At 40.6% G+C, this 115,343-nt stretch carries 111 protein-coding genes and 1 tRNA gene (1 of these 112 running past the window's edge); 80 read left to right on the forward strand and 32 right to left on the reverse strand.

Features of this window, described 5'->3' with window-relative positions:
• The first annotated feature begins 31 nt into the window (after positions 1 to 31).
• Together CS931_RS00005 and CS931_RS00010 are read left to right on the forward strand one after the other, a co-directional pair.
• A complete protein-coding gene (locus CS931_RS00005) occupies positions 32 to 517 on the forward strand; it encodes a DUF6431 domain-containing protein (protein ID WP_099203716.1) in 486 nt (161 codons plus the stop codon).
• Positions 518 to 540: 23 nt separating this feature from the next.
• Complete coding sequence (locus CS931_RS00010) at positions 541 to 1,536, forward strand: tyrosine-type recombinase/integrase (protein ID WP_099203717.1); 996 nt, start codon at positions 541 to 543, stop codon at positions 1,534 to 1,536.
• A gap of 660 nt (positions 1,537 to 2,196) precedes the next feature.
• Here CS931_RS00010 and CS931_RS00015 read toward each other — a convergent pair.
• Together CS931_RS00015 and CS931_RS00020 are read right to left on the reverse strand one after the other, a co-directional pair.
• A tRNA-Trp gene (locus tag CS931_RS00015) sits at positions 2,197 to 2,272 on the reverse strand.
• A gap of 119 nt (positions 2,273 to 2,391) precedes the next feature.
• Complete coding sequence (locus tag CS931_RS00020) at positions 2,392 to 2,598, reverse strand: hypothetical protein (RefSeq protein WP_099203718.1); 207 nt, start codon at positions 2,596 to 2,598, stop codon at positions 2,392 to 2,394.
• 143 nt (positions 2,599 to 2,741) lie between these two features.
• Here CS931_RS00020 and CS931_RS00025 point away from each other — a divergent pair, with 143 nt between their 5' ends.
• The 4 genes from CS931_RS00025 (at position 2,742) to CS931_RS00040 (ending at position 5,648) form a co-directional block, all read left to right on the forward strand.
• Positions 2,742 to 3,113 (forward strand): GntR family transcriptional regulator, encoded by a 372-nt coding sequence (locus tag CS931_RS00025; RefSeq protein ID WP_099203719.1) that lies wholly within the window; start codon positions 2,742 to 2,744, stop codon positions 3,111 to 3,113.
• A complete protein-coding gene (locus CS931_RS00030) occupies positions 3,106 to 3,957 on the forward strand; it encodes an ATP-binding cassette domain-containing protein (RefSeq protein ID WP_099203720.1) in 852 nt (283 codons plus the stop codon). Before CS931_RS00025 ends, CS931_RS00030 begins: the two co-directional genes overlap by 8 nt.
• A gap of 12 nt (positions 3,958 to 3,969) precedes the next feature.
• Positions 3,970 to 4,746 carry a hypothetical protein gene (locus CS931_RS00035; protein ID WP_099203721.1) on the forward strand — a complete coding sequence of 259 codons (777 nt, stop codon included), beginning with the start codon at positions 3,970 to 3,972 and terminating at the stop codon, positions 4,744 to 4,746.
• A 131-nt stretch (positions 4,747 to 4,877) separates the two neighbouring features.
• Complete coding sequence (locus CS931_RS00040) at positions 4,878 to 5,648, forward strand: hypothetical protein (RefSeq protein WP_099203722.1); 771 nt, start codon at positions 4,878 to 4,880, stop codon at positions 5,646 to 5,648.
• Positions 5,649 to 5,828: 180 nt separating this feature from the next.
• On the opposite strand, the gene CS931_RS00045 is transcribed toward CS931_RS00040, so the two are convergent.
• Positions 5,829 to 6,962, reverse strand: a complete 1,134-nt coding sequence (locus CS931_RS00045; RefSeq protein WP_099203723.1) for a SpoIID/LytB domain-containing protein — start codon at positions 6,960 to 6,962, stop codon at positions 5,829 to 5,831.
• Between the two features lie 214 nt (positions 6,963 to 7,176).
• Here CS931_RS00045 and CS931_RS00050 point away from each other — a divergent pair, with 214 nt between their 5' ends.
• The 44 genes from CS931_RS00050 (at position 7,177) to CS931_RS00265 (ending at position 53,517) form a co-directional block, all read left to right on the forward strand.
• Positions 7,177 to 8,541 carry a citrate synthase gene (locus CS931_RS00050; RefSeq protein WP_306341519.1) on the forward strand — a complete coding sequence of 455 codons (1,365 nt, stop codon included), beginning with the start codon at positions 7,177 to 7,179 and terminating at the stop codon, positions 8,539 to 8,541.
• Positions 8,542 to 8,975: 434 nt separating this feature from the next.
• The gene (locus CS931_RS00055) at positions 8,976 to 9,494 is read left to right on the forward strand and encodes a flavodoxin domain-containing protein (RefSeq protein WP_099203724.1); all 519 of its coding nucleotides are present in this window, start codon (positions 8,976 to 8,978) and stop codon (positions 9,492 to 9,494) included.
• 79 nt (positions 9,495 to 9,573) lie between these two features.
• Positions 9,574 to 10,512, forward strand: a complete 939-nt coding sequence (locus CS931_RS00060; protein WP_099203725.1) for a hypothetical protein — start codon at positions 9,574 to 9,576, stop codon at positions 10,510 to 10,512.
• Between the two features lie 109 nt (positions 10,513 to 10,621).
• Positions 10,622 to 11,635 carry a type I glyceraldehyde-3-phosphate dehydrogenase gene (gene gap / locus CS931_RS00065; protein ID WP_099203726.1) on the forward strand — a complete coding sequence of 338 codons (1,014 nt, stop codon included), beginning with the start codon at positions 10,622 to 10,624 and terminating at the stop codon, positions 11,633 to 11,635.
• Between the two features lie 160 nt (positions 11,636 to 11,795).
• A complete protein-coding gene (ylxM, locus tag CS931_RS00070; protein ID WP_099203727.1) occupies positions 11,796 to 12,164 on the forward strand; it encodes a YlxM family DNA-binding protein in 369 nt (122 codons plus the stop codon).
• A gap of 21 nt (positions 12,165 to 12,185) precedes the next feature.
• Positions 12,186 to 13,520, forward strand: coding sequence for a signal recognition particle protein (gene ffh, locus CS931_RS00075; RefSeq protein ID WP_099203728.1), 1,335 nt, complete (start codon positions 12,186 to 12,188; stop codon positions 13,518 to 13,520).
• Positions 13,521 to 13,607: 87 nt separating this feature from the next.
• Complete coding sequence (gene rpsP, locus CS931_RS00080) at positions 13,608 to 13,853, forward strand: 30S ribosomal protein S16 (protein ID WP_099203729.1); 246 nt, start codon at positions 13,608 to 13,610, stop codon at positions 13,851 to 13,853.
• Positions 13,854 to 13,896: 43 nt separating this feature from the next.
• Entirely contained in the window at positions 13,897 to 14,127 is a 231-nt protein-coding gene (locus CS931_RS00085) for a KH domain-containing protein (protein ID WP_099203730.1), read from the forward strand.
• Between the two features lie 70 nt (positions 14,128 to 14,197).
• On the forward strand, positions 14,198 to 14,725 hold the full coding sequence (rimM, locus tag CS931_RS00090; RefSeq protein ID WP_242964860.1) for a ribosome maturation factor RimM: 528 nt from the start codon (positions 14,198 to 14,200) through the stop codon (positions 14,723 to 14,725).
• On the forward strand, positions 14,715 to 15,461 hold the full coding sequence (gene trmD, locus CS931_RS00095) for a tRNA (guanosine(37)-N1)-methyltransferase TrmD (protein ID WP_099203731.1): 747 nt from the start codon (positions 14,715 to 14,717) through the stop codon (positions 15,459 to 15,461). Before rimM ends, trmD begins: the two co-directional genes overlap by 11 nt.
• Before the next feature lie 282 nt (positions 15,462 to 15,743).
• On the forward strand, positions 15,744 to 16,007 hold the full coding sequence (locus CS931_RS00100; protein ID WP_099203732.1) for an HPr family phosphocarrier protein: 264 nt from the start codon (positions 15,744 to 15,746) through the stop codon (positions 16,005 to 16,007).
• Between the two features lie 89 nt (positions 16,008 to 16,096).
• Positions 16,097 to 17,944, forward strand: a complete 1,848-nt coding sequence (gene uvrC, locus CS931_RS00105) for an excinuclease ABC subunit UvrC (protein WP_099203733.1) — start codon at positions 16,097 to 16,099, stop codon at positions 17,942 to 17,944.
• Between the two features lie 167 nt (positions 17,945 to 18,111).
• Positions 18,112 to 18,648, forward strand: coding sequence for a 16S rRNA (guanine(966)-N(2))-methyltransferase RsmD (gene rsmD, locus CS931_RS00110; RefSeq protein ID WP_099203734.1), 537 nt, complete (start codon positions 18,112 to 18,114; stop codon positions 18,646 to 18,648).
• Between the two features lie 18 nt (positions 18,649 to 18,666).
• Positions 18,667 to 19,170 carry a pantetheine-phosphate adenylyltransferase gene (coaD, locus tag CS931_RS00115; protein WP_099203735.1) on the forward strand — a complete coding sequence of 168 codons (504 nt, stop codon included), beginning with the start codon at positions 18,667 to 18,669 and terminating at the stop codon, positions 19,168 to 19,170.
• Positions 19,163 to 19,642, forward strand: a complete 480-nt coding sequence (locus CS931_RS00120; protein WP_099203736.1) for an ATPase — start codon at positions 19,163 to 19,165, stop codon at positions 19,640 to 19,642. Before coaD ends, CS931_RS00120 begins: the two co-directional genes overlap by 8 nt.
• A gap of 291 nt (positions 19,643 to 19,933) precedes the next feature.
• Positions 19,934 to 20,353, forward strand: a complete 420-nt coding sequence (gene mraZ / locus CS931_RS00125; protein WP_099203737.1) for a division/cell wall cluster transcriptional repressor MraZ — start codon at positions 19,934 to 19,936, stop codon at positions 20,351 to 20,353.
• 1 nt (position 20,354) lies between these two features.
• Complete coding sequence (gene rsmH, locus CS931_RS00130) at positions 20,355 to 21,278, forward strand: 16S rRNA (cytosine(1402)-N(4))-methyltransferase RsmH (protein WP_099203738.1); 924 nt, start codon at positions 20,355 to 20,357, stop codon at positions 21,276 to 21,278.
• Between the two features lie 16 nt (positions 21,279 to 21,294).
• Positions 21,295 to 21,819 (forward strand): FtsB/FtsL family cell division protein, encoded by a 525-nt coding sequence (locus CS931_RS00135; protein WP_099203739.1) that lies wholly within the window; start codon positions 21,295 to 21,297, stop codon positions 21,817 to 21,819.
• A gap of 169 nt (positions 21,820 to 21,988) precedes the next feature.
• Positions 21,989 to 24,304: a penicillin-binding transpeptidase domain-containing protein gene (locus tag CS931_RS00140; RefSeq protein WP_099204556.1), complete on the forward strand. Its 2,316-nt coding sequence runs from the start codon at positions 21,989 to 21,991 to the stop codon at positions 24,302 to 24,304.
• A 138-nt stretch (positions 24,305 to 24,442) separates the two neighbouring features.
• The gene (gene mraY / locus CS931_RS00145) at positions 24,443 to 25,444 is read left to right on the forward strand and encodes a phospho-N-acetylmuramoyl-pentapeptide-transferase (RefSeq protein ID WP_099203740.1); all 1,002 of its coding nucleotides are present in this window, start codon (positions 24,443 to 24,445) and stop codon (positions 25,442 to 25,444) included.
• An 88-nt stretch (positions 25,445 to 25,532) separates the two neighbouring features.
• A complete protein-coding gene (ftsW, locus tag CS931_RS00150; protein ID WP_242964861.1) occupies positions 25,533 to 26,765 on the forward strand; it encodes a putative lipid II flippase FtsW in 1,233 nt (410 codons plus the stop codon).
• A 104-nt stretch (positions 26,766 to 26,869) separates the two neighbouring features.
• Positions 26,870 to 28,000, forward strand: a complete 1,131-nt coding sequence (gene murG, locus CS931_RS00155) for an undecaprenyldiphospho-muramoylpentapeptide beta-N-acetylglucosaminyltransferase (protein WP_099203741.1) — start codon at positions 26,870 to 26,872, stop codon at positions 27,998 to 28,000.
• Positions 28,001 to 28,080: 80 nt separating this feature from the next.
• Complete coding sequence (gene murA / locus CS931_RS00160) at positions 28,081 to 29,334, forward strand: UDP-N-acetylglucosamine 1-carboxyvinyltransferase (RefSeq protein WP_099203742.1); 1,254 nt, start codon at positions 28,081 to 28,083, stop codon at positions 29,332 to 29,334.
• Between the two features lie 105 nt (positions 29,335 to 29,439).
• Positions 29,440 to 30,795, forward strand: coding sequence for a cell division protein FtsQ/DivIB (locus CS931_RS00165; RefSeq protein WP_099203743.1), 1,356 nt, complete (start codon positions 29,440 to 29,442; stop codon positions 30,793 to 30,795).
• A 271-nt stretch (positions 30,796 to 31,066) separates the two neighbouring features.
• Complete coding sequence (gene ftsZ / locus CS931_RS00170; RefSeq protein WP_099203744.1) at positions 31,067 to 32,212, forward strand: cell division protein FtsZ; 1,146 nt, start codon at positions 31,067 to 31,069, stop codon at positions 32,210 to 32,212.
• Between the two features lie 198 nt (positions 32,213 to 32,410).
• A complete protein-coding gene (locus CS931_RS00175; protein WP_099203745.1) occupies positions 32,411 to 32,809 on the forward strand; it encodes a VOC family protein in 399 nt (132 codons plus the stop codon).
• Positions 32,810 to 32,856: 47 nt separating this feature from the next.
• Positions 32,857 to 33,384 carry a FumA C-terminus/TtdB family hydratase beta subunit gene (locus CS931_RS00180; protein WP_099203746.1) on the forward strand — a complete coding sequence of 176 codons (528 nt, stop codon included), beginning with the start codon at positions 32,857 to 32,859 and terminating at the stop codon, positions 33,382 to 33,384.
• Between the two features lie 202 nt (positions 33,385 to 33,586).
• The gene (locus CS931_RS00185; RefSeq protein WP_099203747.1) at positions 33,587 to 34,762 is read left to right on the forward strand and encodes a cation diffusion facilitator family transporter; all 1,176 of its coding nucleotides are present in this window, start codon (positions 33,587 to 33,589) and stop codon (positions 34,760 to 34,762) included.
• Positions 34,763 to 35,045: 283 nt separating this feature from the next.
• Positions 35,046 to 35,750 (forward strand): UMP kinase, encoded by a 705-nt coding sequence (gene pyrH / locus CS931_RS00190; RefSeq protein WP_099203748.1) that lies wholly within the window; start codon positions 35,046 to 35,048, stop codon positions 35,748 to 35,750.
• Positions 35,751 to 35,833: 83 nt separating this feature from the next.
• Positions 35,834 to 36,388 carry a ribosome recycling factor gene (gene frr, locus CS931_RS00195; RefSeq protein ID WP_099203749.1) on the forward strand — a complete coding sequence of 185 codons (555 nt, stop codon included), beginning with the start codon at positions 35,834 to 35,836 and terminating at the stop codon, positions 36,386 to 36,388.
• 39 nt (positions 36,389 to 36,427) lie between these two features.
• A complete protein-coding gene (gene uppS, locus CS931_RS00200) occupies positions 36,428 to 37,162 on the forward strand; it encodes an undecaprenyl pyrophosphate synthase (RefSeq protein WP_370738180.1) in 735 nt (244 codons plus the stop codon).
• Between the two features lie 54 nt (positions 37,163 to 37,216).
• Positions 37,217 to 38,041: a phosphatidate cytidylyltransferase gene (locus tag CS931_RS00205; RefSeq protein WP_099203750.1), complete on the forward strand. Its 825-nt coding sequence runs from the start codon at positions 37,217 to 37,219 to the stop codon at positions 38,039 to 38,041.
• A 132-nt stretch (positions 38,042 to 38,173) separates the two neighbouring features.
• On the forward strand, positions 38,174 to 39,343 hold the full coding sequence (locus CS931_RS00210; protein ID WP_200814920.1) for a 1-deoxy-D-xylulose-5-phosphate reductoisomerase: 1,170 nt from the start codon (positions 38,174 to 38,176) through the stop codon (positions 39,341 to 39,343).
• Positions 39,344 to 39,476: 133 nt separating this feature from the next.
• Positions 39,477 to 40,556, forward strand: a complete 1,080-nt coding sequence (locus CS931_RS00215; RefSeq protein ID WP_099203752.1) for a M50 family metallopeptidase — start codon at positions 39,477 to 39,479, stop codon at positions 40,554 to 40,556.
• Between the two features lie 2 nt (positions 40,557 to 40,558).
• Entirely contained in the window at positions 40,559 to 41,608 is a 1,050-nt protein-coding gene (gene ispG / locus CS931_RS00220) for a flavodoxin-dependent (E)-4-hydroxy-3-methylbut-2-enyl-diphosphate synthase (protein ID WP_099203753.1), read from the forward strand.
• 161 nt (positions 41,609 to 41,769) lie between these two features.
• The gene (locus CS931_RS00225; RefSeq protein ID WP_099204559.1) at positions 41,770 to 46,107 is read left to right on the forward strand and encodes a PolC-type DNA polymerase III; all 4,338 of its coding nucleotides are present in this window, start codon (positions 41,770 to 41,772) and stop codon (positions 46,105 to 46,107) included.
• A gap of 155 nt (positions 46,108 to 46,262) precedes the next feature.
• Positions 46,263 to 47,471, forward strand: coding sequence for an ATP phosphoribosyltransferase regulatory subunit (gene hisZ / locus CS931_RS00230; RefSeq protein ID WP_099203754.1), 1,209 nt, complete (start codon positions 46,263 to 46,265; stop codon positions 47,469 to 47,471).
• Positions 47,468 to 48,106 carry an ATP phosphoribosyltransferase gene (gene hisG, locus CS931_RS00235; RefSeq protein WP_099203755.1) on the forward strand — a complete coding sequence of 213 codons (639 nt, stop codon included), beginning with the start codon at positions 47,468 to 47,470 and terminating at the stop codon, positions 48,104 to 48,106. Before hisZ ends, hisG begins: the two co-directional genes overlap by 4 nt.
• 30 nt (positions 48,107 to 48,136) lie before the next feature.
• Positions 48,137 to 49,429, forward strand: a complete 1,293-nt coding sequence (gene hisD, locus CS931_RS00240) for a histidinol dehydrogenase (protein ID WP_099203756.1) — start codon at positions 48,137 to 48,139, stop codon at positions 49,427 to 49,429.
• A 44-nt stretch (positions 49,430 to 49,473) separates the two neighbouring features.
• Complete coding sequence (locus CS931_RS00245; RefSeq protein ID WP_099203757.1) at positions 49,474 to 50,520, forward strand: pyridoxal phosphate-dependent aminotransferase; 1,047 nt, start codon at positions 49,474 to 49,476, stop codon at positions 50,518 to 50,520.
• A 21-nt stretch (positions 50,521 to 50,541) separates the two neighbouring features.
• Positions 50,542 to 51,123, forward strand: coding sequence for an imidazoleglycerol-phosphate dehydratase HisB (gene hisB / locus CS931_RS00250; RefSeq protein ID WP_099203758.1), 582 nt, complete (start codon positions 50,542 to 50,544; stop codon positions 51,121 to 51,123).
• A gap of 136 nt (positions 51,124 to 51,259) precedes the next feature.
• Entirely contained in the window at positions 51,260 to 52,333 is a 1,074-nt protein-coding gene (hisA, locus tag CS931_RS00255) for a 1-(5-phosphoribosyl)-5-[(5-phosphoribosylamino)methylideneamino]imidazole-4-carboxamide isomerase (RefSeq protein ID WP_159459697.1), read from the forward strand.
• A 105-nt stretch (positions 52,334 to 52,438) separates the two neighbouring features.
• The gene (hisE, locus tag CS931_RS00260; protein WP_099203759.1) at positions 52,439 to 52,765 is read left to right on the forward strand and encodes a phosphoribosyl-ATP diphosphatase; all 327 of its coding nucleotides are present in this window, start codon (positions 52,439 to 52,441) and stop codon (positions 52,763 to 52,765) included.
• Complete coding sequence (locus CS931_RS00265; protein WP_099203760.1) at positions 52,762 to 53,517, forward strand: class I SAM-dependent methyltransferase; 756 nt, start codon at positions 52,762 to 52,764, stop codon at positions 53,515 to 53,517. The genes hisE and CS931_RS00265 overlap by 4 nt, the downstream gene beginning before the upstream one ends.
• Positions 53,518 to 53,599: 82 nt before the next feature.
• Here CS931_RS00265 and CS931_RS00270 read toward each other — a convergent pair whose 3' ends face one another.
• Entirely contained in the window at positions 53,600 to 53,977 is a 378-nt protein-coding gene (locus tag CS931_RS00270) for a desulfoferrodoxin (protein ID WP_099203761.1), read from the reverse strand.
• Positions 53,978 to 54,277: 300 nt separating this feature from the next.
• Between CS931_RS00270 and CS931_RS00275 the strand changes: the two genes are divergently transcribed.
• Genes CS931_RS00275 through CS931_RS00305 form a run of 7 tightly spaced genes read left to right on the forward strand, consistent with a single transcriptional unit; the run spans position 54,278 to position 59,705 of the window.
• Complete coding sequence (locus CS931_RS00275; RefSeq protein ID WP_099203762.1) at positions 54,278 to 55,066, forward strand: ADP-ribosylglycohydrolase family protein; 789 nt, start codon at positions 54,278 to 54,280, stop codon at positions 55,064 to 55,066.
• A gap of 16 nt (positions 55,067 to 55,082) precedes the next feature.
• Positions 55,083 to 55,601 (forward strand): hypothetical protein, encoded by a 519-nt coding sequence (locus CS931_RS00280; protein ID WP_242964863.1) that lies wholly within the window; start codon positions 55,083 to 55,085, stop codon positions 55,599 to 55,601.
• 51 nt (positions 55,602 to 55,652) lie between these two features.
• The gene (gene glpK, locus CS931_RS00285; protein WP_099203763.1) at positions 55,653 to 57,149 is read left to right on the forward strand and encodes a glycerol kinase GlpK; all 1,497 of its coding nucleotides are present in this window, start codon (positions 55,653 to 55,655) and stop codon (positions 57,147 to 57,149) included.
• 9 nt (positions 57,150 to 57,158) lie between these two features.
• Positions 57,159 to 57,776, forward strand: a complete 618-nt coding sequence (gene hisH, locus CS931_RS00290; RefSeq protein ID WP_099203764.1) for an imidazole glycerol phosphate synthase subunit HisH — start codon at positions 57,159 to 57,161, stop codon at positions 57,774 to 57,776.
• Between the two features lie 2 nt (positions 57,777 to 57,778).
• The gene (gene hisF / locus CS931_RS00295) at positions 57,779 to 58,537 is read left to right on the forward strand and encodes an imidazole glycerol phosphate synthase subunit HisF (RefSeq protein WP_099203765.1); all 759 of its coding nucleotides are present in this window, start codon (positions 57,779 to 57,781) and stop codon (positions 58,535 to 58,537) included.
• A 20-nt stretch (positions 58,538 to 58,557) separates the two neighbouring features.
• Positions 58,558 to 59,199 (forward strand): epoxyqueuosine reductase QueH, encoded by a 642-nt coding sequence (locus CS931_RS00300; protein WP_099203766.1) that lies wholly within the window; start codon positions 58,558 to 58,560, stop codon positions 59,197 to 59,199.
• Positions 59,181 to 59,705, forward strand: coding sequence for a SprT-like domain-containing protein (locus CS931_RS00305; RefSeq protein ID WP_099203767.1), 525 nt, complete (start codon positions 59,181 to 59,183; stop codon positions 59,703 to 59,705). Before CS931_RS00300 ends, CS931_RS00305 begins: the two co-directional genes overlap by 19 nt.
• Positions 59,706 to 59,837: 132 nt before the next feature.
• Here the strand turns inward: CS931_RS00305 and CS931_RS00310 are convergent, their stop codons facing one another.
• The 8 genes from CS931_RS00310 to CS931_RS00345 all read right to left on the reverse strand — a co-directional run bounded on the left by CS931_RS00310 (position 59,838) and on the right by CS931_RS00345 (position 68,905).
• The gene (locus CS931_RS00310; protein ID WP_099203768.1) at positions 59,838 to 60,659 is read right to left on the reverse strand and encodes a Nif3-like dinuclear metal center hexameric protein; all 822 of its coding nucleotides are present in this window, start codon (positions 60,657 to 60,659) and stop codon (positions 59,838 to 59,840) included.
• Between the two features lie 105 nt (positions 60,660 to 60,764).
• A complete protein-coding gene (locus CS931_RS00315) occupies positions 60,765 to 61,553 on the reverse strand; it encodes an alpha/beta hydrolase (RefSeq protein WP_099203769.1) in 789 nt (262 codons plus the stop codon).
• Between the two features lie 6 nt (positions 61,554 to 61,559).
• On the reverse strand, positions 61,560 to 63,020 hold the full coding sequence (gene gtfA / locus CS931_RS00320; RefSeq protein WP_099203770.1) for a sucrose phosphorylase: 1,461 nt from the start codon (positions 63,018 to 63,020) through the stop codon (positions 61,560 to 61,562).
• A 41-nt stretch (positions 63,021 to 63,061) separates the two neighbouring features.
• Positions 63,062 to 63,970, reverse strand: coding sequence for an MBL fold metallo-hydrolase (locus tag CS931_RS00325; protein WP_099203771.1), 909 nt, complete (start codon positions 63,968 to 63,970; stop codon positions 63,062 to 63,064).
• Positions 63,971 to 63,982: 12 nt separating this feature from the next.
• Positions 63,983 to 64,873, reverse strand: a complete 891-nt coding sequence (locus CS931_RS00330) for a carbohydrate ABC transporter permease (RefSeq protein WP_200814921.1) — start codon at positions 64,871 to 64,873, stop codon at positions 63,983 to 63,985.
• Positions 64,874 to 64,903: 30 nt separating this feature from the next.
• A complete protein-coding gene (locus CS931_RS00335) occupies positions 64,904 to 65,848 on the reverse strand; it encodes an ABC transporter permease (protein WP_099203772.1) in 945 nt (314 codons plus the stop codon).
• Between the two features lie 120 nt (positions 65,849 to 65,968).
• Positions 65,969 to 67,513 carry an ABC transporter substrate-binding protein gene (locus tag CS931_RS00340; protein ID WP_099203773.1) on the reverse strand — a complete coding sequence of 515 codons (1,545 nt, stop codon included), beginning with the start codon at positions 67,511 to 67,513 and terminating at the stop codon, positions 65,969 to 65,971.
• Between the two features lie 396 nt (positions 67,514 to 67,909).
• Positions 67,910 to 68,905 (reverse strand): LacI family DNA-binding transcriptional regulator, encoded by a 996-nt coding sequence (locus CS931_RS00345; protein WP_099203774.1) that lies wholly within the window; start codon positions 68,903 to 68,905, stop codon positions 67,910 to 67,912.
• 314 nt (positions 68,906 to 69,219) lie between these two features.
• Between CS931_RS00345 and CS931_RS00350 the strand changes: the two genes are divergently transcribed.
• Positions 69,220 to 70,068, forward strand: a complete 849-nt coding sequence (locus CS931_RS00350) for a sugar phosphate isomerase/epimerase family protein (RefSeq protein WP_099203775.1) — start codon at positions 69,220 to 69,222, stop codon at positions 70,066 to 70,068.
• Positions 70,069 to 70,121: 53 nt separating this feature from the next.
• Here CS931_RS00350 and CS931_RS00355 read toward each other — a convergent pair whose 3' ends face one another.
• The 7 genes from CS931_RS00355 to CS931_RS00385 form a co-directional block, all read right to left on the reverse strand.
• On the reverse strand, positions 70,122 to 71,297 hold the full coding sequence (locus tag CS931_RS00355) for an alpha/beta hydrolase-fold protein (RefSeq protein ID WP_099203776.1): 1,176 nt from the start codon (positions 71,295 to 71,297) through the stop codon (positions 70,122 to 70,124).
• 43 nt (positions 71,298 to 71,340) lie between these two features.
• On the reverse strand, positions 71,341 to 72,999 hold the full coding sequence (locus CS931_RS00360) for a glycoside hydrolase family 32 protein (RefSeq protein WP_099203777.1): 1,659 nt from the start codon (positions 72,997 to 72,999) through the stop codon (positions 71,341 to 71,343).
• A gap of 431 nt (positions 73,000 to 73,430) precedes the next feature.
• Complete coding sequence (gene rpsR / locus CS931_RS00365; protein WP_099203778.1) at positions 73,431 to 73,691, reverse strand: 30S ribosomal protein S18; 261 nt, start codon at positions 73,689 to 73,691, stop codon at positions 73,431 to 73,433.
• Positions 73,692 to 73,730: 39 nt separating this feature from the next.
• Positions 73,731 to 74,180, reverse strand: coding sequence for a single-stranded DNA-binding protein (locus tag CS931_RS00370; protein ID WP_099203779.1), 450 nt, complete (start codon positions 74,178 to 74,180; stop codon positions 73,731 to 73,733).
• A 25-nt stretch (positions 74,181 to 74,205) separates the two neighbouring features.
• A complete protein-coding gene (gene rpsF / locus CS931_RS00375) occupies positions 74,206 to 74,616 on the reverse strand; it encodes a 30S ribosomal protein S6 (RefSeq protein ID WP_099203780.1) in 411 nt (136 codons plus the stop codon).
• A 152-nt stretch (positions 74,617 to 74,768) separates the two neighbouring features.
• On the reverse strand, positions 74,769 to 75,644 hold the full coding sequence (locus tag CS931_RS00380) for a UTP--glucose-1-phosphate uridylyltransferase (RefSeq protein WP_099203781.1): 876 nt from the start codon (positions 75,642 to 75,644) through the stop codon (positions 74,769 to 74,771).
• Between the two features lie 46 nt (positions 75,645 to 75,690).
• Positions 75,691 to 76,743: an RING finger protein gene (locus tag CS931_RS00385; protein ID WP_099203782.1), complete on the reverse strand. Its 1,053-nt coding sequence runs from the start codon at positions 76,741 to 76,743 to the stop codon at positions 75,691 to 75,693.
• 514 nt (positions 76,744 to 77,257) lie between these two features.
• On the opposite strand from CS931_RS00385, the gene prfB reads away from it, so the two are divergent.
• Positions 77,258 to 78,388, forward strand: coding sequence for a peptide chain release factor 2 (gene prfB / locus CS931_RS00390; protein ID WP_099203783.1), 1,131 nt, complete (start codon positions 77,258 to 77,260; stop codon positions 78,386 to 78,388).
• Between the two features lie 125 nt (positions 78,389 to 78,513).
• Here the strand turns inward: prfB and CS931_RS00395 are convergent, their stop codons facing one another.
• The 4 genes from CS931_RS00395 to CS931_RS00410 all read right to left on the reverse strand — a co-directional run bounded on the left by CS931_RS00395 (position 78,514) and on the right by CS931_RS00410 (position 83,471).
• A complete protein-coding gene (locus tag CS931_RS00395; RefSeq protein WP_306341520.1) occupies positions 78,514 to 79,371 on the reverse strand; it encodes a carbohydrate ABC transporter permease in 858 nt (285 codons plus the stop codon).
• 33 nt (positions 79,372 to 79,404) lie between these two features.
• A complete protein-coding gene (locus CS931_RS00400) occupies positions 79,405 to 80,322 on the reverse strand; it encodes a carbohydrate ABC transporter permease (protein ID WP_099203784.1) in 918 nt (305 codons plus the stop codon).
• Positions 80,323 to 80,450: 128 nt separating this feature from the next.
• A complete protein-coding gene (locus CS931_RS00405) occupies positions 80,451 to 81,782 on the reverse strand; it encodes an ABC transporter substrate-binding protein (RefSeq protein WP_099203785.1) in 1,332 nt (443 codons plus the stop codon).
• A 393-nt stretch (positions 81,783 to 82,175) separates the two neighbouring features.
• Positions 82,176 to 83,471, reverse strand: coding sequence for an ABC transporter substrate-binding protein (locus CS931_RS00410; protein ID WP_099203786.1), 1,296 nt, complete (start codon positions 83,469 to 83,471; stop codon positions 82,176 to 82,178).
• Between the two features lie 234 nt (positions 83,472 to 83,705).
• Between CS931_RS00410 and CS931_RS00415 the strand changes: the two genes are divergently transcribed.
• The 3 genes from CS931_RS00415 to CS931_RS00425 all read left to right on the forward strand — a co-directional run bounded on the left by CS931_RS00415 (position 83,706) and on the right by CS931_RS00425 (position 87,465).
• A complete protein-coding gene (locus CS931_RS00415) occupies positions 83,706 to 85,298 on the forward strand; it encodes an ATP-binding protein (RefSeq protein WP_099203787.1) in 1,593 nt (530 codons plus the stop codon).
• Position 85,299: 1 nt separating this feature from the next.
• Positions 85,300 to 86,010 (forward strand): response regulator transcription factor, encoded by a 711-nt coding sequence (locus CS931_RS00420; RefSeq protein ID WP_242964864.1) that lies wholly within the window; start codon positions 85,300 to 85,302, stop codon positions 86,008 to 86,010.
• Positions 86,011 to 86,136: 126 nt separating this feature from the next.
• Positions 86,137 to 87,465 (forward strand): glycoside hydrolase family 5 protein, encoded by a 1,329-nt coding sequence (locus CS931_RS00425; RefSeq protein ID WP_099203789.1) that lies wholly within the window; start codon positions 86,137 to 86,139, stop codon positions 87,463 to 87,465.
• A gap of 180 nt (positions 87,466 to 87,645) precedes the next feature.
• Here CS931_RS00425 and CS931_RS00430 read toward each other — a convergent pair whose 3' ends face one another.
• Together CS931_RS00430 and CS931_RS00435 are read right to left on the reverse strand one after the other, a co-directional pair.
• Positions 87,646 to 89,100, reverse strand: coding sequence for an NADP-dependent glyceraldehyde-3-phosphate dehydrogenase (locus tag CS931_RS00430; protein WP_099203790.1), 1,455 nt, complete (start codon positions 89,098 to 89,100; stop codon positions 87,646 to 87,648).
• A 283-nt stretch (positions 89,101 to 89,383) separates the two neighbouring features.
• On the reverse strand, positions 89,384 to 90,361 hold the full coding sequence (locus CS931_RS00435) for a lactonase family protein (protein ID WP_099203791.1): 978 nt from the start codon (positions 90,359 to 90,361) through the stop codon (positions 89,384 to 89,386).
• Positions 90,362 to 90,646: 285 nt separating this feature from the next.
• Between CS931_RS00435 and CS931_RS00440 the strand changes: the two genes are divergently transcribed.
• The 3 genes from CS931_RS00440 (at position 90,647) to CS931_RS00450 (ending at position 93,262) form a co-directional block, all read left to right on the forward strand.
• Positions 90,647 to 91,606 (forward strand): ROK family protein, encoded by a 960-nt coding sequence (locus tag CS931_RS00440; RefSeq protein ID WP_099203792.1) that lies wholly within the window; start codon positions 90,647 to 90,649, stop codon positions 91,604 to 91,606.
• Between the two features lie 65 nt (positions 91,607 to 91,671).
• A complete protein-coding gene (locus CS931_RS00445; protein WP_099203793.1) occupies positions 91,672 to 92,709 on the forward strand; it encodes an aldose epimerase family protein in 1,038 nt (345 codons plus the stop codon).
• Between the two features lie 148 nt (positions 92,710 to 92,857).
• Complete coding sequence (locus tag CS931_RS00450) at positions 92,858 to 93,262, forward strand: bis(5'-nucleosyl)-tetraphosphatase (RefSeq protein ID WP_099203794.1); 405 nt, start codon at positions 92,858 to 92,860, stop codon at positions 93,260 to 93,262.
• A gap of 208 nt (positions 93,263 to 93,470) precedes the next feature.
• Here the strand turns inward: CS931_RS00450 and CS931_RS00455 are convergent, their stop codons facing one another.
• The 6 genes from CS931_RS00455 to garR all read right to left on the reverse strand — a co-directional run bounded on the left by CS931_RS00455 (position 93,471) and on the right by garR (position 100,398).
• Complete coding sequence (locus tag CS931_RS00455; protein ID WP_099203795.1) at positions 93,471 to 94,139, reverse strand: MIP/aquaporin family protein; 669 nt, start codon at positions 94,137 to 94,139, stop codon at positions 93,471 to 93,473.
• A 397-nt stretch (positions 94,140 to 94,536) separates the two neighbouring features.
• On the reverse strand, positions 94,537 to 95,667 hold the full coding sequence (locus tag CS931_RS00460; protein WP_099203796.1) for a glycerate kinase family protein: 1,131 nt from the start codon (positions 95,665 to 95,667) through the stop codon (positions 94,537 to 94,539).
• A 15-nt stretch (positions 95,668 to 95,682) separates the two neighbouring features.
• Positions 95,683 to 97,035: an enolase C-terminal domain-like protein gene (locus tag CS931_RS00465; RefSeq protein ID WP_099203797.1), complete on the reverse strand. Its 1,353-nt coding sequence runs from the start codon at positions 97,033 to 97,035 to the stop codon at positions 95,683 to 95,685.
• 148 nt (positions 97,036 to 97,183) lie between these two features.
• Complete coding sequence (locus CS931_RS00470; RefSeq protein WP_099203798.1) at positions 97,184 to 98,515, reverse strand: enolase C-terminal domain-like protein; 1,332 nt, start codon at positions 98,513 to 98,515, stop codon at positions 97,184 to 97,186.
• Positions 98,516 to 98,533: 18 nt separating this feature from the next.
• Positions 98,534 to 99,451: a dihydrodipicolinate synthase family protein gene (locus CS931_RS00475; protein ID WP_099203799.1), complete on the reverse strand. Its 918-nt coding sequence runs from the start codon at positions 99,449 to 99,451 to the stop codon at positions 98,534 to 98,536.
• 23 nt (positions 99,452 to 99,474) lie between these two features.
• Entirely contained in the window at positions 99,475 to 100,398 is a 924-nt protein-coding gene (gene garR, locus CS931_RS00480; RefSeq protein ID WP_099203800.1) for a 2-hydroxy-3-oxopropionate reductase, read from the reverse strand.
• Between the two features lie 530 nt (positions 100,399 to 100,928).
• Between garR and CS931_RS00485 the strand changes: the two genes are divergently transcribed.
• The 4 genes from CS931_RS00485 (at position 100,929) to CS931_RS00500 (ending at position 105,821) form a co-directional block, all read left to right on the forward strand.
• Entirely contained in the window at positions 100,929 to 102,212 is a 1,284-nt protein-coding gene (locus tag CS931_RS00485) for an SLC13 family permease (protein ID WP_099203801.1), read from the forward strand.
• A 62-nt stretch (positions 102,213 to 102,274) separates the two neighbouring features.
• Positions 102,275 to 103,123: an MBL fold metallo-hydrolase gene (locus CS931_RS00490; protein WP_099203802.1), complete on the forward strand. Its 849-nt coding sequence runs from the start codon at positions 102,275 to 102,277 to the stop codon at positions 103,121 to 103,123.
• A gap of 144 nt (positions 103,124 to 103,267) precedes the next feature.
• Entirely contained in the window at positions 103,268 to 104,794 is a 1,527-nt protein-coding gene (gene garD, locus CS931_RS00495; protein WP_099203803.1) for a galactarate dehydratase, read from the forward strand.
• A gap of 43 nt (positions 104,795 to 104,837) precedes the next feature.
• Positions 104,838 to 105,821 carry a mannonate dehydratase gene (locus tag CS931_RS00500; protein ID WP_159459698.1) on the forward strand — a complete coding sequence of 328 codons (984 nt, stop codon included), beginning with the start codon at positions 104,838 to 104,840 and terminating at the stop codon, positions 105,819 to 105,821.
• Positions 105,822 to 105,893: 72 nt separating this feature from the next.
• Here CS931_RS00500 and CS931_RS00505 read toward each other — a convergent pair whose 3' ends face one another.
• Positions 105,894 to 107,798: a sigma 54-interacting transcriptional regulator gene (locus CS931_RS00505; protein ID WP_099203805.1), complete on the reverse strand. Its 1,905-nt coding sequence runs from the start codon at positions 107,796 to 107,798 to the stop codon at positions 105,894 to 105,896.
• A gap of 426 nt (positions 107,799 to 108,224) precedes the next feature.
• Here CS931_RS00505 and CS931_RS00510 point away from each other — a divergent pair, with 426 nt between their 5' ends.
• The 11 genes from CS931_RS00510 to xseA form a co-directional block, all read left to right on the forward strand.
• Entirely contained in the window at positions 108,225 to 109,208 is a 984-nt protein-coding gene (locus tag CS931_RS00510; protein WP_099203806.1) for an AAA ATPase domain-containing protein, read from the forward strand.
• The gene (locus CS931_RS00515; protein WP_099203807.1) at positions 109,153 to 109,614 is read left to right on the forward strand and encodes a stage III sporulation protein AB; all 462 of its coding nucleotides are present in this window, start codon (positions 109,153 to 109,155) and stop codon (positions 109,612 to 109,614) included. Before CS931_RS00510 ends, CS931_RS00515 begins: the two co-directional genes overlap by 56 nt.
• Before the next feature lie 96 nt (positions 109,615 to 109,710).
• Positions 109,711 to 109,905 (forward strand): stage III sporulation protein AC, encoded by a 195-nt coding sequence (spoIIIAC, locus tag CS931_RS00520; RefSeq protein ID WP_099203808.1) that lies wholly within the window; start codon positions 109,711 to 109,713, stop codon positions 109,903 to 109,905.
• A gap of 5 nt (positions 109,906 to 109,910) precedes the next feature.
• Positions 109,911 to 110,300: a SpoIIIAC/SpoIIIAD family protein gene (locus tag CS931_RS00525; RefSeq protein WP_099203809.1), complete on the forward strand. Its 390-nt coding sequence runs from the start codon at positions 109,911 to 109,913 to the stop codon at positions 110,298 to 110,300.
• A gap of 63 nt (positions 110,301 to 110,363) precedes the next feature.
• Positions 110,364 to 111,491 (forward strand): stage III sporulation protein AE, encoded by a 1,128-nt coding sequence (locus tag CS931_RS00530; protein WP_159459699.1) that lies wholly within the window; start codon positions 110,364 to 110,366, stop codon positions 111,489 to 111,491.
• A complete protein-coding gene (locus CS931_RS00535) occupies positions 111,488 to 111,955 on the forward strand; it encodes a hypothetical protein (protein ID WP_099203811.1) in 468 nt (155 codons plus the stop codon). Before CS931_RS00530 ends, CS931_RS00535 begins: the two co-directional genes overlap by 4 nt.
• The gene (locus tag CS931_RS00540; RefSeq protein ID WP_099203812.1) at positions 111,945 to 112,523 is read left to right on the forward strand and encodes a SpoIIIAG-related protein; all 579 of its coding nucleotides are present in this window, start codon (positions 111,945 to 111,947) and stop codon (positions 112,521 to 112,523) included. Before CS931_RS00535 ends, CS931_RS00540 begins: the two co-directional genes overlap by 11 nt.
• 18 nt (positions 112,524 to 112,541) lie before the next feature.
• The gene (locus tag CS931_RS00545; RefSeq protein WP_099203813.1) at positions 112,542 to 113,102 is read left to right on the forward strand and encodes a SpoIIIAH-like family protein; all 561 of its coding nucleotides are present in this window, start codon (positions 112,542 to 112,544) and stop codon (positions 113,100 to 113,102) included.
• Positions 113,103 to 113,255: 153 nt separating this feature from the next.
• Entirely contained in the window at positions 113,256 to 113,801 is a 546-nt protein-coding gene (gene nusB, locus CS931_RS00550) for a transcription antitermination factor NusB (RefSeq protein WP_159459700.1), read from the forward strand.
• Positions 113,785 to 114,723, forward strand: a complete 939-nt coding sequence (locus tag CS931_RS00555; RefSeq protein ID WP_099203815.1) for a Kae1-like domain-containing protein — start codon at positions 113,785 to 113,787, stop codon at positions 114,721 to 114,723. The genes nusB and CS931_RS00555 overlap by 17 nt, the downstream gene beginning before the upstream one ends.
• Positions 114,720 to 115,343, forward strand: partial view of an exodeoxyribonuclease VII large subunit gene (gene xseA, locus CS931_RS00560; RefSeq protein ID WP_099203816.1) — the 5' portion only. Its footprint extends 591 nt past the window's final position; 624 of the gene's 1,215 nt are visible here — the first part of the coding sequence; it begins with the start codon at positions 114,720 to 114,722; its stop codon lies off the right edge, out of view. The genes CS931_RS00555 and xseA overlap by 4 nt, the downstream gene beginning before the upstream one ends.

The following is a 115,343-nucleotide window of genomic DNA, read 5'->3' on the forward strand; positions in this document are numbered from 1 at the left end:
CGTGTAAATTTTTCACAAGAGGAGAACTGCTATGGTAGTTATAAAAAGCTATGACAGAATTGAGTGTGCTGACGGTTTTATTCGAGTGAAAACGAATGAAAAATGCTGTTGCTCGGTCTGTGGTGGAATTTTATACGTCAGAGATAGCAAGCCTAGAAAAGTTATTAATCAAGCGGGAATAACGAAAATTTATCGCCTGAGAAGATTAAAATGCCAGAACTGCGGCTATTTACACACTGAAATCCCTGGCAGCATAGTCCCATACAAACATTATGCTGCAGAGGTTATTGAAGCAGAAATATGGCAAGAACGGGAGGACTGTCCAGCCGATAATAACACTTCATGGCGGTGGAAAAGTTTTTTTGCAAGTATATTAATTTTGGCGCAAAAACACAACTTTTTCTCTTCTCAGTCTCACTGGATTTCGAAAGCTTACCAAATCGTTGAAAAATTTAAGTTATTAACACACCCAGTTTGTGTTCCGTTCGAAAGTATCCGGTGTTATAATTCCAAATAGTGATAATAAAGGAGAAATTAGCTATGAGCGAACTATGCAAAAACAATAATGAATATACAATTGGAGAGTGGATGGATGTTTGGTTTAAGGTATATGCAAAAGTGCAGTTGAGAGCCAGTACAATCAAAATCCATAAAAATGCACGGAAAAGAATTCAAAATAAATATCCCACATTTGAAAATAAGAATCTAGATGAACTAACCTCACTAGAGTTTCAAATCATATTAAATTCTTTTGAAGAGCAGTATGCAAAATCAAGTATAAATCAGATTAAACATATATATTACAGTATTTATCGATTTGCAATAAGGAATAATATATGTCAGTATAATCCGATTGCAGAGATAACTATACCTAAGAATGCTGCGGTGAAAAAAGTGGAAGCTTTAACGTGGGAAGAACAGAAGCAGGTTTTATCGATATTAGATTGGCTAAGTCCAATGGATGAATATATTATTAGATTTTTCTTGTATACCGGATTGCGCCGAATGGAATTGTTAAATTTACGTTGGCAGGATTGGAATGAAGAAAAAAACCAGATTAAGGTAAGAGAAAGCAAAACAGATACGGGTGTTCGTATTATTCCACTTGTTCCGGAAGCTAAATTGATTCTGCAATATTTAAAAAATCAAAAACTAAGAATAGGGAATAGGTGTCCCTGTATATTTTCTATTTATAATAAAAAAGTGACTGAATCACATTTAAGACACACCTGTGACAAAATAGCCAGTTTAGCAGAAATCAGACATTTAACGCCTCATATGCTTAGGCATACCTTTGCGACTAGACTTTTGGAACGTGGTGTACATATCAAAGTAGTATCAAAATTACTGGGGCATAAAGATATTGCGTTTACCATGAAACGATATATAACGCTAGATGAGCGATATGTAGAAACACAAATCATGCTTTTATCAGATGAATATCTAGCGCAACATGAGTTAATATCAGAAAATAGCAATGTTAATTATTTATTCGATAACAAGGGGACACAGTCCTTCAATCAATTTCTAGCCTAAAATGCCTAAAAAAAGAAGAACTCATAAATTTGAGTTCTTCTTTTACGGTATATTGACTTTATAGCAAAACAGTGGTAAAATTAGTCAAAATACAAAAAACTCCCACAGCCAAAGCTAGCTGCAAACTAACTTTGGCATGTGCCCCTACAACAGATGTGAAGCCATCTATCATAAAGACTTGTGAGAGCGTTCTTGGTGTGGATTATACCACATCTTGACATACATTTCAAGGACTTTCGGATTGGCAACATCTAGGAGTCCTTATTTTTTTGTTTTGAATGCTTTTTCTGAACAGATTTAGCGTTTAAATATACCCGATGTTTCTTTAACAAACTGGAAACATTGTGTAGAACAGGCCTCATTACACTTTTAAACTTAGCGGTATAAAAAAATGAAAGCTTGTACTACTGGTGTAACTTGACAACCAAATGAAACCAACCAAATGCTACATATACGTGGACAAGCACAGAAGCTGAATCACACGTTGTTTTGAGGTATGCATCACACGCAACCCTTAACGAGGTGTGCCACGGCATTTGGAGATCAGGTACACACAATTTTATGCTATATAAATGGGGCTGAGATGAATCTTAGTCCCTTATATACTTAAAGTTGTGGTGAGACAATGTAAAAATGTTGTCTCACCAGAGCTTTAAAAAATGGCAGGGGCAGAAGGATTCGAACCCTCGGCACGTGGTTTTGGAGACCACTGCTCTACCAACTGAGCTATACCCCTAAATTTTACTGCTTGACTATTTTAACATCCAAAACGATGGCTGTCAAGAGAAGAAAATAAAATTATAGTATTTTTCCGATTTTTATGTAAAGGCAATGTGGGTTGCAATCAAGAATCTCTTAAAGCTTAAAATTTTTATTAATCAAATCATCCTGTAAAATGATACGTTTGATACTATCGCTAATTTGAGTAAAGAAAGCACATAGGATTAAAAGATCTCTTTCACTGCATTTTTCAGAGAGAACAATAGCAATAGAAGTGGCCAGTGCGGTTAACTCACTTCCATTCAGACTACAGTTTTCATTTTTATTCGCTTTTCCGCTCATACTCATCACCCTTATATAGCATATGCCTGAATGCCATTTTAGTTATTCCTAAAAAATGCTTGACATTTTAGTTGGTTGCGCATATACTTAGTTACACAAGTAGTTAACTATATAACAAGTAATAAGAAAGTGAGGGTTGATTGATGAAATTAGATACCGAAAGCACAAAACCTATTTTTCAGCAGATTAGTGATGAAATAGAAGATGCTGTTTTCACGGGCGCATTTAAAGAAGAAACGCAAGTTCCGTCTACAACAGAGATTTCAGCAATGTTTAAAATCAATCCGGCTACTGTCTTGAAAGGGATGAATCAACTGGTGGATACAGGTATTCTTTACAAGAAACGAGGACTTGGTATGTTTGTGGCAAAAGGAGCAGCCGAAAAAGTTCGTCAAAACAGGCAAAATAATTTCTTAGAAACCTATGTAAAACCTATGATTGAAGAGGCAGAAAAGCTGAATTTATCAAAAGATGAAATTGTTGGTTTAGTAGAGAGAGGGTATAAGTATGAATAAAATTGAGATTCGCCAAGTCAGTAAAAATTTTGGAGATACAACAGCACTTGATAAAGTGTCAGTGGATATTTTACCCGAAAAAATTTATGGACTTTTGGGAAGAAACGGTGCGGGAAAATCCACTTTATTAAATGTCATCAGTAATCGTATTTTTGCAGACAACGGTGCGGTTTTGGTCGACGGTGTGAAATCAGCTGAAAATGACAAGGCACTGAGTAAAGTCTATCTGATGAGTGAGAAAAACTATTACCCTGAAGATATGAAAGTGAAAGAGATTTTCAAATGGACAAAAGAATTTTATGGCAATTTTGATACTGAAAAAGCGTATCAGCTGTCAGAATTATTCGGTCTCAATGTAAAGCAGAGAAGTTCTAAGCTGTCCACAGGATATGCTTCTATTTTTAAAATTATCTTAGCACTTTGTTTAGATATTCCTTACATCTTCCTTGATGAGCCTGTTTTAGGGCTAGACGCAAACCACAGAGAGATGTTTTATAAGCTATTGCTTGAGTCTTATGCTGAAAAGCCCAGAACTTTTGTGATATCGACACACTTAATTGAAGAAATTTCTAGTTTGATTGAAGATGTAATCATCATTAAAAACGGAAAAGTAATCAAAGATTGTTCTAGTGAAGAGCTGCTCTCTTCTGGGTACACTGTCAGTGGTGCTGCAGAGGTGGTGGATGCTTTCACGAAAGGCAAAGAGGTTATTGGTGCCGATATGTTGGGCGGACTAAAAAGTGCCTATGTTATCGGTACGGCAGATAAGAGCCAAGTTTTGGATGGATTGGAAATTACAAAACTGGATATGCAAAAATTATTTATTCAATTGACCAATTCATGAGGGGGTTAAATAATGAAAATTAAACCAAGCCTCAAGTTTTACTTAAGAAATATGTTTCTTGCTGTGGGTGTTTATTACGCGATTACCACCGTTATGTTGATGGTTGTAACGATTATTTTGAATCTATTCAAAGTCGGCAACGAAGAAATGAATTTTTCGAGCAGTACAGAATTTGGTTCGCCTACATTTTGTATTATATGGGGAATACTTATTTTTACAGCTTATATGAAATTTATGCTTCAAAATGGTGTTTCTAGAAAAACAATGTTTATGAGCGGTGTTCTCTCCACAGTTATTCTTGCATTTGCCATGAGTATCATCGACTTTGTTATCCAAATTGTGATTGGTAAAATGGGGGGTTTACTAAATGTTTCCCTTACGGGGCGTCCTGCTTTTTCCATCCTTTATAGAAATGGAATATTTATTTCAGAATTCACATTTGGCGATGTTGTGCTGAATCTGATTTGGTCATCTTTGTTTGCTGTTTTCTTAGGGTTTTTGGGCATGATTTCAGGACTTGTCTTTTATCGACTATCTAAGATAGGACGTATTATAGCCGGTGTTGGGCTTGGCGGCGGTTTAGTTATTTTACTTCCTATTGCAGAAGAAACCATTACGAATGGAGCCATTAGTAGAGCCGCTAAACAATTTGTTTTATTTGTTCTTGGCCTGCAACACTCGTCGGGGCCCAATCCATACATTTGGTTTGCGAGTTCTCTAGTGCTATGTGCTGTTATAGGTGGACTTTCGTATCTGTTACTTCGCCGAGCGGCTCCGCAGAAAGCGTAACCAAGGCGCAAGACACGATACTAGCGGCGATAGACCAAATTAGGCGATGGGCAAGTTACAATTTTGAGCAAAAAATTTTGGGATGGAATGAGCAATTAAGGTTTTGTCAAGAATCTTCGAGGAGGGTCGAAATGAAAATAAAATCAACTTATAAATTTTATCTAAGGACAATGATGATTTCAGCAGCCATGTATTATGGGATTACGGTTGCCATTATGTTGTCTGGAGAGGCGTTCATCAAGATAGCTGCCAGTGGAAATGATGACGTCACATTTTCTAATAGTACAACAATAGGTTCACCTATATTTGCTTTTGTGTGGGGAATCTTGATTTTCACAACCTACATTAAATTTATGCTGCAAAATGGAGTTTCTCGTAAGACCATGTTTTGCACGGGAGTACTCTCTATTTTTTCTCTTTCTACTATAATGGGCATTCTGGATATGATATTGGCTCTTCTGTTCAATAAGATTCGATCAGGTAGCCAGAGCAGCGAAGTCTCGCTTTTTTCAATGATATACAAAAACGAAATGCCGGTTTCTCAGTTTACGTTTGGCGATATCGTGTCGAATGTACTCTGGACATTTGCACTAACGATTTTTTTGGGATTTTTAGGCACACTGATTGGTCTTGTTTTTTATCGTTTATCAAAGCTTGGAAAAATTATTGTAGGCGTTGGTCTTGGCGGTGGTATATTGATTTTGCTGCCTGTTATTGAAGCAACAATGACAAAAGGCGCTATCGTTAAAGCAATCGGCAGGTTCTTCTTGTTCGTATTTGGCTTGCAAGATACATCTGGTCCTAATCCCTACATCTGGGTGATTAGCTCTTTGGTTATCTGCGTTGTACTAATTACATTATCATTTTTGTTAGTTCGCAGAGCAGCACCACAAAAAGCATAACAGAGTAACTGCATAGAATAAAATGTTTTAAAATGGCAACTGCTATTAAAAAAGGAATTCTCTCATAGTAACGTGAGAGGATTCCTTTTTGTTTATAATACGAAGATAGCGCAAATGAAATCGGTAGAATGGCAAGAATAAAATCACATATAGGCATGACTACAATTTTATATTGACAACTTAGGGAGTATAAGTGATATTTGTGAGCGTAGTACCGGGGTAGTAATGAGCTAGAATTTCTTGATAGTTTGAGCCTTGCTCAGCCATATAGATTGCTCCCACTTGACTCATACCAACACCATGGCCGTGACCTCTTACGGTAAAAGCGAAGTTTGTGCCATTAAAATTTACGTCAAAACTAGTGCTTGCTAAAGCAAGAGCAGTGCGCAGTTTAGTGCCTTCTATAGTAATACCGCAAACGTTGATTTGGTTAGTGTAGCCGGCGCTGCTAAGCTCTTGACTGGTAAACCAATCACTTTCTGCAGTTGAAAAATCAAAAGACAAATCGGGAAATGCAGCTTGTAGTTTTTCTCTTATTTCGTCAGCTGTAAATGAATTGTAGCTAAGGTAGCCGTCGCTGAGCAAATCTCCCGGGCTAGCGACTGAAGTCAGATAAGAGCGTTCTGAACCCCACACGTTGGCAGAAGCTTCGGTGCTGCCATTAGAAATGGCAAAATAAGAGGCAAGAATGGGCTCGTTATTTTCCGTTAGCATTTCTCCGTAGACAGAATTTACAATCAAATTTGCCTTTTCCATATAAGTATCATATTGCTCACCCCAGCGCTCCTGCATTTTTTCGGGAGTTGTGTAAATTAGCCAAGCGTCGCTGTTGCACGTGAGGTCATAGTCGTTTTCTTTGTTGACATTTCGTTGGGCGGAATAATAAGTATAGGCTGCAACAGCTTGTGCTTTTAGTGATTCATCAGGGGCAGAAAGCGGCATTTCACAAGCGACAGCGGCGGGTAAAAAATCTTTGGCAGCAACAGTGAGAATCGTATCAGTAGCAGAATCTTTAATTCTAAAGATATCATTTTCTGCACTTGTTGGAGCAGTAGTGCTGCCTTTTTGAGGGAAGATGGTTACGCCGTCTAAGAATCCGGGGACAGAAGAGGATGGATCAGGAGTAGCACTAGGTGCGGCTTTTGTATTCGTTTCAGACTTAGTAGAATCTATAGCAGCAGGGGAGACTGAAGCCTTAGAAGAATCGCCCCGCAAATGGAAAATACCAAGAGGTAAAAATAAAAAGAGCAGATATAAGAGAAGAACGTAAAGTGCCAAATGCTTGTGAGAATACTTTTTTTGTTTGGTTTCCATGATGATTATCAGTCCTTTCAATAGGTTGTACTATTTCAGAAAAAAGAGTCAGGAAAAATGGCAGAGGGTTATTTTGAAATTCAACTCATTTTTATAACAAATGAAAGATTTGTGAGACGAAGTTGCAAAAATGGATTGACTTCACTGAAGAAATGCGCTAAAATAGCAAAATACTATATGGGTAATGAATATGCGTGGGGTAGGTGAATTATTAGTGATAAAGGGAAATAAAATATATCAGCAATCTATTGAAGAACTTTGTGAAGAATATAGAGCTAATAATGTAATTACGAAAGAGCAATTTGAAAAATTCGGTGTTAAAAGAGGTCTGCGTAATGACGATGGTACAGGCGTTGTGGCAGGGCTTACCAGAGTTTGTAACGTACACGGCTATTTGATTGAAGACGGCCAGCGCATACCGGATGAAGGTCGGTTGGTCTATCGAGGAATCAGCGTAGCAGACATTATTGAAGGCTGCGAAAAAGAAGATAGATTTGGCTTTGAAGAAGTCGTTTGGCTATTGATTTTCGGCAAGCTGCCGACACAGTCACAATATGACCGAATTTGCAAGATGTTGTTTGAGAACCGTGATTTACCCGAATATTTTTTGGAAGACGCCTTAATGAAAACACCCTCTAAAGATATTATGAACAAACTGGCTAGTGCTGTGTTAGCTTTATATACATATGATGATAATCCTGATGATTTATCTTTAGAAAATAATATGCGTCAAAGTCTTTCGCTGATTTCAAAACTTCCTGCGATTATGACACACTCCTATCAGGTTAAACGACGTCATTTTGACAGAGAAAGTATCTTTTTTCACCCTTTTGATCCGAATCACAGCACAGCCGAATCTATTCTCAATGCACTGCGTCCTGATATGAAATTTACCAGACAAGAAGCAAAGCTGCTTGATACCTGTATGATTCTTCATGCAGAACACGGCGGCGGCAATAACTCTACCTTCACAGCAAGGGTGGTTACTTCTTCCGGTTCAGATATCTATTCTTCTATCGCAGCTGCCATTGGTTCTTTGAGAGGACCAAAACACGGCGGTGCAAGCTATAAAGTATTGGCCATGATGAAAGATATTATGGAAAATGTAAAAGATTGGACAGATGAAGAAGAAGTAGGGGCCTATCTTGAGAAGATTTTGTGCAAAGAAGTGGGCGATAAGAGCGGCTTAATTTATGGTATTGGCCATGCGATTTATACACTGTCTGACCCCCGCGCAACTATTTTAAAAACCAAAGCCGGCGATTTGGCAAAAGAAACAGGTTTTGACAAAGAGTTAGCTCTTTATGAGTTGGTTGAAGCTTTATCCCCGCAAGCTTTCAAAAAAGTGACGGGCTATGATAAAGTAGTCTCTGCCAATGTGGATTTTTATTCCGGCTTGGTGTATCAAATGTTGGGAATCCCACAGGATTTGTTGACACCTATGTTTGCTGTATCAAGAATTTCAGGTTGGTGTGCACATCGCATTGAAGAACTCACTACTGGCAACCGAATTATTCGCCCGGCCTATCAGGCTCTGCCGCAAAAACACGGCTATCTTTCTATGGCAGAACGTGAGTAATCTCATTTCTGACAGCAAAATAAAAGAAATAGAATGATGATAAAAACGCGCGGGAGTAGGAAAGTTCTCCTTTGCGTTTTTTCTATTTTGACAATTTCGTAAATCGAAAATAGAGTATAATCATGTTATTGATAAATCAATCTGAAGAGTATTAAACAACTGTTAAGAGATACTAGTGATTGAATAGCAGGTGCAGCAGAAGCTCAGGACCCATGCCTTATTGTTTCAAAATAGCTTTTTGAGAGCATAATTATAATGAGAAATAAAGTGGCTGAGCGGTCTAAAAATGGTAATTTGGTTGAAGAATGATTTTCACAGCAAGGTGAAATCATTCAGTTAGATGTCTTTATCAGATTGGTAAATATTTCTTAATAAATTTGTAAGAATTTAGGTGTATAAAAAGATATAAATTCAGAAAAACGAGGAGGGTAAATATGAAAAAGATTGCTGTTATATATAAATCCAAATATGGTGCTACAGGGCGCTATGCAAGATGGTTAGCGGAAGAACTGGGTGCGGAGCTCTTTGAAAAATCACAGGTGCCTGCATCTGCCTTAGGTGAATTTGATTTGATTTTATACGGTGGCGGTGTTTATGCTGGCGAGCTTAGAGGCGTGAAATTTCTGTATAAATCAAGATGCAGAAATATCGTTTTGTTTACGGTTGGGCTTGAAGATCCTGAAAAAATCAGTTATGCACATATGGAAGAAAAAATACACAACACTAAAGGACTTGAAAGATCTAAAATCTTTCATCTGCGTGGTGCAATGGATTTTAATCGTCTGCAATGGCTAGATAAGAAAATCATAGGTTGGGTTATGAAGGGGCAAAAAAATCCCACTGAAATGGCTGAAGTTGAGACGATGATTGCCCCTGAAAATAAAATTGATTTTGTAAAAAAAGAAAAGCTGGCACCCATTATTGAGTATGTAAAAAATGAAAACAACTGGTAAGTGTTGTGAGATAAAATGAGTTGCTGCGAAAAATCTTGTAAAAGGACAGGAGATTGATAAAATTGGTGAGGGACAAAGAATGAGTGTGAAAAATTCGCTTAAAATAGCGAGTATTGGGATTATGGGCGGCATGGTGTTTCGAATCCTAAGCGTATTATATCAGTTTGATCGTACGACCGGGTTTTACAAAGATAATGGCGTGTTTGCTTGGATTGATGTTGCTTTTGTGTTAGCGACAGCAGCTCTTTCTGGATTGACCACCTTGCATGACAAAAAAACTTTTTTTACGCCATATTCAAACACAAAAAATCGTTTACTGGGAACTATTTCTTTGTTTTCAGGGGTAGGGCTGCTGGTTATGGCGGCCATGCAAATGAAGGTGTATTTTGAGACAAAAAATGCACAAGATTTTGATTGGAACGAGCCGATGACCAGCTGGGTTCATTTAGGGCTGATTGGCAGTTCAGTGATTTTTGGATTGCTGCAAATTATCTTAGTGCCAGCCTTTTTTGCAGGCAGAAATAGTTTTGGAGGCTTTCCGGCGTTATATTTGATTAGCGTGTTGTGGGGTATTTTCAATCTTTTCTTTATGTTTTTGTATTATTCTCACTCGGTTTTGCACCAAGAGAATGTATATACAATTCTTTCAGCAGCGTTGTTATTATTAGCACTCTATTACTTAAGCCGCTATTTTGGAGGCGTAAACACGGAACATTCGGCAAGGCTGTTTTATGTTTTTGGGTTTCCGGCAGTACTTGTTTCAACAGCAGGTATTGCCTCAAATTTGCTAGTTTATTTTCTTCTGGGAATCTCACTCTCGGAGGTGCCAATTATCATTCAAATGGCACAGCTAAGTGTTGCTTTGTTGGTTTTTGTGAGCTTAGTGACCATTCGAAAATATGACTTGCACGAACCGGCTGGTTCGCATAGAAAGAAACACAGATACTATACTTCTTCAAAAATTACAATAGCTTCTACAAGTGAACAGCAAGAAGCAAAAAGGATGAGAGTAAAATGAGATAGATAAAATAGTTTGTCTATTTCGTATCAAACTCTTGTATTCTTTCGAAAAATAGATTAAAATAGACTTGTTAACGTCAATATCCAAAAATCAGGAGGTTTCAATTATGTCCATTAAAGTTGCAATTAACGGATTCGGCAGAATCGGTCGTTTAGCATTCAGACAAATGTTCGGTGCTGAGGGTTATGAGATCGTAGCGATCAACGACTTGACAAGCCCTAAAATGCTTGCTCACCTATTAAAGTATGATTCTGCACAAGGCAGATATGCTCTTTGTGATACAGTTTCTGCTGGTGATGATTCCATCACAGTAGATGGCAAAACCATCAAAATTTATGCTGAAAAAGATGCTAAAGATTTGCCTTGGGGCGAAATCGGTGTTGATGTTGTGCTTGAGTGCACAGGTTTCTACACTTCTAAAGCAAAATCACAGGCTCATATCGATGCAGGCGCTAAGAAAGTTGTTATTTCTGCTCCGGCCGGCAATGATTTGCCAACCGTTGTTTACAGCGTAAATGAAAACATTCTTACAAAAGAGGATACCATCATTTCTGCTGCTTCTTGCACAACCAACTGCTTAGCTCCTATGGCTAATGCATTGAACAATTATGCTAAAATCCAGAGCGGCATCATGTCTACCATTCATGCTTACACTGGCGACCAGATGGTTCTTGATGGTCCTCACAGAGGCGGAGACCTAAGAAGAGCTAGAGCTGCTGCTGTGAACATCGTTCCTAACAGCACAGGCGCTGCTAAAGCAATCGGTCTTGTTATTCCTGAACTGAATGGCAAATTGATTGGTTCTGCACAACGTGTTCCGGTTCCAACAGGTTCAACCACCATTTTGACAGCTGTTGTCAAAGGCACAGATGTTACTGTTGATGGCATCAATGCTGCTATGAAAGCTGCTGCTTCTACTTCTTATGGCTACAATGTAGATGAAATTGTTTCTTCTGACGTTGTTGGCATCACCTATGGTTCTCTGTTTGATTCTACACAGACCATGGTTTCTAAGATTACAGATGATCTCTATGAAGTACAGGTTGTTGCCTGGTATGACAATGAGAACAGCTATACTAGCCAAATGGTTAGAACAATCAAATACTTTGCTGAAATCTAATTAAGTTTTCATAAAAGTGAATGAGGATAGGGTGTTTTCTTTCAGAAAATGCCCTATTTTTATATTTTAGGAAGATTAATAGTTGACAAGCAAATAGGATTATAGTATAATTTGAACTGTAAAGACAATAGCTTTACAGCGTGAAAAAGGAAGTGACATTTTGGCAAAAGATTTAAGAATTACTTTTTTGCTGGATTTTTATGGAGACATGCTAACTGAAAAACAGCGAGAAGTTGTTGAAGCCTATTATAATGAAGACTTGTCGCTTGCCGAAATTGCCGAAGATAAAGACATCACACGGCAGGGCGTAAGAGACGCCATCAAACGAGCAGAAGCTCAGCTCTTAGAAATGGAAGAACGTTTAGGACTTGCTAAGCGCTTCAAATCTGTTCAAGATGCTTTGACCATTATCTGCGACTGTGCACTTCGTATTCAAGAAATTAATCAAGACGGATTGAATAACTCAGAGATTAATCAAAACGTCATTCAAATTATAGCTTGTGCAAGAGATCTTGCTATGGAAGAATAAGAGTTTGAAAGGAAGAAAGCCGTGGCATTTGAAGGTTTAGCAGAAAAACTCAGCAATTCGTTTAAGAAACTGAAAAATAAAGGAAAGCTTAGCGAAAAAGATGTAAAAGATGCCATGCGTGAAGTTCGTTTGGCTCTTCTCGAGGCAGATGTAAACTACAAAGTTGCCAAAGACTTTACTTCATCGGTAACAGAACGCGCCATTGGCGAAAAAGTGATGGAAAGTCTTACTCCGGCACAGATGGTTATTAAGATTGTCAATGAAGAATTGGCAGGATTAATGGGTGGCAGTGAAGAAAGACTCAAGTCCCCGTCAAGCCCACCTGCTATTATTATGATGTGCGGTTTGCAGGGTGCCGGTAAAACGACACATGCTGCCAAACTTGCCAAAATGCTGAAGACACAGGGGAATCGCCCTTTGCTCGTTGCTGGTGATATTTATAGACCTGCTGCTATCAAACAGCTTCAGGTTGTCGGTGAACAAGCAGGTGTTTCTGTGTTTGAAAAAGGTACACAAGACCCGGTACAGACCGTAAAAGAGGCGGTTAAACACGCCAAAGATTACGGCAATAACTATGTTATCATAGATACGGCCGGACGTTTGCAGATTGACGAAGATTTGATGGCTGAGCTTCATCGCATTAAAGATGCAGTAAATCCTACAGATATTTTGCTAGTTGTCGACTCTATGACGGGTCAAGAGGCGGTTAACGTAGCCAAGGCTTTTGATGATTTGCTCAATATCTCCGGTGTTATTTTAACCAAGCTCGATGGTGATACTCGAGGCGGTGCAGCGCTTTCTGTTAAGGCAGTGACAGGTAAGCCGATTAAATTTGCCGGTACAGGTGAAAAACTAGACGATTTGGAAGTTTTCCATCCCGACAGAATGGCAAACCGTATTTTAGGCATGGGTGATGTGCTCTCTTTAATTGAAGAAGCCGAACTCAAACTAGATGAAAAAGCGGCCGCTAAAACTGCTGAACGATTGATGCAGAATAAATTCGACCTGAACGATATGTTGGAGCAATTTCAGCAGATTAAAAAAATGGGTCCAATTAAAGGCATTTTATCAAAACTGCCTGGCATGAGTGATAAGCAACTGGATGATGTGGATATTGATGACAGAGTCATGGACCGCACAGCGGCGATTATTCTTTCGATGACACCGGCAGAGCGTGAAAAGCCAGAACTGCTCAATGCTTCACGCAAAAAAAGAGTAGCAGCAGGCTGTGGTATGAAAGTAGAAGATATCAATCGCTTGCTAACGCAATTTAAGCAGACACAAAAGCTGATGAAGCAATTTGGCGGAAAAGGTAAAAAGAAACGGATGCCTCGCCTAAATAATATGCCGTTTTAAAACAAGCTGTTATTGACCAAGGCAATCGACCAAGGTTTGTAATATAGAATTTAAACTTATTTATTTTTATTTTGGAGGAAACAAATTATGGCAGTAAAAATTAGACTTCGCAGAATGGGCGCTAAAAAAGCTCCTTTTTATCGTATCGTAGTGGCGGATTCCAGATCTCCTCGTGATGGCCGTTTCATCGAAGAAATCGGTTACTATAACCCAATGGAAGAACCCAGTGTAGTGAAAGTTGATCCTGAAAAAGCTAAAAAATGGCTCGCTAATGGCGCTCAGCCCACTGACACCGTAAAAACACTGTTCAAAAAACATGGTGTAATCGAGTAAGAATGGCTTGCCGCCTATTATGCGGCAGAAAGGACGATGCGTTATGCAGGATTTGTTAATTGCGATTGCAAGGGGTTTGGTTGAGCAACCAGAAGAAGTTACCGTAACCGTTGAAGATGGCGAAGAGGGCATGATTGTATATCATCTACATGTTGCAGAACAGGATATGGGCCGTGTAATCGGAAAGCAGGGCAGAATTGCCAAGGCGATTCGCGTTGTGATGAGAGCGGCTGCGACTCGCAACAATCAAAAAGTCATGGTTGAAATAGATTGATTTTAGAAAAGGGCAATTTGCCCTTTTTCTGATTTTTAGAGAGAATGAAATAAATGTGTTTGAGGGGATTATGAAACAATTTTTAGAAACAGGACGAATTGTCGGGACACATGGAGTTCGTGGCGAGCTTAAAATTGAACCGTGGGCAGATTCTCCTGCTTTTATCACAAAAGTGGGCAAGCTATATTGGGACGAGGGCAGACAGCCTATCGAAGTTAAAAATTTGCGACTGCATAAAAGCTTTGTCCTACTCACCATTCATGGTGTAGACACAGTAGAGAAGGCAGATTTGTTGCGTGGCAAAATCGTTTATCTGAATCGTAATGACGTTAAATTACCAGCCGGACAAGTTTTTATTGATGACTTAATTGGACTTACGGCTCAAGATGGTAAAACAGGAAAAATCTATGGTAAGTTGACTAAGGTTTATCCCACGGGAGCCAATGATGTCTATGAAATTGAAAACGAAGCGGGGCAAAAATATCTTTTTCCCGCTGTTAAGCATATGATAAAAGAGATTAACCTTGCTAATGGTATAATTGAACTGCTACCGATTCCGGGTATATTTGATGATGAGGTAGTCACGGATGAGAATTGACATTGTCACATTGTTTCCTGAAATGTTTGCATCCACATTAGGCGAGAGTATTGTCTATCGTGCCAGAAAGCGTGGATATCTTCAAATTTGCTGTCATCAGCTTCGTGATTTTGCTCCATTACCACACCGAAAAGTAGACGACACTGTTTTTGGTGGTGGAAAAGGAATGCTCTTGGCGGCAGAGCCAATAGCAAGCGCTTTAGATGCTATAACAGAACATGTTGGGCATAAGCCGCATACGATTTATATGTCGCCAAGGGGAAAAGTGCTGACACAAGATAAAGCAAAACAGCTTGCTCAAATGGATAATCTTGCGATTCTTTGCGGACACTATGAAGGCATTGATCAAAGGCTTTTAGATGAATACGTGGATGAAGAAATTTCGATTGGTGATTTTGTGCTAACAGGGGGAGAAATTCCTGCTATGGTGCTGACAGATGTGGTAAGCAGAATGATTGGTGGCGTACTGGCAGATGAATCGTGCTTTACAGAAGAAAGCCATTTCAACGGGTTGCTGGAATATCCGCAGTATACACGACCAGACAATTGGCGAGGGAAAATGGTGCCGCCCGTGCTAACAAGCGGCCATCACCTGAATATGCAAAGATGGCAGCGAAAAGAATCTTTGCGTATAACGAAACAGAATAGACCGGATATGCTGGCAAAATTATTGCTGACAAAAGAGGACGAAAAACTTCTGCAAGAATTAGAGTATGAAAACAGAGAAGTTAAATAAATGGCGAAAAAAGCAAATTGATTGTAGATTTTCTAGTTTTTATACGTTCAAATTGGCATAGTGCCAAAAAAGTTTTCAACAATGGGTGTCAAGTTGACTAAAGAAAGCCAATTTGTGATTCCGCTGTCTGTTCATCAATCCAAAAATCAATAAATGAGGTTGACGGGGACATTTCCTGTGATATAATAAAATACGAAATGTGGTTTGTGTTAAAACCTCGTTAAAATTTGAGATGCGGATTATTTTAAATAAGGATTTGTTTAGTTTAGGAGTGTGAATGCAATGTGTGCTGAAGAAGTTTTGGTGCAAAATCAGGTGGGTCTTCATGCTAGACCAGCTACGTTTTTTATTCAGAAAGCAAATGAATTTAAGTCTTCAATTTGGGTAGAAAAAGAAGAGAGAAGAGTCAACGCGAAGAGCTTGCTCGGTGTTTTGTCACTGGGAATTGTCGGTGGTGTGAGTATCCGTATTATTGCAGATGGTTCGGATGAACAACAGGCTGTAAAAAGTTTAGTTGAACTTGTAAATTCCGGATTTGTGGAGTAATAAATTTTTAGCTGGCATCGCTTTTGCGGTGCCTTTTTTTGTTATTTAGAGCCATATATTCAAATCGATGTTGCAGAGAGGACATTTCTATGGTCGATTTAATCGAGAAGAAAAAAGAATTGCGCGCCAAGGCAATGAAATTACCCCTTTTGCCGGGTGTATATTTAATGCACAATAAAAAAGATGAAATTATCTATGTCGGCAAAGCAAAAGTGTTGAAAAACAGGGTGAGCCAATATTTTGGTTCCGATAAAAATCATGAAGAAAAAGTTCGCCGCATGATTGAAAATGTGGATTATTTTGAATATATTGTCACAGATAGTGAATTTGAAGCTTTGGTGCTTGAAAATAGCTTAATTAAACAAAATCAGCCTAAATACAACATTCTTTTAAAAGATGACAAAGGATATAGTTATATTAGGGTTAGCGGCGGCGATTGGCCGAGAATTTCAGAAGTTAAACAGGTTGCGAATGATGGCGCGCAATATATAGGCCCTTATATGAGCTCGTGGTCGATTAAAGAAACCATTGATTCTGCCAGAAAAATATTTCGTCTACCAAACTGCAATCGTCGTTTCCCCGAAGATTTTGGGAAAGGGCGTCCTTGTCTGTACTATTATATTAAGCAGTGCAGTGCACCTTGTCGAGGCAAAATGCACAGAGATGAATATCAAGAGGCTTTTCAGGAAGCAATGGATTTCATTAAAGGAGGTAGTAGTGGCTCTATTAAGGCACTGACTGAAAAAATGGAACAGGCTGCTGAAAATCTTGATTTTGAATTGGCGGCTCGCCTGCGGGATAGAATTCGTGCCATTGACAAGGTTAAAGAGCGTCAGAAAGTAGTGGCCAGTAAAGAAAAAGAGCAGGATGTTATTGCTATGGCACAAGGGCCAAGGCATACCGCTTTTGAGGTATTTCGTTTTACCAATCATCGTTTGAGCGACCGTGAGAGCTTTGTAACAGAGGGCTGCGAAGATAATGCTGAAAGTCGTTCAGAATTTATTCGTCAATATTACGCTATGAGAGATGAAATACCGTCCTTGCTTCTGATGGATGGAGAAGTAGCCGATGAAGAGCTTGTGATTCGCTGGCTGGCAGAGAAAAGAGGAAAAGCTGTCAAAATTCATGTTCCGCAGCGAGGTGAACAGTTGCAGCTGGTCGAAATGTGTCGGAATAACGCTGCCGAGAGCTTGGCGAGACAATTGGGAAACAGCGGACGTGAAGCCTCTGCTCTTGATGAACTGAAAAGATTGTTAGGGCTAGCAAGTGTGCCTGAATATATAGAATCCTACGATATTTCAAACTTAGCGGGGGGAGAGAATGTTGCCGGTATGGTCGTGTTTGAAAATGGAAGACCGCTGAAATCTGCCTATCGCAAATTTAAAATAAAAACAGTTGAGGGGCAGGATGACTATGGCTCTATGCGTGAAGTGATTCGTCGTCGCTTTGAAGAATATCGCATTCATAAGGATGAAAATGAAGGATTTGGCCGGTTGCCTGACTTGATTCTACTGGACGGTGGTAAAGGCCATGTAGCGGCTATTCGCCCTTTGCTGGAGCAGATGGGGATTGATGTCCCTGTTTTCGGCATGGTGAAAGATGACAAGCATCGTACCAGAGCGATTGCCGTAACAGGCGGCGAAATTGCGATTCACTCAACGAGAACCGCTTTTACGCTGGTATCAAAAATACAAGATGAAGTGCACCGCTTTGCGATTGGCTATCATCGTCAGCAGCGGAAAAAGAGTACCATTTCATCGACTCTTTTATCCATTGAAGGAGTTGGTGAAGCACGTGCTAAGGCTTTAATGAAACATTTTCGAACCGTGTCGGCGGTGCAACAGGCCGAACTGATTGAACTTGAGCTAGCACCTGGCATGAATAAGCCGTCTGCAAGAAAAGTATATGAATATTTTCATGGTAAAACTGAAGAATAGATATAAACGAAACGGCGAGAGGTCGATACATAAGTTGACAAAAAAATACTTTTTCAGCACGATTTCTTGCCAAAAAGGTTACAAAAGGTTGACATATTCAGAGAATAATGGGATAATGAAGCGTAATCTATGCAGAGTGTAGATTAGCAGTAAAGGTTGGAGCGTATATGAGGATTATTACAGGAACAGCCAGAGGAAAAAAGCTTTCAGCATTAGAGGGCAGAGATGTTCGCCCGACGACAGATCGAGTGAAAGAAGCCTTGTTTGATATCTTGCAGTTTCGGATAGAAGACAGGCGCTTTTTAGATATGTTTGCCGGTTCAGGGCAAATTGGATTAGAAGCACTTAGCAGAGGCGCTAAATCAGCCGTGATGATTGATGCTTCTAAAGAATCAATCAGAGTAATCGAACAAAATACAAATCAAACTCAGCTTGAACACCAGGCTAAAATTTTGTGTGCTGATGCGCTTGCTTATGTATCATCGACAGCCGAAGTATTTGACATTGCTTTTTTGGATCCGCCATATCATGCTGATTTGCTGATTCCCGCTTTGGAAAAAGTAGTGCGGTGCATAGCAGAATCAGGTGTGATTATTTGCGAACATTTGAAAGAAACGCAGCTGCCAGATCAGGTGGGAGACTTTATCAAAGAAAAAACATATCGCTACGGCAAAATCCATTTGACGAGATATGAACGTCCTTAGCGATGGGAGAGTATGACAGTGAGAATTGCAATTTGTCCGGGAAGTTTTGACCCGGTGACACTAGGGCATATGGATATTATTGCCCGAGCCTGCAAAATTTTTGACAAAGTGATTGTGGCGGTTTCGGTAAATCCCGAAAAGCATACCAGCTTTTCTACAGAAGAGAGAAAACAGATGCTTACCATTGCGACCAAATCAATGGGTCTTGAAAATGTTGAAATTGATGTTGTGAACGGACTTCTTGCTGATTATGCCCGTTCAAAGGGAGCCAATGCTATTGTCAAAGGCTTGCGGGCGATGACAGACTTTGAATATGAATTTCAGATGGCACTGACAAACAAGCAGCTCAATCCTGAGCTTGAAACCATGTTTTTGGCAACAAGCGCGCAAAATATGTTTTTGAGCTCAAGTATGGTCAAGCAGGTAGCTGGTTTTGGTGGAGATATTAAAGATTTTGTGCCGGAGTGCATCGCGCAAACGATAAAGGAAAGGTTAAGTATCGGAGGTAACAAGAATGGCTAATAATCAAGCAACAATCGAAGATTTGATAGATGAAATGTATGATGTGTTGGATAAAGGTTGGCGACTTCCTGTCTCGAATGGCAAGGTATTTGTAGATGGAGAAGAAGTACGCGATATTTTAAACGAAATAAAAGAAGAGATTCCAGAAGTTATTAAAGAGGCTCGCCGCGTTGTTGCTGACCGTGCGCACATCATCGCTGAGGCAAACCGTGAAGCAGAAACCATTATTCGTGTTGCCCAAGAGAAGCAAAAAACCATGATTGAACAAAGCGAAATCACTCGCCAAGCTCAGGCAAAAGCAAATGATTTAATTGCACAGGCACAGGCAAAATTTAAAGAAATGCGTAAAGCTAGCAATGATTACGTAGATGATTTAATGCGCCGTACAGATGAGTCGCTTTCAGAAAATTTAGCTGAACTAAGAAAAACAAGACAGAATATTAAATCTTCTCAGCGGAACTCACAAATGTAATAGCTGATTTATAGACAAAATAAACAAAGATAACTGTAAATGAAATTCCCTTTACGATATATTGTAGAGGGAATTTTTGTTTGCACTATATATGGTCGAACATAGGGTTTTTCAGCCGATTTGACGTATTTTGTCAATAAGTGACAAATGTTCTGCATTGATTTTCATCACTTTTTAAGCTATAATTGTGATACCAAGTGGTGAAAAGTGCAACAAAGTTGCAAAAAGTGGGTAAAAAGTGGAGTGAAAAGCTTTTACAGCCTCTTGAGTAAGATGAAAAGGAACTTCAATATGTTGACAGGTGAGTATCAACATAATATGGATTTAAAGGGTCGTGTAACGATTCCTTCTAAATTTCGTGAAGACCTTGGGGACAAGTTCTATGTCTGCAAGGGCTTAGACGGTTGCCTTTTTGTCCTTTCAGGTGCGCAGTGGGAGCGCTTTGTTGAAAAGGTATCTGCCTTGCCAATGGCACAAGCTAAAGGAATTCAGCGATATTTCTTTTCAGGTGCGGCAGAAGTTGAGCCGGACAAGCAGGGTAGAATTTTACTTCCTCAAAATTTGAGAACACATGCAGGCTTAGAAAAAGATGTTACAGTTATTGGCGCAGCTGTTCGTGCAGAAATTTGGGATACGAACAGATGGAATGGCTATAACGACGAACAAACAGAAGAATCAATTGAAGATGCGATGAATCTGTTGGAGTTTTAATATGGAATTTCATCATAAACCGGTGCTCTTTGAAGAGACGATAAAGAGTTTAAACATTCAACCAAGCGGTATCTATATAGACGGAACTATGGGCGGGGCGGGGCACTCAGAGGCAATTGTCAGTCAGCTGACTACAGGTACGTTGCTTTCTATTGACCAAGACCCGGATGCACTCGCAGTAGGCCGAGAGAGGCTGAAAAGCTATTCTGCTTCACAGATAGCAGAAGGTAATTTCAGCAATATGAAAGAAATTGCGGCTATTCACGGTATTTATGCTGTTGACGGTGTACTACTAGATATAGGGGTTTCTTCCTATCAGTTGGATGCGCCCGAGAGAGGTTTTTCTTTTCATCATGATGCGCCTTTGGATATGCGTATGAATAAACAAGGTACTTCTGCTGCTGATTTGGTTAATACCTTAGAACACAAAGAACTGGCTGAAATCCTATTCCGTTATGGGGAAGAAAAGAATGCAAACCGTATTGTTGCCGGAATTATAAAAGCCAGACAAGCAAAACCGATTGAAACTACGTTGGAGTTAGCTGAAATTATCAAAGAGTCTGTGCCGGCAAAAGTCAGACGTGAATCGCATCCGGCGAGAAAGACTTTTCAAGCACTTCGCATTGCAGTTAACGGTGAACTTGATGTGCTACAAGAAGGGTTAGAAGCAGCGTTTGATTTGCTCAAACCGCAAGGCAGATTAGCAGTCATTACTTTTCATTCTTTAGAAGATAGAATTGTTAAGAAACAGATGAATGCATGGTGTGAAGGGTGTATTTGCCCCAAGGACTTTCCTGTTTGTGTATGTGGCAGAACACCGAAAGGCAAGTTACTGTTCAAAAAAGGGTTGTCACCCACAGTAGAAGAATTAGAACTCAATCCACGTGCAAGAAGTGCACGCTTACGTGTGATAGAAAAGATATAAAAAGGAAGTGAGAATTGTGGCAGAAGAAAAACAAGTATACGACTTTTCAAAGTTTGGGGCTTCGGTGGGCTCTGCTGCAAGGCAGATTCATCCTCAGGTTGAAGAAAGAGAACCAGAAAAAAAACAGCCTGAAGTGGTCAAGCTTCCGAAAAAAGGTCTGGAAAAAAATCGTAGACCCAAACTAAGTCCGGTAAAGATGTTTTTTTATTCCATCTCTTTTGCGGTTGTTATCACTGTTTTGAGCCTAACTATTTATAGCCAAGTGCAGTTGACAGAGTTAACAGAGCAAATTTCCCAGGAAAGTTATGAGCTTGAAAAAGCACAGGCACTGGAAGTGGAATTAGGTATTAAAATGGCAGAAAAACTTAATTCTGCAAAGGTTGAACAATATGCTCGTGAAGAATTGGGCATGACTAAAATGAACGATAGCCAAGTAGTGTATGTCAACATGGTACATGAAGACAAGGGCGAGGTTTTGCAAGATACCGAAGATTCGTTTTTTCTCAAAATTTGGGAAGAGATTAAAAGCTGGTTTGCGTGAGTAAAACAGTGATTGTTACACAGAAGACTGAATGCAAGAGATAAACAAGCATAAAAAAGTAAAATAAAGAATATGATTGGTTAAAACAGAAAGGAGAGTTGAGAGGAATCTTAACTCTCGTTTTATGCTTTCAAGGTAATGATTGATAGACGTAAGGATGGTGTTATTTTTGGCAAACGGAAATACAGAAAGAATATGGAAAAAAGCCATGCTGGTTGCAGGCTTTCTTATAATTGTTGGGTTTGGCGGTGTTATTTTCAGTTTGATTCGTTGGCAGGTTGTCAGGGGTGAAGAGCTAAAAGGTGCAGCGCTTGGCAACATCTTGCAGTCTACCGAGCTAACAGCTATGCGGGGTACCATTTATGATGCGAGCGGAGATAAAATCTTGGCGCAAAGCTCAAGCGTATGGACCGTGGTTTTAGAACCAAACTATATTTTTGATGATTCTGATGCAAAAGAAAATCCAAGAACGGCCGAGCAAAAGAAAAAGATAATTGCAGCTGGTTTGGCGCCTATTCTTGATATGGAAGAAGAGGCTATCTACGAGAAAGCAAGTCAAAAAGTGAATTTTTCTTACTTAAAAAGGAGAATTGAGACTGATGTTAGAAATCAGGTGCTCCAGTTCTTAAAGGATAATGACATTGACCAAGGCGTATATCTAATTGATGACTACAAGCGGTATTATAAATATGGCACCGTAGCTTCTATTATTTTGGGACATACTGGAGCTGAAGGTGAAGGGCAAAACGGAATTGAATATCAATATAACGATGAGCTAAGTGGTACGGCGGGTCGATTAATCAGTGCAAAAAATGCATGGGGTACTGATATGCCGTTTCAATATGAACAGTTGGTAGATGCTGAAGACGGCAACAATTTAGTGCTAACAATTGATGAAACCGTACAAAGTATTTTAGAAAAGCATTTGCAAGAGGGAATTGACCGCTATGTTGTTGCCAATGGTGCCATAGCAATTTTGATGGATGTTAACACGGGCGCTATTGTGGGCCTAGCCAGTAAAAGTGATTATGATCCAAACTCTCCTTCAACTATTCAAAATGAAGCATTGAGAAATCAAATTGATGCCATGCCGGAAACGACCGAGGAAGAAGAGACAGCAAAATCAGAAGCCCGTTCAGCGGCTATTTATGCACAGTGGCGTAATAAAGCGGTTAGTGATACTTATTATCCCGGTTCAGTATTTAAAATTATAACAGGCTCTATGGCACTGAATGAAGGCGTTGTGACAGAAAATTCGTTGTATACCTGCACAGGGCACTACGATATTGCTGGTGTAGATGACCCTATTAAATGTTGGAAAACAGCTGGACATGGCACACAGACGTTTAGACAAGGCTTGATGAATTCTTGTAATCCGTTCTTTATTAATATTGGACAGCAGGTTGGCCCACAGGCTTTCTATAAATATTTTGAAGCTTTTGGTTTTGCAGAAAAGACAGGAATTGATTTGCCGGGAGAAACAGGAAGTCTTATTTTCTCGGAAGCGAATCTGACACCCATTAACTTGGCTGTGGCTTCTATGGGTCAGAACTTTGGTATCAACCCCATTCAGATGATTACGGCAACAGCTGCTGTCGCAAATGGCGGGTATTTGGTGCAGCCTCATGTGGTAGATAGAATTGTTGATAATGACGGCAATATTATTAGTAAGACTGATACCAGTTATAAAAGACAAGTCATTTCTAAAGAGACGTCAGCGCTTATGGCAGATATCATGAAAGATAATGCTTCTGGAACCGGAACCAGTACCGCGGGTAACGGTTATGTAGCTGGATATCGGATTAGCGGAAAAACAGGTACTTCTGAAAAAATGGATGAATTTAGAAAACATCCAGAGAGAGGAAAACAATATATTGCTTCCTATTGCGGATTTGCTCCGGCAGATAATCCTCAATATGCGTTGCTGGTATTTTTTGATGAACCCCAGTATGATCAAAATGGTAGTTTATATGGTGGTAATGCAGTAGCAGGGCCGATTTTTGCCTCGATTATGGAAGAAGTTTTGCCGTATTTGAACGTCAAGGCGCAGTATACGGAAGAAGAATTTGATTCTCTAAATCAAACTGCACCGTCAGTTGTTGGCAAAACATTGGCAGAAGCTTATGATGTGGTTGGCAGCATGAATCTCAATTATCGTGTAGTCGGCGATTCAGAAGACGAATCATTGGTTGTCAGCAATCAAATTCCACAAGCAGGAGAAGCAATGCCCAACGGAGGAACAATCTACCTTTACACACAGAATTTTGATGATGGAGACCAGCAAACGACGGTTCCTGATTTCTTCGGCTCAAGTTTGTCTGATGCAGAGTATTATGCTAGTATCAATAACGTGCAGATTATTACAAGCGGAAGCGGAAAAGTTATCACACAGAGTATAGAATCTGGAGAAAGTGTACCAGAAGGAAGTATCATTGAGCTGAAATTAGCAGACGATATTGTGACAGAAACCTATGTGTATGAATAATTCAGCCATACACTAAAAAAAGCGCACTTCTTTTGATCATAAGAAGAAAGAATGTTTGTTGTTTACAGAGATACAAAATCAGGTTAAAATACTAGGAAGACGTTGAAAACGACTGTTCAGAAGAAAGGAACTTCTAAGATGAACAACATGATTTATTTAATTGCTGCTGTGATTGCTTTTGCTGTCACTGCCATTCTTGGGAAATGGATGATACCATTCCTGCATAAATTGAAATTTGGGCAAACCATTCGTGAAATTGGCCCCAAATGGCATCAGAAAAAGCAAGGTACACCGACAATGGGTGGCATCATGTTCATCATTGGAATTGTAGCGGCAGTGGCAGTGACGTTCCCTGCGCTGACCGCAGTAGGTTTAGAAGAAACCCCTCTGCTGAAAACAAAGACAATAGCAGGTCTTGCTATGGCTGCTGCCTTTGGATTGGTCGGCTTTTTAGATGACTATATTTCAGTTGTTAAGAAAAGAAACCTAGGATTAACTGAAAAGCAGAAATTGGTTTTGCAATTTGCCATTGCCGCCGCTTATCTTGCTTCTGTTGCCATGGCTGGCGCAAGCACCAGCACAGTAATTCCTTTTATTGGCAGAATTGATTTAGGTGTAGCTTACTATATTCTTTCAGCACTTGTGATTGTGGGTATGGTCAATGCAGTGAATTTTACAGATGGCATTGATGGACTGAATAGTTCGGTGTGTTTCTTTGCTTTTTTAGGCCTTGGCGTTTGTGCCAGTATGATTTCTTATCAAGGAATTAGCATATTGGCGTTTGCTTCAGCAGCAGCTTGTGTAGGCTTCTTAATTTGGAATTTTCACCCAGCCAAAGTGTTTATGGGTGATACTGGTTCGTTGTTCTTAGGCGGCATTATGTGTGCTCTTGCTTTTGGTATCGATATGCCTATTCTGCTTTTGCCGGTGGGAATAATCAGTATTATCGAAATTTTGTCTGTTGTTTTACAGGTGAGTTATTTTAAGGCGACAAAAGGCAAACGACTTTTTAAAATGGCACCCATTCATCATCATTTTGAAATGAAAGGCTGGTCAGAAGTGAAGGTTTGTGCCGTTTTTAGTTTGATTACCATCGTTGGCGCGGTGTTAGCTGTTCTTTCCGTTTCTCATGGTATATAAAAAAATTTGATAAGTAAGAACCTTGGCGCACATACTATAAAAAATATAGAATGATAGATTTAGTGCTAAAAAGAGAAAGGAGAACCGAATGACAACAACGGGAAAAACGCTTGGCGGATATGATAAAAGGAAAGCAGGGGCGAATCAGCAGAATAATTTAGTTGCAGCAAGTAAGAAAAATATAAAAAAGATTCCTTTTGCCCTTTTCTCTCGTGGCGCCGGCATGGACTTACCTCTTTTCTTTTTTATTGTTGTTTTGCTTTGTATCGGCCTCATTATGCTGTTTTCAGCCAGCTTTGCTTATTGCTATTACAAGTATGATGACAGCTATTATTTTATTAAAAGGCAGCTTGTTTTTGCTATTGTAGGTGTAATAGCAATGCTGCTGATTTCAACAGTTGATTATCATCGCTATCATCAATTGGCGTGGCCGATTTTTTTGATAACAATACTTCTGCTTGTAGCTGTTTTGGTGGTGGGTAAATCAGTCAACGGTGCGAAGCGTTGGATTGAGATTGGCCCAATAGGATTTCAGCCTTCTGAAATTGCGAAGTTTGCCCTGATATTGGTTTTTGCACATATGATTTCACAGCGGGTTGGCAAAATGGCGACTTTCAAAGAGGGGGTTCTTCCGTTTTTAATTGTGCTAGGTGTCATTTGTGTATTAATTATCGCTGAAAAGCATCTTTCCGCTACCATCATTGTGGCTACCATTGGTGTCATTATGATGTTTGTAGGCGGTACCAAAATAAGATATTTTGCCATTCCCGCAGTTATTGGAGTAGTCGCTATCGGTGTCCTGCTTTTGTTTTCAGAGAAATTTGGTTATGCAAGTTCTCGTGTTGAGGTTTGGCTTGATCCCTTTAATCCCAAATTGGGTTCTGACGAGGCGTGGCAGATTCAGCAGTCGCTTTATGCCATTGGTTCAGGCCAATTGTTGGGAGTTGGACTTGGCCAATCTCGTCAAAAACACTTATATCTCCCAGAACCGCAGAATGATTTTATTTTTGCCATTGTCTGTGAAGAACTTGGTTTTGTAGGAGCATTGGTGGTTATTATCCTTTTTGCCCTCTTGATTTGGAGAGGTATTTATGTTTCGTTGCACGCAAGAGATAAATTCGGCACTATGTTGGGTCTAGGTATTACTTTTCAAATTGGCATACAAATTGTGCTGAATATCTGCGTGGTAACCAATACAATTCCCAATACTGGAATTAGCTTACCCTTTTTTAGCTATGGAGGAACAGCGTTGATGATTATCTTGGCAGAGATGGGAATTCTGCTGCAGATTTCACGCAGTTCCAACATCGAAAAAATGTAATGCGCGTCGTGCTAAAAGGTAACATTTTTACTTGGAAAAATCAAAGAAAAATGCTTGCCGGGAGAAGGATAAAGGAAAAAACAGGAAAGAGGTTTACAGAATATATGAAAGTTCTGTTTGTAGGTGGCGGAACCGGAGGTCACATCAATCCGGCTCTTGCCATGGCGGGCTATTTCAAGAGAAGAGAGCCTGACGTAGAGATTCTATATGTCGGAGCGGAAGGCGGCATGGAATGCCGCTTAGTACCCGCTGCCGGATATGAAATGAAAACCATTCGTATTTCAGGATTCCAAAGAAAAGTGTCGCTGCAAAATGTTGTTAAAAATGCGAAAACTGTCGTAAGAATGTTCACGGCCACAGCCCAGGCAAAGAAAATTATCAAAGACTTTGACCCCGATGTTTGTGTAGGAACAGGCGGCTATGTCAGTGGGCCTGTTTTGCGTGCAGCAGCTAAAATGGGCTACCCTTGTGTTATACATGAATCCAATGCGTTCCCCGGTGTAACCACTAAAATGGTGGCACATTCAGTTCATACTGTTATGTTGGCAGTGGAAGATGCCAAAAAGTATTTTGACAGCAATGTAAACTGTGAGGTCACCGGAAATCCTGTGCGGGCAGAAGTGTTGGATGCAGAACGAGAAGCTTCTAGGCGTAAATTGAATTTAGATGACAGACCTGTGATTTTGTCGTTCGGTGGCAGTTTAGGGGCGGCGGCCCTGAATCGAAGTGTAGCTGAAATGTTGAAATTGAGCAGCAAAGATAAAAAATACCAACATATTCATGGTTATGGCACGCATGATGATGATTTTAAGAAAAAAATCAAGTCTGACGGCATAACGAAAGAAAGTGACCCTCAGATTCAGCTTTTAGAATATATTCATGACATGCCAACAGCGTTGGCAGCGGCAGATATTGTAATTGGACGTGCCGGTGCAATGACCTTAACAGAGATAGAGGCAAAGGGCAAAGCATCCATTCTAATTCCTTCACCAAATGTGGCAGAAAATCACCAGTTTCACAATGCGAATGCCTTGGTACAGCATGGTGCTGCTGTTATGATTGAAGAAAAAAATCTAACAGGAGAGATTCTCTGGCAGACAATTGAAAAAATCATAAATACCCCAGGTAAACTGCAAGCTTTAGAAGAAAACGCAGGTGAAATGGGCATAAAAGAAGCCGATTTAAAGATTTATCACGCCATTAAAAAGGCTGCTAGAACCAAAATAACGAAATAGACATAGAATAAACAAGCTCACCTGTCACCCAAATTTTAGCATTTCATATAATGAAATATGCTGGAATGAGGGGTGTGTATATGATTATTATTGACGGGCCCGTAAAACTTGGTGGTGAAATTAAAGTGCAGGGCGCAAAAAACAGTACGCTTCCGCTGTTGGCGGCGGCTGTGATTTGTAAGGGAGAAACGGTTTTGCACAATTGTCCCGCACTGTCGGATGTGGAAACCGCTGTGCGTATTTTGGAGCATTTAGGCTATCAATGCACAAGAGAAGGCTCAAGCTTAATTGTAAATAATGAAATGAAATGCTGTGAAATCCCACCGGATTTGATGAAAGGAATGCGTTCTTCTATCGTTTTCTTGGGGGCTCTGGTTTCTCGCTGTGGTGAAGCAAATTTACATTTCCCGGGCGGTTGTGAAATTGGACTAAGACCCATTGATATTCATATTTCATCTTTGAAAAAACTTGGAGTAGAAATTGAAGAGAGCGGCGGTTGTTTAAGGTGCAGTGCACCCAATGGAATTCGGGGCAGCTATGTTTCTTTGCCGTTCCCCAGTGTAGGCGCAACCGAGAATTTAATGCTGGCGGCCGTGTGCTCAAAGGGCACAACGGTCATTTCCAACGCAGCGAGAGAACCTGAGATTTCTGATTTAGCATTATATCTGAATCGCTGTGGAGGTAGAGTTTATGGTGCCGGAGAGAGCTGTGTCATTATTGATGGCGTAGAAGAGCTTCACGGCTGTGAACATACGATTATGCCGGATCGCATTGTGACTGCCACCTATATGGCAGCAGCAGCGGTAACCGGCGGTGATGTTGTGATTCGGGGTGTGGATAACTCCCATATTCTGCCGATGATGTCACCATTTGAAGAATCAGGATGTTGTATTAGACAATATGGTGATGTAATTAATATTTTAGCACCCGAGAGATTAAATCCGGTTAAACATATCCGTACCATGCCTTATCCGGGATTTCCAACGGATGCGCAGCCAATTGTTATGCCCATGGCAGCATTAGGCAAAGGCACAAGTATCTTAGTCGAAAATATTTTTGAGAACCGCTACAAATATGCTGAAGAGCTAAACCATATGGGTGCCAATATTCGCATTGAAGGAAAAGTGGCCATTGTAGAAGGGGTAGAAAAATTGGTTGGTGCACCCGTTACTTCATGGGATCTAAGAGGGGGAGCCGCTCTTGTGATTGCAGGATTGGCAGCAGAGGGTGAAACTCGGATTTCTGGAGAAGAATATATTTATCGTGGCTATGAAGATTTAGAGCAAAATTTTGCCATGCTGGGTGCTAAAATAAGGACAGCAGAGGGAAAATAAAGAATTCAGCAAGGCTTTTAAGTGGGCGGCCTATCGTCATGTCGCCCGCTCTTTATCAAGGCAAAATTGACAAGCTAGGAAAATAAATTAGGAAGGAGAAACCAAATGGGATTTGAAGATAAGCGCCATAACCGACAAAGACCTAGTGCAGAATTCAGCGATATTGGCAAAGGCAGAAGACCCAAAGCAGAGCCGGCAAAATCTACAAGATCCAAAGAGGATAGAGTACATAATGTAATTGGCGATGTACATTTTGAAACCAGACATCGCCCTCCTAACGTAGATTCTTATTTTTTTGATGCTGATGAAAATACAGAGCGTTCTCGTGTGGTACAGTTGGAAGAAAGAGAAAGACCGCAGAGACGCAAAAATATCGCTGAACCCAAAAAGAAGCCTCCTTCTAAAAATAGGAATAAGGGCGCCCCGCCCCAAAAGCAAAAGAGAAAATCAATTGAAGAGCGGGGAAGACAAAATAATAAGCAAGTAGCCAAAACATCCAAAACGCGGAAACCTAAAAGAAAAATGAAGCCTGGGTTAAAAAAAGCGCTCCGTGTAATAGTGACGATATTTGCGCTTGTGACAATTCTGCTCGTTTTTATTTTTCTTGTCTTTAAAGTAGATATCGTGCAAGTAACGGGTGAAAGCGTATATAGCAGTGAAGAAATAACAGAGGCCAGTGGAATTAGCAAGGGCGGTAATTTGATTTTACTCTCTTCTCGAGCTGCCCAAGAAAAAATTATACAAAAGCTGCCGTATATTGAATCAATCAAAATTAACCGCAAACTGCCGGGTACAATAGAAATTGCTGTGACACCGCTTAAGGTAGCTGTGAGCATTCAACAAGAGAAATCTTGGGTTCATGCCAACAGCAGCGGCAGAATTGCTGAAATCAGCACGACATTGCCTACTGACACCATACAAATCGTAGGGTTAACTCTTGAAAACCCAACGGTTGGTAATTTGATTGAGATAGCCGATGACGCCCAGCAAACGGTTTATCAAGAAGTCTTTCAAACTCTTACAAATGCCGATGTATTAAATTCATGCAAGTCAATTGATTTTGCGGATTTATATAATATTTCTTTAAATTATGAGGATAGAGTTACCATTAAACTGGGTAGCGCAACAGAGTTGCCAGACAAGCTTGATTTTGCGCTCGGTCTGATTCGTGACCAGATTGCTGCAGATGAAAAAGGAACACTGGATGTATCTTCTGCAAAAGAAAACGGCAGAGGTATATTTACCAAGGATGTACAGGAGAATGCCTTGCCAGTGGCAGAAAACAATACGGAAACGGATGAAACACAAGATGCTTCTTCTGATAACCCTAATGAGGAGGTGCCAGAAAATCCTGAAGACAGCTCCGAAGCTTCTTCGCCTACAGAAGATAATGAACAAACAAGTGAAAATAGTAGCGATGAAGAAAATTGGGGAGAAGCCGCAACCGATTTTGAAGAGTAAGAAATTCGAAAGATGTATATGTTCAAATTAACTAAAGAAAACGGTAATTTTATAGTTATTTTCGGGTGTAAAGGTGTAAATGTTTAAAATAGTTGTGTTTTTTGAATAAACTTCTTGAAATTTTATCGAAAAAGTGATAGATTATAGCATATAGATTCAAAAAATAAAGTAATTCCCTTTACAGGCATGAAACAAGAAATTACGTTTAGGATACTGGATTTTTGATAAAAGAAATTTTAGGATTAGGAAAATAGGCCAAGGAGGAAAAATTATGCCTTTTGAAGTTGATAATTTGCTGGATGAAACCCCACAGAAAATAAAAGTAGTTGGTGTCGGTGGCGGCGGCGGAAATGCTGTGAATAGAATTGCAGCAGCGGGTGTAAGAAGTATTGAGCTCGTTTGTATGAATACAGATAAGCAGGCTCTTCTGCGCTCACAGGCAGCTGTGAAAGTTCAACTCGGTGAAAAGCTGACGTCAGGACGTGGTGCGGGTTCTAAGCCAGAGATCGGCGCAAAAGCAGCAGACGAAAGCCAAGAAGTGATTGAAAATACTTTGCGCGATGCCGATATGGTATTTGTGACTGCCGGTATGGGCGGCGGCACAGGAACCGGAGCAGCCCCCAGAGTGGCTAAGATTGCAAAAGATTTAGGTGCCCTGACAGTTGGTATTGTCACAAAGCCTTTTGCTTTTGAAGGTCGCCGCAGAATGGAGCAGGCAGAGGCCGGTATTGCCGCTTTGCGTGAGCATGTTGATTCCTTGGTGGTTATTCCAAACGAAAGATTAAAACTTGTTTCAGAAGAGAGAATTACACTTGCCAATGCTTTTCAGGTTGCTGATGACGTATTAAGACAAGGCGTGCAGAGTATTTCTGATTTGATTCAGCTGCCGGGTATTGTCAATCTTGACTTTGAAGATGTTAAAGCAGTGATGCAAAATGCTGGCTATGCACACATGGGCGTTGGACATGCAACTGGTAAAGATAAAGCCGAGCAAGCTGCTATGGCCGCCATCTCCAGCCCGCTGTTAGAAACGAAAATTGCGGGAGCAAGAGGCGTTATCATTAACATTACCTCTTCACCTGATATTGCTTTGGATGAAATCGATACGGCTTCACAAATTGTTACCGAGCGTGCACACGAAGATGCAAATATCATTTGGGGTGCTACATTTGATGAGAATATGGAAGACGAGATGCATGTCACCGTTATTGCTACCGGTTTTGACGGCATGAACGGCGAAGAAACAGAAAGAGCAGTTTCTCCCAATCTTCTTGATTTAGATGAGGATGAATTTCTAGCCGAAACCATCACATCAGTCCCCACCAGCCGTTCATCATCTGAACCAAAGGTTGACCCTTCTGTGATTGACGACGACGATACATTTACGGATATTATGTCTATTTTTAATCGAAAATAATCTTTATTCCATATAAAGAGATTGCGATTAGCGATTGACTTTTACTAAAAAGATATCTGTAGTAAAATTAGCTTAAGTTGCGTTTCAAAACAAATTAAAGAGGATATCGCTGATAACTGTAAATGAGTTGGCGATATCCTTGTTAAATTTATCAGAGTTTTGCAAATTTTTATTACATAAAGAGAGTGAGAGAAAATTATGAAAAAATGGATTTTAGGTATTCATCATGTTGCTATTCGCCCGACAAAAGAAAACTACGAAAAAACGGTCAATTTTTATGTAGAACTGTTAGGGTTAGACGTGCTGCGTACATGGGGCAATGAAGAAAAACCTTGCTGCATGATTTCGACAGGCGACAATAGTTGCCTAGAGATTTTGGGGGATGGAAAATCAGACCCAAACACGAAGGGCGTCTACGAACATCTGGCATTCCACACAAAATATACGGATGAATTGATTGAGCGTGTGCGAAACGCAGGGTATGAAGTTACGATGGAGCCAACGGACATTGTGATTGGTTCAGTACCGCCATGCCCCGCACGCATTGCTTTTTGTAAAGGCCCTATGGAAGAGATTATTGAGTTTTTTCAGGTTTAAAAATCATATTTAAGGTGATTGGCGCATAAAATAGGAGATGGGAAAAGATGACAGAAAGAAAAGTGTATGCAGATGAAATCGTTGTAGCAGCAAAAGAAATTCGTGCAGGCGAAAGAGTTTTGTTTTCCGGAACAGTTTATACTTCTCGTGATGCCGCACATAAAAGAATCAATACGCTGTTGGATGAGGGCAAGGAACTGCCATATGATTTGCAAAATGCAACAATTTATTATGCGGGACCTACCCCGGCTCCTGCCGGTATGCCAATTGGTTCTTGCGGACCCACAACAAGCGGGCGAATGGATACCTACACACCTCGTTTTTTGGATTTAGGACTAAAGTGCATGATAGGTAAGGGCAAGCGCAGTGCGGAGGTAATCGAAGCCATGGTGCGTAACCAAGCGCTATATCTTTGTGCCATTGGCGGAGCCGGTGCACTGGCTGCTAAATGTATTATACAAGCGGATGTCATCGCTTTTGAGGATTTAGGCTGTGAATCTGTCAAACGTTTGGTGCTAAAAGACTTCCCATTAATTGCCGCAATTGATTGCATGGGTACAAGTGTTGTGAAATAAAGACCGAAGCAGAAAGAGTAGATTCAAAAAATGCCTTTGGCCTAATGAGGTGCTTTATCTTTCGTTCTATTTCCAGCCTTGTCAGTCATAAGCTCAAAATTTTTTTTTGATAGGCTGTGTGAAGGCATAAACAGTGGGAGCTTTCTCATAAAGATGTTTGAATAGCAATGAGTTTTGATGAAATAAAGAGGAGGAGCGTAGAATGGATTTTTTGATGAAACTCTGGGTAAAAGAGTATCCTCAAGAAGTAGAGAATTCCTTAGTTCGGCTAAAATGCGGAAAAGTTGCCGGAGCGATTGGTGTTCTATCAAATATACTGTTATTTGCTATTAAGCTGTTAGCCGGATTGCTCGCCGGTAGTGTAGCAATGATTGCGGATGCTGTTAACAATTTGACAGACTGCGCTTCTTCACTCATCACAGCCGTGGGCTTTAAACTTTCGGAGAAGCCGGCAGATGATAAACACCCATTTGGTCATGCAAGAATTGAGTATTTAGCAGGAATGATTGTTTCCTTTCTGATTATTTTTGTGGGTTTCCAATTAGGCGTTTCTTCTTTCACAAAAATTTTTGAACCACAAGAAGTGACTTTTCCACCGTTAGTAGCTGTAATATTGGTTGTTTCTATTTTGCTGAAAATTTGGCAGAGCCTCTTTTTTGCCGCTGTAGGAAAGACACTTGACTCTTCTACTTTGCTAGCAACTTCAAAAGATAGCCGTAACGACGTAATTTCAACAACAGTCATTTTACTGGGTGCTATTTTTACTCATTTTACAGGGATTACCTTAGATGGCTATTTGGGACTCGTAGTGGCTATTTTTATTTTGATTTCTGGTGGAAAGTTGATTTTGGAAACAGCAGACCCTTTGTTGGGAACAGCACCCAACAAAGAACTGACAGAAAGTATTGTTGCCAAAATTCTTTCGTATGATGGAATATTGGGTGTACATGATTTAACAGTGCATAATTATGGGGCCGGTCGTCGTTTTGCCTCGGTTCATTGTGAGGTGTCGGCAGAGGAAGATATCCTAAAAAGTCATGATATCATTGATAATGTGGAGCGTGACATAGCCCATGAAATGAATATTCAGTTGGTTATTCATCTGGACCCGATTGTTACAAACAATGAACAAACCAATGCTCTAAAAAAACAAGTTATAGCCGAAGTAACCCGAATCTACCCTAAAGCCAATATACACGATTTTCGTGTGGTGTGGGGCATTACCCATACCAATGTACTTTTTGACGTTGCGCTGCCGTTTGCCGAGAAAGACAGCGACATAACGATTCACAAAAAAATTACAGATTTAGTCGGCAGCATAGATGAAACATATCGCTCAGTGATTGTTATTGACCGTGTAAGTGAAAATGCTATATAAATAAAAGCAAGTGCCAGTAAATCAATCCCCCTATAGTTAGATGGTTTGTCTAACTTTTTGAAGGAGATTTACTCGTTACTTGCTTTTTTGTAGTCAAATAAAATCTCAACCTGTTGGATTTATTTGAAAGGTGCACTCTCGACACGAGGTGTTTTCTGCTACAAGCAGAAATGTCTATTCTCGTAAGACTTCCAAGAATAATAGAAAAATTAGTGTTAGGGTTTACAAAAAGGGTTGTTTGGGGTACAATATCAATAAATATATTCAGGAACGGAGAGATAGGATGTCCCCAAAATATAAGAGAGTTTTATTAAAGCTGAGTGGTGAATCTTTAGCCGGTAAAGCAGGACATGGCATTGATTTTGATACAGTATTAGAGATTTGCGCCCCCATTAAAAAATGTGTGGATGCCGGTGTTGAGGTAGCCATTGTAGTTGGCGGCGGTAATTTCTGGCGTGGTCGTAGCAGTGGAAATATGGACAGAACCAGAGCAGATCATATGGGTATGTTGGCAACAGTGATTAATGCTTTAGGTGTTGCAGATGGTTTGGAGCAAGTCGGATTAGATGTACGTGTGCAAACTGCGCTAGAAATGCGCTCTGTGGCAGAGCCTTATATTCGCAACCGTGCTGTGCGTCACCTTGAAAAAGGCCGTGTGGTCATTTTAGGTTGCGGAACAGGAAATCCGTTCTTTTCGACCGATACCGGAGCTGCTTTACGTGCTGCCGAAATCGAGGCTGATATTATCCTAAAAGCAACCATGGTTGATGGTGTATATGATTGTGACCCGAAAAAGAACCCAAATGCAGTCAGATATGAAAAACTCACTTATATGGACGTTCTCAACAAAGATTTACAAGTCATGGATATGACAGCAGCTTCTTTTTGTAAGGACAGTCATATTCCGTTTATGGTGTTCAGTATTGAAGACCCGGAAAATATCTTCCGCGCAGTGCAGGGAGAAGCAATTGGTACTTTGGTTGAATAAATGCTGCCTAATTTTCGGCGGACGAACCGAATAAAAAAATAGATGAATAGGCGATTGCCTGACAGCAAGAAAGGGAGAGAAGAATGAAAGAAGTATTAGACAAAGCAGAACTAAAAATGCAAAAAGCAATTGAGCATTTAGAAGAAGAATATGGGGCCGTCAGAGCAGGACGTGCCAATCCGGCTGTACTGGATAAGATTCTTGTTGATTATTATGATGTGCCAACCCCTATTAACCAGTTAGCAGCTGTTTCTGTAACAGAGGCCCGTATGCTGACCATTCAGCCTTGGGATTCTTCTGTTCTGCGCTTAATTGAGAGAGCCATTCAGACCTCCGATTTAGGCGTGAACCCACAGAATGACGGCAAGATTATTCGTTTGGCGTTTCCACCTCTGAACGAAGAACGCAGAAAAGAATTGGCAAAAGAAATTAGTAAGCTTTCTGAAGAAGCTAAAATTGCCATTCGCAGTATTCGCCGTGATGCTCTTGAAAAACTTAAAAAGCTGAAAAAAGATGCCCAGATCACAGAAGATGATTTAAAAGTAGCTGAGAAAGATGCCCAGACACTGACTGATAAATATTGTAAAACGGCAGATACTACTCTTGCTAAAAAAGAAAAAGAAATCATGGAAATTTAATAGAATTGCTCTTTATGATAGGTAGCAAAAGAGGTTAGAATATTGTTTTTTAAAAAGAAAAAAGCAGAAGTGCGGGCAGCCGTTGTGCTGCCCGAGCATATTGCTATCATTATGGATGGGAATGGACGATGGGCGAAAAAGCGGAATTTGCCCAGAAGCTCGGGCCATACGGCGGGAGCTGCCAATTTTAAGACCATCACTCGCTATGCAGCTTCTATTGGTGTAAAATATCTTACGATGTACGCTTTTTCTACGGAGAATTGGAAGCGCCCGCAAGATGAAATTGGCGCTTTGATGAAGCTTTTTCAGCAATATTTGCGAGAAGCTTTGGATGATTTTTTGGAGGAGAACATAAAAGTTAGATTTATCGGTGATGTGTCGGTTTTTCCGAAAGAATTGAAAAAACTGATTCGAGAAGTCGAAGAGGTTTCTGAAAACCGAACAGGCATGGTCTTAAATCTTGCGATGAATTATGGCGGGCGTAAAGAAATTTTGCGTGCTTTTGAGAATATTAGAGAAGATTTGCAGGAAAATAAAATACAAGAAGTAACGGAAGAAACGGTGGCTGAATATCTTTACACAAATGGGCAGCCTGACCCTGATTTAATTATTCGTCCAAGTGGCGAGCAGCGGTTATCAAACTTTCTTTTGTGGCAAAGCGCATACTCTGAATTCGTCTATTTTGATATTCTTTGGCCTGACTTTACACCAGAAAATCTGATGCAAGCGATTGATATTTATTCTTCTCGCCAAAGGCGTTTTGGTGGGATTTAAAAACATGAAAAATGCTTGGGGAAATAAGAAAACAAAGGAAAAGGGATTCTTTATATGAAAGAACGCATTTTTTCAGGGGCTGTTCTCTTGATTTTTTTAGCAGCGGTGGTTTTGTTTAATGATACAGCACCGTTTGCTTTGCATATTGCCGTGGCAGTGATTGCCGCTTTGGCAGTGTATGAACTGATGAAAGCTATGCAGGTCGAAAAAAAATGGTATTTGTCGATTCCAAGCATTTTGGCAGCGGCAGGCGTCTCTTTGACATTTGAGCCACTGACTATTTTTGCCATTTACAGTATTTTTGCAGCGATTATTTTTGCTGGTCTAATTATTAAACATAAAGAAATCTCTTTTAAAGAGATAGCAGTAGTGTTGAGCATGGTGACAATGATACCACTGGCGTTGCGCTCTTTGATTTCTCTTCGAAACTTGAGCGAGAGCCACGGCATGTTTTATGTGCTGATTGCTATTTTGGCTGCATGGGGTTCTGATGCCGGTGCTTATTTTGCCGGTACTTTTTTTGGCAAGCGTAAGCTGTGCCCTGAAATTAGCCCCAAAAAGACAGTAGAAGGTTTTATTGGCGGTGTTGTCACCAATATTGTGATTGCTTTGCTTTGCGGTTTGATATTTACGCAAACAAGGCAAAGTCAGGATGTTCAAGTTGTTTATTGGGTTTTGGCACTAATTGGACTTGTTGGTTCATTGACTTCTGTTCTGGGCGATTTAAGCTTTTCGCTTATTAAAAGAAGTTGTCATATCAAAGATTTTGGCCAAGTCATTCCAGGGCATGGCGGTGTTTTAGACCGCTTTGACAGTGTGATTTTTACCGTACCATTTGTATATTTGATTGTAGCGGTTTTGCCTATTTTGACTGCTTAAAGGAAACACATAGACTAAGAAAAATTCTCTTATTTTAGGATTGAATTGCTCTCTTAATTTGGTGAATTGTGAGGTAGTAGCCGAGTAATTCATCAATCAGAGCGCAAATCCGGAAAAGACTGGGATACTATAATGAATAACTTATCACTTTTAGGCTCGACAGGTTCAATTGGAACACAGACCCTAGAGGTTGTGCGACATCTAAATAGACTGGGAGAAGTTCCTGTCACGATTAAGACATTGGCAGCTCATTCTGATATTGGGCAGCTTGAAGAGCAGATTAGAGAGTTTAAACCAGAAGCGGCAGCGGTCTTTGATGAAGAAGCAGCCAAAAATCTTCGGGTACGTGTGAGAGATTTAGATGTAAAAATCTTGTCAGGAATAGAAGGCATTTGTGAAGCGGCTGCATGGCATTCTGCGGATATCACGCTGAATTCTGTTGTGGGAATGGTAGGGCTTAGACCTACTATGGCAGCGATTCAGGCGGGTAAGACGTTAGCGTTGGCTAACAAGGAAACATTGGTAGCGGGTGGCTCCCTTGTCATGGAAGCTGCCAAAGCAAACAAAGTGCAGATTCTCCCCGTGGATAGTGAGCATTCTGCTGTTTTTCAGTGTTTGCAAGGCTGCAATGAAAAATCAGAGCTTAAAAAAATTATTCTCACAGCATCGGGCGGTCCGTTTTTCGGGAAATCGATAGACGAACTAAAACAGGTGACACCAAGTATGGCACTTAAGCACCCCAATTGGGATATGGGCGCGAAGATTACCATTGACAGTGCCACTATGATGAATAAAGGTTTAGAAGTCATTGAAGCAAAATGGTTGTTTGATATGCCTCCCGAGGCAATCGAAGTGGTTGTGCACCGAGAGAGTATGATTCACTCTTTAATTGCATATAATGATAATGCTGTAATAGCACAGTTGGGTTTGCCAAATATGCAAATTCCGATTCAGTATGCGCTTACCTATCCAAAACGCTTACCGTCGCCTTGTCCTGAAATGCACTTGTGGGAAATCGGTACATTTAGCTTTGCTAAACCAGACTATGACACGTTCCGTTGTCTTGCTCTTTGTTTAGAGGCAATTAAAATTGGCGGAACAGCTCCTGCGGTGGCAAATGCGGCCAATGAGGTGGCAGTAGATTTATTTTTGAAAGAGAAAATTGGATTTTTGGATATTCCTGAATTAGTGGAAGCAGCCCTTAATAGCCATAAGGCCATATCGGCAAGTTCGTTGGAAACGGTATATGAAGCAGACGAATCTGCACGAGAATTCGTAAGACAGACAGTGGCTCATGGATAAAAAATGATGGACTGAATGAATTTTTCAATCAGTATTGCTACCGAAATAGGAAGAGATATTTTATCGAGAGTAGCCGCTGAAAACAAATTTTAGATGAATCCAGCTAAGTTGGATTCGATGGGAGTGAATTTATTTGCATGTACTAACCATAATAGCCCTTGCCTTAATTGCCATTATTCTTTTTGGATTGATTATTTTTCTTCATGAACTGGGTCATTTTATAACAGCAAAGCTGTTTAAAGTGCGTGTAAACGAATTTGCTATCGGTATGGGACCAACCTTGCTTAAATTCCAAAAGGGTGAGACCCAGTATTCTTTGAAATTACTGCCCATCGGCGGTTATTGTGCGATGGAAGGCGAAGATGAAGCCAGCAATGACAACCGGGCTTTTGGCAATAAACCAGTTTGGCAGAGAATGATTATCATTGTAGCCGGCGCTATGATGAACATTATATTCGGCATTATTCTGATGTTTACTTTGATGGTGCAGAAAGATACTTTTGTAACCACACAAATCGGTGCTTTTACTGAGAATTCTGCCATAGAAGCAGCTGGCATACAGGTGGGAGATACTTTTTCACGAATTGATGGCTATAAGATTTATACTGATCGTGATTTGACGTTTGCTCTGGGTATTGCGAATCCTGATTCGGTGGATATTGAAGTAGAACGTGATGGCAAAACATTACTCTTTCCAGATACCAAGCTAAATACTTTACCAGAACAGGTCAATGGTAAAAAAATTGTTCAACTAGATTTTAAGGTCTTTGGTGTGGATAAATCAGCAGGGCTTGTCCTTTCTCGCTCTGTCAAAGAGACTTTTTCTATGGTGCGTATGGTCATTGAAACGCTGAAAGGCATGCTGACAGGACGGTTTGGCTTAAATGAAATGGCAGGGCCGATTGGTACAGCACAGGTAATTACACAAGCGGCTGGTCAGGGTTTACAGCAAAGTTTTGGCTCTGCGGTTAACAATATTGTGTTGATTATTATTTTGATTACAGTGAACCTTGGCGTGGTCAATCTCTTGCCAATTCCTGCGCTGGATGGCGGAAGATTCTTGTTCCTTTTGGTGGAGCTGATTATCAGAAAACCTGTTCCTCAAAAATATGAGGGAGCTATTCATACCATTGGTTTTGTTCTTTTAATGGGATTTACTGTGTTCATCGCAGCTAGCGATATTTATAAGATTGTGACAGGAGTAACTATTTAATCATGAGAAGAAATACAAAGCAGGTGAAAGCAGGGAGTGTGCTGATTGGCGGAGGTGCGCCAATCAGCATTCAATCTATGTTGAATGTGCCGTCAACGGATATTGAAGGAAGCGTCCAGCAAGCCATGGAACTGCAAAGTGCCGGTTGCGAGCTGATTCGTGCGGCGATTCCAGATATGGATGCAGTGCGTTTGATTCCTGCTATAAAAGAAAAAATATCTGTGCCTCTTGTAGCTGATATTCACTTTGATTATCGACTTGCTTTGGCAGCTGCAGATGCCGGCATCGACAAGATTCGCATTAACCCGGGAAATATCGGCAGCGAAGAAAATGTACGCAAAGTGGCTGATAAATGTCGTGAAAAAGGAATTCCGATTCGTATTGGCGTGAATTCGGGTTCAGTTGAACGCTCGATTCTACATAAGTACGGTGGCCCGACGGCAGAGGCTCTTTGTGAAAGTGCCTTGTTCCATGCGAGGCTTTTAGAAAAGTTTGATTTTACAGATATTGTCTTATCACTCAAGGCTTCTTCTGTCGACAAGATGATAGAAGCCTATGAGAAAATTACGGAATTATGTGATTACCCCCTGCATCTCGGTGTAACAGAAGCTGGGACAAGCCGTATGGGGACGATTAAATCGGCAATTGGCATTGGCAGCCTTTTACAAAAAGGAATTGGCGATACGATTCGTGTTTCACTAACCGATAGCCCCATAGAAGAAGTCAGAGCAGCAGCAGATATTTTGCGCGCGCTTGATTTAAAATCAGGTGTAAAGCTGGTTTCCTGTCCAACCTGTGGGCGCACCCGCATTGATTTAATTTCGCTTGCCAAGCAAGTGGAAGAAAAGCTGAAAGACTGTGAAAAGAACATCACAGTGGCGGTTATGGGCTGTGTTGTGAACGGCCCAGGTGAGGCCAGAGAGGCCGATTTAGGTGTGGCAGGTAGTGTTGGCGTGGGTGTTTTGTTCAAAAAAGGGCAAATTCTGCGCAAAGTACCCGAAGACGAAATTTTATCAGAACTCATGAAAGAAATTGATGCGTTTGAAGAATGAAGGAATGGATTTGTGTGTAATGAGTAAGCTGAAAGCACAAATCTATACATCAGAATAGTAGCGATAAATAGGTGATCCTACTGGTTTATCACGAGAAATTTTGCCGTTTTCACTTGAGGGAAACGGCAAAACGAATTAAAGAGGGTTGTAGATTGAAAAAACTGGGAGCATTTTTTCAGAACGAGATTCAAAATCAAAAAATACTACAGGGAATCCTAGACGGAGATATTGAGGCAATGTCATTGCAAAAGCAAGAAAGAATCCTGACAATGGAAGTTGCTTTCGCGCTTTTTGTGGATTATCTGGACTTGCAAAAGTTTTGCAAACTGTTAGAAAGTTCTTCTTTTCAGTTGAAGCGAGCTGTGATTCATCCCCGCTTTTTACCGGAACTGTTGAAAGAAGAATGCTTTTCTTCTCTGTTTGCGGCATTAAAAGAGCAAGATGCCTCGCTGAATGGTACGTTTAACGGAGCTGGTATTCAGCTAAAAGAAAATAAAGTGACGGTAGAGTTGAGCCATGGTGGGTTTGACTTTCTTATGGCCAAAAAAATTGATAAAAAGCTCTCTAAATTGATAGAGGAATGGTTTGCTGTCTCCTACGAAGTTGAATTTTCAGGTAGATTGAATATTGAAGACGGTGGCGAATCACTGATTCAAAGAGTAAAAGTGGCCGAAGAAAAAAAGCGGCGTGAAATACAGATTGAGAAAATGGAAGTTTACGAATCTTCATTGGAAGAAGGACCAAGTCGGAAAAAGATTAATTTTCGTGAGGGGGCAAACTTGTTTCCAACGATTCTGCCTGAAACAGCACGTCCGGTGTTGGGTAATGCCATTAAAGCAAAGCAGTTGGTGCCGCTAAGCGATTTGTCGATTGACATCGGCAGCACCGTTGTTTGGGGAGAAATTTTCGACATTGGTGCTCGTGAAACCAGAGATAAGCGCAGAAAGATTTATAGCATTGACATTACCGATTATACAGGTTCGGTCACGCTCAAAATCATACAAGAATCGAATCTCTGCAAGGCTTTAGACACCCTGAAAAAAGGTGACGCCATTATGGTGCGCGGCGACATTAGTTATGATAAATATGACAGAGAAAACGTTATGAGGCCCTCGGCTATTTCTAAGGTGCAACAAATTGAAGTGGTCGATGATGCGCTTGAAAAACGTGTTGAGTTGCATTTACATACCAATATGTCAGACCTTGACGGTATGACTCCTGCTAAAGAGTTGATTATGCAGGCACATCACTGGGGGCAAAAAGCAATTGCAATTACTGACCACGGTGTGGCACAGGCTTTCCCAGAAGCGATGAACACGGTCGAGAAAATTCGCAAAGATGGTACAGATTTCAAAGTGATTTACGGGGTAGAAGCTTACTTTGTTAATGACCTTGTGCCAGCTGTGTTTGGGACAAGCCGCCAACCGCTTGACGGTGACTACATTAGCTTTGATATTGAAACCACAGGGCTAAGCGCCAAGACAGAGCGTATGACTGAAATCGGTGCCGTTCGTATTCAAAACGGTGAAATTACCGATACCTTTAACACCTTTGTTGACCCCGAAAAGGCGATTCCACCAAAAATTACGGAACTCACAGGGATTACAGATGAAATGGTGGCAGGTGCACCCAAAGAAGCCGAAGCACTCAAAGCATTTATGGATTTTTGCGGTGAAAGTGCTATTTTGGTGGCACATAACGCTCCGTTTGATACAGCGTTCATGAAAGTAGCGGCAGAGCGGGCAGGAGTGGCGTTCCCTTATACTTATATTGACTCTGTCCCTGTATGTCGTTCGCTTTTACACGATATTAAGAACTATAAGCTGGACACGGTTGCAAAATATTTGAAACTAAAGCCCTTTAATCATCATAGAGCCAGTGATGATGCCACAGTTTTGGCAGAGATTTTCATCAATCTGCTGCAGAGGTTGAAGGACGATTGCGGCGCAAAAGTGGTAGACGACATCAATGCGGCTTTGGCGGGTGGTGACCCCAAAAAACTGCCAACCTATCATCAAATTATTTTGGTTAAAAATCAGGTGGGACTCAAAAATCTCTATAAGCTGATTTCTGCCGGACATCTTGAATACTATTTCCGTCGCCCCAGAACACCTAAAAGCCTTTTGAACCAACTGCGAGAAGGCTTGCTAATCGGTAGTGCCTGCGAATCAGGAGAACTATTCCGCGCTGTGGTGCGTGGAGATTCATTTGATACGCTCTGTAAGATTGCCGAATATTACGACTATCTTGAAATTCAGCCGCTTGGCAACAATCAATTTATGACGGCGGATGGCAGCACCACGATAGAACAGTTGAAGGAATTCAATCGCACGATTATTAGAATCGGTGACAAACTTGGCAAGCTCGTGGTGGCAACGGGTGATGTTCACTTCAAAGACCCGAAAGATGCCAATTTCCGTAAGATTATTATGGCGGGAAAAGGCTTTAAAGACGCAGATGACCAAGCCCCTCTGTATATGCGTACAACAGCAGAAATGCTCAAAGAATTTGAATATCTGGGCAAAGACAAGGCGTTTGAGGTTGTTGTGACCAATCCAAATAAAATTGCCGATATGGTGGATTATGTGCGACCGATTCCAGAGGGTGTTTTCCCTCCGATTATTGAGGGCGCAGAAGAACAACTGATTGAAATCACAACCAAACGCACGAAAGAAAAATATGGGAATCCACTGCCAACCATTGTACAGGAGCGGCTGGATAAAGAGCTTGGTTCTATCACCAAACATGGTTTCTCTGTTTTGTATATGACGGCACAAAAGCTGGTGGCCGATTCAGAAGAACACGGCTATTTGGTTGGTTCTCGTGGTTCGGTTGGCTCCTCGTTTGTGGCGAATATGTCTGGTATTTCAGAAGTGAATCCACTTGAACCACATTATATCTGCCCAAACTGTCAACACAGTGAGTTCATCACAGATGGCAGTTACGGTTCAGGGTTTGACTTGCCTCCCAAAAACTGTCCTCACTGCGGAACAGAATATCATCGTGACGGCCATACGATTCCGTTTGAAACATTCTTAGGGTTTGATGGCGACAAAACTCCTGATATTGACCTCAACTTCTCCGGTGAATATCAGAGCGGCGCACACCGTTATACCGAACAGCTTTTTGGCCGCGATAACGTGTATAAAGCAGGAACAATCTCCACGATTGCGGAGAAAACGGCAATTGGCTATGTAAAAAAATATGCAGAAGAAAAAGGGACAACCTATCATAAGGCGGAAGAAAAACGGCTTGCCATGGGTTGTACGGGTATCAAACGAACGACCGGACAGCACCCTGGCGGCATGGTCGTTGTGCCAAAGGGCATGGAGGTCTATGACTTTTGCCCTGTTCAACGGCCAGCGAATGACCAGAAGTCTGATAACATTACGACGCATTTCGATTTCCACTCCATTCATGACACGATTTGCAAGCTTGACGAGTTGGGACACGACGTGCCGACCATTTATCGCTACCTCAAAGACTATACCGGAATCGACGTGATGGAGGTTTCGATGAGTGACCCGGACGTTATGTCGTTATTCACATCGACAAAAGCATTGGGCGTTGCCCCAGAGGACATTGATTCCAAAACAGGTACATTTTCTTTGCCTGAAGTGGGTACTAGTTTTGTGCGTCAAATGCTTATGGATGCCCAGCCGAAAACTTTTTCTGACTTACTGCAAATTTCAGGCCTTTCTCACGGAACTGACGTATGGATTGGCAATGCGCAGGAACTCATCAAAGACGGCACTTGTCAAATTTCAGAGGTTATCGGTACACGTGATAGTATTATGACGTACCTTATGTTAAAAGGTTTGCCGCCCAAAATGGCTTTTAAAATCATGGAGATTACTCGAAAAGGATTGGCGACAAAACTACTGACAGAAGAACATATTCAAGCCATGAAAGACCATGATGTACCGCAGTGGTATATCGATTCTTGCTTTAAAATCAAGTATATGTTCCCTAAAGCGCATGCGGCTGCCTATATGATTGCTACCCTGCGGTTGGGTTGGTATAAAGTCCACCGCAAAGTAGAGTATTATGCGGCTTATTTCACAGTGCGTAGTGATGATTTTGACGGTGCAACGGCAATTAAAGGCAAATCAGCTGTTTTTGCCCGCATGAAGATGATTGACAACAAAATCAAGAACCGTGAGGCCACTGCCAAAGAAGAGGGTGAATATGCGACCTTGCAGATTATCAATGAAATGCTGGCAAGGGGTATTGAACTTCTGCCTGTTGATATTTATAAATCGCACGCCAATAAATTTGTGGTCGAGGACGGCAAAATTCGCCTGCCCTTTTCCTCGCTTTCCGGTGTGGGAGAAGCAGCTGCTGTTGGTTTAATGGAGTCCTCCAAGACAGGCGGAGAATTTATTGCGATTGATGATTTGCAGAGCCGAGCAAAAGTTTCGAGCGCTGTTATTGAAGCCTTGCGCGAAGTGGGTGCGCTCAAGGGTATGTCAGAGAGCAGTCAAGTTTCTTTCTTTTAAGGTAAAAGAGCTTTGTAGCTAAACAAAATAGGATTTGAGAAAGACTTGACAAGATTCATTTATTGTAGTATTATGATAACACATTAGCGAGATAAAGCGTATTGCTTTTACATAAAGAGTGATTGCCAAAATGAAAAGAAAGGCAAGTGTTATCGATGAAAAATTTTAGCCGAATCACCCCCGAGGGGACAAAAGATATACTTTTTGAAGAATGCAAAGCCAGAAGAGAGACAGAGCGCCGCTTGGCCTCTGTCTTTTTGCGCCGTGGCTACCATGAGGTGCTTACTCCCGGTATTGAATTTTTTGATTTATTCACATTGCCCGGTGCGGCTTTGGCGCAGAGTGATATGTATAAAATGACAGATAACAATGGCAGATTAATGGTTCTGCGACCTGATTCTACCTTGCCAATTGCTAGAATGACAGCTTCTAGACTGCAAAACTCCGCATACCCAATTCGCTTATTCTATAACCAATCCGTTTATCGTAACTGCCCTGATTTGTCTGGAAGAAACACCGAACTGCCCCAAATGGGCATTGAACTGTTAGGGGCAAAGGGGCTTCGCGCCGATTTAGAAGTCATCTCGGTGGCTGTTCAAGCACTTGCCAGCTGTTCCAAACAGTTCCGAATTGAAATCGGGCATGCTAAATTATTCAGCTATTTTGCCGATAAGCTTCCTGTTTCTGAAGAAATCAAGGAGAATATTCGAGGTCAAATTGAATCAAAAAATTATGGAGCTCTAAACGAAATTTTAAGTCAACTCGAACCAAGTACAGAACTAGAAGCGATTAAAAAGCTCCCTTCTTTGTTTGGTGGAGCAGAAGCCTTGCAAGCGGCAGAAGAATATTGCAGCGATGAAGAAACTAGACAAATGCTTATGGAAATGAAGAAACTTTATACTGCGTTGGCTGATTTTGGGCTAGGCGAGCGTATCATCGTCGATTTAGGCCTTGTGCAGAGCAACGATTACTATACGGGAGCGGTATTCAGCGCCTATGTAGAAGAATCAGGTGATGCTGTGCTTGTGGGCGGTCGCTATGACACCTTACTTGAAAAATTTGACCATCCCATGCCGGCTATTGGTTTTTGTATTGACACAGCTGTACTTGCTAAGATTCTGCCGAAAAACGGGGATATGGCAGAGGAAATAAATGATTTAATCATCGTGCACAGTGAAAAAGGGTTTGAAATTGAAGGGCAAAAAAAGGTTGATTTTTATAACAATCAAGGTGTAACCTGTGAAAGTTCTGTGTGTGAAAAACGAGAAGAAACCTTACTCTACGCAAAAAGTAGAGGAGCGACCAAAGTGGTTGTGGTAGGGAATGTAACAGAAGAAATCGACATAGGGGAGGCACAAGCATGAAACCGCTCAGAATTACACTGACAAAAGGTCGATTGGAGAAAAATACAGTTAAACTGCTTGAAAAAGCAGGGTTTGATTGTACCGCTGTGAAAGAAAAAGGCAGAAAGCTGATTCTCCCTCTGGCAGACGGCAAAATGGAGATTGTGCTGGCAAAAGCAGCAGATGTAATTACGTATGTCGAGCACGGTGTGTGTGATGTTGGCGTTGTCGGCAAAGATACCATTATGGAAAACGGCAGCCGCTTTTTCGAGATTTTAGATTTAGGTTTTGGTAGATGCTGCTTTGCTGTTGCTGCTCCAAAAAACAGCAATTTTTACAGCGGTTATAGCGCCAAGCGGATTGCCTCTAAATATCCCAATGTGACAAAGCGATTTTTCGAAAGCAAATCAATGGATATCAATGTTGTGAAAATTGAGGGTTCGGTTGAATTAGCACCCCTTTTGGGTCTTTCTGATGCGATTGTTGATATTGTGGAGACAGGGGAAACGTTAAGAGAAAATGGATTAGAAGTTGTGGAAGAAATTGCACAGATTTCGGCAAGGCTAATTGTCAACACGGCGAGCATGAAGCTTCGAAAAGACGAGATTGAAACGCTGGCGTCACAATTAAAAGCGGTTATTGAACAAGAAGATTGAAACGGACACAAGTTCGGGAAAGAGGCAGTTATGATTCGGATTGTAAAGGGAAATCAGGCAGTTTGCGCACAGTTTGTGAAAGAACTCAAGGAACGTGTCCACGAAAATGATAGAAGAGCCGATTCAGCTGTCGCTGAAATCATCGAAAATGTCCGTCAAAATGGCGACACTGCAATCCGGCAGTATGCCGAGAAATTTGATGGCTGGTGTCCTGAATCGTTAGAGCTTTCGATTGAAGAAGCCAAAGAGATGATGAAAGAATGTAATCCGAAATTCTTGGCAGCGCTAGAAAGGGCAGCTGAAAATATTCGTAATTTTCATATGCGGCAAAAACAACAGAGCCGAATTGACACAACTCCTGAAGGAATCATAATGGGGCAGCGTGTCAGGGGATTGAAGCGTGTGGGTGTGTATGTGCCGGGTGGTACAGCAGCGTATCCGTCGTCGGTGTTGATGAACACAATTCCGGCAAAAGTTGCGGAAGTGGGAGAAATCGTCATGGTGACACCACCGGGACGAAATGGTGCGCCTGACCCTAATATTATGGCAGCTGCTGTCATTGCTGGTGCAGACAGAATTTTCTTAATTGGCGGCGCACAGGCAGTTGCCGGACTAGCTTTTGGCACAGAAAGTATCCCTCGGGTGGATAAAATCGTTGGCCCTGGCAATATTTTTGTTGCCACGGCGAAAAAACAACTCTATGGCACCGTAGATATTGACATGATTGCCGGACCGAGTGAAATTCTTGTGATGGCTGACAAAACGGCAAAACCAAATTATTTAGCGGCAGATTTAATGAGCCAAGCAGAACATGACGTGATGGCATCTGCCATTTTACTCACTACTTCTGAAAAAGTTGCAAAAGAAACAGCAGAAGAAATCGAAAAACAGATGCAGAATCTTAGCCGAAAAGAGATTATTGAAAAATCGATACAAGATTTTGGTGCAATTTTAGTTTGCGAGAACAAGGAGCAGATGATAGAGTTTGCTAACGAGTTGGCCCCTGAGCATTTAGAGGTATGTTGTGAAAACCCGTTCGAATATATTGGTAAGCTTGATAATGCCGGTTCTCTTTTCTTGGGGAATTACTCACCTGAACCACTGGGTGATTATTATGCCGGAGCAAACCATGTTTTACCGACGAGCGGAACAGCAAGGTTCTTTTCTCCGCTATCGGTGGACACCTTCCTGAAAAAAGAAAGCTTTATTTATTACCCCAAAAATGAACTGCTGAAAGCGGCAGATGATATTATTTGTCTGGCAGAGATAGAAGAACTTACGGCACATGCGAATGCGATTGCGATACGTAAAGAAATGAACTAAGCGGAAAAGTCGTTTGGAATGAGGCAAATGAAAGGAAGAGTAAAATGGAATGGAACAGCAAAATTGGCGCACTTGAGCCATATAATCCTAATACACAACCTTGCGAAATTTATTTAAATGCAAATGAGTCATTTCTCAAGCTTCCTCAGGAAATTGTGGATGAAATGGCCAGAAAGATACAAAAAATTCCTTTGAATCGCTACCCTGACCCTATGGCAGCGGAAGTATGCCGCACATTTGCCGAATACTATGGAATTCGCTTGCAAGATGTGACGGCAGGAAATGGTTCTGACGAGCTGATTTCTGTAATCTTTTCTATTTTTTTGGAAAAAGGCGACCGCTTTGCAACCCTTGCACCCGATTTTTCAATGTATTCTTTTTATGGGCAGCTGGCGCAAGCAGAAGAAGTAAGAATTTTGAAAGATAAAAACTTCCAATTGGATATTGACAGCGTGATTGAAACCTGTAACAATAGGGATGTTAAGCTTTTGATTTTCAGCAACCCCTGTAACCCCACCTCTTTGGGCATTTCCAAAGAAGAGGTCAGGCGGCTAATTCAAAGCGTAAAAGCGCTTGTCGTGTTGGATGAAGCCTATATGGATTTTTGGGATCAAAGCCTGTTAGGGGAATATGAAGGCTATGACAATCTCATCATCTTGAGAACTTGCTCTAAAGCGTTTGCTTTGGCAGGACTTCGTCTTGGTTTTGCCGTGGCATCAAAAGAGATTACTTCTATTTTAAAAGCGGCTAAATCGCCATATAATGTGAACGCCATGACGCAAAAATTAGCCTCTGTTGTATTAAGTCATCAAAACAAGCTTAACAACGCAATTCAAACGATTGTGGCTTCAAAAGAAAGTCTTTATGAGGAATTACTGGCTGTTCAAAAACAGGGTGCCTCGTTTGAAGTGCTAGAGAGTTGTACGAACTTTGTATCACTCGTGACACAGAACCCACAAGAGCTGACAGATTTCATTGCCAAAAAAGAGATTGCTGTGCGTTTGACAGCAGGACTTGTGAGAATTACATGTGGGAATCCGGCAGAAAATGAAGCGGTTGTATCGGCAATTCGAGAATATTATCAGCAGTGATGGGCAGAAAGAGGGGATAAGATGAATCGGCAGGCGCAAATTGAGCGTGAAACCAAAGAAACGCAAGTGTATATTGACCTTTGCTTAGACGGCGGCGAAATTGAGGTTTCGACAGGTGTGGGATTTTTTGACCATATGCTGACAGCGTTTGCAGTACACGGCGGCTTTGGGCTGATTGTCAAAACAGTGGGAGATTGGCATGTAGACTGCCACCATACAGTAGAGGATACCGGCATTGTACTGGGGCAGGCTTTGGGGCAAGCTTTAGCAGATAAAGGCGGCATTGCACGCTATGGTTCATTTTTTGTCCCAATGGATGAAGCTTTGGGCTTTGCCAGTTTAGATATCAGCGGGCGTCCTTTTTTGGTGTTTCAAGCAGAATTTCCACAAGAAAAAGTGGGCGATTTTGATACCTGTATGACAGAAGAGTTTTTTCGAGCCTTTGCTTTCAATGCAGGGATAACCTTGCATTTGGGGTGCAAATATGGTAAGAATTCTCATCATATGATTGAAGCATTATTTAAGGCCACAGGTCATGCACTGAAAGAAGCAGTGAGCTTGACAGGAGATGACAATATTCTTTCTTCAAAAGGAGTATTGTAGAATAAAATGAGAGAAAATATACTTTGAAATGAAATTTGTGCTGTTTGAATGATGGAAGATAGAAGAAAAAACTGTTGAAAAAGAGAAACAGTACATAAACCGCAATTTGGCGGAAGAAAGGAACGGGCATTTATACATGATTATTTTACCGGCAATTGATTTAAAAGATGGGCAGTGTGTCCGACTATTTCAAGGAGATTATGCCACAGCTGAAGTGGTGGCGAATGATCCTGTGCAGACAGCAAAAGCTTTTGAGAGACAAGGCGCCAGATGGCTGCATATGGTTGATTTAGACGGTGCCAAAAGCAGACGTCCTTGTAACCATGAAGTGATTTTTGACGTCAGAAAAAATACAGATATGCAGATTGAGATTGGCGGGGGTATCCGTGATATGGATACCGTTGAGTTTTATCTTGATGGCGGCATCGACCGTGTTATTCTTGGGTCAGCAGCCTTGCATGACCCTGATTTTGTGCAACGTGCCATTGATAAGCACGGCAAAAAAATTGCAGTCGGGATTGATGCACTGGGCGGCAAGGTGGCGGCAGACGGTTGGCTTGACAAGAGTGAAGTAGACTATCTCGAACTTGCCAAAAAAATTGACCGCATGGGAGCCAGCTATATTATCTTCACAGATATTAGCAAAGACGGCACGTTAAATGGCCCGAACTTGGCGATGCTTGATAAAATCAACAATTCAGTTAAGACGAATATCATCGCAAGCGGCGGTGTCAGTACGATTATGGATATTATCAGTTTGCATGACTTAGGACTATATGGTGCGATTGTCGGCAAATCGGTTTATTCAAAGACCATGGATTTATCTTCTGCCATTGTTTTGGCACAGCGAATTACATTAAAGCACCCCAAAAATCGCACTGAAGTGGAAGACAACTTAGACCGCTATTTTACTAAATCTGAATTAATTCCGGCTATTATACAGGATGTAGATACAAAGCAGGTGCTGATGATGGCTTATATGAACCGTGAATCCTTTGAGAAATCTATGAAAACAGGGCAGACATGGTTCTATAGCAGAAGTCGTAATCAACTCTGGCATAAGGGCGAAACTTCAGGTAATACACAGCAAATTATCAGCGTGACGGCAGACTGCGACGATGATACTTTGTTGATTCAGGTCAAACCAAAAGGCCCTGCTTGCCACACAGGCAAAACAAGCTGTTTCTTTAAAGAAATCGGTTTATTCTGAGTGCCAATGTAAGAAGATAATAAATCTATTTAGAAGTCTATTTTTCAAAATGCGAGAATTTGCTTTTGAAAAAGGACTTTCTTTTCCTAAAAGGAGGAATTAACCATGACAGATGTTTTAGAGGAACTATATCAAACCGTTTTATCTCGAAAAGAAAATCAAGTAGAGGGTTCTTATACCTGCTATCTATTTGAAAAAGGAATAGACAAGATTCTAAAAAAATGTGGGGAAGAGTGCAGTGAAGTTATTATCGCCGCTAAAAATGGGGATAATGAAGAAACCGTGCTTGAAATCAGCGATTTACTGTATCATTTGGTGGTGCTGATGGCAAATGAAGGCATTTCTTATGAAGCGGTGCAGGCCGAACTAAGCAAGAGAAGTGAAAAGGCAGGCAATCTCAAACAATTTCATCAGGTGGATAAAAACTCATGAGCGATGACTTGATTACCTATTGGAAAAGGGAAGAACAAGCCGCTTTTGCAGGTTGGGATTTTTCTCATCTGGAGGGGAGATATGCTGAAGGTAAGCCGCCTTGGGATTATCGGGAAAAAGTAAAAGCGTTCTTAAAACCACAGACAAGACTATTGGATATGGACACGGGAGCAGGTGAATTTTTACTTTCTCTGCGCCACCCTTATGCTTTAACGAGTGTAACCGAGAGCTATCCTCCTAATGTTGAACTGTGCCAAAAGAGACTGACCCCACTTGGTATAACCGTTGCCGCCGTGGAGGGAACAGCGAAACTTCCCTTTGAGGAGAGTTCGTTTGACGTGGTTATCAATCGTCATGGCTCTTATGACATTAAAGAACTCAAAAGGATATTAAAGCCAAATGGCTTTTTCATTACGCAACAGGTAGGTAGTAGCAATAATCGAGAGCTTTCGTCTTATTTGTGTCCTGATTTCATGCCGACGAGTTTCACGCATAATCTTGAAAATGAGTCAAAGCGCTTTGCTGATGCAGGATTTAGACTAATGTATCAAAATCAGAGCTACCAAAAAACAGTTTTTACGGAGGTAGGAGCACTTTGCTATTATGCCAAACAAATTCCTTGGGAATTCCCTGAGTTTTCAGTCAATGCGGCACAGGAAAAACTCTTAAAACTCCATGAATTGTGCGAGCAAGAAGGAAAGATAGAATCTACTGCACATCGTTTTATGATTGTTGCCAAAAATCATAAATAGTGACAGTTATTTGCAATAAAAGCATAGAAATAGAAAGAACCTCCGGCCCATATAAGAGCAGGAGGTTTTGTGAAATGTAAAATTATTTGCTTTCTGCTTTCCACAGACCATGTAGGTTGCAGTATTCATAGACAACAAATGGCTCATTTTCTTTGATAACAAAATCGGCAGCAGGTTTGTCTTCGGGGGTAAGTTCAACTCTCTGGGTGTGTCCTGCTTGAGAAACCATAATCCACTGAATATAATGCTCAGCAGTCATGGGGTGGTCAACATCGCCTACGTTCACATGTAGCTGGTTGCCGTTCACAGAGAAAACAGGTACATGTTTCTCAGTAGCTGCGTCAGTAGTGTTGGCTGTGAGAAGCTTCATGGGTTGATGACAGCAAACAAGCTCGCCGCCTCCTTCATTGATTAAACCAACGATGTTTCCGCATACACTGCAACGATAGAATTTTTTCATAATGGTACACCCTTTCATATTTTCATTTCATTTTCTTGCCCTAATATGGCATTTATTATTATAGCATTTCTTGGGAAAAAGTAAAGAGGGTCGTTTTAAAGAAAAGATTATCATTTTTATTTTTTACTTTTCTACAAATTGGAAAGACAATATGAACGCTTGAAAGTGGTTTCTATTTGCCTAACCTGTAGTAAAAAGAAAAATAAAAGCAAACAAATCAACGCAAGCGAACTTCTTACTAGAAATTTTTATCCAAAAATGTTATACTAAAACCCAACACTAGTTGGAGGAATTGCCATTATGTATGGAGCCATTTTGGGTGATATTGCCGGGTCACTGTATGAATTCAGTCGCCCTAAAGGATTCAATCACAAGACAGTTAAACTTTTTGATAGCCTCAGCCGCTATACAGATGATAGTGTTCTAAGCATTGCCACAAAATATGCGGTTTTAACCGGATGTCCGTATGCCAGAGCGTATTCCAGTTTTGCAAAACGCTATCCGAATGCCGGTTATGGCAATATGTTTAGAAATTGGGTCATGAGAAGTTCTTCTAAAGGCTATAACAGCTATGGGAACGGCTCTGCTATGCGCGTTAGCTTTATTGGGGAGCATTTCTCTACGCTTGAACTGGTTGAGCGTGAGGCAGAGGTCAGTTCTATGTGTACACATAATCATCCTGAGGGTGTTAAAGCAGCTGTAGTAACAGCAGGGATGATTTATCTGGCGCGGCAGGGAGAGAGCAAAAAAGAGCTTTTACGCTATGTGAAAAGCTATGGTTATCAGACCTGTAAGCCACTGTTTTTATACCGCCCATTTTCTAAGTTTGATACGAGTGCGATGGGCACAATGCCGCTGGTCATCCGGTGTTTCTTTGAGAGTGATGACTGGGAAAGCTGCATGAGAAATGCCCTGAGTGTGCCTTGCGACACAGATACGGTTGGGTGCATTGCAGGAAGTATAGCAGACGCTTTTTACGGTAAAACCGGTTTTGATGAGATTGAAATTTTAAAACGATATTTAATAAAGCCAAGTCAAAACGGGCAGTTTGATACTTATTTGTTTGATTGGGCAACAAAAACCACATAACAAGAGGAGAATACAGATGATTGTGCAGACCTATCAATCTCAAGCTGTTCTTAAAATATTGAAGCGCGGCGAAATTTACCGAGCAAAGCCCAGTATTTCGTTTCGAGGAGAATATGGGGCACTAATTGAACTATTAGAGTTGAAATGTGAATGTCCTATTTTTGGCGTAATAAAAGGCAGAAGACAAAATACAAGCGGAAAAGTTTCTGCTACTGTTAAAATGACTTTAGATGTACCAGATAAATTTGTGAAATTGACAGAGTTTGGGGTATGGGCTGATTTTTTGTATACGTATAAATACACTAAACCGGGCAATTACCGAGCTTTAAAAGTAGATTATGAAGAAATGAGCATTAAACAATATCAAAAGATTCTAACAGAATTAAAAATACAAAAAGACCCCTCTAAATACGAATTCCCGCAAGTTATATTGGAAAAAATCAATCCGGAATGGCTTAAAAGTTATACAATTTATCATTCGAAACCGTCGGTAAGCGAAAAATGGGAACGATTTTGGAATAAGTTCAGAAAATAAAACAGTAGAGGCAACCAAGGTAAATAAGGATTTTTAGAAAGGGGAATCCCTATGAAAGTTGGTCAATACATCTTGTCACTCGATCAAGGAACAACTAGTTCGCGAGCGATTCTGTTTGATGCATGGGGCAGTATTGTGGGTGTTGGGCAAAAGGAATTTACTCAAATTTATCCACAACCAGGTTATGTTGAGCATGATGCTGTTGAAATTTTAGAAAGCGTTTTGTTTGCCATGCGGCAGGCGGTAGCTCAATCTGGAATTTCAGCCAGAGATATTGCGGCGATTGGAATAACCAATCAACGTGAAACGACGGTAGCATGGGATGCTCACACCGGATTGCCGATTTGTAATGCCATTGTTTGGCAGTGCCGACGAACAGCTGCTAAATGTGAAGAGCTCAAAAAAACGGAATGGGTTGGCTATATTAAAAAAACAACAGGCCTTTTGGTTGATCCTTATTTTTCCGGCACAAAAATGAATTGGATAATGGAAAATATACCGACGGCCAAAAAGTTAGCAGAAGAAAATCGGCTTTGCTTTGGTACGATTGATACATGGCTAATTTATGCCTTGACTGACAGAAAAACCTATGTGACAGATGTTTCAAATGCTTCTCGCACCATGCTTTTTGACATTCGCAAACTTTGCTGGGACGATAAATTGTTGAATTATTTAGAAATTCCTCGTCAGGCTTTGCCAAAAGTGGTAGATTCAAGTGGCGTGATCGGGTATTGTGAAGCTGCTGTTTTAGGAGAAGCCATTCCAATTGCAGGTATTGCAGGGGATCAACATGCTGCGCTATTTGGTCAGTGCTGTTTTGAAAAAGGGATGATTAAGAATACCTATGGAACAGGTTGTTTTGCGTTGATGAATACGGGAACAAAACCGATAGATTCTGAAAACGGATTATTAACGACAATTGGTTGGAAGATTGGCGACCAAGTTGTTTACGCACTGGAGGGCAGTGCGTTTCATGCTGGTTCGGCAATTAAATGGCTGAGAGATGAACTGGGAATTATCCAGTCGGCAGCAGAATGTGATCAGCTTGCCGAAACTGTAGAGGACACCGGAGATGTGTGGTTTGTTCCTGCTTTTACAGGATTGGGCGCACCGTATTGGGATATGTATGCACGAGGTGCTTTGCTGGGGATAACCAGAGGAACATCAAAAGCACATATCTGCCGTGCCGTTTTAGAAAGCATTGCACATGAAAGTGCAGATTTGCTGCGTCTTTTTGAAGAAGAGACAGGAGAAAAACTTTGTGGATTTCGAGTTGACGGCGGAGCATCTAAAAGTTGGTTTTTGATGCAGTTTCAGGCAGATATTCTAAAGACAAAAGTAGAGAAACCGTCTTGTTTAGAAACAACAGCTCTTGGTGCAGCAATGCTGGCAGGACTGGCGGTTGGCGTATGGGAAAATCAAGAGGAATTGTCGTCTATCTGGCAGCTAGGAACTGAATTTTTACCGGATATGCCAGAAGAAAGAAGGAACTATAGGATTCAGCGCTGGCATAAAGCGGTGGAGAGAAGTCAAAATTGGGTGGAATAGGGTGATTTTTTGGTAACAGTAATTGATTATGGAGCGGGAAATATTCAAAGCGTGATGAATGCATTGCGTTTTATCGGTTGTGAAGCGGTGCTGGCAGATGACCCCAAAGCATTAAAAAACAGTAAGGCTGTTCTTTTGCCGGGGGTTGGTTCATTTGGAGATGCCATGGCGAATCTGAAAAAAAGAGGATTTGCTACGGCTATTCAGGAATGGACGGCAGCCGATAAGCCTTTTTTGGGCATTTGTCTTGGCATGCAAGTCTTGTTTGAAAGCAGTGAAGAGTCTCCAGGAATAGAAGGGTTGGGAATTTTGAAAGGCAAGTTTAAGAAGTTTCCTGCCAATTTAGGGGTTAAAGTACCGCATATCGGTTGGAATTCTTTGGACGTCAAAAATGACAGTGGGATTTTTGACGGTCTGCCTGAAAACCCATATGTTTATTTTGTGCACTCCTATTATTTGCAAGCAGAAGAACCGATTGTATCGGCACGAGCCGATTATGGGATTCCGTTTGATGCAGCCGTGCAGAAAGGCAACCTCTGGGCATGCCAATTTCACCCTGAAAAGAGTGGAGAAACAGGTATTGCCATGCTCAAAAATTTCAGTGCTGCCATGAATAGGGAGGGCTAATCATGTACGCAAAAAGAATCATTCCTTGTTTGGATTTAAAGGATGGACGAGTGGTAAAAGGAACTAATTTTGTGGGGCTTCGTGATGCGGGCGATCCTGTTGAAGCGGCTATAGAATATAACAGGCAAAGTGCCGACGAACTGGTGCTTCTAGATATCACAGCTTCATCAGACAGCCGTGGTATTATGACTGATATTGTTGAAAAAGTGGCACAGAATATTTTCATTCCGTTTACAGTGGGCGGTGGTATTCGCACAATTGAAGACTTCACAGAGATTCTGCGTGCTGGAGCAGACAAGGTGTCGGTCAATTCGTCGGCACTGAAAAATCCTACATTAATTCAAGATGCTGCCTATAAATTTGGCAGTCAATGTGTTGTGGTGGCGATGGATGCCAAACGCACAGCAGACGGAAAATGGACGCTCTATCTGAATGGTGGGCGAATTGATACCGGCAGAGATGCGGTTGAATGGGCGAGAGAGGTCGAAAAATTGGGAGCAGGTGAAATTCTGCTAACCAGTATGGACTGCGATGGCACAAAGGCTGGCTATGACTTGGAACTAACAAGAGCCATTTCAGAATCAGTATCATTGCCTGTCATTGCCTCTGGCGGTGCAGGGCAACTCTCTCATTTTTCAGAAGTCATCACAGAGGGGAAGGCGGATGCTGTATTAGCGGCTTCTCTATTCCATTTTAAAGAAATCAGTATTCCTGATTTAAAAATCTATTTGCAGAATCAGGGGATTTCCGTTAGACAATAACAAAAATCTTAGGTGAACTTATGTCGAATATAAAAAGAAATTACGCAAAAGAGATGGATGCACTCATTCAGAAATTTGATGCGGATACAAAACCGAAATTGCTCTTGCATGTGTGCTGTGGTCCTTGTTCCAGTGCGGTGTTAGAGAGCATTGCTTCTCATTTTGCAATTTATGCACTCTTTTATAACCCCAATATTGCCCCCTACGATGAATTTATGAAACGTAAAAAAGAATTTGTGCGTTTGGTCGGTGAAATGAATTTGTCTGAGAGTGTCAACATTATATCTTGCGAATATGAAAATGAGAAATTCGAGGAGCTGGCAAAGGGGCTAGAAACCCTTCGAGAAGGGGGAGAGCGCTGCCATAAATGTTATGAATTGCGCATGCGCGAGGCAGCACAGAAAGCAAAAGAACTAGGTTGTGACTACTTTACCACAACACTTTCGATTAGTCCCATGAAGAATTCGGCAGTACTAAATGAGATTGGTGAACGTTTGGGAGAAGAGTTTGGCATTGCGCATTTACCATCGGATTTTAAGAAGAAAGAGGGCTATAAGCGGTCAATTCAATTGTCAAGAGATTACAATCTCTATCGACAAGACTACTGCGGATGTATCTACTCTAAAGCACAAAGGGAGGCAGAATGTCAGAGGACAGAGTAACCCTCTTGCAAACAGAACTTGATGAAATGCTGTATAAGCAAATTGCTTTTTTAAAGCAGTTAGCCATTCCCATTTCAGAAAAGATAGTGCCGCAAGTCAAGCTGAATTGGCGTACAAAATCAAGATTAGGTTGTTGTATCAAAAAACAAGACGTTTTTACGATTGAGTTATCAGCAACCTGTTTTAAGCCTGAATTTGTGCAGATTTATCCTGACTTACCCCAGCAAACTCTTTTGCACGAACTCTTGCATACCTGCCAGGGCTGCTCGAATCATGGCAGACTATGGAAGTACTATGCCAATATTGTCAACCAGCAGACAGGTTATAACATCAGTCGAACCGTCAAATATCAAAATGAAGAAAATGAAACCCCAAAAGAATATACATATCTGCTGCAATGCCAAAACTGCGGACAAAAAATTGGCAGAGAGAAACTTACAAAAGTGATTGCTAAACCTAATTTGTATCGCTGCAAATGCGGGGGCAAGCTGAAGAGAATAAAGTAATATAAAGGGTGAAGCGAAAAGCAGACCAAATCTTTCTCAATCTCGCAGAAAAAGATATCCTATGATTCATTAAAATCATAGGATATCTTTTTTATTAATTTAGTTAGTGTCTTGCAAAACTCAGTTTATGAATTATTTTTTATAGTCTAGCCAGCTAAAGCTATTGCCAGATTGAACAAATTCTACGGGTACATCGGGGCCGAATACATCAGGCAACCACTCTACCATGCTTTTCATACCAGGCTCTTCAAGGTTAAAATGTCCCACGTTGAGAACAGCTTTCTTAATACCCAAGGCGTTGGAATCTTGAATGTACTGTCCTAGTGTCCAGTCAATGATTTCTCCGGGAATAATAAGTTCACAATCAGTTGAGTCAATAAATTTAATTTGTCCCTTATCCCAATCAGAACCCAAGAAATGGGCAGCAATGCAAACTTTGGTCACTTCCATATCAGGATTACCTAAAAAACGAATTCCGTCAATGTTCATGACTTTGGCTACATGAGCCGCAACATCTTTTACAGTAGATTTGGGAATGATATATTGAAAACCAAGATGTCCGTCCGTATCTACCGCATAATCTGTCCAACCCAATTGTTTGGCTAATCCAGAAAAGACAACATCAGGCTTTTCATTGTGTACACGATCATGATCTCGATATAGAACAATCCCTGTTTCATCAAGCAATTGTTTTTTTGCCTGATAGACAGCATTGTCTTGTAGCCAATCGGTTTCATCCCAACCGTCAAAGAAAGCCGGTTCATGTCCAAGGATGAAATTGTATCCCATCTCAGCTGCTTTCTGTATAACAGCAGCTGTGGGGCAACAAGTGACAACAACACCGGTGCATTCTTGGTCAGGATTACCGTATTGTACACCATCACAAGTTCTTCTGCTTGGGTCAAGGGGACTATGGTGAGCTTCTAACTTCGCAATTACTTCTGAAATTTTCATGATCAATTCCTTTCTGCTTACGTAGATAAGCACGAAAATTTTATTTGGCTTAAAAACTAACAGCCGCAGTAGCAAGGTTTATCCTGCACTGCGACATGGTTTCACTTATACTTTGTTGGGTCCCATTTTTTTATAAACATCTTTTCTGTCAATCCACTCTAAGAAAGCGGAAACCTCGAGATCCCAAATTGAAAACTCGTGTTCATAATTCGGCAGATCATCATAGCGATATCTCGCACCTTGCCAATTTTCTTGCAAGAATTGATTGTAGGCAGTGACTTTTTCATATAAGAAATCTTTGTCACCAATGCATAAAAACAAGTCAGGAAGTTTTTTACCACTGGCCAATGCATTTTTAGTAGTTTCAATTATATCTACGAAAGGAGGCATATCTGGTTTTTCTTTTTGAAGTGTAAGTAAATCTTTTCCGGCAAAAACGGCAGGGGAAAAAGCACCAATGGCACTATAACGTTCTGGATTTTCTAGTCCGTGCAATAACGCGCCGTAGCCGCCCATAGAAAGACCGGCAATATAGCGTTCTTCAGGTTTGCTAGAAACAGGGAAATAGGATTCTACAAAATTTGGTAGCTCATGCTCTAGGAAATCATAATAGTTATCACCTGAGCCAGCGTTCATATATGCTTTATTGCCAACTGAAAAAGTAACGATGGCAATGCGTTTTTCTTCTGCATAACGGTCAACATTGGTATAACGATGCCATACCATATAATCATTGCCATGACCATGAAGAAGGTAAACAACCGGAAATTTTTCGGGTAATTGGTGTGTGTGTTCTTCGTCCATATTACAAGAAGTAAAGGACGGCAGTGTCACGGCTATATCTACGCCGTGACAGAGAGAATAAGAAAAGAAATTGCAATGAATCTGTGCCATATTAGTTTACTCCTTATTTTCGTTTGTATCAATTGTTTTCATGAAATCAGCTGTTCCCGCAGTAATGGTATAGGTTTTCTTTTTAAAGTTTACTCTCAGTTCGGCAATTTCATCACCGTTTTCTCTGCGAATCCACAGTTCTTCTTCTGAAGAGGGGAGCAAAATAAAAGAGCCATCAAATGCTTTACATTTATTTCTGAATTTCATCAAATCTAACAGCTTGCGAACGACAGGGCGTTTAACTTCTTCTTCCACTTCTTGTTCAGTGTAGTAGTGTCGGTTGATGTTGCGTCCTTCTTTAGTGGCTTCTAACAATTCAATATCATTTCGGCCAGCTAGCATACCAACATAGTATACCTGGGGAATACCAGGGGCAAAAAATTGCACAGCACGGGCAATCAAATAAGCACTGTCATCTTCACCTAAAGCAGAATAGTAAGTGCAGTTCACTTGATAGATATCAAGATTGTTATAGGTAGCGGTGTTGTATATTTTTTTGACATTGGCACCAAAACGGAAAATATCTTCTTTTGTTTTTTCAATCTCTTCATCAGGCAGCAAATCTTTTACATCGACAACACCAATACCATCATGGGTATCCAAAGTCGTGAATTGTTTTCTAGGGCAGATTTCTAGCCAATGCTTTAAATAGGGAGATTGACCATAATAAAGTGCATTAATCAGAAGCATGGGGAGGGCAAAGTCATATACATAATAATCTTTGTCAGCAATTTTCTGCTGCATCGTGTAGTGTTCATGAATTTCGGGAAGAATCGTAGCGCCATAGGGCTTCACAATTTCAGCCGTTTCATTTAAGAGATCCCAAACCTCGGGCTCAACAAAAAAGCAGGTAGTATCCGCTCTTTTGGTGGCATAAGCAAAGGCGTCAAGACGAATGATGGCAATACCATATTTAGCCAATCCCTCTAAATTCTCACGCAAAAATTTCTTTGCTGTTTCAGAAGGGCAGTTAATATCAATTTGTTCTTCGCCAAAGGTACACCATATTTTTTCGGTAGTGCCATCTGCAAATTGAGCATCAATATACGGTGCTTTAGGTTTGCGTTTATAAATAATATCAACCTGTTCTTGTGTGGGTTCACCGTTCTCCCAAAAATCCTTATAGCGAATAAAGAGGTCCTTGTATTCGGAGTTGTCCTTTTTTTGCAAAAAATCTTTGTAGTATTCACTTTGTGCCGAAATATGATTAATCATATAGTCAGCCATAAGATAATAATCTTCAGATAAATTGGTGATGTTTGTCCAGTCACCAAAAGACTTATCAACCTCACGATAAGTCATAGGGGCAAACCCTCTATCCCCTGAAGAAGGGAAAAATGGTAAAAGATGAACACCGCCAATGGCACTGCCTACATGCTGTTTCAAGATATGATGCAATTCTTCCAAGTTATGGCCCATAGAATCACTGTAGGTAATCAGCATGATTTGATTCGATAATTTTTTCATAGATTGGGTTGTCCTTTCTCTGTAGAAGGAGATAAAAGTATTTATATTCTAGAATTAGAATAGACAATCATAGCATTCCCGATACATTTAATTTGTTTCTGGTCGGGGTCAGGAACATAGTCATAAACTTCATATTCATCAGGATGACTGATAATAGCGTTACAGCAATCTAACATGTCCTGCAAATAAATAGGGGATAACCCTAATCTACTGTGACTGGGATATAGTTTTTTGACAGATTGCAAGCGAGGCATTACGGTAGATAGAGTATCACGAAAAGCCGTGACAGTTAGACATTCAGGGTAATAAGGATTAGGGAATCGACCAATAATCAATGTAGGGGTCGATAGAATGGCATCACCGCTGAATAGCATACCGCTTTGGTGATCAAGCAATATACAGCCACCGGCAGCGTGTCCGGGCATGTGAATGACTTCTACCGCATGATTTTCTCCCAAAACAAACTGATGACCATCTTCTATACTGACGATTTCATAAGGCTCTATTGGCACAACATCTTCCGGTTTAAAAAATTCAGCGGGAGGCAACATGCGGTGATCAGCGTGTTTGAAAGTATCTTGCAGATATGGAACATCATATTTATGGCAGAATATACGCTCAAATTGACTGTTTCCCGCACTGTGATCGCCGTGAAAATGAGTGTTGACTACATCGAATGGCTTATCGGTTAAGGTTTCGACCAATCCTTTTAAGTTGCCAATGCCAAAGCCGGTGTCAATCAAGAGAGCACGATCTTTGCCCTCAATGAGGTGCATCCAAACGGCTGCACCTTTGCTATGGGCATCAAAGTAAAGATGATGAATATGCGAATTTTCTTCATTTTCAAAGACTAGAACATAAGGATTTATGTCATAAACTTTGTGAGCTTGGGTTTTGATAGAAGAAGCAAACTCATCACTGATTTGCATATGTTTTTTCCAGTTTGACATAAAGATTCCTCCTTATCCTTTAACGCCGCCAACCACAATGCCTTTAACGAAAGATTTCTGGATAAAAGGATAAACGATAACGACGGGGAGCAGTGCGACCACTGCAATAGCCATACGAATTCCTACGCTGGGGAGCGTGCCCATTTCAACATTAACGCCTTGCAGCTGTGAAGCAGTCTTTAAGAACTGAGCATTATTCAGCATATTGGTCAGAACATTTTGAATCGTATACAAATCAGTACGTTTGACAAGGTAATAAAGACCGTTGGTCCAGTCGTTCCAGTAAGCTAGACCGGACATTAGACCGATTGTACCAATAATCGGCGTCGACATTGGCAGAACAACACGAACGAGAGTGTTGATTTCACTGGCACCGTCTAGCTTAGCAGCTTCAATAATGGCATCGGGAATATTGGTTTTAAAATAGTTTCGGACGAGAATGACATTGAAAGGACTCATCAAAAAAGACGGAATTAACAGAGCAAAAATGGTATCACGAATGTGGAACATTTGTGAATACATAATATAGGTGGGAACAAGACCGCCGTTGAACAACATGGTGAAGAAAACAATAAAAGCGATTAGATTTCTTCCTTTTAAGCCCGGACGAGCCAGCGGGTAGGCTAGTAAAACAGTCATAGCCATATTGCAAATAGTACCGATAATGGTGATAAAAATAGTAATGCTATAGGCACGTAAAATAGCGTTGCCTGCTTTGAAGATATATTGATAAGCAGCCATGCTGAATTTTGCAGGGAAGAACGAATAGCCATTTAACAAGAGGGTTTGCTCATCAGTAAAAGAAGCCAAAGCCAAAAGTAACAAAGGCAAAATACAGGTCAAAGTTAAAATAGCCAAACAAACGTGAGGCACAATTTTTGAAAGCTTAGTATTGGTAATCATGCAATTGATTCATTCCTTTCTATGGACAAATTAAAACAGAGCACTGTCTTTGTCGACTTTTCTTGTAATGATATTTGCGCCCATTACAAGGATAAAACCTAGAATGGATTGCATAAAACCGGCAGCTGATGAACGACCGATATCGTTTAGCTGTAAAAGGCCACGATAGACATAGGTGTCGATGGTGTTTGTGGTGTTGTAGAGAAGGCCGTTGTTCATGGGTACCTGATAGAAGAGACCGAAATCAGAGTAGAACATTCTGCCCAAATGAATCACCACCAAAGTGATAATGGTTGTCTTTAAGCAGGGGAGTGTGATGTGTTTGATTTGCTGCCAGGTAGAGGCACCATCAATAACAGCAGCTTCATAATATGAATCGTCTATTCCGACCAAGGTTGCATAATATAAAATGGAAGAATAGCCGAATGATTTCCATAGGTAAATGACGGTAAGAATAACAGGCCAATACTGTGGAGAAGAATACCAGCTGATGTCTTTCATACCAAGTGGTTCGAGAATTGAATTATTGATAAACCCATTGTCTACACTAAGAAAGGCAAATGCTAAATAGCTGATAACAGCAGATGACAATAAAAACGGCAGCAAAATGCTAGTTTGATAAACTCTTAAAGATTTGGCACGTACTTGGCTTAATAAGATGGCAACGACAATAGCTAAAACAGTTCCGAGAACGATAAAAGCTAGATTGTAGAGCAAAGTGTTACGGAAAATAATAAAAGCATCTTTAGTTTGAAACAGGTATTTAAAGTTATCAAAGCCGACCCAAGGGCTCTTAAAAATACCTACCGAATAATTTATTTTTTTAAAGGCAAAGCTTAGGCCAAACATAGGAAGATAGTTATTCAGAAGCAAATAGAGTAAGCCCGGAATCATCAATGCGTAAAGCGGAAGATCTTTCGTAAAACGATTTACTTTTTTTGGTTTTTGAGATTTGGGCTGTATGGTTTTTTCCATGGGGACAACGTCCTCCCTCGCAAAAATTTTTTAGTCAAACACAGACTTACCTAATATTTGAATGAAGGCAGATAAGATACTTATCTGCCCACATTACAAACAGTCATTTAAATTTTAAGATTATTTACTTGCAAGGAATGCATCGAGCTGTTGTTGTTTGGCAGCGATAATTGTATCAATACCAGCATCCTTTAGTCCCTGTTGGAACTGAGCAAGGGTTCCTTCAAAATCTGTAACAGAACCAGATGCTAGTGCATTTTCATACTGATTAACAACGTTTGTACAAGCTGAAACAGCATCAGAAACGCTGGTCAAATCAAATTGGCATCCAAAAGCTTTAGATTGATGAGCATTTTTGTTGGCATCTTTTAATTGCTGATAATAATCAGTTGGGTATTCAAAAGGATAAGATAGTGTGGAGTTCAGAGCTGTCCAAGAATAACCCATTGCCCAACCTGTTGTAGAAACATTTTTGCCTTCTACATAAGTGGCAGTATTATCATCTTTCAAAGTATAGTGCTCATTTTGAATACCGTTAATAATTAGATTAACAGCATCAGAATCAGTAGCCATCAAGTTGATATAGGCAGCAGCTTTTTCAGGATTCTTAGAAGCTGGGTTGATACAATCATAACCCCAAGGTGTAACAGCAACAGCATCATCATAAATTTGGAGAGAAGCGATTTCTGTACCAAAGTTTTGTGAAGACCAAATGCCGTTCATTTCAGCACTAAAGTGTCCTGCAAAGTTACCAAAGGCTTTTCCAGAAGGAATGAAATCAACAGGAGCATCTGCTACGTTGAGCAAGTCAGGCATATAAGCGCCCATTTCAGACCATTGTTTAAAGTAGCCAACCAATTCTTTATAGCCTTCGCTCTCATAGTAATTGGTTACGGTTGTTGTCTGGCCGTAATCTTCGAGAACGCCTAATTTGTTACCTAATTGATCAATACGTGAGTCGCCGATATTGGGTCCGCCGTTCATCGGTCCGATGAGGGGGGTGTCAGGATATTTTGCTTTAATTTTGCTGAATAGTTCAGTTAGTTCAGCAAGATCAACTTTATCGCCGTTTTTATATCCAAACTCAGTTGCAATGTCAGCACGGAGGTTGTAAGCAGCTGTAGAAGCTTGATCGAGCAAGTGGCCAATGCCGTAAAGATTGCCATCAACGCGGCCGGCTTCATAGACATTTTCACCAAGAGCAGCTTTCATGTCTGCTTCATAAGGTTTCATCAAATCGTCTAAAGCAAGTGCTTGACCATTGTTCACAACAGTGCTGTAAGGTACGCTCACACCAGCCATGTAAACATCCAGTGTATCATCACCGCCTGAAAGCAGTAGGTTAAGCTGAGTTGCTACGTTGGCAACTTCAATCATAACGAACTCGACGTTGACACCAATTTTTTCTCTAGTGATTTTGCTGAGTTCTTCAGCAACTTTGTCTGCGTCAGCAGGGATAGAACCGCAAATTACCATAGTAGAAATAGTGGGATACTCTTCATCTGTGCCGGCTTCAGAAGAAACTTCTTTTTTAGAAGAGGTTTCTGATGTTGCAGGAGTACTAGATTCTGTAGAAGAAGTACCTTTGTTATTTGCACAGCCTGCCAAAGATGTGACAACCATCATCAGGGCAAGAAGAGCAGCAAATAGTTTTTTTGTTGACATGATTTTACCTCCAAGAATAAAATATGGTTAGTTTGCTCGTTTTGCGCAAACGTTAACCTAAAGTTGATATTGAGATAATAACCTAATTTAAGAACAATGTCAATAAAAATATAAAAATAAAGTGAATATTTTATATTATTTTGTCGATATAAATAAGAATCAAAGAAAAATAGACCAAATATGACGGAGGGATAAGACAATCGTTTTCCTTAAAAAGCTGATTAAATCTAGCTTTTTTGGTGTTTTCAACGAAAAATTAATAAAAAAATTTGATGTGAATTAAAATTAGGCAAATTTACTAACCATATTTTAAAATCGTTACTAGTGTTACCTTTTTAATAAATAATAAACGGTCGTGAAAAGCCACGACCGTTTATTATTTATTAAATGAAAGATTTATTTTATTTTGTTTGAAGTCTGAGGACAAGAGGTCTTACGTCGAATGAGCGAAACAGGTAAGATATACCGTTCTGCCACAAGAGATTCGTTAATGCGCTTAATTAGTACGTCTACAGCTAGCTCTCCCATTTGTCGGATTGGTTGTGCGATAGTGCTGATGCCACAATATTCAGAGATATCCAGTCCATCAAATCCGACTAATTTATATCGTTTGGGGAATTCTTGAGAATTTCCCAAACTGTTAAATAAGTGAGCGGCCAACACGTCACTTGTAGCAAAAATGCCGTCAGTAAGAGGGTAGCGTTTGATAATATCTTTTACATTTTTATCCAAGTTTTTGCCAAAGATATCTTCGGAGTCAATATAGTGCTCACTGTATGCTTTCCCTGTTCGCTGGCATTCATCTCTAAATCCTTTGTAACGCAAATAAGCCGGAAGATGTTCAGAAACAATACGGTTGCCAATCAAAAGAAGGTGTTCACAGCCGCTTGCGATCAGTTCTTGAGCTGCTAATACACCACCCTTGTAGTTATCACACGAGATAGAAGGAATATCATCGATGGTGCGTTCAATACTAACAAGAGGGATGGCACTCTCCTTATAGGCAGAAGATTCTACTACACGGCTACAGACTAATACGCCAGCCACATTATTGGCTTGCAGCATAGAAAATAGTTCTTTTTCGCGGTCAGAGTGCCCGCCTGATGTGCAGAGAAATAGCTTATAACCAAGCTTGTAGCAGGCTTCTTCAATGGCAGCTGTCAGTACCCCAAAAAAGGTGTGGTCGATATAAGGTACAATGAGCCCAATCAAATGGCTGTTTTTATTAGAGAGAGATCTTGCCATCTCATTGGGAAAATAGTTCATTTCTTTCATTACTTTAAAAACTTTATCTTTAGTTTCTTGGCTAATTGAACCTCTGTTGTTGAGTACTCTTGAAACAGTGGTAATCGAAACACCAACTTTGGCGGCTACATCCTTTAGGGTTGCCATGAATGACCGTCCTTCCTTCGTCAATATAAAAAGCAGGGAGGTTATCGAGTCTTTTAACTGAATATATTACTTTAGTGCAAACCTCATCCACTGTATTTTCATTATCAAAACATAACACACTGGAATGTATTTGTCAAATAATTTACAATCTTAGGTAAGCGTTTGCACAGTTATTATGCTTAAATTGATGATATTTAAAATTAGTGTAGATATTTCGCAAAATTTTAATAAATAATAAGAGAAAACGTTTGCTTATTTTAGAATGTTGCGATAAGATAAACGTAGTCGATTTACAAACAGGAGGAGGAAAAATAATGGAAGAGGTTTATATTCAAACAGCCACTTACTCGTGGCTATTTCGTGAAAAATATTCTACTGCCATTTTTAATGAGTATTTAGAACGAACAGCCAAAATGGGATACACAGGTGTTGAATTTTTTGGTAACCTATATGGAGATCAACCCGCACAAGAATTAAAGAAAGTATTAAAAGATTTTGACCTAAAGGTAATAGGCGCTCATGTGAGCATGGATGAAATGGATGGTCAAATGGAATATTTAGCAGATTTAGGCGCTAAATATATGATTTGTCCGGGGGTGAGTGTGCACAGCCATGAAGAGGCTTTAGCGATTGCCGAAAAAATGAATAAATATGGAGAAAAAGCAAAAACATTTGGTTTAAAATATGGTTATCACAACCACAATAATGATTTTGACAAGTTTGAGGGAGAAACCGTTTTAGAAACTTTTTTGAGTCACACTGACCCAACGCTTGTTGGCTTTGAGTTTGACGTGGGTTGGATATGGCGTGCCGGATACAATGCCGCTGACCTAGTTCAAAAATATGCCGGACGTGTGCCGTTGATTCACGTAAAAGAAACAAACCGAATGCTGAAGCCAGATGAATCCGCTCATAAATTCATGGAAAATGCAGAGAAAGACGAAAAAGGAAATCCTATTCTTACTCCCGAAATCAAAGCAAAAATTAATGAATTTTTGACATTTAACTGCAAATTAGGAGAAGGCCTAATTAATATTCCTCATCTTAAGCCAATAGCAGACGCGCAGGGAACAGAGGCCTATATCGTAGAACGTGAATACGCCTATACCGGCGATGTATTTACTTCTGTTCAAGAAGATTTAGATTACCTAAGAAATATATAAGAAAAGAAACCTACCGCTGAAAAGCAGTAGGTTTCTTTTTTATTAAGAGCGTATCAGAACAAATATTGTGCAAAATCACGTAGGCACATGCGCCATACATTCCACTCATGCTCTCCGGTATAAAATTTTTCTACATGTGTATTGCTGTTTTCAGGGGACAAGCCTTTTTCTGCAAACAGTTTGCTGTCCATATGGAATTTTTCCAAAGCCAGGAAGTCAGTCTTGCCAACAGCACGGAAAAATATTTTGTAGTCTTCTTCGAATTTTTCTTTGTTGTCTAGCTCTTTTAAGTAAGAGCTATCAGATAATAATCCCTCAAGTGGAGATACAAATCCACTAAATACACCGACATATCCAAAAATGTCTGGATGTTTCATTGTAACCATACTGGTTTGCATAGAACCCATAGAAAGTCCTGCCATGGCGCGGCTCCATTTATCAGTGCGCACGCGGTAATGTTCTTCAATAAAGGGAATGCAGTCTTCCAGTAACATATTTTCAATCTTTGTAATGTCTAGCTTGCGAAGGCCATCCTCTTCCTTTTGAACCATACCATTATTCATGACAACAAGGCAGGGTTTAATTTTTCCTTCAGCAATCAAGTTGTCCATAATAAAATTTGCTTTTCCTTGATGTACCCAGCATTGCTCGTTTTCGCCGTGGCCGTGTTGAAGATATAGAACGGGGTAGTCAGATGTGCCTTTCATATATCCCGGCGGTGTATAAACAAGACAGCTTTTGGTGCAACCTGTTGCTTTTGAATTATAATATTCTTGTACCACAGCACCGTGGGGGACGTCTTTATACAGGAAAAAATCATTCCCTTTTTGTGGAATATCAGCATAGTTAATCGGATGAGAACCGCCGAATCCAATAGGAACCATAGGGTTTAAAACTTGAGCACCATCTACATAAAAAACGATGGGGCAAAAGCCTCCGTCTTTACCGTCAACTTCGGCAGACCAAATACCATTTTCATCTTTAACAAGAGAAATCCTTTCGTTGTGGACAACGGCCTCGACAGAACTTACGTCACCGGCAGCAAAGTTTAACCGCATTCTTCCTTCATCCAGCATCATAATGCCTGGCGGAATCAAAGAGTCTTTTTCAACATGAAGTGCTGTGCCCGCGGGTTTTCCTAGAGGAAGCTGAGGCTCAAAGCTGACAGATGTTTCCGCAATAGCACTGTTAATGCCGGCAGAGGGGTAGTATTTTTCAGATAAATTCATTTCGATATTCCTTTCAGTATTTTATATTTTGTAAGGGAAGTAGTTATATTTTTTCCCAAGAGCTTTTGAGGGTATGGAGTTCAAAATCAACTGTGACAGCAGGGTCTAGCAAGACAGGTTGAATACTGACATTGGCCGGATCAAGCACAGTGCCCAATGTCATATTGAATAGCCCGTTGTTTGCATAAATTTCAACTGAGCATCGATCAGTTATGATACGAAGTTCAAGGAAATCATGGTCGTTTTCCAGAGTAAAAGCACCATTTGGTAAAATGAGAATTTGTTTTTGAGGATCATATACAATGAGGACGCCTCGAACAGAAAAGGCGATTAGTTTATCTTTTTTGGTGCTGAATCGAATGGTCATGTCCATCGCTTCACTCAAATATTTAGTAGGAACACGTTCTATTTCTTCAAGTCCTCTGTGAACAAAGGAAAAGTTTTTTTCATACATATGCTCAATCTCCTTAGCCGGCAGCACAGAAAGTCTAGGTCCATTTTCAGTAGAAAGCAAACTTAATTCATGGGGGAGACTGATACAGCTGGTAAATGGTCCATGCAGTACGCGAGTTCTAATCCACGACATTTGAATCACTCTTCCACTGGGTGCATCAGAGAAAGTCTGAGCAGCGTAGGCAGATGTGGAAGGATTCGAAAGATTATAGGCAGAGATAGATTGATGGGAAGGACCGCAAATGGTATCGGTTTCAGCAATAAAATGTTTTCCTTCAAAATGCCCTATGATGTAGTTATCAGTAGAAGCCCAAAGAATCCATTTGATGTTATTGGTGTCACCGTCTAATGGCAAACAAAAAAGATCGGGGCATTCTGCACTGTGGTGAATTTGAATAATTTGTCCGGGTTCCCAGTCTAGGAGATTACTAGAATAAAGGAATTGATAGCGATTGTTGTCCAGAAAAATCACCATAATCCAACGATTTCCGTCTGGGTGACGAACCACCTTGGGGTCTCGATTCATAAATGAAATATGGGGAAGGATGGGATTTTTTTCGTATTTATGAAAGCTTATGCCTCCATCGGTGCTAATCGCAACAGCAATTTCAAAGTATCGAGATTGACTCCAACGAGATTTGCTGCCTGCTGCGGTATAAAATAAAAAAATGGGGGGATGGTCACTTTTTTGCATGCCAGAGGTATTTTCCCAATCGACAACACCGCCGCCCGAATACATTCTTCCGCTTTCATCAGGAATTAACGCGTGAGGTAGTTGCACCCAGTGCATAAGGTCAGTGCTGACAGCGTGCAACCAATGTGTATTGGCTACGCCAAAACCATAAGGGTTCAGTTGAGCAAAGAGATGGTACTTTCCTTCATAAAAGAACAATCCATTTGGATCATTCATAAATCCATGTTTAGGTGTAAAGTGTACCAATGGCCGAGTGATTTCTTGATAAAGAGTATCTTCGTCTTTCAGTGAATCGGATATTTCGAGTAAGTCAATCAGTGATTCATCACCATGTTCTAAGCGGATTTCCAATTCTTGATTTTGGTAAGGAGCTAATGAAAGACCGCTCCAACAGCGTGGTGAGCGGCTTAAAATAACTTCATGTTCTTCTAGCAAGACGCCTTCATGATAAATTCCGAGATATTGTATTTTTTCTGCAGGCATAAACCAATATTCTGCATTAGCAATGGGGATAAGTAGAAATTTTTTTTCTGCTTTGATTATTTTGCTGCTCATAGTAATGCTTGTCCTCGCTCTAAAGTATACATTTTATATTCATCTTTTTCAGATAACAATAAAAGTAGTATATTCGTTGCTGATTAAAATGTCAACCGTTTTCTTATGCAAATTCATTAAAAAAATAGATGTTTTGTTAATAGAATACTTTAAAATAACAATAAGATAAGAGTGAGTATATTCAGCGCTATTGCCATTTTCTTTTATATAGTTCTTTAAATCAAGGGATGTAAAAAACCGCCTTAAATATTTTATTCATCTAAAATATTTAAGGCGGTTTTTTAGTGTATGCCTACTCAGATAAGTTCGTTTTGTATGCAAATTGTATGGTATAAAAAGAAAAAAATATTGACAAGTTGGGATTGTCTCATGAAAATCTATAAAAAAAGATACTTGCCGTGAAGCAAGTATCTCATCTCTATGCAAATGAATCAGTCACTCGTGTACGGAAGCAAAGCAACGTGACGAGCACGTTTGATTGCAATTGTAAGAGCACGCTGATGATAAGCGCAGGTACCGGTTACTCTTCTAGGAAGAATCTTTCCTCTTTCAGAGATAAAACGGCGCAGTTTAGCGATATCTTTATAATCGATATAATCTGCTTTATCTACGCAGAAATTACAAACTTTTCTACGACCTTTGCGAGGACCGCCTCTACGGTATTCTCTATCAGGTCTATCTCTATCTGCCATAGCCAAAAAGCCTCCTTCTATTACTTTTTTACGAAGAAATTAGAACGGCAAATCATCGTCGCCTTGGATTTCTTCAAAATCTTCATTGCTCCCGCTTGAGTAGGCAGAAGCTGGCTCACTAAATGCCGGTGTCGTTTTCGGCGCAAAATCACTACCGCCTGCTGAATCACGTTTGGAGTCAGCAAAATTGACATCACTGGCAACGATTTCAAATGCTTTGCGCTTGTTTCCGTCTTTATCTGTATAGGTACGAGTTTGAATCGAACCATTTACAGCCATCATGCGGCCTTTTTGAAAATACTTGCAGACAAACTCTGCTGTATTTCTCCAAGCAACAACATCAATGAAGTCGGCTTGTCTTTCAGTACCCGCTTTGGAAAAAGAACGGTCAACAGCCAAAGTGAAAGTAGTCACAGCAACATCGTTCGGTGTGTGTCTAAGCTCGGGGTCAGCGACCAATCTACCCATAATAACGGCAACATTCAGCATAAAAGCACCTCTTTCTTCGGTGAACTTACTCGGCCTGTGCGTCAGCCTTTACAACGTTAGTTGCTTCGACAGCAATGGCTTCAACATCAACGTTTTTGTTGTCTGTTTTGGCTTTGCGGGCTTTGTTAGCAGTGGCTTTTTTCGGATCTTTTTTGATGATAAGAGTACGAAGAACGCCCTCGGTAATTTGATACCTTCTGTCAAGCTCGGCTGTGAAATCTGGTGTGCTGGAAAAATTGATTAAAGTATAGAAGCCTTCTGATTCCTTATTAATCGGATAAGCAAGTCTTCTTTTTCCCCAATTGTCAACACTTTCAACAGTACCGTGCTCGGCAATGCGCTCTTTGAATTTCTCCACCAACGTGTTGTTACCTTCTTCGCCTAATTTTGCGGAAAGAATGATAACGGTTTCATATTGATTGATTCCTTCTGGCATTGTATTGCACCTCCTTCTGGTCATTTGGCCCCGAAAGTCAATTCGGAGCAAGGATGATATCGTCATAAACGAAAAATCACAAATAATATTATATCACAAATATAAGCTAAGTCAAGCAATCTAAAGCGAAAACTTGTCCCTAAAAATGAAAATTAAAGCGTTTTTGCAATGTTTTTCAAATATTCTCTAAAGTCAGCGCCAATCTGTGGATGTTTCAGTGCCGTTTCCACATTGGCTTGCATGATGCCCAGCTTGTTGCCCATGTCATAGCGAATGCCATCAAAGTCAACTGCTGTCATACCAGTTGTGCGAGCAAGCTCCCTCATAGCATCAGTCAACTGAATTTCTCCACCGGCACCGGGTTTGGTTTCAGCCAAGATAGCGAAGATTTCAGGAGGTAAAACACAGCGTCCTAAAATAGAAAATAGAGAAAATTCTTCGCCGGGGGCGGGCTTTTCAATCATATCGGTGCAGTGGTAATAATTTTGCTCTAACGGCGACAATTTTAAAGAAGAATATTGCCGAATTGCTTCTCTCGAAACTTCTTTTACCCCGACAGCACCTTTGCCAAAGGTTTCATAAGCATGAATAAGCTGAGCACATACGGGATTTTCTCCCATAATGACATCATCACCGTATAAAACAGCAAACGGCTCATTGCCAATAAACTCTTTTGCGCAGTGAATAGCATGTCCCAACCCTTTTGTTTCTTTTTGCCGAATAAAATAGATGTTGGCGAGCTTGGCAGTCTTTACAGATTCGGCGAGTAGGTCATGTTTAGCGGTGTTTGCCTGTAAGTTCATTTCCAATTCAGGAGCATAGTCGAAATGGTCTTCAATAATACTTTTCCCGCGGTTGGTAATGATGAGAATTTCTTCAATGCCCGAGGCAGCAGCCTCTTCTACAATGTATTGAATAGCTGGTTTATCTACAATCGGCAGCATTTCTTTTGGCATAGCTTTGGTAGCAGGGAGAACTCTTGTCCCAAGACCTGCGGCAGGAATAACTGCCTTTCTAACTTTTTGCATAGCATCCTCCAAATTACTTTTATTCCTATACAAATAGGATTTTCTTCTAAATAAAGGTGGGTAAGTTGGTGATAATCATATAACAGAACAGCATACAAATGGCAATTCCTAGATTAACGCCGCCTTTTTCTTCTAGTAAAAGACTGGTATCACCACGGCCGGCGTCTTCGCTTTTAATCTGCCGAATCGTCGAAATACAATGTTTCATATAAGCTTTGTTGGCTGTAAAGCCACAATAAAGCAAGGTGATAAATAGAACGGCCAAAATAATCAGCTGTAAAGAAATCCTAAAATAAATATCGGGGTTTTGCATAAGATAATCTGACACAGCAAGCCACTGAACAGAAGTGAGAGACAATCCTCCCGAATAATCAACACCGACATGTTCCAAAGCTTGAGCCAAGGCAGGAGCAGAAATAAACATAGAAACAAAAATGTAAGCCAAGTAAAGACCAAATTGCAAAATAGAAAAAAGAGTACCCCTCTTATACATCTTGCGATAAAGCATCCATGAACCACCGAATAGAAAGGCGGATAGGTTAAATTTATTGCGATTGGTTAATTTTATATAACGAAAGCGGGGCATATAATAAGGGGTATTTTGTTTAACCAATTTAGAAATATCACCAAATGTGATATCGTCTTCAATTGTTTCGGTAGGGTTGACGCCACCCATCAAATCAAAAGGCAATACGCCGGGCATCCCGACAAACGGGTATCCATTTGGTGAAGAAGCCTCGGGTGATTCAGCGGCAGATTCTTCACGAGTGTTTTTTTCTTGCCTATTTTGGTGTAGCTCAGGCTGACCGATTAAAGGGGAACCGCAACGATTGCAAAAGAGCGCACTGGTAGAATTCAGTGTACCGCAAACTGCGCATTCTTTATCTTTTATTTCGGTATCCGGGTTAGGTGCCTGTGGGGCTTCAGGAGCTTTCCATTCTTTTCCCGAATCATGTTCATCGGCAAAAATGCAGTTGCCGGCTTTATCATAACAATGCCGATGATAGGGTGCGCCACAATGGGGACAAACCACGATATCATCTTCTTTGCGAAAAGCAATATCACAGCAAGGACATTTAATTCCAGTATAGTCCAGCATATAAACCTCCGTAAAAATTAGTTTGCCAACATGCAAACTCTTTAATTTTCTTTATTTTACAACATTTTCAGCTTTTTCGCAATCAATCAGAAGTTAATTTTCATACTGTTAACAATTCTGTCAGAATTCAGACTTGAATAGGCGACAAGTCAAAATTTTGCAAGATTTTCAGTTTACATTTTTGCCGATGTCCAGTATAATAAATGTAGAAAAATTTTAAAGTGGTATAAATTCTGAGTTTTCCGGTGAAATAATGTTTAGTATGCTGAGTTTTGCAAAGTACTATTCAGGAAAAATTCTGCGTTTGCAGCAGTGCGGATTGAAATACCAAAACGGCGGCGCATATGTGCCGATATGACATCATGTTGCTCCTCTTGCAGGAGCGTGGATTGAAATCCGGAATTAAACGATACATTATCTCAATTTAAGAGTATCGCTCCCCACACGGGAGTGTGGATTGAAATCTCCATAGATGTCAACGAACAGAAATTAAGTAAAGTTGACAGGTGAGAAAATGCTTCAATTTGAAGAACTGAAAAGAGAACTGTTAGAAAAGCAAGATGCAATTGAACAGCTAGGCGATGCTTTGGGACTTGAAAAGCTTCGAGAAGAAGTCGAAATGCTTGAACACAAGGCGGCTGAACCCGGCTTTTGGGATAACATGGAAGCAGCACAAAAAATACTGCAAAAAACAGCGGCTTTGAAACAAAAAGATGAAACCTATTTAAAACTTAAATCTAAAGCAGAAGACGCCATGACCTTGATTGAAATGGGTGATGAAGCCGAAGATTTATCTTTAATTGACGAGATACGTCCCGAGCTTGATGAAATTCAGAATAAAGTTGAAACCATGCGCCTTTCTACCCTTTTAACAGGGCAGTATGATGCAAAAAATGCGATTTTAACCTTTCATGCTGGTTCAGGCGGTACAGAAGCGCAGGATTGGGCAGAAATGCTTTTCCGTATGTATAATCGCTGGGGTGAGCGTCACGGCTATAAAGTCTCAACACTTGATTATCTTGACGGCGATGAAGCGGGACTGAAGAGTGCCTCTATTTTGGTTGAGGGTGAGAACGCATATGGTTTCTTAAAGTCAGAGGCAGGCGTACACCGCTTGGTGCGCGTGTCACCTTTTGATTCAGCAGGGCGGCGCCACACTTCATTTTCTTCTCTCGAGGTTATGCCTGAAATTGAGGAAGATAACAGTGTTGAAATCAGCCCTGATGATATTCGAATGGAAGTTTACCGTGCCAGTGGTGCCGGCGGTCAGAAGGTTAATAAAACGTCGTCAGCGGTGCGATTAATTCATATTCCTACGGGTATAACGGTTGCTTGTCAGGTAGAGCGCAGCCAATATCAAAACCGTGAAGTAGCTATGAAAATGCTGGTTTCTAAATTGGTTGAGATTAAGATTCGAGAGAATTTAGAAAAAATCTCAGATATTAAGGGCGAGCAGAAAGAGATTACATGGGGCAGCCAAATTCGTTCTTATGTTTTTATGCCGTACACACTTGTAAAAGACCATCGTACCAGCTTTGAAAGCGGAAATGTCAATGGTGTTATGGACGGTGATCTTGATGGCTTTATCAATGCTTATTTAAAGGCACTTAGCCAAAACGCTTTGGGCGAACCGACTGATTCTTAATTTAATTATGATTGAAAACTGAATAGCATATAAAAAGGCTTAATCTCTGTATAAGACAGAAATTAAGCCTTTTTGTTTTTTTATTGATATACATAAGAAGATAAATTTGTTTTCTTACTTCCGCCTTATCCCTTTACACCGGCAAAAGCAATGCCTTCTACAATATATTTCTGTGCTGCTGCATAAACAATAACAATCGGAATAATTGAACAGACCGTGCCCGCCATAATAGCACCGTAGTCTGCACTGAATTCTTCTTTAAAGAGAGCAAGACCGAGCTGAATGGTTTTGAGCTTATCACTGTCTAAATAAATCATGGGTCCCATGTAATCATTCCAAATATTATTGAAAGTGAGAACCATGAGCGTGGCAAGACCAGTCTTTGTTAGGGGAAGAATAATACTCCAGTACGTTCTAAAATAGCCGCAGCCATCAATTTTGGCAGCTTCATGCAGACTGTCAGGAATACTAAGCATATTTTGTCGAAGCAAAAATACGCCAAAAGCACTGAAGGCATGAATCAGAATTAAAGAGGTGTGGGTGTTATAGAGATTCAAAGTTTTGACTACAATAAACTGCGGAATCATAATTGCGTGCCACGGGACCATCATGGTGGCAAGGTAGCCTAAAAATAGCTTGTCGCGTCCCGGAAAACGCAGCTTTGTGAAGGAATAAGCAGCAAGAGAACAGGTAAACAGCTGTGTGACGGTAATAATAACAGCCAGTTTTAGAGTGTTAAGAAAATAAGTAGGAAAGTTAATTTTATTCCAAACTTTATCATAGTTGTCAGGTCTGAATACTTCAGGAATCCATTTGACGGGATATTCAAATATTTCTGTGTTTAGCTTGAAAGAAGCGCTCACCATCCATACAAATGGAACAATCATAATAAAAGCAACCAGCAAAGACAAGATAAAACGAGTTACAGTGAAGGCTTTCTGATTCCTTTTGTAGTGAGCAGAAGTTTTTTGTTTGGTCATCATCGTATAATCATCCTTTCTCTTGATAGTGGCAAATTACTCGTTTACCCAATTTTTTTGCCCGTGCCACTGAATTAAGGTGACAACCAGTATAATCAAAAAAAGGAAATAAGCGATGGCAGAGGCATATCCCATTTTTGTGTTGGTAAAAGCCTCTTTATAAATGCGGAAGACAAGCACCGTAGTTGCCCTGCCGGGGCCCCCTTCGGTCGTAACGTTGATGATGTCAAAGATCTGGAAAGAACCGATAATGCACAAAATGGTACACATAAAAGTGGTGGGAGACAGCATCGGCCAAGTTACGTTTTTAAAAGTTTGCCAAGAGTTGGCACCGTCAATTTTAGCAGCTTCATAAAGGTGAGGAGGAATATTTTTCAAGCCACCTATAAAGAGAATCATATAATAACCGGCCTGCTTCCAGACTACAACTAAAACGACCGTCAATAGGGCTGTTTTAGTTGAAAAGAACCACTTTGGTAAGTGATCGGCAGACATTCCTAAAAACTGAAGTAAATTATTAATAGGTCCTTGTGTTGGTTCAAATAAAAGCATAGAAACACAACCAATGGCAACCATAGAAGTCAAATTTGGGAAAAAATAAACTGTTTTGAAAAAACTTTGTCCAGGTAATTTTTTATTCAGTAGAAGAGCCAATAATAGGCCTGCCAAAATCGTGAGCGGTACACTTGTTAAAGAGTAAACGAGGTTATTCACCAAAGCGGCTTTAAACTGTGAATCGTTAAACATTTTTGCATAATTGCTGAAGCCAACAAAGCTTGGAGCTTTGAATCCAGTATAATTTGTAAAACTAATAAAAAAACCGGCAACGATAGGAAGTGCGATGAAGATAAGAAACCCGATGAAATTAGGCAGCAAGTAAAGATAACCGGTTAAAGCTTCTTTTTTTGCGGCAGAACCCATTTTCTTTTTTTTCTTTTCTATTGCAGTTGTCATAATGAATCTCCTTCAATGAGTTTTGCTAAAAACAGCCGACGCCGAAGAGGAATCTCTGGAGATGAATCTCGGAGAGGGACTCTTTAGCGCCGGCGCGTTTTATCAGCTATTCGGCTGCTGAAATCAACTTATTCAGCAGAGTTGGCTATGGATTCATCTCGCAATGAGAAATAGTTCTCAAAAGCTTCGTCAACAGATTGCTCATCTAGCAGATAGAGTTCCATTTCTTGTTTAAAAGCTTCGTTCAAGTCATGATAATTGGCTTCTGTGCCTTGCTCATCATTAATTTTAGCAGAGAAGCGATAATCAACACCGTCTACCTTGACAAGATCTTTGTAAACACTTAGAGCGGCATCTGTGCTGTAACTGGGCACGTTCTTAGTTTTTGCATAGATAGAAGTACCGGCATCAGATGTGGTAGCAAATTCAATGAAATCATAAGCTTCTTGTGGGTGTTTTGAATTGGCAGAAACACACAGGTAAGAAGATTGACCAACGGTAGATCCTTTTTCAGCACCTTCAAACACTGGCAGAGGAGCGGCACCGTATTCGAAAGGTACGTCTAACAAGTTGAATTCCCAGTCGCCGTTGACCATCATATAAATGTTGCCTGCGCCAAAATAGGAGTTAATGTCGAATGTACCAGCACTCATCTCAGCAATTCCGGGGTTACTCTTATCTTCTACATAGAGTTTATGTAAGACTTCCATGTATTTTCTGGTATTCTCCATCGGTGCTTCAGCAGTTAAATATTCTCCAACTGAAGTTGCGCCTAAGTTAAGTGTCCAGTTAGGGATGATACCGCCCCAATATTTTGTTCCATTTTCTTCGGCAGTTAATTGTTTAGAGAGTGTGGCATATTCATCCCAGGTCAAATCGATTGGGTACTCTAAACCCTTGGCATCAAAAAGATCTTTGTTGTAAAATAACATCCAGCAAGATCCTGTGGTGGGCATACCAAAGAAATTGCCATCAGCATTTTTGGCTCCAACCAAAGTAGTGTTCTCAATGGGAGAAAGATCAAGGCCACTTTGTTTTGCATAATCTGTGAGATCAAGCAGTGCATCGTTTGCCATATACTGTTTTACCTGGCTAGGTGAACGAACCCAAAACACATCAAGTTCGCCAGACGCACCAGCTGTTAAAACCTTTAGTTTGTCATCATAATCATCATTAGGAATGATATGTTTAACAATGGTGACGCCGTTATCCATGGCATTATACTCGTCAATCAAATTGTCGACAAGACCTTCACTGTCAGAATGCTCATGGAAATTAATAATAATATCATCGGAGTTAGTTTTGCTGCCTTCTTCTTTGGATTCTTCTTTGCTACTGACACTTTCAGCGGCAGAAGATTCTTTGCTAGGTTCAGCAGAAGATGTTCCCTGATCAGACCCACAAGAGGCGAGTGAGAAAATCATAGTTGCTGACAATAATAGAGTTAACAATCTTTTCATAGCTTTACCACCTTTATTATTTTATTGCTGTGGATTACTCTCATTTGAAAACAGACAGGACGTTTTTAAACAAGAAATATAGTTGTGTATATTGTTGTAATCCACGAATTCAATATAATTATTGTATATTTAATAGTAAATATCAACAAGAGGGAAATTCTGTGAACGCTCAATCATGAAACAGGCGATAAAAGTTACAATAATGTTTTTAAACAGATAGGATCGACCCGTTTAAAGGCTAAAATCATCTTTTTTGGCAAATTTAGTCCGACTGCAATAGAATTAGGGTGGATATTTTATCCACCCTAATTCTATTGCAAACATAAATAGGTTGCTATTGAGGATTGGTTAGAAAGACAAAGAAGCTCTCAAAAAACAGCAGCATATCTTTTGCTACTCCTGGTTCAAAATATCGCTTCTCTTTTGAAAATAGGAGTCAAAGGCAGTATCAAAGTCAACTTCTCCATTCAAATAAAACCTAATTTCGTCCTTGAAGAGCTGGTTCAATTCTCGGTAGTAGATGTGAGCCCCCTCTTCATTTGAGATGGAGGATTGGAAGAAGTATTTTGCACCAGGCACATTTGCATTTTGAAGGTAAATTTTTGCAGAATTATCAGTGAAATAGGCAGGGCAGGCAGCATATTGGGCGATGATGTCTGCTCCACCTTCACCGCAGTAGAACGAAGCAAATTTAAACGCTTCGCTGGGGTGATTAGAGTAATAAGAAATGCCAAGATAAGAACAGCCGCCGGCAGTTGAACCCGCAGGAACATCTTCAAAAACAGGAAGCGGTGCAATATCCCAATCCAAAGAGAAATCACGAGCTTTTTCATCGTTATGGATTTGCATGGTAGCCCAATCGCCGTTAATCATCATAGCAACTTTGTTGTCTTCAAAAAAAGTAATGATGTCGTCAGAATAAAAGCTAGTGGGGTCTGCCATAGTCAGAGAATCTGGATTAGAGTGGTCAATGTTATAAACCCGATTCAAGAAGCGGATATATTTCTGCGTAATAGGTAATTCGTCGTCTGTCAAATATTCTCCGGCAGTGGCAGCTCCCAAGTTCACTGTCCAAAAGGGAATAAAACCGCCCCAAACAGATTTTTTACCGGAAGCATTTACTTTTGTAAGCTGTAGAGATAAATCTGCGTATTCATCCCATGTCATTTGAGTGGGATAAGGTAAGCCGGCGTCGTCAAAAATTGCTTTATTATAGAAAAGCAGCCATGCTGATTTAATACGAGGCAGTCCATATACACGGTTATCCATGGTGACGATTTCAGCAGTAGAGCCAAAATTAGAAATATCTAAATCAGAATGAGAAATATATTCCTTCAAATCCAAAGTCAAACGACGTGTACCAAGTTGATTGGTTTGGCAAGGCTGACGAATGTAAAGACAATCAATAGAATCATCGCCGCTTTGCAGACGCTCAAGAATCTCATTGTCATAAAGGTTGTTGTTGATATAATAGACTGACACATAACTAGTGGTAGAAGTCTCATTAAAAGCATGAACAATCTTATCCGTCAAACCAACATTGTCGCTGGAATCAAAAAGAGTAATTTTCACTTTTTGATTATCTGCTAAAGGGGACTCTGAATTTACGCTTTCTGATACCGCACAAGAAGGCATAGACAAAAGAAGAATGGTAACAAGCAATAGACAAAGCAGTTTAGATTTTTTCATCTTTCTTTATCTCCATAAAAAAGCTACTATTAAATAGGTACCTATATAATATCAGGATAGCATAAAAAAATGAAATTCGTCAAGAGAGATAAATAAAAAGAGAAATTTGTTTGTTTTTGTTGACTTTATACGATATGATAGGAGAGTAAGATTTATTTTGTTTCTATTTTGAGAGTGAAAGATGTTTTTTGCAAGCCTATCAAGATGACTTTGTAAGAAGAAAGGGGAGAGCAAATGGTCTACATAGTATTAATTATTTTTGCGGCATTGCTTGTTTTTTTAAGTCTGTTCCAAAAAAACAAAACCAAACTGACTGTTTTGTTTTCTCTTGTGACAATCAGTTATATTTTATCGATGTGTTTCTATTTGCTGTATGTTTGCAAAGATTCCTTACATCTTGGCGTATTTCTAGATTATTTTCCGTTTCCCAGAAAAATTGTACTTTGGCTTTATTCGCTTAAAATATCAAAAATGGCTTTGCTTAGAATTTTAAACCTATGCTCATTGTTCTTTTTAATGTGTAACGTCTTATTTGCTTCTTCTTTTTATGAGAAAACAAGCAAGAAAGCCGAAAAAATTATTTTAACAGGCTGTGGCGTTTTTTGCATTCTGTTAGCAATTGTGTTTGATCCGCAATTTTATATTGCTGTCTATCGATGGTTATATCCCCGATTTTTTCATGCAAAGACCATAGAAAATATATTTTTGGCGATTGGTGATTTTTCAAATGTGATTTATCTGGTGATACAGCTAATTTGTATTGTGTTGGTAGGCGTAGAACTGATAGCCTATTTAAAAATCAAATTGCTCAGAATGAATTTATTGTTGGTTACACTGGTATATGCGTTGTTGCTCTTTACTTATATGTTGTTTTTTTATCGTATCCCCGGCACCATTATTAAATATTCCAAGGTGGCTGATTTAATTACATTTAGGCCGATTATGAATACCACTAGCATGAATTATTTTCGCTATTTTCCTTATATTGTCTTGTCGCTTTTACTGCTATTTGCTGTTGCTTATTTTTCTCTTTCTGTAACAAAAAGAAACATGGATATTACCCATATGGAGGTCAGTCGAAGTATACAGGCCGCCAATGTTTCTTCCAGGCTTTTTTGCCACTACATCAAAAATGAGATTCTGGCAATTTCAGCAGAGGTCGAAACGATTCCGGTCAATGAAGAAAACCGTGAATCTGTTGAAGGGCTTCTCAGCAGATGCGAAACAATTTATCAGAAGCTAGACGGCATTCATAAGAGCATAAGAGAAAATTCGATGCATATTAAACGGGTATCGGCAGATGAAGTGATTCAATCTGCACTTGCCTATGTAGAAAAATCAAAACCGTTAAAGGGAATTACAGTAGAGGTCAACTGTCAAAAACCATCGCCTTACCTGTTTGTAGATCCGATTTACTTTGAACAGGCACTCATCGAAATGATTTATAACGCTTCTGACGCGATGGATACCTGTGAAAAAAAAGAGTTGCATATTTCGGTGCATTACAGTCTTCGCTGGGTTACTGTTCGCATAGCAGATACCGGCAAAGGGATTGAAAAAAAAGATTTAGCCAATATCTTCACACCTCTTTTTTCTACCAAACCGATGACACAAAATTGGGGTGTAGGGTTAACTTTAACCCACAGTGTGATTTCAGCTTTTAATGGAAGAATTGATGTAAGCAGTGAAGTGGGCAAAGGCACTACTTTTGACTTGCTTTTACCAGCCAATGCGCAAAAGGCATATCTAAGTATGGATCAATTTTTCTCTAGAAGACGAACTAAAAAAGCAAAAATAAAACAGCCTAAATTTAATGGAGAGGGATAAATTGGAAAACAATAAAATTAAAGTATTGGTGGCAGAAGACATTTTGCCGATTATGAAGCGGTATACAAAAATATTAGAAAAAGCAGCAGATATTGAAGTAGTGGCAGCTGTACAAAGTGGTTATGAGGCTGTGCTACTGGTGGGTATACATCGGCCGGATGTCATTTTGATGGATATTGAAATGGAAACCCGAACATCAGGGCTTGATGCTACCAGAGAAATCTTGCATCATTTCCCTGATACTAAAATTGTGATTTTAACGGTATATGAGGATGATGAAACCATTTTTAATGCGTTTCAAATGGGCGTGTGTGATTATATCCTGAAAAATTCGAATCCCGAAGAAATTATAACTTGTATCAAAGATGCTTATTATAACCGTTCGCCGATTCGACCTGTGATTGCAGAGAAAATTCGCTCGGAGTTTCAGCGGATTTATAAAGCTGAAAAAAGCTTATTGTATTGTCTGCACCTGATTACCCAGCTAACACAAACAGAGGTCGATATTTTAGATTTGCTGAATAAAGGCTATACGCGCAAGCAGATTTGTGAGGTTCGCTATGTAGAGATGTCAACGGTCAAAACACAAATTCATAATATTCTGAAAAAATTTGAGATGTCCAATATTGTTGAAGTGCTTGAACTACTCAACAGCATGAATGTTTTTGAATATTTGCATAACATGAAGCACCTAGGGGACGAAAAAGCGTGACAGAATAACGCTTGATTAGAAAAAATAACCCTTTACCTAGGAGTAGTTTTATAGTATCTTGTAAAATGGATAAAGTTCAGTTAGCATTGCGGTTTTAAAATCGTAGGGTATGAATAGGAGAAATGTATGAAACAGTTCGTTAAGGCAAAAGATACTCGACTCTATTTTGGAGAAAAGCCCTTGTTTTTGAGAGGGTTAGGGGTCGGCAGTTGGCTAAATATGGAGCATTTTATGTTGGGAATTCCTACACCTGACAGTATGATTCGTCAATCATTTACAGAAGTTTATGGGGAAGAGAATGCAGAAAATTTCTTTGATGATTTTTTCAAAAGCTTTTTGCAAGCGGAAGATTTTCAAGTTTTAAAAGATACCGGCATTAATTTCATTAGAGTACCGTTTAATCATCGAATCTTTTTAAATGAGCAGACAGGTGAATATTTAGAATATGGCTTTGCTATGATGAAAAGATTATTGGATTTTTGCGAGGAATATAAAATCTTTGTCATGCCTGATTTACATACGACACCAGGGGGGCAAAATCCAGATTGGCATAGTGATAACCGTTCGGGTATACCGCAGTTTTGGGAGTTTGCGGCTTTGCGCCATCAGATGACAAAGCTATGGGGCGAAATTGCCAAGCGTTTTTCGTCCTATGAATATTTGCTGGGATATGACTTGCTCAATGAGCCCAGTATGGCTTCTTGGGAAGCCATGAATAGCTTTTATGAGGAGACAATTACTGAAATTCGCCGCTACGATACCAATCATGCGATTGTGCTCGAGGGCGATATGTTTGCCATGGATTTTAGCGGCTTGAACCATTTTGATGACTCCAATATTGTTTTGAGCTTTCACTATTATCCAACCGTGTGGAACGACAAACTGCTGGACAAGGATATGCCCCGAGAAAAGCGATGGGAAGAATTTGAAAGCGGACTGCTGCGATTAGCTTCGATTCGGGAACAGTTCAAGCGTCCTGTTATCTGTGGAGAAGCCGGTTATGATTTGCACCCTGATGACATGGATTTCTGCATGGATTTGCTCGAAGATACCATCGCAATTTTTGAAAAACATGAAATCAACTGGGCAATTTGGACCTATAAAGATGCTGCCTTTATGGGCATGGTTTATCCAAAGTCGGATACGCCTTGGATGCAGCTGGCACAAAAATTGCGCGAGAAATGGACACATTACAAAGAGATGGAACAAGGCAAGCGCATGATTCATTCTGCGGCAGAAGAATTTGGTGGAATCAGCGAAAATCTTGCTTACAAACTGCAATTTCGTATGAGAGCCATTCTGTATGAAATGCAGAAAGAGGAAATCCTCATTCCAACTTTGCGAGATATTCCTTGGGAAGAAATTAAAACAGCACCATCATCTTTCCTGTTGGAAAATTGTGAGATTTGGGACTGCTACCAAAAGCTATTGCAAAAATTCACGCAAAAGAATTGAAAAATTGAGATATATGATTTTGGTAAGATGATTAACATATAAATGCAGAAAACGGCACATAGCTTTGGAACTGAAACAGATGAGTGTGCAAAGCGAATGGAAAAGTAAAAAAACCTCCGACTGTTATATCGGAGGTTTTAACATTTTATATGCTTTATGTCTATAAAAGGGATGTGACTTTTACTTTTCTAAGTTTACGACAATGACTTTTGGGCGGCTCATTGCCTCAATACTGTAGCGAATGCCTTGTGTTCCCATACCGGAAGATTTAACTCCCAAGAAGGGGAAGTGATCAGGGCCACGTTCGGTTTTGTTATTGAGGTGAACAGTACCTACATCTAACTGATTGGCAATGTTGAAAGCGGAATCGATGTTCTTGGTAAAGACGGAGGATTGCAGTCCATATTCAGAACGGTTGGCAATGTCAATACCCTCTTCCGCATTTTTAATGCGAATCACTGGCAAAACAGGGCCGAAAGGTTCTTCCCATGCAAGGCGCATATCTGTTGTCACCTTATCAAAAAGAGTGGGGTAAATTAGGTTGCCTTCTCGCTTGTTGCCGCAAAGCAGCTCAGCGCCTTTTGTGAGGGCATCGTCAATGAGTTCTTGCACAAAGTCAGCGGCTTTTGTATTGATAAGGGGAGTTACCTGTACATCTTCATGCGGCATGCCCACTTTTAAAGCTTCTACTTTTTCTTTCAATTTAGCAATCAGTTCATCAGCTACGCTGTCAATAACAAGAACACGCTTGACAGCGGTACAGCGTTGACCGGAATAGCTATAAGCTCCTGAAACAATATCTCTGGCTGTTTCGTCTAAGTCAGCATCTTCTAACACGATGGCAGCATCTTTTCCGCCGAGTTCCATCAGTAGGGGAATCATACCGACCTGTTTGGCAATGTGTTTGCCGACAGAAGTGCTGCCGGTAAAGCTCACAAAATCAACAAGAGGGTGTTTGACGAGATAATCGCCAATTTCAGAACCTAAGCCCGTAACAGTATTTAGCACGCCGTCAGGAATACCGCCAGCACGGAAGATTTCAGACATATAAAGGGCGCTGATTGAACCTGAAGTCGGCGGCTTCAAGACAACGCTGTTGCCGGCCATGAGCGCCGGAGCAACTTTGGAAGCCGACAGGTTGACTGGATAGTTGAAGGGAGAGATGGCCAGCACAACGCCAAGGGGCACACGGGTGACAATAGAAAAACGTCTTTTGTTAAAACCGGGGAAGTGATCCGCTCCAACCATTTCGCCTTCAATGTGTTTGCCTTCATCTGCTGTAAAGTGAATAAAATCAGCGGTACGGTGTACTTCAGATTTCGCAGAAGCAATGTCTTTTGAAATTTCAACGGACAAAATAGCGGCGATTTCATCTTCATATTCTTCCATTAAATCAGCGCAACGGTGAAGAATTTGCGCTCTAACACTAATGGGTGTTTCAGCCCATTTCTTTTGTGCAGCTTTAGCAGCTTGAAAGGCTTCGTCTACATCGTCTTTTGAAAAAGACTGAATGAAACCGACTTGGGTGTGATCGGCCGGACCGAATATTTCTATAGGAGAGTGGGCAGAGGTTTCTTTCCATTGACCATTGACCAAACACCGATAAACATGATTAGCATGAATTTGTTCAAACATAATTGATGTCTCCTTTTCATGTGGCATCTAAAAATGCGAATCTCTCGCAATTTTGTTATTAATAGAAATACCATAGAAAGCATGTAGATATATGAATAAACTATGAATAAATTAAATTTTTGGAGAATGGCACAAAGCTAACTGTTTGATGTGAAGTGAATCATATGATTTTCACGAAGTGTAGGCAAGCAAAACAAGATTAACTGGTAAGAAAATGTACCTATAAAATATATAGTATGCCCCAATTAAAATTTGTGATTATAAAAGCAAGATTCCAAAATAATTATTTTTCTTCAAATGCCAAGATAGACAGAGGAGAGGGTACAGAAATCTCAAGGTTTAGTTTAGAAAGTGTTGCACGGTCTCTTTCAAAAATAGTTACTTGATGAGAATACTCATTAGTACAGAAAAGTAAATTATCGTGGAGAATAAAATCCCTGGGCCAGTTGCCACCGCAATCAGTGAAGCTAACGGCGGTTAAAGATTCCCCGTTGACCTTAAAACAGCCAATCGAATTATGACCTCGATTGGAAACAAACAGATATTGCCCGTCTTCTGAAAGTCGTATAGCTGCTGCAAAGCTCTCGCCGGTGTAATCTTCAGGCAGACACGAAATCGTATGAAGTAGATGAAGCTTCCCTTTTTCATAAGAAAAAACAGAAATGGTCGATTTCAGCTCATTAGCGCAAAACATGGTTTTACCATCTTTTGAAAAAACAACGTGACGAGGGCCGTGGCCGATAGGCGCACTTACCTCTGAAACAAACTGTAAGTTTTTATCATATAGTATAATTTTATCAAGTCCTAAATCGACAACACAAAGGTAAAGTTTGTCTGGGGTCTCACCGACAAAATGAGTATGTGCTGAACTTTGCCGCTCGGGGTCAACGCTATGACCGCTATGTTGAATCAAATGGTCAGGTAAGCAAATCAAACTGCCAGAATCATAGTTGGCACAGTATACAGTTCCTTGGTCAACGAGTAAGTGGCAGACTTCCTTTCCTTTTGTCGGGATAAAATCAGTCTGATTAGAAAGTGTGCCGTCTTTTTCGATTAAAAAAGAAGTCAGGCCGCCATCGTTTTCTTTTGAAATAGCAGCGAGGGCATAGAGGCAGTTATTTTCTTCAGCAAGATACATCGTTTTTCCGATTGGATAAAAATTCTCTAAATGGCTTTCGCCACTTTCGTTAAAACGATAATGATAGATGCCGCCGTTATCTGCGCCTGATGCAATATAAAGTTGGTAATTTTTGTGTGTCATCGACTTAGCCTCCTTGAAATTTTAAAATATAAGAGAAAGAAAGGTTGAAAATGGCAGAGCATTTCTACTTTGGTAGATGATTAGAAATGCAAATTAAAAGAATAAAAATAGACGCAAAAAATTTGTAAATCGAATGGCAGAAAAGGAAATGTTTATTTAATTTTAATGGATGAAAATCGAATAAGCAATAGATAAAAATTTTTTCAATAGCCGTTTACAATAGATAGTTAATTTAGTATACTATAATTTAACAATAATCTGTATTTACAATTTGGAGGAGTATGTATGCACTATCTTGGAATTGACATTGGCGGCACAAATTTGGTGGCTGGCATTGTAGATGAAAACTACAAAATTATCGCAAAATTCAGAGCAAAAACGAAAGTCCCCAGTGAACCAGAAGAGTTTGCTGATGATTTGGTCAAAACGGTAAATGGTGTGCTGAAAGAAGCGAACCTGACACTGAATGATGTACCGTGGGTGGGACTTGGCTGTCCTGGAACCATCAATCCTGTAACAGGTGTTATTGAATTTGCTAACAATCTTTACTTCAAAAATGTAGAGCTGCGCAAATTAATGCAAGAAAGATTAGGCGGCAAAGAGATTCTTTTAGAAAACGATGCCAATGCGGCAGCATATGGCGAATATATTGCCGGTGCACTAAAAGGTTCTGACAATGCGATGGCAATCACATTGGGAACAGGTCTTGGCGGCGGCATTATTATCAACCATGAGCTCTATTCAGGCAGCAACTTTGCCGGCGCAGAATTGGGACATACTGTCATCGTGGCAGGCGGAAAACCTTGCACCTGTGGACGTGACGGCTGTTGGGAGAGTTATTCCTCTGCAACAGGATTGATTAAAATCACCAAAGAACATATGAAAGATGCACCTAAGGACTCTGCCCTTTGGACACTCATCGACGGCGATATTAACAAAGTGAACGGCAGAACTGCTTTTGATGCTATGCGTGCCGGCGATGCCATTGGTCAAGCCGTAGTAGATGAATATATTTATTTCCTTGGTGTCGGTCTGACTAACATGATTAATATATTCCAGCCTGATGTTGTTTGCATTGGCGGCGGTATTTGCAACGAAGGTGAAACTTTGCTGGCTCCTTTGCGTGAGTTTGTTGCCAAAGAGCAATATGCAATGAATTCAGCTAAAAAGACAGTGATTTGTAAAGCTGAGCTAGGCAATGATGCTGGTGTGATTGGTGCGGCTATGTTAGGTGTGAAAGTGTGAGTTGAATCATTACGCGTGTGCGTAGACTAAATTTAATGTAAACAAATTCAGTTTGGGGGTATTTTATGTCCATTCAGAAAAAAACATTTGGCAGTGCTCTTTCTACTAATGGCGAGATAGACAGTTATGTTTTGACCAATGCTTCAGGTATGACTTTAGAGGTAATTCCTTATGGATGCCGTGTAACCAAGTTGATGGTTCCAGATAAAACTGGAAAGCTTGCTGACGTCATTTTAGGGCATGCTACTTTAGAAGAATACAAAAAAGATTTTCAGGGTACCTTTGTAGGGCGTTATGCCAACCGTATCGGTGGGGCAGCCTTTGCAATTAATGGAAAGACCTATGCTCTTGAGAAAAATGACGGTGAAAATTCATTGCATGGTGGTCCAACAGGTTTTGCTCATCAGTTTTTTGATATGATTAGAATGGATGATTCTGAAACACCCTCAATTACATTTGGCCTTGTCAGTGAAGATGGTCATGAAGGTTTTCCTGGAAAACTGACAGTAAAGGTTACGTATCAGCTGACAGCCGATAATGAGTGGAAGATTCGCTATGAGGCTGAAACGGATAAAGAAACAATATTTAACCCCACACAGCATGCTTATTTTAATCTTTCGGGCAATCATGAGCAAGATGTTTTGGATACAGAAATGCAAATTCATGCCGAGAAGACAACGCCTGTATCAGCAGGTTTGATTCCAACTGGTGAATTGGTACTGGTTGAGAGTACAGCGCTTGATTTTAGAGAAGCAAAGTTAATTGGGCAAGATATTGCTGCAGAAGAACTGAAGATGTGCGGCGGATTTGATCATAACTTGTGTGTAGAGGGAAGCGGATTGCGTGAAGCGGCAGTGGCCTATCATCCGGCGAGCGGAAGAGTGTTGCAGGTTTTTTCGGATATGCCGGGCATTCAGCTTTACACCGCCAATACAGCAGATGGCAAGAACAAAGATGGCAGCCCGATGAAGCCTCATTGTGCATTCTGCTTGGAAACACAATATTATCCCGATTCGCCTAATCAGAAAGATTTTCCATTTAGTACCCTTAAACCTGGAGAAAAATTTGTTTCTGAAACAGTCTACCAATTCTCAGTTCGATAAAGACAAAAGGCGGAGAGAAAATCTCTGCCTTTTTCATCTATACAGAGACGGAAAAAAGTTTATTGTAAGGGTATTCTGATTTTATCACCTAATCACTATTTTGGCTTTGTAGAAAGGGTGGATTCTTAAGGAAGGTATGATCATAAAAATGAAAAAAGAAAAGTCATGCGGCGCTATTATTTACCGCAAAAAACAAGAAATTGTTGAAATATTGCTAATCTGCCATAAAAAAGGAGGACACTGGAGCTTTCCTAAAGGTCATGTTGAAGCCGATGAAACGGAAATTGAAACAGCAAAACGTGAAGTTTTGGAAGAAACAGGACTGCATATCGCGGTTGAAGATCAATTTCGCACGACAATAGGATATACACTGCCGGGAGATGTTTGGAAAGATGTTGTCTATTTTGCAGCGCAGGTAGTTTCGGGTAAAGAAAAAATTCAAGAAGAAGAAGTGACGGCACTAGGCTGGTTTCCGTTAGAAGAGGCTCTTTCGAGAATTACCCACGAGAATAGCAGAAAAATTCTAAGAAAATTTATGGACTATCTAGGTTGAAATTTTCCCTTCAGATAGGTAGGTGCCAAACCGATTTTCATTCTAATATTAGCAAGAAAAAAATAGAGGATAGTTTGATAATTTTATGATATCTTCTAAAGAAATAGAATTTTACTAGAACAGCATGTTACTTGTTCTATAAAAAGGCAGCCAAACTTTTGGGTTTGGCTGCCTTTAGTGTAGTTGGCAAAAATAGTTGATTCTTGTTTTAAGCCTTTTTGGTACTGCTGATAAAGCGATAGACCAGCGCTGCTAACACACCGCCGACCAAAGGAGCTACAATAAAGACCCAAACAGAGGAGAGCGCATCGCCGCCTACCAATAGTGCCGGGCCAAAGCTACGAGCAGGGTTAACGGAAGTGCCGGTGAACGAAATGCCTAAGATATGAACAAGAGTGAGAGAAAGTCCAATCACCAAACCGGCAACGGAGCTGTTGCTCTCTTTTGCTGTCACGCCTAATACGGCAAGCACAAATACAAAAGTCAAAATAATTTCAATGATGAGAGAAGACAAGATATTGCCTTGGTAAAGTCCGTTGGCGCCAAGACCACTTTCTTTTCCCACAAGAGCCATTAGGGTAGCTGCGCCACCGATGGCTCCCAAAAATTGAGCAATCACATACCCAATAAAGTCTTGCACGCTCATGCGGCCGCTTACAAGCATACCGATTGAAACAGCGGGATTAATGTGACAACCGGATACGTTACCGATAGAATAGGCCATAGCGACAATAACCAAACCAAAGGCCAGCGCTGTCAGCAAATAGCCAGTTCCTTTGTCAGCAGATACACCGACCACCGCCGCTGTTCCACAGGCAAACAGAACAAGAACAAAAGTGCCAATAAATTCTGATAAATACTTCTTTAGTGCGTTCATAAAAATACCTCCTTGCATTATGCAAAAATATGATTAGGGAATGGGGAGTTAAACCCAATCTGCCAGCAACCATAAATTGTTGTTGTAACTCTGCAAAACCCCTCTTATTAAAACTAAACCTACTGGGTTTAGTTTGTAAATTATAGCAGAGAAGAAGATAAAGAAAAGGGGATTATGGAAAATAAAGCACAGAATAGTAAATTATGGATATTTGGCCATGTTTAATAATTTTTTTGCATTAAATTTTATCAATTATTTTAAGTGTGAAAAAGCTAGGATTCACCGAAAATGTTAGAGTAAAAAATAAAATGAAAGGCTGGTTTGGATAGAGAAAATAGACTATAAACAACAAAAACCCCAGATAAAATCTGAGGTTTTTGCAATACTTCATTTAATTTTAAAATATAGACGAAAAGCGCATAATATTTTTCATTGTAGTAGCAAGGTACTCTTTAGAATAGGGTTTGATTTTGGGGAAATCCATTGCGACAGCGTTAATGCTGAAAATGGCAGTGACTCCTTTTTCATAAGCTCTTTCACTGCCGGGGGCAATATCACCGACAATGGCAATAACAGGTACATTCTGCTTTACGGCTTGTTGTGCCACCCCAATTACTACTTTGCCGCGCAGACTTTGACCATCTATTTTTCCTTCGCCTGTGAATATCAAATCTGTGTCAGCCAATTGTTCATCAAATTTAACACAGTCCAAAACGGTTTGAATACCCATTTGCAGTTTTGCACCCAAAAAGGCGTAAACCCCTGCGCCCATTGCACCAGCAGCACCGCCTCCAGATAAAGTAGAAAGGTCTTTGCCTAAATCTTTTTGACAAATTTCGTTTAAATGGCGGAGACCATCGTCTAATTCTTTAACCATGACTTCATCAGCACCCTTTTGAGGGGCAAAAATATAAGCCGCCCCATTTTCGCCGAACATGGGGTTGTCAATATCGCACATGGCGGTAATCTTCACATCATGCAGACTAGGCTCAATACCCGAAACATCAATATGATCAATGTCTTTTAGAGTGCCGCCGGTAGGAATAAAATCTTTGCCGTTTTTGTCGGTAAAACGGACCCCGCAAGCAGCTGCCATGCCGCAGGCTCCGTCATTGGTAGCGCTGCCTCCTAACCCTAAAATAATATGCTTAGCGCCGTTTTTCACAGCCGCTAATAATAGCTGACCTACTCCATAAGTGGTGGCTGTCAGCGGATTGAGTCTGCCTTCTGCCAGCGGTAAACCGGCACAGCAAGCCATCTCGATGACAGCAGTTTCACTGTCTGCGAGTAAACCATAGAAGGCTTGCATTTCTTCGCCAAACACACCTTTGACAGAAACGGTTTTCTTTGTGCCGCCTACTGCAGATAGGAAACAATCAACACTACCTTCACCGCCGTCAGCGACAGGGATACTCACAATTTGAGCATTTGGATAGACGGCTTTGATTTCTTGTTCCATAATATGGCAGACTGTGTCAGAAGACATTGTGCCTTTAAAAGAGTCGGGTATCAAAATTACTTTTTTCATTTCAGTATCTCCCTTTTATCGCACTAAACAGGGTTTTTTGTGGTCGAATATCCAGCCGGGCATTAAATACTGCATAGCCATAGCATCATTTCTGTCATGAGTAGGTAAACGTTCGTATAATTTGTTGGCTTCTTCCACTCGTGCCATGTTTAGGTGAACACCCAATCCTGCGCCTTGCGGAACTTGAATCTTACCGCCAACAATTTGAGGAGTATCTTCTAAAAGATTTTGCCCATCCTGCCAAATCCAGTGGGTGTCAAGCGGAGCTGGATTTCCAAGAGCAGCAGCACCTGTATGAGCATAAGCGGCCAGCGTAATATCAAAATGATTATTGGAATGGATACCCCAAGTCAAATTCCATTCTTTTAGGATATGAGACAAAGAAATACTGCCGTCAAATCCCCAAAAGTGAGGGTCGGCTAGAATAATATCACAGGCACTTTGGCTGGCGGTGTGATAAAATTGTCGCCAATCTGTGGCAATCATATTGGTTGCCACAGGAAATTGTGTGGCTGATTTAAATTCACGCATAATCTCGCGGCTAGAATATCCGGATTCAGGGCCGCAAGGATCTTCTACATAGGTAATGACGTCGTGCATATCTTTACAAAGCCTGATTGCTTCGTTAAGGCTCCAGGCTCCGTTAGGGTCAATGTTAATTCGTGCGTTAGGAAACTGCTTCTTGATTTGAATCAAGGTTTCCATTTCCACTTCTCCATCTAGAACACCAGCTTTTAGCTTGAAATTCTCAAAACCGTATTTTTGATGTAAGGCAGAGGCTTCTTCTGTAATACGTTCTGGGGTTAAAATTTCTTCTCGACGAAGGCGGAACCATGGGTCACTGCTATTGCTTTCGTCCAAATAAGGGAATTCTCCCGCTGGACACTTGTTTTTATCAGAAACATAAAACAAATAGCCAAGCATTTCAACTTCGTCACGTTGCTTGCCTTCTCCCAACAATTGGCACATAGGTACATTTAGATATTGTCCCAGTAAATCTAACAAAGCACATTCAACGGCCCATTCACTTTTAACAACAAATTGTAGCTTAGCAATGTCGAGAGTTTGAATGCCCTCGCCGTCATCTTGGGCGGCAGGCCGCATCTGTCGGTGAATATTTTGAAGAATTTGTTTGTAGCAGGCAATGGGTTGTCCTTCTACCAGTGTCCTCATACTATTTAAACTATTGTTGGTATGCTCGCCTCCATGAATTTCACCGATACCGGTATGGCCGGCATTGTCATGAAGAATAACAAGATTTCTCGTAAAATAAGGTGCATGCGCACCACTCAAAGTCATAAGCATGCTGTCATAGCCTGCGACAGGGACAACTTGCATTTTTGTAATAATGGGGGAATCAAAAGCCATATAGACACTCCTATCTCTATTGTAAATCATAGCAAATTATGAGCTTTTTATCAAATAGTAGGTTGATAAAGGCAGTCTAATAGAATGAGAGGCTGGCAAACAATATGTTTTGTCCGCCAACCTTCTTTTAGACTGTTAAAATCAATTATTATCGTACCATACAAGGCGATTTGGGGTCAAATTTCCAATCAGGAATTAGATATTGCATACCAATTGAATCGTCACGTGCACCCAAACATTTTTCAAGGTATAGTTTGTGAGCTTTTTCAAGCTGTACACGATCCAAGGCTACGCCCAAACCAAATTTATCACGAGGAACGGCGATACAGCCGTCAACAATTTGAGGACTTTCTATGCAAAGACGCTCACGTCCCTCTTGCCAAATCCAGTGGGTATCAATGGCATTCAGTTTGCCAGGCACAGCGGCTGCTGTATGAGCAACCATAGCCAGTGAAATATCAAAATGGTTGTTGGAGTGGCAGCCCCATGTCAAACCGAAGTCGTTGCATAACTGGCCAACACGAACACTGCCTGTCATCGTCCAAAAATGAGGGTCTGCCAGTGGAATGTCAACGCTGTTCAGCGCAAAACTATGTGTCATCTGGCGCCAATCAGTGGCAATCATATTGGTGGCCGTAGGCAAACCGGTGGCACGGCGGAATTCAGCCATGATTTCACGACCGGAAAAACCATCTTCAGCACCACAGGGATCTTCGCAGTAAGTGAGAATACCATGCATATCTTTACACAGTTCAATGGCTTCACTTAACAGCCAACCACCGTTAGGGTCTAATGTAATTCTAGCTTCAGGAAAAGCTGTTTTAAGCGCTTTGATACATTCTATCTCGGTTTTGCCTTCCAAAACGCCGCCTTTTAACTTGAAATCCTGAAAGCCGTATTTCTCTTGTGTGGCTTTGGCAAGAGCTACAATTTCATCAGCAGTCAGAGCTTCTTCGTTGCGCAGACGATACCAATCACAAGAATCTGATTCGGCTAAGTCATAAGGGAGATCAGTCTTTTTCCTGTCTCCGACAAAGAATAAGTAACTCAGCATACGAACGGTTTCACGTTGCTGTCCGTCACCAAGCAAAGAGGCAACAGGGAGTTCCAAATATTGGCCTAAAAGGTCTAACAAAGGAGATTCAATAGCGGTTAATACGTGAACGCCAGTACGAAGATCAAATGTCTGTGCGCCTCTTACATCTTTCTCGCCGTTAGCTTCTAAGTGTTCTTTGATGACAAGCAAAGTACCTCGATAATCAGCTACAGACGTACCGACAACAAAGTCAGAAACTTTTTCTAAAGTGTCAGTGATTTTTTGGCCGCCCGGTACTTCACCCAAACCGGTGCGCCCGTCAGAGTCCGTCAGAACAACCACATTGCGTGTGAAATAGGGAGCATGTGCACCAGAAAGATTCAGTTCCATGCTATCAAGCCCGGCTACCGGGAAAACTTCCATAGATACAATAGTTGGTTTCATAAGAGTATAACCTTTCCCTTAAATCAAATTCATTTGAGCCAGAATGTCACGCAGCTTTTCTTTCTGTTCTGGATTAAGTTCAGAAATAGGCTCTAAACATTTGCCAACTGGAATGCCTTGCATGGCAAGCCCCTCTTTAATGACCTCAGGAAAAGTGCCCATGGCGGTTGCTATTCTCAAAGGAGCTAGTTGATATTGTGCTTCTAAAGCACCTTTCATGTCGCCATCCATAAATTTGTCATAAATGTCGGCTGCCAAGCGAGGAGCAACATTTGCACAGCTTGCCACAGCACCAGAACAACCATAGTGCAGGCCAGCGTAAATCATGGTGTCACGTCCCATCATGACGTTGAATTTATCTCGTAAGTCCATGGTCAGACGAAGATATTCTTCGCAGTTGGTCATATCACCAGTAGAATCTTTAATGCCAATAATATTTTCACAATCACGGGCTAAACGCAATGCTGTGCTAGGTGCAATTGTTACATTGGTTTTTGGTGGATTGTTATACATAATGATAGGCAAAGAAGTGCTGTCGGCAATCGTTTTAAAGAAATTGTATAATTCCTCTTGTGAAGGAGAAATAAACATAGGAGTGAGCACGCTGATTGCGTCGTAGCCACCTACTTGTTCTACCAAGCGGATAAGCCGAATGACACCACGTGTGGTGATGTGGTTACATCCTGCAATCAATTGAATAGGGTTGCCATATCGATCTTTGCGGTCAACAACAGCAAGCTGAACGGCAATCAGGGTCTGAATAAATTCATCATCACTTACGCCGTAGAATTCTCCGGTTGTTCCGAAAGGGAACAGTCCATGTGCTCCGTTATCAACTAGATGCTTAGAGATGGAAACCATAGCTTGCTTATCAATGGTACCGTCTTCATTAAACGGAGTAACGATTGGCGGAATGACGCCATATGGTTTATACATGTTTGTAAGTTTCCTCTCTTAACTTATCTGCCAATCTCAATGCCAGAAAGTTTCTCGTAGTATTTTGCAATTGCACTATGGTCATTTTGACCGCAGTCGTTATTGTGCAACCATTGCAGAATTTCTTGGACAGAAGATGTCATAGGAACCGGAGCACCTACTGTGTGAGCACAATCCAAAGCGTTATTCAAATCTTTGATGTGCAAGTCGATCTTAAAGCCAGGCTGTGCATTTCCAGCAATCATCATAGGACCTTTTGCATCCATAACGGTGCTACCTGCTAATCCGCCTCGAATGGCTTCAAATACAAGTTGAGGGTCGACGCCTGCTTTTTGAGCCAGTGTGAAAGCTTCTGCAACGGCTCTAATGTTACAAGCAACAATAATTTGGTTAGCTAGTTTTGTTGTGTTTCCGGCTCCAACTTCACCGCAGCGTACCACAGATGCACCCATGGTTTCTAATAAAGCTTTATAGGTGTTGAATACATCTTGCTTGCCGCCAACCATAAAACTTAGAGTGCCGTCAATGGCTTTTGGTTCGCCGCCTGAAACAGGAGCATCCAGCATTTCAATGTTCTTTTCAGCCAAGATAGCCGCAATCTCTTTGCTGGCAACAGGGTTGATAGAACTCATGTCGATAAATACAGAACCAGATTTCATATAAGAAGCAACACCCGTTTCGCCGAGCATAACTTCTTTAACCTGAGGGCTATTGGGCAGCATGGTCATAACCACGTCACAGTTTTCGCCAATTTCTTTATTTGTAGCAGATGTTGCGCCTGCAGCCACAAGTTCATCTACATTACTTTTGTTTAAGTCACTGACAAATAAAGAAGAATAGCCTGCCTTCAATATGTTTTTTGCCATGGGCTTACCCATAATTCCAAGACCGATTAAGCCAATTTTCATAGTAATTCCTTCCTTTCCATAAAAAAGCGGACAAATCATGCATAAAACGATACGATTCTTAAAAAGTTCTTTTATATTGTAGCAGAAAAAATTTATATGATACAATAGTCATATTGATGAATTCTACTTTATGAAATCAGTAGAAATGCAAAGTTTCTAAAATATTAAACATTCATTTCAAAAACGTTTAGAAAATATTTCAAATGTTTCATGAATCAATTCACCTACAAACGAAGCAAAAATTAAGAATAAAAGATAATGAAACAATTGAAACAATAATTTAAATTATTTCATTATAAAGTTTCAAATAGTAAAAAAAGGTGATAGATTATAAAATTTGCAAACATTTTTGATTTATTTTGCCGATTGAAACACCGCATTGCAATTGATAAACTTTAAACTATCATAAAAAGGTCTGAAGAATGCCTTTTTCCTTGTAATTGCAGCCTACAAGAAAACGAATCATTTTTCGGCAGGTTCTTAAAAAGTTCATAAAATATTGCTTGTTAGGTAATTACTTAACGAATCGAGTAATTGTAGAAATCAATTACTCCATTGGAGGAAACGTAATGGAATTGTACATTGTTCTTGGGATCACGCTATTTATGATTATTATGTTCGTGTGGCACAAAGTTCCGTTTGGTGTTACAACCATGACTTGTTGTGTTCTGCTGGTTCTCACTGGTATTATGGATATCCCGACTGCTTTTAGCGGGTTTGGCAACAAGATTGTTGTTCTTTTGGCGCCGTTTATGGCGCTTAGTACGGTGCTGTCAAAAACAAGTGTTGTGACTAAAATCAGCAGACTTATGAATGTCGCTAAAGGCAAACATGGTATGGTTCTTGTCATTTCTATTTTCTTGGTTGCAGCTATTTTTGGACAATTTATTCCTGCAACGGCCAGTATCGCTATTATGGTGGTCTTTATGTCTACACTGGGCGCCAGTGGCGAAATCACCCCAAATCGTTTGATTCTTCCTTTGTTGGGAATATCATCAGCGTTCAAATTCAGAATACCGATTGGCAATGGTGCTACAAACTTTGCTACTATCAACGCCATGTATGAAGGAATTATGCCGGATGGCAAGTATGCGTTAACAATGATAGACCCCTTCCTTTTCTCAATTATCCCAATGGTAGTGTTGGCAGCCTATTGTCTTTTTGCTTGGCGTTTAATGCCTAAAGATGGTGTTGTCAATACACAGGCAATAGAAGAAAGAAAAGATGCGGTAGCAGTTTATTCACGTAAACAAGAAATCATTATTTATGTTGTTTTCATTGCGGTTACACTTTGCATGATTCTGAATAAGTTCACTGGCGACCTTATGTATTTAGCTCCTGCTGTTGGTGTTTTGGTTCTTATTTTTACCGGCGTGTTAAAAACGCAAGAAGCTGTTAAGAGCATGACCATAGATATGATTTGGATGATTGCCGGTGTTTTGATTGTTGCAGATGCTTTGGGTAAATCAGGAGCAGGCGAATTGATTGGTAACTTCTTGCTTTCTGCTATTGGCGAGAATCCCAGTTCTTTTACAGTTATGCTTATTTTTGCTGCTGTTACTGTTATTACAACAAATTTCTTGTCGAACATGGCAACACAGGCTGTTTTTGTGCCAATTGCGGCCTCTATCGCATTAGCAGCTGGATGGGATCCGCGCGGAATTATCTTGATTTGCGGTATTGCAAATATGTTTGATATTGCGTTCCCGTCTGGTTCAGGTGAAGCTGCAGTTGCTTATGCAGCTGGTGGTTATAACCCATTTAAGGTGTTGAAATTTACAGTACCGTATATGTTGTTAGCGATTTTATCCAGTGCCATCTCAGCTAACTTGTTATATCCCATTTACGGATAAATGATTGCTATTTAATAAGACTCAAGTACATAATTTATTGCAAATGAAAGAAGGGTTTCAGAATGGAAAAAAAGATTTTTTTTGCTGCTGTTCCTAAAATGAGATATGGATTTGATATGGACCATCCGTGGAAATATACGGTGCCGTTCTATCGTGCCGCTCCGCATGTATGGCAGGTTGGCGGTCAAGATGACGTTTGTGTATATCTCTTAGATACAGGTGAGGGTATCATTTTGCTGGATACCGGTTATCAAGGCTCTTTCTACCTTCTTATGGACAATATTTGGCGTGCTGGCTTCGACCCCAAAGACATTAAACATATCCTGCTGAGCCATTGGCATTGGGACCATGTGAATGGTGCACGTTATTTAAAAGAAATGTCAGGCGCAAAAATTTGGATTTCAAAAGAAGATGAAAAAGAGCATCAAGCCTTTAAGGATGCTACCGAACCGATGAGCACAGTGGAATATGAAGTAGATTGTTTCTATGATAACAGTAAGACGATTGATTTAGGTCGCTTCAAAATTCATACAAAGCTTTGTGCTGGTCATACACCGGGTTCAACTTCTTTCTTCTTTGAAGATACAGATGATGAAACTGGCGTAGTTTATAAATGTGCTATGCATGGCGGTTTGGGAGCTCCTCTAATGCGCCCTGATTTGCTGGCAGAATACAATCAGCCACAAGAATTGGCTCACCGATTCATCCGTGAATCTTTTGAAAATGCTAATATCCCAGTGGATATCATGCTGCCAAGTCACTTGAACCAGGGTAATGTAATGCCTAATATCCCAGAAGACCGCACAGATTACACTCCTTTTATTGCTGATTATGCATGGGGAGACATCTTAAGAAATCGTGCTGAAGCAGTTATGTCCTATTACCCAGAGGTATATCCTCCAAAGAATTAAGAGCAGTAGAGACATAGAAAAATAAAGTTACATGAATAGCAAAGTGAAAGAGGTGCAGCAAAAGAAATCTTGCCGTACTCTCTTTTACTTTTTTCATTATTTCAAGCAATAAAATCGAGGGATACAACTACAGGAGACAACAATATGAAAGAATTATCCAGAATGGTTATTAAGCTGAGAGAAGCCGATAATGTGGCTGTTGCGGTATCAGATTTGTCCGTTGGAACAGAGATTTTATCAGGACTTTTGACACGTGATTTTATCCCGCAGGCGCATAAAGTAGCTTTGGTAGATATAGAAGCGGCAGGAGAAATTATCCGATATGGTGTTGTAATTGGATATGCCAAAGAAAAGATTTTAGCGGGCGATTGGATTAACGAGCATATGCTGAATTTACCGGAAAGTCCTTCGCTTAGTGACATGCCTTATGCCACCAATATTATTAAAAAAGAAGATTTGCCTATTCCGCCACGGATAACATGGCAGGGATATCGAAATGCAGATGGCCCTGCTGGCACACGTAATATGTTAGGCATTGTCACCACGGTACAATGTGCTGCAGGTGTGCTGAAAGTGGCTGTGGAAAAAATCAAGAGAGAATTACTCCCTAAATATCCTCATGTAGACGGCGTTGTGGCAGTGACACATCCCTACGGTTGTGGTGTGGCAATCAACGCTCCCATGGCAAATATTCCGATTCGTGCTATCACTAATATTGTTAATCACCCAAATTTTGGGGGAGAAATTATGGTGGTGGGATTAGGCTGTGAAAAGCTAACCTATGACCGCATACTCTCTGCAGCAGATATTATTCCTGCGAATGTTTTAACGCTCCAAGATTATGCAGGACAAGATATTATGATGCAGGCCATTCTTGACATGGCAGAGAAAAAATTGCTAAAATTGAATCAGCGTCGCCGCGAAGAATTACCTTTGAGTGAGCTTTTGATTGGCATGCAGTGCGGCGGAAGTGATGCTTTTAGTGGGATTACGGCCAATCCTAGTGCCGGATATGCTTCAGATATGTTGGTGTCCGGTGGTGCAACTGTGATGTTCAGTGAAGTTACCGAGGTGCGTGATGGCGTGCAAATGTTGGCAGCTCGATGCATTGACAAAGAAACCCGTGACCGCCTTGCCGAAGAAATGCAGTGGTATGATGACTATCTAGAAGCAGGGGGAGTGGACCGTGATGCGAATCCAACCCCGGGAAATAAAAAGGGCGGTTTGGCCAATATCGTAGAAAAAGCGATGGGCTCTATTGCGAAATCAGGCACAAGCCCCATTATCGAAGTGCTAAGTCCGGCGCAAAAGCCAACAAAAAAAGGGCTGATTTATGCAGCCACTCCAGCGAGTGATATTGTGTGCGGCCCCAGTCAGGTGGCGAGCGGCATTGGCTTGCAGGTGTTTATGACAGGAAGAGGTACTCCTTATGGTTTAGAAGTTTCGCCTGTTATTAAAGTTTGCAGTAATAATTCCATGAAAGAGCATTGGTTTGATATGATTGATATCTCTGCGGGTGACATTGCTACAGGTGAGAAAACTGTTGCTGAAGTGGGAACAGAAATCTTTCATATGATTTTGGATGTTGCAAGCGGCATAAAGAAACCTTACAGTGACCAGTACGGTTTCTACAATGATATGTGTTTCTTCAATCCGGCTCCAATCACCTAAAGAAATCAATAAATGTCTTGGATTTTCTTGGAAGGAGAAAATAATGTCTATTAAAATTCAATTGCCGATGGGAACAAAGCACACCGATGAAGAGTTGGCGTTCATCCGTGAGATGGGTGTTTCTTTTTCTAATTTAAATGTGATGCCTGATGAAGCGACTTATGAGAACGTAATGGCGGTCATGGAACGATATGCCAAGTATGATATTGCTGTTTCAGATTTAGCGTGTCCGCCGCTTCAAAAAAATGCTTCTATTATTTTAGGGAAACCAAACCGTGATGTTGAAATTGATAAGTTTATTGATTTCATCGAGTTGGCAGCAAAAGTGAAAGTTCCGATTGTTTCGGTCGCTTGGCAGCCAAACGGAATTTTTCGTACTGGTGTTGCCGCCAGACCGCATACCCGCGGCGGCAGGTCTGCCTATGCCGATTTAAAAGAAATTGAGGCACGTCCTGTCAGCAATGACAGGGAATATGGCATGGAAGAAATTTGGGGAAATTTTCACTATTTTTTAGAAAAAGTAATTCCTGTCTGTGAAGAAAATGGAGTGCGCTTGGCATTGCACCCGAATGACCCTCCCGTAAAATCTCTCGGCGGTGTGGCCAGCTTGATTTATAACACAGAAACCTATCGCAAAGCATTTGCTCTGGCAAAAGAAAGTCCTGCACTAGGCATGAAGCTTTGTGTAGGCTGCTGGCTAGAGGGCGGTAATCAATTCGGAAATCTGATGCAAGATATTCGAACATTTTGTGAGCAGGATAAAGTTCTAGTGGTGCATTTTCGCAATGTTTCATCAACCTTGCCATATTTTGAAGAAACACTTAGCGAAGATGGGTACGCCAATATGTATGAAATTATGAAACAATTTGTGGCTTGCGGTTATCAGGGATATATGTCCATCGATCACGCTTTCAAAGGATATCCTGAAATGGGTGGAATGCTTGGTGCTTGTGCCTATCCTACCGGTCATATGAAAGGGTTGCTCCACGCCGCCGAAATAGAAACCAGATGGCAGAATAAAGTCTGACAAAAATAATAAAAATAAAAACCACTTTGAGAATTTTAAAACCTCAAGGTGGTTTTTTGTGTGCACGATTTGTTAGTAAGAATAGTCCGACAAAATGTCATATTTTTTAATATAACGCCAAAGTGTGGTTTTGCTGACACCAAGCTCTTCGGCAACCTTTGCGCGGTTGCCACCGTGTTTTCGAAGCAGTTCGGTAATTTGCACCGCTTTTTTATCTTGGAAAAGAACCACTTTTTCTGTTCCTTGCAATACTTTTGGCGTAACTTGTTCTAAATGTTTGCGCACAAACACTTCATCAACATTACGTTTCTCCGCCAGTAAAACAATACGCTCACAGAGGCTGTTTATCTGGCTCAAATTTCCGGGCCAATCGTAAGATTCCATAAAATGGCGCGCGCCTTGTGTCAAGTGCACATAACGATTGTACTGCTGCTGCCACTGATTGAGATAAAAATCGGTCCACCCCAAAATGTCTTCTCTTCTGCGGCGCAAGGGTAATAGTTCTAAATTGAGCACGCTGAGGGCATAGTATAAATCACTGCGAAATTCACCTTTTTCAACTTTTACAACCAAATTAAAGTTGGTAGAAACGATGATACGCACATTAGCAAGACTGGGTCGGTTTGAAGCGTTGTGCATGAATTTGCCTTGAATCAAGCAAAAGAGCTTGTATTGCATTTCTAGAGAAAGAGCTTCTACATGGCTAAGATAAAGTGTGCCGTCTTGGGCAAGTTCAGCCATGCTGGGGGGCATATCTTTTTTAGTAGAATAATAGTTTCCGAATAGCATGGTGTCTAGTGTTTCGGTCGTCCAAGCACTGCAATCTAAGGCAATAAAAGCATTGTTCTTGACCATGCTTTCGTTGTGAATACATTGTGCCATAATATCTTTGCCGCAGCCCATCTCACCCAAAAGCAAAACAGGCGCTGAATATTTAGAGATTCTTTTCGCTAAATTGACCGAGGCTAATGTCTCTTTGGATTCACAAATGATGGTGTCAAAAAAGCTTTTCGCCACGAATCCTCGCTGATATAATTCGCGCCGCAGCTCACTGTCCATTTCAATAATACGTTTGCCTTCTTGAAAGGTTAAAATAGCACCTTCAGCAGCCTCGTTCACCTCAATGGGAGCAATATTGACAATGACTGTTTTGTGATGAATGTCCAATAAAAAGGCATAGGCCTCTTTGCTTTCATATAAAGCGGCATCCAATAATTTGCGGTCAAGTTTCGGAATGATTTCCATAATATCTTTGCCCAAGATTTCTGAGGGCGGATGCTCCAATAAATTAAACATAGCACGGTTAACACGCAAAATAGTACCGGTTCTATTGACCTGCATAATGCCGCTGAAGGTATATTTCAACATCGCATCCATCTCGGCACTGTTGCGCTTGACAAGGTCAATGGCATAGCAGGCTCGCTCAGCGGCACCTAAAGCATTGCGTAAGCTTTCTTCTCCCGAAGATAAGAATTTGGATTTAATACCCATAACACTTGCTTTTTCACAGACAATGCGGCCTCCAATAACAGCGTTCATACCATCTTGAGCGGCCTGCTCCACAGCGGACAACATTTCTTCATTGTTGTTTACCAGATAAAGAGATAAGTCGATATGGAAAAGCTCGTTAAATTGAGAAGTATCACTGAACAGATTTGTAAAACCGATCAAAGCAATTTTGGGGACTTCTTGTGGAATTTCTTTTCTAAGCTCAAGAATTAAACAGCCCAGTTCTTGAGCTGTTATGCGAATTTCTTCTAAGGGTAAGTCAACACAGCGTTTGACAATCATCGCTTGAAAGCCACGTGCCACAATCAGCTCACAGCCTTGCTGTTTTAATTGATACGCTCTCTCGCCAATATCTTCTGTTTTTACATATTCCACACACATGACAGAAATATGCTGATATTGTGTGATAAGCGGGTGAATCATATCCCGCATATCAGGGTAGGGAACTAAAATCGCCACTTTTGCCATTTTATTTTTTCCTTTCGCAATCTTACAAGTTTCTAAATCTTATATTCAGATCGCACGGCTTTATTTTTCGAATGTTTCTGCGAAGTAAGGGCAGAAGCGAATAAATTTCGTGTTTACTAGTGTTCTATATTTATCATTAAGTATAGCAAAATTAGGTGTGAAAGTAAATAAAACGAATGGGATTGCCTGTAAATATAAGAATTCTAAAGTAAAAACATTCCACAAAAAAATTTTATGGCAATCGATATAATTGACAAGCCGAGTGAATAAACATTACTTACCCACTATGGGTAAGTAAGCGTATGTCGTGTTAGTTTCAGGCAGACAAGCTCATTTTTGTTACTGTTTTTGTTCTAAAATAGATGTCCAAGCATAGATATAAATATATCGCAGTAGAAAAGCAGTAAGAAGAAAGGTTTGGTAGGAATGGAAAATGAAGAATTTGACAAAGTGGCAAGATTAATCAAGAGCTTTGAGCGAACTTTATATTTTGTGCCGGACGCGATAAAATCAGAAACCTATGACATTCGTTTGAAAAGCGGACAACCGCTGATGCTGACAGGCAAAAGAGGTACTCTTTTTGTCAATGATAAAGGCGGTGTATCTCATAAAATTGGACAAGATACGCTGATTTGCAGGCAAGAAGATATAAAGGAAGTGTTTTTTCAGGTTTGCTCTCATTCTGTGTTCAGCCATGAAAATGAGATTAAAGAGGGATTTGTTACTGCCGGCAATGGCTATCGTGTGGGCTTGTGTGGGACAGCTGTACTGGAAAAAGGGAGTATTAAAAATATCAAAGATGTCTCGTCGTTAGTGTTCCGAATTCCCAGAGAAAAGAAAGGCTGCGCCGACAAATTATTTCAATCTGGCATTGATTTTTCAGCCGGTATTCTTATTGTAGGCGAACCCTCTAGCGGAAAAACAACATTTTTGCGTGATGCCTGTGTTTCTCTTTCTTATGGATTACATACTCGTTCGAAGAGAATAGCCGTTTTGGACGAACGCTCTGAAATTAGCGGGCGTTTTGATTTGGGACCATGTGCCGATATTTTAAAAGGCTATCCTAAAGCAGACGGATTGATTATGGCGCTGCGTGCTCTTTCTCCTGAAATGATTATCTGCGATGAAATATCAGATAAAGAAGTAGAATCTGTTCATCAAGCGCTATTTTCGGGGGTGCCTGTAATAGCCACGCTTCATGGCAGCGAAAAAGATTTATACGGGCGAAAAGCACTAAAAGAGATTTTGAGAAGCGGCGGTTTTGAAACATTAGTATTTTTAAGAGGAAGAGAGCAGCCTACCGAAATTTTGAAGATAGAAAGTGTGCGTGAATGGTTTGAAAATTCTGGGCGTGATGATGATTCTACTCAGCGGTTTGATTATTGGAATTATGAAAGCGGCAAAGCTTAGAGAAAGAGAAGCTGCTTTGCTTGAATGGCAAAAAATGCTGCTGAGATTTAAAACCGAAATCAACTTTTCAGCAAGAAATATGAGCGAACTCATTGGTGCTTGTCAGGAATACTCTTTCTGCCGATTGGCAGCTTTAAAGCCAGAGTTTTTGATGAATCCAACCTTGGCTATGAAAAAAGCCGGAGAAGAAATTTTAACTTCGTCAAAAGATCAAAGTTTATATCGTGACTTTACAGCAGAGCTCGGTGTTTCTCACACAGAGGGACAATTAGAGCATATTGAATTATATACCGGACTGGTAAATGCCAACTTGCAAGAAGCTAAAACAGAAGTACTGCAAAAATCTCGGCTATATATGGCGCTGGGCGGGTTTAGTGCGGTGACAATCTGTATGTTGGTGATTTAGCGGATTACATAGACGGTAGAGCCATAGAAATGAATCTCATAACGGAGTAAGAGAACACCGGAGGAAAGCACTTCTTCGGAAAAGGATGGTATAAAAATGGAAATTGATTTAATTTTTAAAATAGCGGCCATCGGTATTATTGTGGCGGTACTCAATCAGTTGCTGATTCGTTCAGGCCGCGAAGAGCAAGGGCTGATGACAACGCTGGCCGGATTAATTGTGGTGCTGATGATGATTATCAATGAGATAGACGCTTTATTCAAAGCCATTAAGTCTATCTTTAATCTATAAGCCCTATGGACATTTTTGCCGTGGCGGCTGTTACCATTTGTGCAGTGGTGATGGCAGCACTTTTAAAAAAAAATAGCACGGAGTATGCCACCTTACTTTCCCTTATAACCGTTATTATGATTTTAATGCTTGTTTTAGAAAAAACCATGCCATTAATAGAAGAAATTCAAAGGCTGGCCGATGCTGATCTATTTGGAGTAGAGTATATACCTGTTTTGCTGAAGAGTGTGGGAATCACTATTTTGACACAGGTGACATCCAATATCTGCAAAGACAGCGGGCAAAAAGCTTTATCGTATTCAGTTGAATTGGCAGGGCGTATATCCATTTTGATTCTTTGCCTGCCAATTATAACGGCTATTTTGTCCTATATTCATCAGATTCTGTCCGTGTAACACACAAGATTTAAAAGGATTGCTAAAATGCAAAATTGTTGCGGCAAAAGGATGGTCATCAACATGAAGAAAAAAGTGGCTGGGATTTTCGTAATACTGATTCTGTTTTTTTGTTCTTGTCAAACTGTATATGCTGAAGAAATAAAGGGGGAAGAGGTACAGGAGAATCTAATTGAAAAAAGCGGTGCTGCTGAGATGTATGACAGTTTGGAAGAAGATGTAAAAGAAAACTTAGGAGCAGCGGGTATTCATTCTTCTAGTGTAGGAGAAGACATGAGCTTTGAGAGGCTGCTGCAAGCAGTTTCAAAAATGCTGCAAGAAAATATGTCTGCGCCCATAAAAGCAATTTTAGCCATTTTAGTGGTAGTGATGATTTGTCGTTTAGCAGAAAGCTTTGAAAATGATGGTGTTAGTCAGACTGTTTCAATGCTTAGCGCTGTCACAGCAGCAGGAATCATTATTGTGCCGATTATTCGCTTGATTTCTTCACTTAAAACTGTGGTGGATACAGCTTCAGTATTTTTGTTGACCAGTGTACCGGTGTATGCAGGGTTGCTGATGGCTTCGGGCAATGTAAAAACAGGAGCGTCATATACAGCGGTAACATTAGCGGCAGGCAACGCAATTCCGGTTCTATCATCAGCAGTTATTATTCCTCTGCTCAATATATTTTTGGCATTGGCCATTGTTTCGTCTGTGTCAGAAATAAAGTTTCATAAAATGGGAGAGAGTTTATATAAATTTACTAAATGGGCTTTGGTGGTGGCCGTTACACTTTTTACAGGGGCACTTTCTTTGCAGACAGTGATTGGTTCTCATTTAGATGGTATGTCAGGCAAGGCAGCAAAGTTGTTGGTTTCATCGGCTATTCCGGTGGTGGGAGGAGCTATTGGTGATTCGGTCTCGGTGCTTTTGTCCAGTGTCAGTATGGTGAAGTCAGGCGTGGGTGCATTCGGTATTTTAACATCCCTCATGATTTTTTTACCGCTGCTAATAGAAATTATACTGTGGTCTTTTGTAGCCGGTATTGGAGAAATTACAGCCGATTTATTTGAAGCCAAAGAAATCAGTCGGTTTTTGGCTTCTTGCGGTTCAGTGATTAAAATGATGATAGCCGTTCTCGTCAGCGTGTGCGCCGTGTGCATCGTCAGTGCTTCAATTGTGATTTCAGTGAAAGCGGTGGGCACATGAATGAGATAAAGGGAACGATTCTAACGGTTTGTGTAATGTTGGTAGCTACAGAATTAATCAGCAAGATTGTGCCGCAAAATAAGATGATGGGTTTTGTGCGCTCATTGATGGTCACCGTAATTTTAATTTCAGTGGTTAGCACATGGGCAGGAAAAGATTTTGAACTAGCGACATTGGCAGAAGACTATTCTCAAAATGAAGAGCTGGAAGAATACGTCAATGGGCAATATGAATCTGCTGCACAGCAAGAAATTTCACAGTATATAACAGGTCTTTTGCAAACAATTCAAATTGAATCAGAAAAAATTGAGATTTTTACAGATATAACGGCAGACGGCAGCATATTAATAGAAAAGGTAAGTGTGACAACCCGTTATGCAAGTGACAAAGAACGTGCACGAGCCTTGCTGCAAAACACCGTCGGAAACGAATTTGAGGTGGAGGTAACAGCGAATGGAAGTTAAAAAGCAAATGGGCAAGTTGACAGAGCTGCTGAAAAAAGATAAGCTTCGGGGCGCTATCATTGTCATGGGACTTTTGGGGATTGTTCTCATTTACCTATCCACTCTGCTTTCATCGGACAAAAAGGTGGATAAGGAAAAGAAAACAGATACAGAAGTCGTATTTACAGCCGAGGAATATGAACAAAAGCTAGAAGCGAAACTACTTCGTATTGTTTCTGCCATTACCGGAGAAGAAAATCCCACAGTTATGATAACCCTAGAAACAATGGGAGAGGCAGTCTATGCGGTGGATGAAAAGCATAAACTGGATGAAACAGAGCAATATGATGGAGGGCAAAGAACGCAAACAGAATCAAAAGAAGAGAAAGAAAGCGTCTATGTGATTACAAAAGATGCACAAGGCAATCAGCAAGCCATTAAAGTCAGTGAAATTCAACCCAAAATAAAGGGAGTGGTGATTGTAAGCAAATATGCAAATGATGTTTTTATGCAAGAAAAAATTATAGGGGCAGCAAAAACAGCGATGAATGTTTCTTCATCCAAAATCTGCGTGGTAAACGCAAAATAAACTACGGAGGGATTTTTCATGAAATTCAAAAGAAAACAGCTCGTATTGGCATCTATGGTGTTGGCACTCGGCGCCGCGGTCTATCTGACATGGCAGCTTGGGGGCGATAACATTTTGCCGGTAGACGGCAAAGCAGACGACACAACTAGCAGACTGGGCGCAGCACAGCTTGTGAACAATGTCTATCAAGAAACAGTGAGCGACGATTTAACACAGCCGCAAACAGCAACTGCCAGCACAACCATTGCACAGGCAAGGGTCTCCAGAGAGAATTCACGTGATTCAGCTATGGAAATCATCGACAAGGTGCTAGTGGATGCTGACGCTGACGGAGAGGCCAAAGAAACAGCTACTGTGCAGGCTTCTGCAATTGCACAAAACATAATGGAAGAAACCAATGTTGAAAGCTTACTGATTGCCAAAGGGTATACAGATTGTATCGCTTACATAAACAATGGTGAGTGCAATGTTGTGGTCAGTACAGAGATTACAGAAACCGACACAATCGTCATTCAAGAAGTTGTAATGACACAAACAGGACTTTCTGCAGATAAAATCAATATTATTGGCACAAAGTAGTTGTTTAAACCGAAAAACATTGGTATAATAACCGTGGTGAAGCTTGAAAAATGCGGATATTGTACCAATGGATTTTTTTAGCTCGCCGTGTGGCGGGCTTTTTTATATTTACAAAGCATTTTTGTCCACCGATATTTTGAAAGAGGTGATATTTTGACAAGGAAAGAAGCTAGAGAACAAGCATTTTTTATTCTGTTTGAGCAGGTTATTCAAAATAAAAGCACACAAGAAATTTTAGAAGATGCTGCTGATGCCAGAGATTTGCAGATTAACACGTTTACCAAGAAACTCGCTTTTGGTGCTGAAGCGCATTTAGAAGAATTAGACCGTTTAATTGAAGAAAACCTAAAAGGCTGGAATATGAGAAGAATCTCTAAAGTTACTTTGGCGGTTTTGCGCTTATCAGCCTATGAAATTTATTTTGAAAGTGATACTCCTTTGAGTGTTGCTATCAATGAAGCTGTTGAATTGGCTAAAGTTTATGCGGGAGAAAAAGATGCTGCCTATGTAAACGGCGTGCTTTCAAGTATTGCCAAAAACAAAGAAAGCCAAAAAGAAACAGCAGCGATAGAAGACGCTGAAGAGGCAAAAGAAACAGCAGAAACAGAACAAATAGAAGGAACAGAAAAAGAAGAAATACAAGAAGCATCAGAAACAGCCGAAAAAAGTGAAGATGGGCAAGATGAAGAACACGAATAATTTTTTGGGAATTGATACCAGCAACTATACAACATCAGCGGCTATGTATGATGGTGAAGTTATTCAGCAAAGTAAAAGGCTGCTGCCTGTTGCCAAAGGTGAAAAAGGTTTGCGGCAAAGTGATGCGGTTTTCTCTCATGTAAAGCAGATAGAAGAGGTCATGGCACCATTGTGGGAGCAAAATATAATTGTTGAAGCCATTGGTGTTTCTGACAGACCGAGAAGTCTTGCCGATTCTTATATGCCTTGCTTTATGGTGGGTGTTAGTATAGCTGAAGTGTTAGGACAAGCTTTACACGTCCCAGTATATCGCTTTTCTCATCAGCAAGGGCATATTGCGGCGGCGCTCTTTTCGGCCGAGCGATTGGATTTGCTTAGTCAAACTTTTCTGGCTTTTCATGTGTCAGGTGGCACAACAGAGGCTGTTTTGGTAAATCCTGATGAAAATAACTTACCTCAGGCAAAAATCGTGGCGCAGTCGTTAGATTTAAAAGCCGGTCAGCTTATTGATAGAATCGGTGTCATGTTGGGCCTTGATTTCCCGTGCGGTCCAAAGCTTGAACAACTTGCCTTGCTTTGGGAAGATAAGCTTTCGTTTCGCCCCTCCATGAAAGGGGCTGATTCTTCGTTGTCAGGCGTGCAAAATCAATGTGAAGCTATGTTTGCTAGACAAGAGCCAAAAGAGAAGATTGCGGCTTATGTGTTAGAAGCAGTGCGGGCAACGCTTGAAAAAATGGCACTTGCCCTCCAAAAAGAATATCAAAGTCTGCCGATTCTTTTTTCAGGCGGAGTATGTTCCAATTCTATCATTCGCAAGAGTTTGACAGAAAAATTTGGTGCATTATTTGCAGAACCCGTTTTTTCGGCAGATAACGCTGCCGGCATTGCTGTTTTAGCCCATTATCAAGGGAGGAAGAGATGATTTCATCAGTATTGACGGTTTCGCAGGCGAATACATTTATTAAGTCGCTGATTGAAGGTGATGGACGGCTGAATGATTTCTTTCTAACGGGAGAAATCTCAAACTTTACGGATCATTACCGTTCAGGTCACCTGTATTTTTCCTTGAAGGATGAAAAGTCTGTAATAAAAGTGGTCATGTTTTCTTCGGCGGCCTCTCGCTTGAAATTTCACCCCACCAGTGGCATGAAAGTAATTGTCAGAGGCAGGATTTCCGTTTATGAGCCGAGTGGTCAATATCAAATGGTGGTGCAGAGTATGCAGCCAGAGGGAATCGGCGCACTGGCCATGGCCTTTGAACAGCTAAAAGAAAAGCTAGGAGCAGAGGGCATTTTTGCGGAAGAAAACAAGAAACCGTTGCCGCCTTACCCTAAAAAAATCGGAGTGATTACTTCTCCGACAGGGGCAGCTGTGCAGGATATATTGCAGATTTTAGGTCGCCGTTGGCCGTTGGGTGAAGTGGTTTTTCATCCCGTTCAAGTGCAAGGTGAAACAGCTCCTGCCCAATTGACACAGGCTTTGCGTGACATGGATACGGTAAACTGTGATGTGATAATCATCGGCAGAGGCGGCGGTTCTTAT

Source organism: Scatolibacter rhodanostii, from assembly GCF_900197595.1.
GTDB lineage: Bacteria > Bacillota > Clostridia > Oscillospirales > Acutalibacteraceae > Scatolibacter > Scatolibacter rhodanostii.

What these genes read in the sequence shown, in the direction of transcription:
- CS931_RS00005 (WP_099203716.1), top strand. Translation starts at nt 32, where the DNA reads ATGGTAGTTATAAAAAGCTATGACAGAATTGAGTGTGCTGACGGTTTT.
- CS931_RS00010 (WP_099203717.1), top strand. Translation starts at nt 541, where the DNA reads ATGAGCGAACTATGCAAAAACAATAATGAATATACAATTGGAGAGTGG.
- CS931_RS00020 (WP_099203718.1), bottom strand. Translation starts at nt 2,598, where the DNA reads ATGAGCGGAAAAGCGAATAAAAATGAAAACTGTAGTCTGAATGGAAGT.
- CS931_RS00025 (WP_099203719.1), top strand. Translation starts at nt 2,742, where the DNA reads ATGAAATTAGATACCGAAAGCACAAAACCTATTTTTCAGCAGATTAGT.
- CS931_RS00030 (WP_099203720.1), top strand. Translation starts at nt 3,106, where the DNA reads ATGAATAAAATTGAGATTCGCCAAGTCAGTAAAAATTTTGGAGATACA.
- CS931_RS00035 (WP_099203721.1), top strand. Translation starts at nt 3,970, where the DNA reads ATGAAAATTAAACCAAGCCTCAAGTTTTACTTAAGAAATATGTTTCTT.
- CS931_RS00040 (WP_099203722.1), top strand. Translation starts at nt 4,878, where the DNA reads ATGAAAATAAAATCAACTTATAAATTTTATCTAAGGACAATGATGATT.
- CS931_RS00045 (WP_099203723.1), bottom strand. Translation starts at nt 6,962, where the DNA reads ATGGAAACCAAACAAAAAAAGTATTCTCACAAGCATTTGGCACTTTAC.
- CS931_RS00055 (WP_099203724.1), top strand. Translation starts at nt 8,976, where the DNA reads ATGAAAAAGATTGCTGTTATATATAAATCCAAATATGGTGCTACAGGG.
- CS931_RS00060 (WP_099203725.1), top strand. Translation starts at nt 9,574, where the DNA reads ATGAGTGTGAAAAATTCGCTTAAAATAGCGAGTATTGGGATTATGGGC.
- gap (WP_099203726.1), top strand. Translation starts at nt 10,622, where the DNA reads ATGTCCATTAAAGTTGCAATTAACGGATTCGGCAGAATCGGTCGTTTA.
- rpsP (WP_099203729.1), top strand. Translation starts at nt 13,608, where the DNA reads ATGGCAGTAAAAATTAGACTTCGCAGAATGGGCGCTAAAAAAGCTCCT.
- CS931_RS00085 (WP_099203730.1), top strand. Translation starts at nt 13,897, where the DNA reads ATGCAGGATTTGTTAATTGCGATTGCAAGGGGTTTGGTTGAGCAACCA.
- rimM (WP_242964860.1), top strand. Translation starts at nt 14,198, where the DNA reads ATGAAACAATTTTTAGAAACAGGACGAATTGTCGGGACACATGGAGTT.
- trmD (WP_099203731.1), top strand. Translation starts at nt 14,715, where the DNA reads ATGAGAATTGACATTGTCACATTGTTTCCTGAAATGTTTGCATCCACA.
- CS931_RS00100 (WP_099203732.1), top strand. Translation starts at nt 15,744, where the DNA reads ATGTGTGCTGAAGAAGTTTTGGTGCAAAATCAGGTGGGTCTTCATGCT.
- uvrC (WP_099203733.1), top strand. Translation starts at nt 16,097, where the DNA reads ATGGTCGATTTAATCGAGAAGAAAAAAGAATTGCGCGCCAAGGCAATG.
- rsmD (WP_099203734.1), top strand. Translation starts at nt 18,112, where the DNA reads ATGAGGATTATTACAGGAACAGCCAGAGGAAAAAAGCTTTCAGCATTA.
- CS931_RS00120 (WP_099203736.1), top strand. Translation starts at nt 19,163, where the DNA reads ATGGCTAATAATCAAGCAACAATCGAAGATTTGATAGATGAAATGTAT.
- mraZ (WP_099203737.1), top strand. Translation starts at nt 19,934, where the DNA reads ATGTTGACAGGTGAGTATCAACATAATATGGATTTAAAGGGTCGTGTA.
- rsmH (WP_099203738.1), top strand. Translation starts at nt 20,355, where the DNA reads ATGGAATTTCATCATAAACCGGTGCTCTTTGAAGAGACGATAAAGAGT.
- mraY (WP_099203740.1), top strand. Translation starts at nt 24,443, where the DNA reads ATGAACAACATGATTTATTTAATTGCTGCTGTGATTGCTTTTGCTGTC.
- ftsW (WP_242964861.1), top strand. Translation starts at nt 25,533, where the DNA reads ATGACAACAACGGGAAAAACGCTTGGCGGATATGATAAAAGGAAAGCA.
- murG (WP_099203741.1), top strand. Translation starts at nt 26,870, where the DNA reads ATGAAAGTTCTGTTTGTAGGTGGCGGAACCGGAGGTCACATCAATCCG.
- murA (WP_099203742.1), top strand. Translation starts at nt 28,081, where the DNA reads ATGATTATTATTGACGGGCCCGTAAAACTTGGTGGTGAAATTAAAGTG.
- CS931_RS00165 (WP_099203743.1), top strand. Translation starts at nt 29,440, where the DNA reads ATGGGATTTGAAGATAAGCGCCATAACCGACAAAGACCTAGTGCAGAA.
- ftsZ (WP_099203744.1), top strand. Translation starts at nt 31,067, where the DNA reads ATGCCTTTTGAAGTTGATAATTTGCTGGATGAAACCCCACAGAAAATA.
- CS931_RS00175 (WP_099203745.1), top strand. Translation starts at nt 32,411, where the DNA reads ATGAAAAAATGGATTTTAGGTATTCATCATGTTGCTATTCGCCCGACA.
- CS931_RS00180 (WP_099203746.1), top strand. Translation starts at nt 32,857, where the DNA reads ATGACAGAAAGAAAAGTGTATGCAGATGAAATCGTTGTAGCAGCAAAA.
- CS931_RS00185 (WP_099203747.1), top strand. Translation starts at nt 33,587, where the DNA reads ATGGATTTTTTGATGAAACTCTGGGTAAAAGAGTATCCTCAAGAAGTA.
- pyrH (WP_099203748.1), top strand. Translation starts at nt 35,046, where the DNA reads ATGTCCCCAAAATATAAGAGAGTTTTATTAAAGCTGAGTGGTGAATCT.
- frr (WP_099203749.1), top strand. Translation starts at nt 35,834, where the DNA reads ATGAAAGAAGTATTAGACAAAGCAGAACTAAAAATGCAAAAAGCAATT.
- CS931_RS00205 (WP_099203750.1), top strand. Translation starts at nt 37,217, where the DNA reads ATGAAAGAACGCATTTTTTCAGGGGCTGTTCTCTTGATTTTTTTAGCA.
- CS931_RS00210 (WP_200814920.1), top strand. Translation starts at nt 38,174, where the DNA reads ATGAATAACTTATCACTTTTAGGCTCGACAGGTTCAATTGGAACACAG.
- ispG (WP_099203753.1), top strand. Translation starts at nt 40,559, where the DNA reads ATGAGAAGAAATACAAAGCAGGTGAAAGCAGGGAGTGTGCTGATTGGC.
- hisZ (WP_099203754.1), top strand. Translation starts at nt 46,263, where the DNA reads ATGAAAAATTTTAGCCGAATCACCCCCGAGGGGACAAAAGATATACTT.
- hisG (WP_099203755.1), top strand. Translation starts at nt 47,468, where the DNA reads ATGAAACCGCTCAGAATTACACTGACAAAAGGTCGATTGGAGAAAAAT.
- hisD (WP_099203756.1), top strand. Translation starts at nt 48,137, where the DNA reads ATGATTCGGATTGTAAAGGGAAATCAGGCAGTTTGCGCACAGTTTGTG.
- CS931_RS00245 (WP_099203757.1), top strand. Translation starts at nt 49,474, where the DNA reads ATGGAATGGAACAGCAAAATTGGCGCACTTGAGCCATATAATCCTAAT.
- hisB (WP_099203758.1), top strand. Translation starts at nt 50,542, where the DNA reads ATGAATCGGCAGGCGCAAATTGAGCGTGAAACCAAAGAAACGCAAGTG.
- hisA (WP_159459697.1), top strand. Translation starts at nt 51,260, where the DNA reads ATGATTATTTTACCGGCAATTGATTTAAAAGATGGGCAGTGTGTCCGA.
- hisE (WP_099203759.1), top strand. Translation starts at nt 52,439, where the DNA reads ATGACAGATGTTTTAGAGGAACTATATCAAACCGTTTTATCTCGAAAA.
- CS931_RS00265 (WP_099203760.1), top strand. Translation starts at nt 52,762, where the DNA reads ATGAGCGATGACTTGATTACCTATTGGAAAAGGGAAGAACAAGCCGCT.
- CS931_RS00270 (WP_099203761.1), bottom strand. Translation starts at nt 53,977, where the DNA reads ATGAAAAAATTCTATCGTTGCAGTGTATGCGGAAACATCGTTGGTTTA.
- CS931_RS00275 (WP_099203762.1), top strand. Translation starts at nt 54,278, where the DNA reads ATGTATGGAGCCATTTTGGGTGATATTGCCGGGTCACTGTATGAATTC.
- CS931_RS00280 (WP_242964863.1), top strand. Translation starts at nt 55,083, where the DNA reads ATGATTGTGCAGACCTATCAATCTCAAGCTGTTCTTAAAATATTGAAG.
- glpK (WP_099203763.1), top strand. Translation starts at nt 55,653, where the DNA reads ATGAAAGTTGGTCAATACATCTTGTCACTCGATCAAGGAACAACTAGT.
- hisF (WP_099203765.1), top strand. Translation starts at nt 57,779, where the DNA reads ATGTACGCAAAAAGAATCATTCCTTGTTTGGATTTAAAGGATGGACGA.
- CS931_RS00300 (WP_099203766.1), top strand. Translation starts at nt 58,558, where the DNA reads ATGTCGAATATAAAAAGAAATTACGCAAAAGAGATGGATGCACTCATT.
- CS931_RS00305 (WP_099203767.1), top strand. Translation starts at nt 59,181, where the DNA reads ATGTCAGAGGACAGAGTAACCCTCTTGCAAACAGAACTTGATGAAATG.
- CS931_RS00310 (WP_099203768.1), bottom strand. Translation starts at nt 60,659, where the DNA reads ATGAAAATTTCAGAAGTAATTGCGAAGTTAGAAGCTCACCATAGTCCC.
- CS931_RS00315 (WP_099203769.1), bottom strand. Translation starts at nt 61,553, where the DNA reads ATGGCACAGATTCATTGCAATTTCTTTTCTTATTCTCTCTGTCACGGC.
- gtfA (WP_099203770.1), bottom strand. Translation starts at nt 63,020, where the DNA reads ATGAAAAAATTATCGAATCAAATCATGCTGATTACCTACAGTGATTCT.
- CS931_RS00325 (WP_099203771.1), bottom strand. Translation starts at nt 63,970, where the DNA reads ATGTCAAACTGGAAAAAACATATGCAAATCAGTGATGAGTTTGCTTCT.
- CS931_RS00330 (WP_200814921.1), bottom strand. Translation starts at nt 64,873, where the DNA reads ATGATTACCAATACTAAGCTTTCAAAAATTGTGCCTCACGTTTGTTTG.
- CS931_RS00335 (WP_099203772.1), bottom strand. Translation starts at nt 65,848, where the DNA reads ATGGAAAAAACCATACAGCCCAAATCTCAAAAACCAAAAAAAGTAAAT.
- CS931_RS00340 (WP_099203773.1), bottom strand. Translation starts at nt 67,513, where the DNA reads ATGTCAACAAAAAAACTATTTGCTGCTCTTCTTGCCCTGATGATGGTT.
- CS931_RS00345 (WP_099203774.1), bottom strand. Translation starts at nt 68,905, where the DNA reads ATGGCAACCCTAAAGGATGTAGCCGCCAAAGTTGGTGTTTCGATTACC.
- CS931_RS00350 (WP_099203775.1), top strand. Translation starts at nt 69,220, where the DNA reads ATGGAAGAGGTTTATATTCAAACAGCCACTTACTCGTGGCTATTTCGT.
- CS931_RS00355 (WP_099203776.1), bottom strand. Translation starts at nt 71,297, where the DNA reads ATGAATTTATCTGAAAAATACTACCCCTCTGCCGGCATTAACAGTGCT.
- CS931_RS00360 (WP_099203777.1), bottom strand. Translation starts at nt 72,999, where the DNA reads ATGAGCAGCAAAATAATCAAAGCAGAAAAAAAATTTCTACTTATCCCC.
- rpsR (WP_099203778.1), bottom strand. Translation starts at nt 73,691, where the DNA reads ATGGCAGATAGAGATAGACCTGATAGAGAATACCGTAGAGGCGGTCCT.
- CS931_RS00370 (WP_099203779.1), bottom strand. Translation starts at nt 74,180, where the DNA reads ATGCTGAATGTTGCCGTTATTATGGGTAGATTGGTCGCTGACCCCGAG.
- rpsF (WP_099203780.1), bottom strand. Translation starts at nt 74,616, where the DNA reads ATGCCAGAAGGAATCAATCAATATGAAACCGTTATCATTCTTTCCGCA.
- CS931_RS00380 (WP_099203781.1), bottom strand. Translation starts at nt 75,644, where the DNA reads ATGCAAAAAGTTAGAAAGGCAGTTATTCCTGCCGCAGGTCTTGGGACA.
- CS931_RS00385 (WP_099203782.1), bottom strand. Translation starts at nt 76,743, where the DNA reads ATGCTGGACTATACTGGAATTAAATGTCCTTGCTGTGATATTGCTTTT.
- prfB (WP_099203783.1), top strand. Translation starts at nt 77,258, where the DNA reads ATGCTTCAATTTGAAGAACTGAAAAGAGAACTGTTAGAAAAGCAAGAT.
- CS931_RS00395 (WP_306341520.1), bottom strand. Translation starts at nt 79,371, where the DNA reads ATGATGACCAAACAAAAAACTTCTGCTCACTACAAAAGGAATCAGAAA.
- CS931_RS00400 (WP_099203784.1), bottom strand. Translation starts at nt 80,322, where the DNA reads ATGACAACTGCAATAGAAAAGAAAAAAAAGAAAATGGGTTCTGCCGCA.
- CS931_RS00405 (WP_099203785.1), bottom strand. Translation starts at nt 81,782, where the DNA reads ATGAAAAGATTGTTAACTCTATTATTGTCAGCAACTATGATTTTCTCA.
- CS931_RS00410 (WP_099203786.1), bottom strand. Translation starts at nt 83,471, where the DNA reads ATGAAAAAATCTAAACTGCTTTGTCTATTGCTTGTTACCATTCTTCTT.
- CS931_RS00415 (WP_099203787.1), top strand. Translation starts at nt 83,706, where the DNA reads ATGGTCTACATAGTATTAATTATTTTTGCGGCATTGCTTGTTTTTTTA.
- CS931_RS00425 (WP_099203789.1), top strand. Translation starts at nt 86,137, where the DNA reads ATGAAACAGTTCGTTAAGGCAAAAGATACTCGACTCTATTTTGGAGAA.
- CS931_RS00430 (WP_099203790.1), bottom strand. Translation starts at nt 89,100, where the DNA reads ATGTTTGAACAAATTCATGCTAATCATGTTTATCGGTGTTTGGTCAAT.
- CS931_RS00435 (WP_099203791.1), bottom strand. Translation starts at nt 90,361, where the DNA reads ATGACACACAAAAATTACCAACTTTATATTGCATCAGGCGCAGATAAC.
- CS931_RS00440 (WP_099203792.1), top strand. Translation starts at nt 90,647, where the DNA reads ATGCACTATCTTGGAATTGACATTGGCGGCACAAATTTGGTGGCTGGC.
- CS931_RS00445 (WP_099203793.1), top strand. Translation starts at nt 91,672, where the DNA reads ATGTCCATTCAGAAAAAAACATTTGGCAGTGCTCTTTCTACTAATGGC.
- CS931_RS00450 (WP_099203794.1), top strand. Translation starts at nt 92,858, where the DNA reads ATGAAAAAAGAAAAGTCATGCGGCGCTATTATTTACCGCAAAAAACAA.
- CS931_RS00455 (WP_099203795.1), bottom strand. Translation starts at nt 94,139, where the DNA reads ATGAACGCACTAAAGAAGTATTTATCAGAATTTATTGGCACTTTTGTT.
- CS931_RS00460 (WP_099203796.1), bottom strand. Translation starts at nt 95,667, where the DNA reads ATGAAAAAAGTAATTTTGATACCCGACTCTTTTAAAGGCACAATGTCT.
- CS931_RS00465 (WP_099203797.1), bottom strand. Translation starts at nt 97,035, where the DNA reads ATGGCTTTTGATTCCCCCATTATTACAAAAATGCAAGTTGTCCCTGTC.
- CS931_RS00470 (WP_099203798.1), bottom strand. Translation starts at nt 98,515, where the DNA reads ATGAAACCAACTATTGTATCTATGGAAGTTTTCCCGGTAGCCGGGCTT.
- CS931_RS00475 (WP_099203799.1), bottom strand. Translation starts at nt 99,451, where the DNA reads ATGTATAAACCATATGGCGTCATTCCGCCAATCGTTACTCCGTTTAAT.
- garR (WP_099203800.1), bottom strand. Translation starts at nt 100,398, where the DNA reads ATGATTTGTCCGCTTTTTTATGGAAAGGAAGGAATTACTATGAAAATT.
- CS931_RS00485 (WP_099203801.1), top strand. Translation starts at nt 100,929, where the DNA reads ATGGAATTGTACATTGTTCTTGGGATCACGCTATTTATGATTATTATG.
- CS931_RS00490 (WP_099203802.1), top strand. Translation starts at nt 102,275, where the DNA reads ATGGAAAAAAAGATTTTTTTTGCTGCTGTTCCTAAAATGAGATATGGA.
- garD (WP_099203803.1), top strand. Translation starts at nt 103,268, where the DNA reads ATGAAAGAATTATCCAGAATGGTTATTAAGCTGAGAGAAGCCGATAAT.
- CS931_RS00500 (WP_159459698.1), top strand. Translation starts at nt 104,838, where the DNA reads ATGTCTATTAAAATTCAATTGCCGATGGGAACAAAGCACACCGATGAA.
- CS931_RS00505 (WP_099203805.1), bottom strand. Translation starts at nt 107,798, where the DNA reads ATGGCAAAAGTGGCGATTTTAGTTCCCTACCCTGATATGCGGGATATG.
- CS931_RS00510 (WP_099203806.1), top strand. Translation starts at nt 108,225, where the DNA reads ATGGAAAATGAAGAATTTGACAAAGTGGCAAGATTAATCAAGAGCTTT.
- CS931_RS00515 (WP_099203807.1), top strand. Translation starts at nt 109,153, where the DNA reads ATGATGATTCTACTCAGCGGTTTGATTATTGGAATTATGAAAGCGGCA.
- spoIIIAC (WP_099203808.1), top strand. Translation starts at nt 109,711, where the DNA reads ATGGAAATTGATTTAATTTTTAAAATAGCGGCCATCGGTATTATTGTG.
- CS931_RS00525 (WP_099203809.1), top strand. Translation starts at nt 109,911, where the DNA reads ATGGACATTTTTGCCGTGGCGGCTGTTACCATTTGTGCAGTGGTGATG.
- CS931_RS00530 (WP_159459699.1), top strand. Translation starts at nt 110,364, where the DNA reads ATGAAGAAAAAAGTGGCTGGGATTTTCGTAATACTGATTCTGTTTTTT.
- CS931_RS00535 (WP_099203811.1), top strand. Translation starts at nt 111,488, where the DNA reads ATGAATGAGATAAAGGGAACGATTCTAACGGTTTGTGTAATGTTGGTA.
- CS931_RS00540 (WP_099203812.1), top strand. Translation starts at nt 111,945, where the DNA reads ATGGAAGTTAAAAAGCAAATGGGCAAGTTGACAGAGCTGCTGAAAAAA.
- CS931_RS00545 (WP_099203813.1), top strand. Translation starts at nt 112,542, where the DNA reads ATGAAATTCAAAAGAAAACAGCTCGTATTGGCATCTATGGTGTTGGCA.
- CS931_RS00555 (WP_099203815.1), top strand. Translation starts at nt 113,785, where the DNA reads ATGAAGAACACGAATAATTTTTTGGGAATTGATACCAGCAACTATACA.